Origin of the sequence: Luteimonas terrae, from assembly GCF_031457535.1 — a bacterium.
Taxonomy (GTDB): domain Bacteria; phylum Pseudomonadota; class Gammaproteobacteria; order Xanthomonadales; family Xanthomonadaceae; genus Luteimonas; species Luteimonas terrae_A.
The window spans coordinates 1-112876 of the sequence record NZ_JAVDWO010000013.1 but is presented as its reverse complement, the minus strand read 5'-3'; the positions used below and the strand labels follow the sequence as shown (position 1 = coordinate 112876).

Genomic DNA, 112876 nt, shown 5'->3' with positions numbered 1-112876 from the left:
CTGGCGATCTCGCGCAACGGCCTGATGCCGCTGGCGCATGCGCCGGGCACCGTGCCGCAGCCCGGCGGCGTGGATGCGCTGATGCCGCTCGGCGTACGCGCCCGCATGCGTCTGTTGCGGCAATGGGCGAGGGACGCGGTTGCGCAGGGTCGCCCCTGGCAGGACGCGCTGGAGCGTCTGCGTCCGCACGTGCGCGCGCTGTGGCAGGCGTGGCCCGAGACCGAGCGTCGCCGCTTCCTGCGCTACGCAGTGCGGCAGTGGGACATCCATCGCCATCGCATCGCGCCTGGCGTTGCGGCGGTCGTCGATGACATGCGGGCGTCGGGCCGGTTCTCGTTGCAGGCCGGGCGCCTGTCGCGCATCGAGGCGCGCGATGGTCGTGTGGGCATCGACTGGATGCCGCGAGGCGGCGCGCCGACGGCGACGATCGTCGATGTCGTGGTCAACGCGACCGGCATGGAGAAGCGGCTGGCACGTGCGCCGGGGCCGCTGCTGCCCGCATTGCATGCGCGCGGCCTGGTCGCGCCCGGCCCGCTCGATCTGGGGCTCGCGACGCGCGGCGATGGGGAACTCCTCGACGCGAACGGCGACGTCGTACCCGGACTGTGGACGCTCGGCGCGACGCGCATCGGTGATCTGTGGGAGACCATCGCGATGCCCGAACTGCGCGGGCAGGCAGAACGCGTGGCCGCCGGCGTGCGGCAGGCACGCGCCGTCAGCTGAGCCTTACAGGCAGAACTGCTGCAGGCGACGGATCTCCTCGCGGGTCAACTCCGCATCGCCGCCGGTGCCGAGGTTGCCGATGTTGCGCCGGATCTGCGGACAGGGATCCTGCGTATAGCCGGGTCCGCCGAACAGCTGACCGATGCCCTTTGCGATGTCTGCGGGTGTGATCGGGCCCCGCATCGCGAAGCGGCCGTCCGCAGCGGGTGGCGGCCGATGTTGCAGCGGGTCGTGCGCGAAGTCCGCGGCCGGCGCCTGCTGGCGCGCCCAGTCTCCGGCCTGCTCCAGCAGCGCCGTGGCAGTCGGCAACGGGGCTTGCGCGTTGTCCGGTGGGCTCGCAACGTCCACGGCCTGCAGCGCACTGCGCGGCGTGCGCACGCGCGGCGAAGGTGGCAGCGTGTCGGTGGTGGTGGTGGCGCGTGCGGGTGCCGGGGGCAGCGGGTCTGGCGGGATCGCGGGCGGCGGCCGCTCGATGAAGGTCACCGCCAGCGCGGCGTCGTCGCGCTCGGGCGCTGCATGCCGCAAGCCCATCAGCCACCAGGCGAGGCCTGCGTGCACCAGCACCGTCGCGCCCAGCGCGATGCCGGCGGTCCTGTTCCGCACTCCCTGCGTCATGTCGATCCGGTCGAGCTCCGATGCGGGAGTCTAGGCGGCCGCGGCCGCCGCACGCGTTAATCACCGGTTATCCGTGCGGCGGTCACGCCGTCGCGGCAGACTGGCGCCATAATCGGCCGCATGGACCGATACGAACGCATTCTCTCGCTGCATCGCATCCTCAAGACCTCGCGCTATCCGGTGACGGTGGCCAAACTGCAGGACGAGCTCGAATGCTCGCGGGCAACGGTCTATCGCGATCTGGCCTTTCTCCGCGACGCCTTGATGGCGCCGATCGTCGGCGACGGCGATGCGGGCTTCCGCTACGACACCGACGAGGGCGGCCGTTTCGAGTTGCCGGGCCTGTGGCTCAGTTCCGAGGAACTGCATGCATTGCTTGCGGCGCAGCAGCTGATGTCTCGCAGCAGCGGCGGCGTGTTGTCGAGCGCGCTGGCGCCGCTGCAGTCGCGTATCGAGAAGCTGCTCGATGAACACTCGGCCGGCAAGCAGTGGCCGGTACAGCGCGTGCGGGTGATTCCGCATCGCGGCCGGCGCATGGACGAGCACGCGTTCCGCAACGTCTGTTCGGCGGTACTGCAGCGCAAGCAGCTGTCGTTCGAATATCGCGCGCGTTCGACCGACGAACGCACCCGGCGCACGGTGTCGCCCCAGCGCATCACCCATTACCGCGACAACTGGTATCTCGATGCTTGGGACCAGGACCGTGACGCGCTGCGCAGCTTTTCGGTCGACCGGATCACCAATGCCCGCGTGCTGACCGCCGATGCGCGCGACATCGAGGACGCCGAACTCGACACGCATCTGGCCGGCAGCTACGGCATCTTCTCCGGTCCGCCCAAGGGCATCGCGACGATCCTCTTCAGCGCCAAGGCCGCGCGCTGGGTGGCCGACGAGCACTGGCATTCGCAGCAGCAGGGCCGGTTCCTGCCCGACGGTCGCTTTGAGTTGAAGGTGCCTTACAGCGGGGCCCGCGAGCTGTTGATGGATGTGCTGCATTACGGCGCCGATGCCGAAGTGATCGAGCCGGTCGCCCTGCGCGAACAGGCACGTTCGCTTTTGATGATGGCGCTGCAGAAGTACGAAGGCTGAGACCGCCACGATGACGATGCGTGAGCCTGTCGCACTGGCGCTGGGCGCCGGCGGTGCGCGCGGTCTGGCACAGATCGGCGTCATCGAAGTGCTGGAGGAGCGCGGTTTTCCGATCGTCACGATCTCCGGCGCATCCAGTGGCGCGCTGGTCGGTGGTGTCTATGCGGCCGGGCGCCTGCGCGAGTTCGATGCGCGCATCCGTGCGATGTCGCGGCGCGATTTCATCCGCCTGCTCGATCCGGGTTTCCGTCGTGCGGGCGTGCTCGCCGGCAAGCGGCTTGTCGAGTCGATGCGCGAGGTGGTCGGCGATCCGCTGATCGAGAATCTGCCGATCGAGTTCACCGCGGTCGCGGTCGACCTGCAGCGTCAGCGCGAAGTCTGGATCCAGAACGGTCCGCTGTGGGATGCGCTGCGCGCATCGTTCGCGATCCCCGGCGTGTTCACCCCGCATGTCGTCAACGGGCGGCCGCTGGTCGACGGCGGCCTGCTGGCGCCGTTGCCGATCGCCGCCACGCGGCTGTCGGATGCGACGCGACTGATCGCCGTCGACATGCACGGCTGGCCGACCCAGCCGCCGGGCACCCCGGCGCGGCAAGGCGAAGCGCAGGAGGACACCGATGCCGCGCCGCGCGGTCTGGTCGAGGTGATGTCGCGTTCGCTCGACACCATGCAGGCACAGATCTCGCGTGTGCAGCTGGCGCTCGATCCGCCGGAACTCGTCATCCGCATCCCGCGTGATGTCTGCCAGTTCTACGAATTCTGGCGTGCCGCGGAATTGATCGACATCGGCCGCCACCAGGCGACGCGCGCGCTGGACGAAGCGGGCTACTGAGCGTCGTTTCGCGAGGCGTGTCGTCGGGAAGCGGGCCTTTCCTGCCGGGACGACATACGACGGTCTTGATCGCGTGATGCGGCCTGTCGAGCCCGCGCGGTGATCCGGCTGGGTGGTCCGTCCCCGATGCGGCGTCCAGTCCGCTGATCGTCTGCACCCACCCGAACCGCCCGCATGCAGGGGCGTCAGCGCTTGCCTGGCACGTCGTTGCAGGAGATCGCTGGTCTGCGTCGTCGTCCGGACGTCTCGTGCGGTCGCAGCCTGTGAGATGCCCCCCGCACAGACTGCGGCCATGCCCAGCCGGGCCATCGATCACCGCGTTCACAGGAGCTGCAGATGTCCCGTATCGCCCACGCCTCGCCCGATGTCGATGTCCCCGCCGATGCCGGCCTGCACACGCTGCTGGTCGGTGTGCTGTGTCTCGGCGCGGTCGCGCTGCTGTCGTTCCCCGGTCTGCGGACCGGTGTCACCGCAGTCGGCTGGCCGCCGCTGTGGCTGATCGGCATGCCGGCGGTCGCGTGGCTCACCCTGTTCCTGCGTCGCCTGCCGCGCCGCCGCAAGCTGGCCTCGTCAGCGGTCTTGCGGCGGCGTCGGCCAGGCCTTGCCCAGGCCCGGCGGCGCCCGGCGCCGCGTCGCCGCGGGCGGATTTCGGTCCGCGCGGCTCTGGTCGCGGCCGGCCTGCTGCCGCTGCTGCGCTGATCTACGCCGGCGGCGTGCGGCGCCGCCGGATCGTGACTTTGGTCATGCGGCCCGCGGCCCTGCTGCGTGCTAGCGTTGGCGGTTATCCGTCCATGCGCCACCGGAGTCGCCATGTCCCAACTGTCCAAGCTCTGTCTCGCCGCCGGTATCGCCGCCGGCCTGTCGATGGGCGCCGCATCTGCCCAGGAGGCCGCCGTGTCCGATCCCCACCAGTGGCTCGAAGCCGTCACCGACGAGAAGGCGCTGGACTGGGTCCGCGCGCAGAACGCAAAGTCCGAAGCCGAACTGGCCGCGACGCCCGAATTCAAGCAGCTCGAATCCGATCTGCTGGGCATCTACGACTCCGACGACAAGATTCCCGCCGTCTACAAGCAGGGCGAGTGGTACTACAACTTCTGGCGCGACCGGAACCACGAGCGCGGCATCTGGCGCCGCACCACGCTCGAGGAATACCGCAAGCCGCAGCCGAAGTGGGAGACCGTGCTGGACCTCGACGCGCTCAACGCCGCCGAGGGCGAGAACTGGGTGTGGCACGGCGCGAGCTGTCTGCGTCCTGCCTACACGCGCTGTCTGATCGCGCTGTCGCGCGGCGGCGCCGATGCCGACGTCACGCGCGAGTTCGACGTCGCATCCAAGTCCTGGGTCGACGGCGGATTCTTCCGCGAGGAAGCCAAGGGCGCACTGGGCTGGATCGACCAGGACAACGTCTACGTCTACACCGATTTCGGCGACGGTTCGCTCACGTCGTCCGGCTACCCGCGCATCGTCAAGCAGCTCGCGCGCGGCCAGTCGATGGACCAGGCCACGCTGGTCTACGAGGGCAAGCCGGACGACATGTACATCGCCGCGATGCACGACGACACGCCGGGCTTCGAGCGCGACTACGTCAGCCGCACGTTGGCCTTCTACAATGACGAGCTCTACCTGCGCGGCGCCGATGGCCAGCTGACCAAGATCGACGCGCCGAACTCGGCCAACAAGTCCGTGCACCACGACTGGCTGATGCTGGAACTGCGCGAAGCCTGGGAGGTCGGCGGCCGCACGTATCCCGCAGGCTCGCTGCTCGCAGCGAACTTCGACGCCTTCATGGGCGGCGATCGCGCGTTCGACGTGCTGTTCGAGCCGAGCGAGACCACTTCGCTCGCCGGCGCGACGTGGACCAAGAACCACCTCGTGATCAACGTGCTCGAGGATGTCAAGAACAAGCTCACCGTGCTCACGCCGGGTGCGGACGGTTGGACGCGCAGCGCACTGGCCGGTGTGCCGGAACTCGGCACGGTCGCGGTCAGCGCCGTCGACAGCGACGAGTCCGACGCGGTGTGGATGACGGTCACCGACTACCTGACGCCGAGCACGCTGATGCTGGCCGAGGTGGGCGGCAACGCTGCGCCGGAAACGCTGAAGACGATGCCGGCGTTCTTCGACGCCAGCACGCATGAAGTCGAGCAGCACTTCGCCACGTCCAAGGACGGCACGCGTGTGCCGTACTTCCTCGTGCGTCCGAAGGACATGCAGCTCGACGGCAGCAATCCGACGCTGCTCTACGGCTACGGCGGCTTCGAAATCTCGCTGACGCCCGGCTACTCCGGCGGCGTCGGCAAGGGCTGGCTGGAAAAGGGCGGCGTGTACGCGGTCGCCAACATCCGCGGCGGTGGCGAGTACGGCCCGCGCTGGCACCAGGCGGCGCTCAAGCAGAACCGCCACAAGGCCTATGAGGACTTCGCCGCGGTCGCGCAGGACATGATCCAGCGCAAGATCACCTCGCCCGCGCATCTGGGCATCCGCGGTGGCAGCAACGGCGGTCTGCTGACCGGCAACATGCTCACTCAGTATCCGGAGCTGTTCGGCGCGGTCGTGATCCAGGTGCCGCTGCTCGACATGCAGCGTTATCACAAGCTGCTGGCGGGTGCGTCGTGGATGGCCGAGTACGGCAATCCCGACAAGCCGGAAGAGTGGGACTTCATCCGCACCTTCTCGCCCTACCACCTGTTCGATGCCACGAAGGACTATCCGCCGACGCTGATCCTGACCTCGACCCGCGACGACCGCGTCCATCCCGGCCACGCCCGCAAGATGATGGCGAAGATGTCCGAAGCCGGTCAGGACGTGCGGTATTACGAGAACATCGAGGGTGGCCACGGCGGCGCCGCGAACAACCGGCAGCAAGCGCACATGGACGCGCTCTACCTGACGTTCCTGTGGCAGCAACTGGGCAAGTGATTCGATCCCGCACCGGCCGCTTTTGCGGCCGGTGTTCTTTCTGGCGTTGCATCGGCAGCGAGTGGACCCACCTATGAAGACATCTTTCCCCCGCGCGGCGATTTTTCTGGCCGCGCCGTTCCTGACGAGCCTGAGCCTGATGAGTGTTTCTCCTGCTGCACACGCCGCCGCGCCGGTCCCGCCCGACGCCGAACAGCGCCCGCACACCGTCACTGCGCCGCACGGCGCGTCGCGCGAGGACGTCTACTACTGGCTGCGCGACGACAAGCGCGAAGACCCGGCGATGCTCGCGTATCTCAATGCCGAGAACGACTACGCCGACGCCATGCTCGCATCGATGAAGCCGGTCGAGAACACGCTGTATGACGAGATCGTCGGCCGCATCCAGCAGGACGACAGCTCGGTGCCGTACCGCGACCGCGGCTTCTGGTACTACTCGCGCTTTGAAACCGGCAAGGACTACCCGGTGCACGCGCGCCGCGCCGATCGCGCCGGTGTCGACGCGCTGTCGATCCAGGCAGCGAACGCCAAGGCCGATTTCAGCGGCGAGCAGGTCATGCTCGACGTCAATCAACTCGCCGATGGAAAGGATTACTACGCGGTCGGCGACTGGGATGTGACCCGCGACAACCGCATCCTCGCCTACGCTGACGACACCAACGGCCGCCGCCAGTACACGATCCGCTTCAAGAACCTGGAAACGGGCGAACTCTATCCAGAATCGATCCCGGGCGTGTCGGCGAACCTCGTGTGGGCCGATGACAACCGGACGCTGTTCTACGTCGAGAACGATCCGGAAACGCTGCTGACCGTGCGCGTGAAGAAGCACGTGCTCGGCACGCCGGTCGCCGATGACGTGCTGGTCTACGAAGAAAAAGACGACAGCTTCTACATGGGCATCGACCGCACGCGCGACGACAGGTACATCGTCATCGGCGTCGGCAGCACCGTGTCGAGCGAAACGCGCTACGCGCCGGCCGACAATCCCGAGACCTTCGCCGTGCTCGCGCCGCGCGCGCGCGATGTCGAATACGACGCCGACCATTACGGCGGCCGCTGGGTGATCCGCACCAATGCCGACAAGGCGACGAACTTCAAGCTCGTCACCGCGCCCAGCGATGCGACCTCGCGCCGGCAGTGGACCGACTTCGTGCCGCATCGCGACGACGTCTACATCGAAGGCTACGAACTGTTCGACGGCTTCACTGCAATCGAGGAACGCGCCGAGGCGCTGACCCGCGTGCGCGTGCTGAAGACCGACGGCAGCGATGAATTCGTGCAGGCCGACGAGCCGGCGTATGCGATGGGTCTGGCGGTGAACTCCGAGCCCGACACCGACTGGCTGCGCTACGGCTACACCTCGCTGACCACGCCGGCGACGACCTTCGAGGTCAACACCCAGACCGGCGAGCGTCGCCAGCTCAAGCAGCAGGCGGTGATCGGCTACGAGCCGTCGAACTACGTCACCGAGCGCGTGTGGACGACGGCGCGCGACGGCAAGCGCATTCCGGTGTCGCTGGTCTACCGCAAGGGCTTCGAGAAGAACGGCACCGCGGCGCTGCTGCAGTACGGCTACGGCAGCTACGGCGCGTCGATGGATCCGGGTTTCTCGGTCACCAACGTCAGCCTGCTCGACCGGGGCATGGTCTACGCGATCGCGCACATCCGCGGCGGCGAGGAGATGGGCCGCGCCTGGTACGACGACGGCAAGCTGCTCAACAAGATCAACACCTTCACCGATTTCATCGACGTCACCGACGATCTGGTGAAGCAGGGTTATGCGGCACCGGATCGCGTCGCGGCCTTCGGCGGCAGCGCCGGCGGTCTGCTGATGGGTGCGATCTCGAACATGGCACCGGAGAAGTACCGCGCGATCCTGTCGCAGGTGCCGTTCGTCGACGTGGTCACGACGATGCTCGATCCGAGCATTCCGCTGACCACCAACGAATACGACGAGTGGGGCAATCCGGAAGAGAAGCGTTACTACGACTACATCCTCGGCTACTCGCCCTACGACAACCTCGAAGCCAAGGCCTATCCGGCGATGTTCGTCGGCACCGGCCTGTGGGATTCACAGGTGCAGTACTGGGAGCCGGCGAAGTACGTGGCCAAGCTGCGCGACCTCAATACGGGCGCAGGGCCGGTGGTGTTCCGCACCAACATGGAGGCCGGCCACGGCGGCAAGTCGGGCCGCTTCCGTCGCTACCGCGAGTCGGCGGAGATGTACGCGTTCATGCTCGACCAGCTGGGCCTCCCGGCCGCGCCGTCGGCGAGGTGACGTGACCGCGGCGCGGTCGGCCAGTCCGGCCGCGCCGATTGACGCAGACGCGAGGCTTGGGCAGAATGCGCGGCTCGTCGCGGAAAGTTCCGCACGACCGATGGCTATGTAGCTCAGCCGGTTAGAGCACGTCACTCATAATGACGGGGTCGGTGGTTCGAGTCCACCCATAGCCACCAACGCGAAAGCGTCGAGAAAAAACCCGCCGGAAGGCGGGTTTTTTGTGCGCAATTGCCGGGGTTCAGTTCCAGCTTGTTCCCTGGGGCGGCGCGTGGCAGAGTCGATGCCAGTGACGCAAGTCAGTCGTATTAGGAGTCCGCATCGTGATCGATCCGGACGGGTTCAGGCCCAATGTCGGCATCGTGCTGATGCACCCGGATGGTCGTGTCTTCTGGGCGCGTCGGGTCCGGCGTGATGGCTGGCAGTTCCCGCAGGGCGGGATGAACACCGACGAGACGCCGCTCGAGGCCATGTACCGCGAGCTGCACGAGGAAACCGGGCTGTTGCCGGAACACGTCGCCGTGCTCGGCGCGACGCCCGGCTGGTTGCGCTACCGGTTGCCGCAGCGTGCGATCCGCCGCAACGACCGCATCGTCTGCGTCGGCCAGAAGCAGGTCTGGTTCCTGCTCAAGTTCGTTGGCGAAGAGGCGCATCTGCGTCTGGATCTCACCGAAACGCCTGAATTCGATCACTGGCGCTGGGTGGATTTCTGGTATCCGCTCGAACACGTGGTGATGTTCAAGCGTGGCGTCTATACCAGCGCGCTGAGCCATCTGGCCAAGTACGCCCGCCAGGTAGCCGGCGCGCAGGCCATCCCGCAGCCTGCGATCGAGCTCCGTGCGCGCAGTCGTCGCCCGCAGCGGCGGGGCCCGCGTCGTGCACCGGAGGCTGCAGTCCGTGGGCGGGATGACGGCGGCGCGGGCTGAACAGTTCTTATTTGACACTGATTCTCGTTTATGGCGGAATGGCGACTCCAGCTCTCCGCCAGGACCACAGCCTTGTACGTGTGCATCTGCAACGGCGTCACCGACTCCCAGATCCGTCAGGCGGCTGCCAATGGTTGCCGGGAAGTGAGTGAGCTGACGATGCGTACCGGTTGTGGCGCCACCTGCGGCAGCTGCCTGGACATGGCTTCTGGCCTGCTCGACGATTTCTACACCGCGCGCCGCGCGCCGGTCATCGATCTACCGCTGATCGCATCGGCCGCTTGATTCGCGCGGCTTGCGTAGCGCCGAATAATGATCACGATTCGCGTTCCGTCATCGCCGGTGACGGATCGTTAGAGTGTGCGCATTCCGCGATATCAGGAGCATCCCTCGATGAAGGGCGACGCGCAGGTCATCCGTTTTCTCAACCAGGCGCTCTACAACGAGCTCACGGCGATCAACCAGTACTTTCTGCACGCCAAGATGCTGAAGAACTGGGGCCTGGGCGAGCTTGGCAAGCGCGCCTACAAGGCGTCGATCGACGAGATGAAGCATGCCGACAAGCTGTCGGAGCGGATCCTGTTTCTCGAAGGCCTGCCGAACTTCCAGGCGCTGGGCAAGCTGCGCATCGGTGAGGCGCCGGTCGAGACGCTCGAATGCGATCTGGCGCTGGAGATGGACGGCCTGCCGACGCTGCGCGAAGGCATTGCGCATTGCGAGACGGCCGGAGATTTCGTCAGCCGCAAGCTGCTGGTCGACATCCTCGAATCGGAAGAGGAACACGTCGATTGGCTGGAAACCCAGCTCGATCTCGTCTCGCGCATCGGCGTGGAAAACTACCTCCAGAGCCAGCTCGAAGAAGATTGAGCTGTCTAGACGGCGTGCGCCCGCCTGCGGCGCACCCCGGTCTCAGGCCGTGCCCGACACCCGGCCTTCGCGCAGCATGCGCCGCGCGCGTGCGAACTCGTTGGACACCAGCGCCACGGCCACGGCTGGACGTTCCAGACTGCGCTCGCGGGCCCCGGCCTCGATTCGGCGCGCCGCGGCCGACAGCGACATGGCGCCGAGATTCGCACTCGACGATTTAAGCGAATGTGCGGCTTCGCGCAGCCCATCGTAATCCGGGCCATCGACCGCGTTTTCCAGTGCCGTGAGCAGCCGTGGCGTGTCGTCGAGGAACATGTCGACCAACCGGTCCACTTCGTCGCCGAGCACGCTGCGCAGGTCATCGAGGACTTCGTGATCGATCACCGGCGGCAACGGACCGCGCTCCGCGAGCGGCGTGGACGTGGGGCGTGCGATCGGCATCGGCTCAGCGTCCATTGCGTCCAACGTCTCGGGCACCGGCTGTGATGACCCGGTCCATTCCGTAGGCGACATCGGCTCGCTGACCACCACCGTCGCGGGCGCGTCGGGCTCGACGACGGAGGGCGCGGTTTCCGGGTCCCACCACCGGTAGATGCAGCGTTCGAGTTCGCTGCGTGTAACAGGCTTGGCGAGGTAATCATCCATGCCCGCATCCAGGCATTTCTGGCGGTCGCCGGCCATCGCGTTGGCGGTCATCGCGATGATCGGCAGGCGGCGCGCGCTGCGCTCGGCAGCTTCGTGTTCGCGCCAGCGTCGCGTCGCGGTATAGCCGTCCATCACCGGCATCTGGCAGTCCATCAGCACGATGTCGTAGCGCGACGCGTCCATGCGCAGCAACGCCGCCTCGCCATTGCTGGCGGTGTCGCAGGTGATGCCGAGCACCGACAGCAGGCGCTGCCCGACCATCAGGTTGACCGGATTGTCTTCGACCAGCAGCACGCGCGGCTTGCGCGGGCCGTCGCTGCGCGCAGTGTCGAGGGCCGCATCGCCCGGCATGGTCGGCGGCGCAGACGCGAGCCCAGGCGACGTCGCCGGCGATCCTTGAAGCGGCGTCTGCGCGGTTCCATCGGCAGACGCCACCGGCGGGAGGTCATCGAGCCCGCTCGGCAACACATAGGGCGGCTCGACCGGCGCCGGCGTACTTTCGGTGCCGAATACCGCTTCACGCAGATCGGCGTCGGGCGACTGCCGGCTCAACAGGGTCGCGCCCTGACGCAGTTCCTCCGACACCGCCTCATCGCCGTACAGGCATATCAGGCGCAGGTCGCCATAGGCCGCCTGCCGGGTCACGTTGCGATACAGCGCGACCGCGGTGTTGCGCATGCCCGCCAGATCGGCAACCACCACCGAATACGCCCACGGCGGCCCTTGGCTCGCGGCCGTACGCAGTCGGTCAAGCGCTTCCTGGGTGGTCTCCACCGAGCTCACCCGCAGCCCCCAGTTGGGCAGCAGCATGCTCAGGCGCAACCGCAGGCGCGGATCGGCGCTGAGCAGCAGCGCGCGACCGTCACGTGGGCTCGCGTCCTCGACCGGCATGTCGCCCTGGGTCTTGCGCAGCGGGATCTCGAACCAGAACGTCGAGCCGGCGCCCGGTTCCGAGTCCACGCCGATGCGGCCATCCATCAACTCGACGATGCGGCGCGAGATCGCCAGGCCCAGCCCGGTGCCGCCGTACAGGCGCGTCGTCGAGGCGTCAGCCTGGCTGAACGCCTGAAACAGCCTCGTGCGGCCTTCAGTGCTGATGCCGATGCCGGTATCGCGGACCTCGAAGCGCAGTTGATGTTGCGCCGCGGTTTCACCAAGCCGGCGCACGTGCACCGACACGCTGCCGCGCTCGGTGAACTTCACCGCATTGCTGATCAGGTTGCCGAGCACCTGGCGCAGCCGGACGGGATCCCCGCGCACCGGCAGGCGCACGCCCGGATCGATCTGCAGGCCCAGGCGCAGGCCCTTGGTCTGCGCGGCGCGCTCCATGACCTGGATCACGCCATCCATCAGCTCGCGCAGGTTGAAGCCGGTGACCTCGAGCTCGAGCTTGTTCGACTCGAGCTTCGAGTAGTCGAGGATGTCGTCAACGATGCGCTGCATCTGCTGCGATGACAGCAGCGCGGTGTGGACGAGCTCGGCGTGATCGGGCGCGAGCCTGGCATGCATCAGCAGGTCGAGCATCGGCGTGATGCCGTTGAGCGGCGTGCGGATCTCATGGCTCATCGTGGCGAGGAATTCGCCCTTGGCCATCACCGCCGATTCGGCCGCGTTCTTGGCCTGGCGGAGCTCCTTCTCCAGTTCGGTGCGCTCTTCGAGTTCGCGCTGCAGTTCACCCAGCGCCAGCTCATCCTGGCGCAAACGCTCATCCGCGGCTTCGAGTTCGCGCACGCTCTGGTGCATGTGCACGCTGACCGCGATCGATGCGCCCACCGCGATCAGCGCCAGCACTAGCGCGAGTCCCTGCCAGGGGCCGGGCACTGCGAGCGCGGCCAGGGCCATCGTCAATGCAGCGCCGGCAGCCGCCCCGAGCGCAAGCCAGCGCAGCAGCAGGGCGGACGGACGTCTGCGCGCAATCATGGCGCCTAGAGCACGGAGTGATGGAAATCGAAGTCGAGCACGTTCGCGACGCGCTGGACGAGGTTGCCCTGGATGAAATCGATACCGCTCATCCACAGCGTCGCTGCGGCCTGCGGATCCTCGACCTGCTGGCCGATCACCTGCAGCCCGAGCCGGTGTGCATGCTCCACTGCAGCGCGCATTTCGTCACGGATGCGCGGTTCGTCGAGCTGGCGGGAATAGCGTGCGGCCAGTCGCACGAAGCCGAGCGGCAGTTGCGCGAGCAGCGCATCGGCTTCTTCACTCGCGCTGTACTGGCCCAGGCACAGCTGCACGCCTGCCGGCACCATGCGCGCGCAGAAATCCTGCAACGACAACGCGTGGATCAGCGCATCGTCCTGCCGCACATCGATGACCAGCGACGCACCCGGCACGGCAGACTGTTCGATCTGCTGCAGCAGCCAGTCGGCGTAATCACCCTGGATCAGGCTGCGCGAGGACTGCGACACGAACAGCCGCATCGGGCTGCCGATGCGCTGGCGCTCGACCTGCGTGGCCAGCGCCAGTTCGACCACACGGCGGTCGATCTCGAGCAACAGGCCGGCGAGCTCGGCGGCCGGCAGCACGCGCGCCGCCGAATGCAGTTCGCCATCGCGACCACGCAGGCGCAGCAGCGTCTGGTACTGGGCCTCGTCGCCACCGGCGACCGCCACGATCGGCTGGAAGGCGAGTTCGATGCGTTGCTCGGCCAGCGCGTCACGCAGATCGTCGGCGAGGCCACCCTGGGGCTCGCCGGGCACCGCGCGGGGTACGGGCATGTGCACGGCGATGCCCACCGGCGTCCCGCGCGATTCGCGCAGGGCCTGCTCGGCCGCGGCCAGCGCACTGCCGGGTTCGTCGTAGCCGTGCGCGAGATCGGCGTAGCCGACCAGCGCGCGGAGGCGGATGGACTGGTCGGCGAGCGGGAACGGATGGCTGCCGATGCCGTCGCGCAGGCTGCGCGCCCAGGCGTCGAGATCGGTGCGCGCCACGTCCGGCGCGAAGACTAGGAAGGTGTTGTCGTTGAGGCGCGTCGCAGACGCATCGCCCACCAGCGTGCGCAGGTGGCGCCCGGCATCGGTGAGGATGGTTTCCAGGCACGCGTAGCCGTAGCGGTCGCGCAGCGCGGTGATGCCTTCGATTTCGACGAATCCGAGCGCGCCACGCGGCGCGGCGGGGATCGCCTCGGCCAGGTGTTGCAGCAGCTGCAGGCGGCTGTTGAGGCCGGTCGTCGCGTTGCGACCCGGGTCGGGCATCTGCTGCAGCGCACGGGCGCGCCGGATGCGGTTCTGCACCGCGGCGATCAGATGCCTCGGGCGCACCGGCTTGGTCAGGAAGTCGTCGGCGCCGACCTCAAGGGCTTCGAACTGCCGCTCAGGATCGTCGTCACCGGTCAGGAATACCACCGGGATATGCGCGAACGCGGCCTGGCCACGCAGCTGCGCGGTCAGTTCCGAACCGTCCATGCCGGGCATGTGCAGGTCCATCAGCACCAGATCGGGCTGGAACTCGGCCAGCGCCGCCATGAAGCCGGTGGCGACCGCCACCACACGCGCCTGCAGCCCGGCGCCGTTGAGCACGCTTTCTGCGAACAGCGCCTGGCTGGGATCGTCCTCGACGATCAGGATGCGGGGCGGTGCTTCGACCGCATCGCCGGTCTGCGAACTGGGCGCTTGGGCGCGCGCGGCCGCAGCCTCGGCAGGGTCCCCGGGCAGCGTGGGTTGACCGGCGTCGGCGACCCAGCGCCGCCAGTAGGCGGTCGGCGGAAACTCGGCGCGTTGCTTGCTGTCGGCATCGGACATAGGAGCGGCACTGTGACGCGATGTGGGGGATCAGGCAACTTTAACCGGCACGCCTTGAATCGTGGCCGCAGTTGGGCCGCGCGGGCCTTCCGCGCTGTCCTGATCAGCCGCGCACAGGCTGCGGTGCTCGACGTGAGAGGCGTCGCCACAGCCACCATGCCGCGACAGCGCAGGGCAGTGCGAACGCGGCCACCAGGGCCAGCGCGAGCCAGGGCGACACCAGAGCGAGTGACAGCGCGCCCACGGTGACGACATCTTCCGTGGTCGAGGCGGCAAGGTTGCTGACCGGCTCGGGCGAGGCATTGAGCAGCAGCCGGCTGCCGGCCTTGAGCGCATGGCTGGCGAAGGCCACGCCGGCGCCGGTGGCGAGCATCCCCGCGCCCAGGTCGCCATCGGGCGATAGTGTGGCCGCAGCAAGGAATGCGCCGGCCGGTACGCGTGCCAGCGTCTGCAGCAGATCCCAGCCCGAGTCGACGCCCGGAATCTTGTCGGCGAAGAACTCGACCAGCGCCAGCACGCCCGACACGCCCAGCACCCAGGGCGATGCGGCGGCCTCGAGCGCTGGCGGCAGGTCCAGCCAGCCGAACGCGCCCGCCAGGCCAACGCCGAACACCGTCAGGTAAGCGCGCACGCCCGCCAGCCATGCGAGCAGCACGCCGGCGGCGAACAGGTGGGCTTCGGACATCGCGACGCTCCGTGGCGAACGACAACGGGTGCACAACGCCTGCGAGTATAGGACCGGCTCCGCCTTGACGCGGCGCGACGGCGCTGGCTATACCGTGACGATGACCGACGCCCCGCCTCCTGCCGCCAAGCCCTCGACCGCCAGCCGCCGCCTGCGTGGTCCGCGCATCGTCATGACGCTCGCGGTGGTCGTGGTGGTCGCACTGCTGTTCGGCATCTGGGGCACGTGGCAGGCGTTCTCGCCGAGCTCGGACAATCCGCAGCGCGAGCTCGCCGCGCAACAGGTCGAACTCGAAGCCCTGCAGCAGCAGGTCTCCACGCTGACCCGCTCCGACCAGATCAGCCGCGACGCGAACCGTGAACTGCAGGGCACACTGGCCGAACGTGACGAGGAGATCGCCGCGCTGCGGGCCGATGTCGCGTTCTACGAACGTTTCGTCGGTGCGACCGCGCAGCGCAAGGGGCTGACCGTGCACGAATTGCGTATGCAGCCGCGCACCGACCAAGGCTGGCACTACACCGCGACGCTGACCCAGAGCCTGAGCCGCGAGGCGGCCAGCGTCGGCACGATGCGGTTGTCGGTCGAAGGGACCCGTGACGGGCGCCTGGAGACGCTGGACTGGGATCAGTTGCGCCAGCGCGACGACGCCGACCGCGTGGCGTATTCGTTCAAGTACTTCCAGCAGGTCGAGGGTGACATCGTGCTGCCGCCGGGCTTCCAGCCCCTGCGCGTCGTGGTACGGCTCGAACCGGAGCGTGGCAGCGCGGTCGAGCGGCCGTTCAGCTGGGCCGACGTGACGCCGCGTTCCGCACCGGGCGCTTGAAGCGGGGGGCACGCAGCCCCATCCTGTGTGCCATGAACGACGTGCTCACCATCGAAGGCCCCGGTTACCAGTCGCTCGAGCGTCCGCTGGATTTCACGCCCGCGGCGGCAGCCAAGGTACGTGAGCTGATCGAAGGCGAAGGCAACGCCGCGCTCAATCTGCGGGTGTATATCCAGGGCGGCGGGTGTTCGGGCTTCCAGTACGGCTTCGAGTTCGATGAGCAACGCACGGACGACGATCTGGCCGTGGTCACGGACGACGTGACGCTGGTCGTCGACCCGCTGAGCCTGCAGTACCTCATGGGTGCCTCGGTGGACTACGTCGAAAGCCTGCACGGCGCGCAGTTCACGATCCGCAACCCGAACGCCAAATCGACCTGCGGCTGCGGCAGCAGCTTCAACGTCTGAGCCGCGCCGCGCGCGTGTCGCCATTGCGACACCGCCCGGGGCGATAATCGACGCATGGACTTCAGCTTCGTCGACGCGCCGCTCGATCGCGCAGAACATCTCCGGACGGATTCCCATGCGCTGGCCCGCCTGTGGCCCGAAGCGCGTGTCCTGGTGCTCGATGCAAAGGGTGATGCTCGTGTCGATGCGCATGGCATGCCCCCTGCGCTCGATGGCACCGTGGTCGGCGCGCGGCCTGCGTCGGCGGTCTTTCTGGGATTGCATGACATGCAGGGGTGGTTCGCACTGCCCGCGATCGATGCGCCGGACGCGCTCAGTGATGCCGCGACAATCGACCTGCGCACCGCAGCCGGGCAATGGCCAATACGCGAGGCGACTGCGTTCGCGCAGGCGCGCGCGGTGCTGCATTGGCGCGATCGCCACCGTTTCTGCGGCGGATGCGGCGCACCGCTCGAATACGCACGTGCTGGCTGGTTGGGGCGCTGCACCGGCTGCGGCATCGAGCATTACCCGCGCACCGACCCGGCGGTGATCGTCGCAGTCACCGATGGGTCGCGTCTGCTGCTGGGACGCCAGGCCGCGTGGCCGGCGGGGCGCTATTCAACGCTGGCGGGCTTTGTCGAACCGGGCGAGACGCTCGAGCAGACCGTCGTGCGCGAGGTGTTCGAAGAAAGCGCGGTACGCGTGACCGCTTGCCGCTATCTCGCCTCGCAGCCGTGGCCGTTCCCGGCCTCGCTGATGCTCGGCTTCATCGCCGACGCGGGGCCCGATGCACCGCAGGTCACCGACGAACTGGAAGACGCGCGCTGGTTCGACGTCGACACGATCGGCGCCGCGCTGCGCGATGCGCATCCGGAACTGAAGCTGTCACCGAAGTCGTCGATCTCGCGCTGGCTGATCGCGCACTGGCATGCGCAGCAGACGGGCGGTGAGCCTGTCTGAGGTGTTTCGCTCAGCCCGGCGCGAGCAGGGTGAAGGGAAACCACGGCAGGTTGCGCGCGATCCAGTAAACCAGCACAAGCACGATCCACGGTTTGGGATCGGAGGCAATGCGTGCGAGGCGCTGCAGCCACGGCGGCCGCCAGCCCAGATGCCAGGCTGCGAACAGGGGGGCCAGCGCGAGCAGCGCGAACAGCAGCGGGTTCATCGAGAACGCACGCGGCAGATCGCCATGGGCCAGCGCGTGCAGGCAACGCGTCAGGCCACAGGCCGGGCAGTGCCAGCCGGTGGCGCTGTAGAACATGCACGGCGGAAACGGATTGCCGGGCGCGTTCGGATCGAAGGTGCGGAGCAGCCACGCGCCGGTCGCCGCCAGTGCCACGCCGCCGCCTGCAAGGGCGACGGTCGCAGCGCGGACGCGACGCGGCGCATGGCGGCCCGCGAGCGACATCAGCTGCCGGCCTGCATCTGATCCATGATCATCTGCCACTGCGCCATGCCGCCGCCGAGCGTGAACGAGTAGATCGTCCACAGCAGACCGACGATGCACAGGCCGGTCGTGACCCAGCACCAGACCTTGGCGGTATTCGACGCGCGCTGGGCACCGGCCAGATCGCCTTGGCCGAGCAGCGTGTTGACCTTCGCCGAGAACACGATGGCGACGATGCCCGGAATCGTGCCGACGACGCAGCACAGGCACAGCGACAGCACGGTCACGACGATCGACCAGGCGAGATAGTTGGGCACAGTGCCGGGGGCGATCGGGGAGCCGGGCAGCGGCGCCTCCGGCGTGCCGTAGGTGCCGGGTGGTGGCGGCGGAATCGAACTCATCAAAAAACTCCTTTGTGCTGCGACGGATGGGAACTGTCGGTGACCGCCGTCCGTGGACGGGGACGTCATACTGTAGCGCCAGAGGTGGCGGCTGCGGCGGCGCGGCGCACCTCAGGCGGCGTCGCCGCGCAACATCCGGACCTGCGCTTCGAGCGTGCCGGCATCGATCAACGCAGCGTCTTCGATCCGCGGTCCGGCGACGACATCAACATGCGCGCGCGCACGACGGGGCACGCGCATGCGCCCCATGCGTGAATCGCGATGGCTCCACATGCTCGACCACATGCCACGCAGTGCCATCGGTACGACCGGCACGCGCTGACCGCGGGCGGCGGCGCGTTCGAGGATGCGCTCGACACCTGATTTGAACGCGGCGATCTCACCGTCGCGGGTCAATTTCCCTTCCGGGAAGATGCCCACCAGCTCGCCCTCCGCCAGCGCCGCATCCACCGCGTCGAACGCGCGCTGCATCAGCTCGGGGTCTTCTTTCGCGCCTGCGATCGGAATCGCCTTCGCATGCCGGAAGATCCAGTGCATGCCCGGCACCTTGAAGATGCGGTAGTACATGACGAAGCGCACCGGTCGCGGAATCGCCGCCGACAGGATCAGCGCGTCCATGTAGCTGACGTGGTTGCAGACGATCAGCGCGGGGCCATCGGCCGGCACCGAAGATTCGATATCGCGCAGGCGCAACCGGTACAGCACGCGCACCAGCAGCATGCTGACGAAGCGCATCAGGAACTCGGGCACGATCGTGAAGATCCACAACGCGACGAGGCCGTTGGCGATTGCCAGCGCCAGGAACACTTGCGGAATGCTCAGGCCCGGCAACGGAATCCGCACGCCGCCAATATTGAAACCGTCCATCTGCAACAGCACGCCCAGGATCGCGGCGGTCACGATGAAGAGCGAGTTCTGGATGTTGAGCCCGGCGATCACGCGCGAGAGCTCCGACTTCGGCGTGCGGCTCTGGATCAGTGCGAACAACGGCACGACGAAGAAGCCGGTGAACATGCCGATGCCGGTCAGATCGATGACGATGCGCCAACCGGCCCAGTCGCCGAGGAACTGGGCGATCGTCAGGCCGGTTGACGGCGGCGCGCCGGGCCGCGCGAAATACAGGTCCAGCAGGAAGGCGGTGATGCCGAATGCGCCGACCGGCACCAGGCCGATCTCGACCGAGCGGCCCGACAGCTTTTCGCACAGCAGCGATCCGACGCCGACGCCGACCGAGAACAGTGCCAACGCGAAGATGTACAACGCGGTGTCGTTGGCCACGCCGCCCAGATGCAGCTCCGCGTAGGTCGGCAACTGCGCGGTCAGCACCGTGCCGACGAACCAGAACCACGACACGCCGAGGATCGCGTTGCGCACCGCGAGCTGGCGCTTGGCCAAACGCATGATCGCGCGCGATTCGGGAATCGGATTCCAGTTGACCTTGAGCTCGGGCGCGCCGGCATCGACTTTTGGAATCATCCTCGCGACCACATTGCCCGCCACCGCCAGCGCGACCACAGACAGCGCCGCCGCTTCTGGCCCGTAACTGCCGGCGATCTTGAACACCAGGCCGCCATAGATCATGCCGGCGAGGATCGCGATCGACGTGCCCATCTCGACCAGCCCGTTGCCGCCGGTGAGTTCCTCCGGGCGCAGCACCGACGGCAGGATCGAGTACTTCACCGGACCGAACAGCGTGGACTGCGTGCCGGTCAAAAACAGCGCGACCAGCAGCACCGGCATGCTCTCGAGCAGGAAGCCCGCGGCCGCGATCGACATGATCACGATCTCCATCGTCGTGGTGATGACGATGAGTTTTTGTTTTTCCACCTTCTCCGCAATCTGCCCGGCGATTGCCGAGAACAGGAAGTAGGGCAGGATGAAGAGCGCCGGCGCGAGGTTGGCATAGAGCGTGCGCTCGGACATGCTGACGCCGAGAAACAGCAGCAGCGCGATGATCGACTGGCGGTAGACGTTGTCGTTGAACGCGCCCAGGGCCTGGACGGTGAAATAGGGCAGGAAACGGCGCTGCTTCAGCAGTGCGAACTGGGATTGGCCGGACATGCGGGCTCCTGTGCGATTGCGCGGAGCCTAGCAGGCCGCAACCGATGCACAAGGCTGGCGCGATGTGCACCGGCCCTCGGAATGCGCCTGGCTAATCCGCCGAGCCGCGCGTCCGCCGCAGGCGCATGTCGTCGCGCGAGAATGCGAAGCGGTGATGCTCGGCCTGCGCGTCGATCAGGCCGGGCGCGTCATAGTGCCGGCTGCGGCTGGTCGCTTCGGGCAGTTCGATGAAGGCGGCTTCGACCGCATTGCCGGCAATATGGACCAGGCCCACGCCATGGCGCCGCGTGCGTGCGTGCTGGATGCCCGGATTGCCGTGCAGGACCACCGCGTCGAGCGCAGCGGCCAGCCGGCGCGTGGCGTCGGCCTGCGGCCCGTCGCCGGACGCGCTGCGCTCGATGATGCTGGCAAGCGTCTCCGATGACACCGCCGGCGCGGTGAACTCGACGGTTGCTGCGCTGTGCTGGGTGGCGAAGCTGGCATGGATGTCACCCGACAGCAGGATGGTGCCGCTGGCCGGATCGAAGACCTCCTCGAACAGGCGTCGGCGCTCGACCGGAAAGCCGTCCCAGTGATCGAGGTTGAGATAGAAGCGGCGCCGCATCGGCGCTGGCGCGTTGAGGGCCGGATTCGACAGGTCCAGCACCAGCGAAGTGAACGACACCGAGCTGGCCACCACCTTGAAGCGTGCGTCGCTGTCGCGCATCCGTGTCGTTAGCCAGTCGCGCTGCGCAGGCCCGTAGGGCGAGGCCGCGCCGTCGAGCGCGTGCAGCGCGGCGAACAGGTCAAAGGCATCCTGCACGACTACGTAGCGCGCGCCCAGATCGGTGAAGGCGCCGGTCTTGCCCATCGCCAGCCACGGCAGTCCGCGCGGCAGGCCGGCCGCCTCCGGCAGTGCGAGATGCGCTTCAGGCGGCGCGGCGGCGTTCCAGCCCTCGAGCAGTGGCGCCAGCGCCGGCAAGGCGATGCCGCCCGCCAGCGCCGCCTCGGTGTAGCGCTGCGCCGCGTCGTCGCCAAGTCCGGCCGCGCGCGCCGCGTGCAGCACACCCGCATGCGCCGCGGCGCGCAGCGGTGCGCGCTCCGGCGTTTCGAGCGGCACGTAGGGCACCAGCGTCGCCAGCACCTGCTCGGGGTCGAGGCCGAGGCGCGGCAGGCGCGCACGCAATGCCGGCTCGTCGAACGCCAGCGCACCGGGGAAGGCGTCTTCGGGAATCGGATGGTCCGGGCGCGCGCTGCGGTAGTCGGTGACCAGCAGATCCAGTGCGCGGCCGAAGCGCAGGCCGCGCCAGATCTGCAGGTTCGGAAACAACCGCTCGCGGGTGACCGGCAGCTGCGCGCCGTCGGCGAGCTCGAGATCCACCGGCAGGTATTCGAAGTAGGCCTGCTCGGCGTTGCGCCGGCGCTCGAGATCGCGCTCGTCGCGGGCGCCGTCGTGATAGGTGCCCACGTCCTGCCAGCAGTCGTCGGAGAATTCGTGGTCGTCCCAGATCGCGACAAGCGGCGCGCGTTCCAACAAGGCCTGCAGCACGGGATCGTCGCGGAAGGTCCGGTGCAGCTGGCGGTAGTTGTGCAGGCTGCGCGCGGCGAAATATGCGCGCCCGCCGCGCTCGAGCCGGATCGCGCCGTCGACATCCTCGAAGGTGATCGCGCGCATGTCGTCCTGCTGCTGGAACTGCGGATCGCCGGCGGTCTCGTAGATGAAATCGCCCAGATGCAGCACGAAGTCGAGCTCCTCGTCGAGCAGCGGCAGCAGGCTGTTGTACCAGCGGCCGCCGTAGTCCTGGCAGCTCATGAAGGCGAAGCGCACCGGTACGTCGGCATCCGGCGCGGGCGCGGTGCGCGTGCGGCCATGCGGCGAGGTGCGCGGCGCGGTGCCGTCGTCCTCGACGACGAAGCGGTAGTGATACGTGGTCGCGGGCGTCAGACCTTCGACCCGGACCTTGATGCAGCCGTCGCTGTCCGTCGGCGCCTGGAGCACGCGATCCACGCGCAGGCGCTCGAATGCGGCGTCCTCGGCGACCTGCACGCGGAGCCCCGTCACTGGCGAGGCGACGCGGGTCCACAACAGCACGCGGTCCGGGCGCGGATCGCCGGAGGCCACCGACTGCGGGAACAACGTGCGCGAGACGTTCCCCGGTACGTCGCGCGTGGCGCCGAGTGCAGGCAGTGCGGTGCTCGACGCGATGACGACAAGCGCGGACAGGAAGCGGCGGCGTGTGGGCGAATGCATGGGGAATTGGGCAGCGGACGAAGCGGGCATCCTGCGGCGCGCGCATGACGCTTCGATTGCGCGACCTGTTACTGCGTCCGTCATGCGGGTGTCATCGCCGGATCAAGCTGCCGCAATACGGACCGTCGATCGTGGTCGTTGCTGTTCACCACCGGGGAATCGACGTCATGCCTGTCCGTGTCCATCCACTCGTGCCACCGTTGCTCGCCGGCCTTGCATTGCTCGCCGCCACGCCGGCGATCGCGCAGTCCACGTCTTCGACGCTGCAGGAGCTGGACAAGATCGTCGTCACCGCGCAGAAGCGCGAGCAGCAGGTGCAGGACGTGCCGATCGCGATCACCGCCTATTCGGGCGAGTTTCTCGATGCGCTCGGCATTGATGGCTTCGAGCAGTTGGGCAATTACGTGCCCGGCCTGCAGACCCAGGTGCAGAGCCCCAACAATCCGGGCTTCGTGATCCGCGGCATCACCTCCGACAGCGGCGACGCCACCAGCGAACCGCGCGTCTCTGTGTTCCAGGACGGCGTGTCGATCAGCCGCTCACGCGGCTCGGTGGTCGAACTGTTCGACATGGAGCGCGTCGAGGTATTGCGCGGCCCGCAGGGCACGCTGTTCGGACGCGGAGCGCAGATCGGCGCGGTGCACCTGATCCAGAACAAGGCGCGCGCCACTTTCGGCGGCGCGTTCCGCGCCGGCTTCGGCAACTTCGACGAAACTTACTTCACCGGCCACCTCAACACGCCGCTGGTGGACGACACGCTGTACGGACGCATCGCCGTCTTCCATCAGCAGCGTGACGGCACGATCGACAATCTCGCGGGTGGCGACCTCAACGGCCGGGACACCCAGGCGATTCGCGGCGCGCTGCGCTGGGATCTCGGTGACACCGGCACGCTGGACCTGATCCTCAACCACCAGCGCGACACGCCGCCGGGCACCGCATTCCGCAGCGGCAGCATTCCGACACGCGAGGGCCGCATCGCGTTCTGGGACAGCGCCGCCGACCTCAACCGCGGCGAGGCGCTGGGCCTGGATCGCACCGTCGACAGCGCGACGCTACTCGGGGAGTTCCGCCTCAGCGACGACTGGACGCTGTCGTCGATCACCGGCTGGCGCCGTTTCGACTCTACCGAGCAGTTCGACGGTGACGGCTCGCAGGTCGACCTGCTGGAGTTCGCCGAGATCGCCGAAGGCCGCCAGTTCAGCCAGGAGATCCGCTTCAACTACGATGCCGGCGGTGCCTTCCGCGGCTTCGCAGGTGTCAGCGCGTTCGACGAATCCGGCTCGCAGCGCGTGCCCTTCAGCACCGACGAACGCAGCTTTTACGCGCTGCTGTCGCCGACGCTGACCGCGGCCACCGGCGGGCTGCTGCCGGTGGTGCCGCTGCTCAACCCGGATGGCACGCCGAACACCAGCCTGTCGGTGATCAACGTGCATCCGGCGCTGCAACAGATGCTGGGCCTGCCGGCGCTGCTGCCGCTCAAGGCGCGGCACACCGAGGAGTACGCGAACTTCGGCGACGTGCGCGCGCTGGAAGCGTTCGCCGACGGCACCTGGTCGATGACCGATCGTTTCGACTTGACCCTGGGCCTGCGCTACACCCGCGAGGAGATCACGTCGGGCTACGAGGCGCTGTACTACGGCACGCCCAGCGTGCTCGGCCTGTTCCTGCCGTCGTTCCCTGACAACGTGGCGTTCCCCAACGCGCTGTCCGCGCCCACGGCCGGGCGCCTGCAGGCATCGGATACGTTCTCGTCGGCGGTCGGGCGCGCTGTGGCGGCCTATCGGTTCGCGGACGATCTCAACGGCTATGCAAGCGTGTCGCGCGGCCGGCGTCCGGATCTGCTGCAATTCAACGACGGGGCGATCGAACAGGTCGACGCCGAAATCGTGTGGAACTACGAAATCGGCCTCAAGGGCGCGGCCAGCGACGGCCGCTTCGTTTACGACCTGGCCGCGTTCTACTACGACTACAGCAACTTCCAGGCGCAGGTGGAGAATCCGTCAGGAACGCCGTTCTTCATCACCGCCAATGGTGGCAATGCGCGCGCGGTCGGCTTCGAGGCGGCGCTGACCAACCGCTTCACCGATCGCCTCAGCGGCTTTCTCAACTACGGCTGGATCGACGCGAAGTTCAACGCGCTCGACGACGACGACAATCCGCAGTCACTGGCCGGCAACCGCTTCCGCCTGACCCCGGAGCACACGGTCGCGCTGGGCCTCGACTGGCAACTTCCGTTCGGTGCCGGCCACGCGTTCTATGTGCGGCCCAACTACAGCTGGCGTGCGAAGGTCTTCTTCGAGGACGACAATAGCCCGGCGATTTCGCAGGACGCGTTCGGGCTGCTGAACCTCAACGCCGGCGTGCGCCTGGCCGGTGGCTGGGACCTGCAGGCCTACGTGCAGAACCTCACGGATGAGACCTACCTCGTCGATGCCGGCAATACCGGCGCGCTGTTCGGCACGCCGACCTTCGTGCCCGGCAGCCCGCGCCTGTACGGGGTCCGCGTCGGCTACACGTTCTGAGGCGGGGCGGGACCTGCCGGCAGTTGCGCCTGCGATCGGGCGCCACGCCGGCAGGTCTGCATCGTCCAGTCCGGGCGCTGGGCCGCGCTCAGCCGGCGGACGCGGGGTCTTCGCGAACCGCGCGGTATCGCTGTTCGAGTTCCTGGCGGATCTCGCGCCGCTGCCGGCCCTGCTCGAAGCGGCGGCGTTCCTCGGCACTGGCCGGCTCGAGCGCCGGCACCGGCGTCGAGCGGCCGTCCTCGTCCATCGCCACCATCGTGAAGAAGCAGCTGTTGGTGTGGCGCACGGCGCGGTTGCGGATGTCCTCGGTGATGACCTTGATGCCGACTTCCATCGACGTGCGGCCGGTGTAGTTCACCGACGCGAGGAAGGTCACCAGCTCGCCGACGTGGATCGGCTCGCGGAACGTCACCTGGTCCACCGACAGCGTGACCACGTAACGGCCGGCGTAGCGACTGGCGCAGGCGTAGGCCACTTCGTCGAGATACTTCAGCAGCGTGCCACCGTGCACGTTGCCGGAGAAGTTCGCCATGTCCGGCGTCATCAGCACGGTCATGCTGAGCTGGGCATTGCCTGGGATCACGATCTAAGCCTTGGCGTTAGGGAAGGCATCAGGCGTTGCCGCGTTCGCGTTCGATCGCGCGCCAGCCGATGTCGTGGCGATGGAACTCGCCCGGCCACGAGATGCCGGCGAGCTCGCCGTAGGCGCGCGTCTGCGCGTCGGCGACAGTCTCACCCAGCGCAGCCACGCACAGTACGCGGCCGCCGGCGGTGACGGCCTGGCCGTGCGCGTCGAGCTTCGTGCCCGCATGGAACACTTTGGTGTCCTCCAGCGACGGGGTGTCCCAGGTGTTGATGACGTCGCCGGTGCGCGGCGTGCCCGGATAGTGCTCGGCGGCCATGACGACGCCGAGCGAGGGACGGGGATCCCACTGCGCCTCCACGCCATCGAGCGTGCCGTCGATCGCAGCTTCGACCAGATCCAGCAGATCGGACTGCAGACGCAGCATCACCGGCTGGGTTTCCGGATCGCCGAAGCGCACATTGAACTCGATGACCTTCGGCGCGCCCTGCGGATCGATCATCAATCCGGCATAGAGGAAGCCGGTGAACGGCACGCCGTCGGTGATCATGCCGCGCACGGTCGGCTCGACGACCTCGCGCATGACCCGCGCGTGCACCTCGGGCGTGACCACCGGCGCCGGCGAATACGCACCCATGCCGCCGGTGTTGGGGCCGGTGTCGCCATCGCCGACGCGCTTGTGGTCCTGGCTGGTCGCCATCGGCAGTGCGGTCTTGCCGTCGACGATCGAGATGAAGCTCGCCTCCTCGCCGTCAAGGAATTCTTCGATCACCACGCGCGCACCGGCCGCGCCGAAGGCGTTGCCCGACAGCATGTCGGTGATCGCGGCTTCCGCCTCTTCCAGCGACATCGCGACGATCACGCCCTTGCCCGCAGCCAGGCCGTCGGCCTTGATGACGATGGGCGCGCCGTGCTGACGCACGTACTCGATCGCGGTGTCGGCATCGGTGAATACCGAATAGCCGGCCGTCGGAATCGCGTGCCGCGCGAGGAAGTCCTTGGCGAAGGCCTTGCTGCCTTCGAGCTGTGCGGCGGCCGCGGTGGGCCCGAAGATGCGCAGACCTGCCTCACGGAAACGATCGACGACGCCGGCGACCAGCGGCGCCTCGGGGCCGACGACGGTCACGTCGACATTCTCGGATTTCGCCAGCGCCAGCAGCGCATCGAGATCGGTTGCCGCGACGTCCACGTTGCGGCAGCCCGCTTCGCGCGCGATGCCTGCATTGCCCGGCGCGACCAGCACCTCGCCGACCCGCGGTGATTGCGCGAGCTTCCACGCCAGCGCGTGTTCGCGACCGCCGGAACCGATGACGAGGACCTTCTTCATGCGCAGCAGACCGGATGCAAAGGGGAGACCAGTTTACGGCGTCGCAGCGCCCCTCGCTGCGCGCGGGCCGTGGCAGCGCGGCACTGTCGACCGGGCGTCGCGGAACCGGATGCTAGGCTCGATTGCTTCGCCGCAATGGAACCCCCACCGCCGATGGATCTGGTCCAGCTGATCGAAAACGTGCTGTCGCCCATCGTCGGCGGCATCAACGGCGTGTTGTGGAATTACCTGCTGGTCGGCGTGCTGCCGCTGGTGGGCATCTGGTTCAGCGTGCGGCTGGGCTTCATCCAGTTCCGCCGTTTTCCGAAGATGATCTCCGGCTTGGTGCGCGGCACCGGCGACGACAACGCGGGCATCTCGCCGCTGCAGTCGCTGTGCACGAGCCTGGCCTCGCGCGTGGGCACCGGCAATCTCGTCGGTGTGGCGATTGCGCTGACGGTCGGCGGCCCCGGTGCGATCTTCTGGATGTGGCTGGTCGCCTGTTTCGGCATGGCGACGGCCTACGTCGAAAGCGCGCTGGCGCAGTTGTACAAGCGCCGCGACGCCGAGGGCCAGTACCGGGGCGGCCCCGCGTTGTACATGGCCCACGGCCTGCGCAAGCCCTGGCTGGGGGCGATCTTCTCGGTGTGTCTGATCCTCGCGTTCGGGCTGGTGTTCAGCGCGGTGCAGGCCAATTCGATCTCCGAAGCGGCGCGCGGCGCCTGGGGCATCGAGCCGGTGTGGACTGCCGCCATCCTGGTCGCGCTCGCAGCGCCGGTGATCTTCGGCGGGCTGCGACGGGTGGCGAAGCTGTCGGAGGTGATCGTCCCTGCAATGGCGCTGGCGTACCTGGCGCTGGCGGGCTGGGTGATCATCAGCAACCTCACCGAGGTGCCGGCGATGCTGGCGCTGATCGTGCGCAGTGCGTTCGGCCTCGACCAGGCCGCAGGCGGCGTGCTGGGCGGCCTCGCGGTCGCGCTGCTCAACGGCGTCAAGCGTGGCCTGTTTTCCAATGAGGCCGGCATGGGCAGCGCGCCGAATATCGCGGCCTCGGCCACGCCGGCGCCGCACCATCCGGCCAGCCAGGGGCTGGTGCAGGCGTTCGGCGTGTTCGTCGACACGCTGGTGATCTGCACGGCGACGGCGCTGATGATCCTGCTCTCGGGCGCGCTCGACACCGCCGGCGGTGACGGCGTGGTGCTCACGCAACAGGCCATGGCGATTCACTTCGGCGGCTGGGGCCCGGTGTTCATCGCCGTGGCGCTGTCGTTCTTCGCGCTCACGTCGATCCTGGGCAATTACGCCTATGCCGAAAGCGCGGTCGTCTTCCTGCGGGGCGGTCGCGCCGGCATCCTGTTGCTGCGCCTGGGCTGTCTGTCGATGGTGGCCTGGGGCGCGTTCGCCAAGCTCGATCTCGTCTGGGACACCGCCGATGCGGCGATGGGGCTGATGGCGATGGTGAACCTGATCGCGGTGATGCTGCTGTCAGGCGTGGCGATCAGGCTGACCCGCGATTACGACCGCAAGATCCGCGCGGGCGAGAGCTCACCGCGTCTGGATGCGGCGGATTTCCCCGAGCTCGGTGACACGATCGACCGCAGCATCTGGACCGCGCAGAAGACGGTGGCGCCGGTCCCCGAGCGCGGCTGAGGCCAGCGCAACGCCGACGCGGCAGCGCATGCGTCAGGATGGCTTCAATCGCATCCGTCGCGCTGCAGCTCGGCGGGCACGGCCCACGCGCCGGTCGTCGGATCGAACGGCACCAGATGTGTGCGGTCAATGCGCCGCCCGCAGGCCTCGCCACGTTCGTGCACGCGCAGCGGCCACGCGACTGCAGTGGTGTCGCGATCGTCGATCGCGAAGTCAAATGTCAGATCGTAGGCCGCATCCGGCGTGCAGTCGTTGCGCTCGCCGCACCCGGTCATCGCACCGAGATTGTCGAGGCTGCTGCGCAGCGATCCGGCCACCTCGAAACCGTCCCCGTGCGGCAACACGAGGCTGGTGTTGCCGATGGCGATGCCTTGGCCGGTGAAGCCGTCCTCGACAACGAAGCCGTAGAGCCGCGGGCCGAAGCGATGCACGGCGATGTCGGCAACGTCGCCGGCGCTGCCGAAGCCGTCCATGTGCGCGCGTGCAGCGGCCATGACGGCATCCGCGTTCTCACGCAGCAGGAAGAAGTCGGTCAGGGCGCTGTTCGCATGCCCGGCGCCATCGGGTACGCCGCAGACGGCGACCAGTTCGGCGGGTGCGTCCGGTGTGCCGATCGCGGCGCGTGCGCAGACCTCGCGCGAGGCGGCATCGGCACCGAGCCCGTCGGCCAGCGGCGTTCCGGGCCAGTCGCCCTGCAGCTGTGCGAGTTCGCCGTACTGGCCGACGAGAAACCTGCGGACTGCGCCGCCGTTCAATCCCGTGACCGGTGCCGCGCCCGCGTGCGATGCGTCGTCGGTGCGGATCGCCGCCGACTCCGGCGACGAAGCCGGTACCGCAGTGGCAGGCGGCGGCGCAGATGCTTCGCCACAGGCGCCCAGCGCGAGCAGCAGGCAGGCGGACAGGACGGCACGCGGCAGCGTGGGACGAGGCAACAACATCGGCGCATCCTGCGAGACGGAGGCGCCGGACTCTAGCAGCGGCGTCGGCGTCGTCCATTCACGCCGACGTGGTGACATGACGCGTCGCGGTCAGTGCCGGAAGTGGCGCACGCCGGTGAACACCATCGCGATGCCGTGTGCGTCGGCGGCGGCGATCACCTCGCCGTCGCGCATCGAGCCGCCTGGCTGAATCACCGCCTGGATGCCGGCTTCGGCAGCGGCATCGATGCCGTCGCGGAACGGGAAGAATGCGTCCGATGCCATCACCGAACCCGGCACGACCAGGCCCGCATCGCCGGCCTTGATGCCGGCGATGCGGGCCGAATACACGCGGCTCATCTGTCCGGCCCCGACGCCGATCGTGCGGTGATCCTTGGCGTAGACGATCGCATTCGACTTCACGAACTTCGCGACCTTCCACGCGAACAGCAGATCGTCGAGCTGAGCGGCCGTGGGGGCGACCTGCGTGACGACCTTGAGTTCGTCGCGCGCGACGTCGCGATTGTCGGCGCTCTGCATCAGCAGGCCAGAGCCCACGCGCTTGACGTCGACGGTATTGCGGCCCTCGCCATGGGGTATGCGCAGTACGCGCACGTTGGCCTTCTTCTTCGCGTAGTCCAGCGCTTCGGATGAGAAGTCCGGCGCAATGAGGACCTCCACGAACTGGCGGTCAAGGATGACCTTCGCCGTTGCCGCATCGAGCGGGCGATTGAAGGCAATGATGCCGCCGAACGCAGACGTCGGATCGGTCGCGTACGCGAGTTCGTAGGCATCGCCGCAGGCTGCGCCCACAGCGACGCCGCAGGGATTGGCGTGCTTGACGATCACGCAGGCCGGCGCCTCGAACTGGCGCACGCATTCCCATGCGGAATCCGCATCGGCGATGTTGTTGTAAGAGAGTTCCTTGCCCTGCAATTGCTCGAACGTCGCCAGCGTGCCCGGCGCCGGATGCAGGTCGCGATAGAACGCCGCCTGCTGGTGCGGGTTTTCGCCATAACGCAGGTCCATGACCTTGACGAAATTGCCGTTGCTCTGGCCGCCGAAGGGCGCGCGCTGCGCGGCGCCGACATCGGACGGTTCGGCGATCGACGACAGCACGTCGCTGATGCGCGCGTCGTACTGGGCCACGCGGTTGAACGCGACGACCGACAGCGCGAAGCGTGTCTGCGCCGACAGCGCGCCGCAGTTGGCCTCGAGCTCCGCCAGCAGCGCGTCGTACTGCGACGGATCGGTCGCCACCGCGACATGCGCGAAGTTCTTCGCCGCCGCGCGCAGCATCGCCGGGCCACCGATATCGATGTTCTCGACGATGTCGTCGAACTTCGCGTCGGGCGCGTAGGCCACGCGCTCGAACGGATACAGGTTGAGCACCAGCAAGTCGATCGCGTCGATGCCGTGCTCGGCCATCACCGCATCATCGGTGCCGCGCCGGCCGAGCAGGCCGCCGTGTACTTTGGGATGCAGGGTCTTGACCCGGCCGTCCATGATTTCGGGGAAGCCGGTCACGTCGCTGACATCGCGTACCGGCAGGCCGGCCTCGCGCAGCGCCTTCGCGGTTCCGCCGGTCGACAGCAGTTCGACGTTGCGTGCTGCGAGCGCGCGGGCGAGATCGAGCAGGCCGGTCTTGTCGGACACCGACAGCAGCGCGCGGCGGATCGGAGTGGTCGCGCCGTGGGCGGGATTGGAAGGCATGGGCATGGCGGGGAAGCGGGGCGGACGGATATTGTAGGACGGCCGCTCCGACGCGGCGCCCCGCGGAGCACACAGCGTGTCGATCTATGCCTTGAAAGGGCGCTTCCAGGCGCTGCTGCGCCCCTTGGTCCGCGCACTCCACGGCGCGGGCGCGGGCGCGACTGCGAACCAGATAACCGTGATTGCCGCGCCAATCTCCCTGCTGGTCGCCGCCATCGTCTACGTGCGTGCGCCGGGGCTGCCGTTGCTCTACCTGTTGTTGCCGGTCTGGATGCTGGTACGCATGGGCCTCAACGCGATCGACGGCATGCTGGCGCGCGAATTCAAGCAGCAGTCGCGCCTGGGGGCCTACCTCAACGAACTGTGCGACGTGGTCGCCGACGCGGCTCTGTACCTGGCGCTGCTTCGCGTGCCGGGTCGTGCCCAATGGGCGCGTGGTGCAGTCGCCGGACGTGCTGCAGTAGGTGTAGGGCAAGCTGTGCGGCCGCCGCCTCGTGGCGCCGCGGCTCTCGCCATCGAAGACCGTCGAAGGCCTGGTGGGCGGCGTCGCGTCAGCCACGCTGCTCGGCGCCGCACTGTGGTGGATCATGCCGTTCGCGCCGTGGCAGGCGGGCCTGCTGGCGCTGGTAATCAACCTGATGGGCTTCTTCGGCGCGCTGGTGATGTCGGCGATCAAGCGCGACCGCGGCATCAAGGACTGGGGCCACATGATCGAAGGCCAGGGCGTCATGCTCGACCGGCTGGATCCGGTGTGCTTCGCCGCGCCGGTGTTCTTCCACGTCACCCGCTACTGGTGGGGCTGGCGCCCCGCGCGTGAGGCGGTTACACCAGCGCGTATTCGCGCAGTTTCTTGCGCAGCGTGGCGCGATGGATGCCGAGCATCGCTGCGGCGCGGCTCTGGTTGCCGTCGCAGAAGTTCAGTACCTCGACGAACAGCGGAATCTCGAGTTCGCGCAGCGCGACCTCGTAGAGATTGTCGGTGTCGTTGCCGTTGAGATCGCCGAGGTAGCGCTGGATCGAGGTCGCAACGTGTTCGCGCAGGGGCGTGCGCGGTGCTTCGCGCGTGCTGCTGTCGGTGCGGTCTGCGTTCAAGTCGACTCTCGGAAATGCGGCGTCGCTGTCGCACTGTCAGGTCGATGACGACGGCACATGCGGACGGCGGAGCGGCAGACCAGTCTAGCGCGGCCCCTGGCCGCCTGTCAGCCGGGTTTCAGAGGAAATCGAAGGCGAACGAAACCGCGCGTGCGTCGGGCTCGAGGAGTCGCAGACGTGCTTCCGCACTGTCGCCGGCGGCCAGTGTCGGCCGGCCCGGCGCGGCGTCGAGATACTCTTCGGCGGTGAACACGCGGCTGCCGACCGCGCGACCGTCGATGTCCGACAGCGTCAGTCGCAACCGCGGCCAGACCTGCGCCCATCGCGCATCGTTGCGGAACGTCGCGGTGGCGACGAGCTGGCCGGGACGTGCGTCGTCCGGGCGCACGTCGCGTGCCAGCACGGTCAGTGCAGCGGGCTCCCGCCACGGCGGCAGACTGCAGCGCAGCGCGCCGCACAGTCGTTCGAGTGTCGGGCGCCAGCCGGGATCGCTCGCGAGTCGTGCGCGATCGGCCAGCAGTGCCTGCAATCCAAGCAGCAAGGTGAGCGCCCCGACAGCGCCATAGAGCATCCGGTGTTGCCGTCGCATGCGCGCGTCGCGCGGAACGGACGCGCCGCGCCTCGCGAAGCTCGGAGATGCGCGCGTGGATCCGGGTTTGGGGGCAGGCGCCGGCCGCGCAGCATCTGCAGATGCCGGGGGCTCGGCGGGCGCCGCGCTCTTTCCGCTTGCAGCGGAATCATCGATGGTCGCGATGTCGGCCGGCGCTGGCGCCGATGTCGCGGCGAGATCGTTCTGCGCCACCGGGGCGGGCGGCTCGCGGCAAGGCGCCAACTGTGCCGCGCGCGGACTGTCCGGGAACGCCGCAGGGATTGCCGATTCAGATGTCGGCGTCGCGGGCGCTTCGATCGCTGACGGCGGCACATCCGCGACCGGCGTCGGCGTTCTCAGCAAAGCGGCCACCGACACCTGCGGCGGGGCACTGCGCAGTACCCCGCGGCAGCGCGGGCAGCGCTCCGGCGGCTGGTCGGTCGCCGGGTCGGTGGCGACCAGCGAACCGCAGTGCTTGCAGTTGATGAACATGCGGCTATTGAATCACGCCGCCGTCGTGCCGCACGCGGCGCGTCAGAGCGGTTTGCGGACGCCGTCGATGCGGACCCAGTCGCCTTCGCGCGTGACTGCCAACTGCTCGAACCAGGGACGGTAGCGACGCAGCAGGTCTTCTTCCTGGCCGTCGAGGATGCCCGACAGCGCGATACGACCGCCGACGGCCACGCGTTCGGCCAGCGTTTCAGCCAGCGCATCGAGCGCGGTCGCGAGGATGTTGGCAACGACGACGGGGAAGGCGCCCTGCGGCGCGTCGGCAGGCAGATACACGTCGAGTGCGGCGCCGACCTCGTTGCGGTCCGCGTTGTCGCGCGAAGCGATCAAGGCCTGGGGATCGTTGTCGATGCCGACTGCACGCGCCGCGCCGAGTTTCAGCGCGGCCAGTGCGAGGATGCCGCTGCCACAACCGTAATCGAGCACGTCGGCATCGGCGAGCACGCCCTCGGCCGCCAGCGCATCCAGCCACTGCAGGCACAGGGACGTGGTCGGATGCGTGCCCGAGCCGAAGGCCAGGCCCGGGTCGAGGCGGATCACAATGGCATCGTCGCTGGCGGACTCGGGCAGCTCGGCATTCCACGGCACGATCCAGGTGCGCGCGCCGAACTGCAGCGGTGCGTACTGGTCCATCCAGGCGCGTTCCCAGTCCTGGTCCTCAACCTTGCGGAAGCTGGCGCGGCTCCAGTCCAGGCCGGCGTCGAAGGACTCCAGCGCGGACAACACCAACAGCGCGTCGGTGTCGTCCTCGAACAGCGCGGTCAGGACGATCGCATGCCACAGCGGCGTTTCGCCGACGCCGGGTTCGAGGATCGCCTGCTCGTCGGTGGTGTCGGCATCGGCGTCGATCATCGTCACGGCCAAGGCGCCGATGTCCTCCAGGGCATGGGCGTAGCGCGGCTGCTCGGCTTCGGTGCAGCGCAGGCTCAGTTCGAGGAAAGGCATCGGGTGGTCCGGTGGGGCAGGGGTCGGGCATCTTGGTGCCCCCGTCGGGGCGCGTAAAGGGGCGAACGGCGGCGCGCGTCCGCGGCGGTCGGCGCGTGTCCGGACAGGATGTGCGCGCCGTCGCGCCGCTGGCGCGTATCGGCGCACAGTCCGGGCCTGGCGCGGCGGGCCGGCGGTGGAGGCAGCCGCCGTCGGCTAGAATCCGGGCTTCAGAACCGCGCCCCGCCACCGCGACGGCGCCAGCCCGCCGCCGATCACAGTGGTCGGATGCCGCAGGATCCGACGTGACCGTTCGAGTGTTTGCCGCCATCGCGCTGTTGGGAGCTCTCGTCGCCGCCCTGGCGATGTGGCGCCCGGCTGTGCCCGGCGCGGCTGTCGGCGACATCGATGCCGCGTGGAATGCCGACGTGGCCACGCGCGTCACCGGCGACGCCTCTACCCCGTACACGGCAACGCTGCCGGAGGCGGACCGTGTCGCCGTATGGTCGCCGAGCGTTATGCGCCCACTGCAGCGCGCGTTCGAGCAGGCCGACGATCTGTTCGCATTTCGGCAGCAACTGCAGCCGCTGGCCGATGCCGGCGATGCCGATGCGCGCTGGGTGCTCAGCCGCGTCGACGAGTACTGCGCCGGCTTCGCCCGGGATCCGGATGGCTTCGCCCAGGACAGTGCGCTCATTGATGGTCTGCAACTCGATGCGGCGCGTGCACTGGGCGCAGCCCGCGGCCGCATCGGTACACGCTGCGGACGCTTCGTACCGCGCGATGCGCCGACATTCCTGCAACTGGTCGAGCGGCGACAGGATGCGGCCGAGGCTGGCAGCCTCGCCGCCGAAGCCGCGCTGCTGGCGATGGGTGCACCGCTGCAGGACGACATGGACTATCGCCGCGGGCTCGTCGAGCGTGTGCAGGCCTCGCGTGATCCCGAAGCCTTCGTCGCGCTGTCGCCGGCGATGGGCGTCGCGGCGAGTGGTGATGTGGCGCTCGCCGATACGGTCGCCGGCACGCAGGCCAGCGAACTGGCCTGGCAGCTCGCCGCCTGCGATCTCGGTCTCGACTGCACCGCCGATGGCGCGCTGATGACCGAGTACTGCGCCAACGGTGGCATCTGCGCGCGCGATGCGCGGCAGGACTTTTCCTCGTTCGTGCGCGACGCGGCCGTACCGCGTCAGGGTGCGGAAGAGATCGATCGGATGAAGAACACCCTGGTCGAGGACGCCCCCGCGTCCGGCCAACTGCTCGGAATGGTGACACGATGAAACGCATGCTCCCCCGCAAGCTCCGCTTCTGGCTCTGGGCCGCCTTGTTCGTCGGCTATTCGGTGGCTGTTGCCGGTGTCGTTATCGACGCGGTCAGCGAGAACTACCGGCGCCTGACCCAGGTCGCGCAGACCACGACCGCCGCGCCGCTCGAACAGCGCCAGCTCGGTGCCGCGCAGATCGCGGCGTTGTATCGGGCGCAGAGCGCCACGCCCTTCCTCGCCCTGCCACCGGGCAACACCTTCCGTGTGGTGTGGCCGGACGGGTCGACCGAGCTGGTGCGCATCGTCAGCCAGTCGAGCCCGCACGGTGCGGTGCCGGTCGACGGCAGCCAGATCGAGGCGGCGCCGGTGCTGGATGTTTCGCAGGCCGAGCTGCAGGTGTTGCCGGTCTCGGTTGCACCACCTCAGGCCGCCGGCGCGGAGTGAACGACTAGCTTGCGCGGTGGCGCACGGCCCGTGCATGGCGCCGTCGCTCGGCGACGCCGGCCCAGAACATCGCCGAATGGAACTGCGCGAGGCACAACGCCAGCAGCGTCCAGACGATATCGAGATTGAGATAGACCCCGGCCGCACGGTTCAGTACGGCCCACTCCGAGCGCCGCATCGCCAGGCTGCCTTCGCCGAGCACGCGGTGCAGGACCTGCCCGGTCGACAGCGACTGCCAGTCGCCGAAGCGCAGCAGGCCGGACGCGCCCAGGCCGATGCAGGCCACGACGCCCAGCGTCCAGACGACAGCCAGCCACATCGGCGCACTGTGCAGCGTGCGTGCGCGTGGCGACAGCTGGATCGCACCCAACGACCACGCCAGCAGAAGCAGCACGGACACCTGGACAAACACCATCGACGGCTTCCTGCGCGCAGCGGTAGGGCGCCACAGGATGACCGGCCCGCGCCGGCTGCGGCATGAAGCCGCGGAGTGCCGTGTATCCTGACGCCCCTCGCGGCGGACGGCATGCGCGCCTGCGTCCCCGACGCGACCCGCGTCCCAAGCGCCCTCCAGCCCCGCAGACACGATGACCGGACCCACGAACCCGACCTACGACGCGCATGCCGATGCCTATGCGGCGTCGCTGCGTTTGTCTGTCGCCCCGATGATGGACTGGACCGACGAACACTGTCGCGAGTTCCATCGGTTGCTGGCGCCTGGCGCGCGGCTGTATACGGAAATGGTGCATGCGAAGGCCGTGATCCACGGCGATCGCGCGCGGCTGTTGGCGAAGACGCCGCATCAGTCGCCGCTTGCGCTGCAGCTCGGCGGCAGCGAACCCGACGCACTCGCGCAGGCCGCGCGCATCGCCGCCGATCACGGTTTCGACGAGATCAACCTCAACTGCGGTTGTCCGTCCGATCGCGTGCAGGCCGGGCGCTTCGGTGCGTGCCTGATGCGGGAGCCGGCGCTGGTCGCGGACTGTGTCGCGGCGATGGCAGCCGCCAGCGAGGTGCCGGTGACGGTGAAGTGCCGGCTGGGCGTGGACGACGATGACGATTACGGCGCGTTTGCGCGCTTCGTCGACGGTGCCGTGGCCGCGGGCGCATCGATGATCGTCGTGCATGCCCGCAACGCCTGGCTCAACGGTCTGTCGCCGAAAGAGAACCGCGACATCCCGCCGCTGCGCTACGACTGGGCGCACCGGCTCAAGCGCGAGCGCCCGGCACTGCCGATCGTACTCAACGGTGGCATCGCCTCGCAGGCGCTCGCGTTCAAGCAACTCGCGCACGTCGATGGCGTGATGCTCGGTCGCGCGGCGTATCACGATCCCTACCTGCTGCATACGATAGACGCGGCGCTGTCGGGTGCCGCGCCGCGACCGCGGGCGGATCTGCTGCGCGCGCTGCGGCCCTATGTCGAAGCGCGCATGGCCGAGGGCGTCGCGCTCAAGCACATCGTCCGCCACGTGCTCGGCCTGTTCCACGGCCAGCCCGGTGGTCGCCTCTACCGCCAGGTACTCAGTGAGGGCGCGCATCTGCCTGGCGCCGACTGGGCGGTGGTGGAGCAGGCGCTGACGGCGACCGAGGCATCTGCCGCGCGCCACGCTGCCTGAGCGATGTTGCGGCGCACCTACATCGCAAACGGCTTCGCTGCGGGGTCTGAGCTGAACACATACAGCCTTGTCAACGAAAAGTTAAGGACGGATTCACCGCTTCACCCCGACCATCGGCTATCTATCTGATCGCCCGTCCCATCAGGAGTGGCCGTGTCTGTCCCGTCGTACCGTCATCCGTCCTGCGCTCTGACCGTCCTGCTGCTGTGCGCGGCCACGACGGCCGTGGCCGCGCAGGATCCGCCGCCGCAGGGCCCTGCGGCGCGTGGGCCCGAGATGCGTGCAGCGGTGCAGCGGCCTGAAAACGGCCGCCGACGCGCGCAGGATTCGATGACCGAATCGGTGCGGCGGATCGAGCGCAATACCCGCGGCCGGGTCCTCAGCATCGAGCAGATGCATTCCGACGGCCGCGATCTCAACCGCGTCAAGGTGATGGACGACAGCGGTCGCGTGCGTATCTACGTTGACGATCCCGGCCAACGTGGCCGCGCGTCCCGTGCACGCGGCGACGACGATTGATCCGGCATCCTCGCCCCCATTCACGGCCGGGCCGGCCGTCAGACCGGAGTTGACCCATGCGAATCCTGCTCGTCGAAGACGAAGCCCCCCTGCGTGAGACCCTTGCCGCGCGCCTCAAGCGCGAAGGCTTCGCCGTCGATGCCGCCCAGGATGGCGAGGAAGGCCTGTACATGGGCCGCGAAGTGCCTTTCGACGTCGGCATCATCGACCTCGGCCTGCCGAAGATGTCCGGCATGGAGCTGATCAAGGCCCTGCGCGAAGAGGGCAAGCAGTTCCCGGTCCTGATCCTGACCGCACGTTCGAGCTGGCAGGACAAGGTCGACGGCCTCAAGCAGGGCGCCGACGACTACCTAGTTAAGCCGTTCCACGTCGAAGAGCTGCTGGCGCGCATCAATGCGCTGGTCCGCCGCGCTGCGGGCTGGAGCAAGCCGACGCTCGAATGCGGCACGGTCACCCTCGATCTCGCGGCCCAGACCGTCAGCGTCGACGGCAAGAACGTCGATCTGACCAGCTACGAGTACAAGGTGCTGGAGTATCTGATGATGCATGCCGGTGAGCTGGTCTCGAAGGCCGACCTGACCGAGCACATCTACCAGCAGGATTTCGACCGCGACTCGAACGTGCTGGAGGTCTTCATCGGCCGCCTGCGCAAGAAGCTCGACCCGGAAGGCGCGCTCAAGCCGATCGAGACTGTCCGCGGCCGTGGCTACCGGTTCGCGATCCCGCGCAACGGCGAGGGATGAGCCCGCGCCGCCCGGCGCGGGCTTCCGCGCTGGCGCCGCCTGCGTCCGCCGTGCAGCAGCGTCGGCGGATTCTGTTTACGATTTGACCGATGGCTGATACCCGACTCAGTGCGCGGCTGCGCCCGCGGTCCCTGCGCGCGCGCCAGTTGCTGGCCGCGAGTATCGGCCTGCTCGCGTTCCTGGCGCTTGCCGGGTACGCCCTCGACCGCGCCTTCATCGATGTGGCCAGCGAAGGCCAGCGCGAGCGCTTGCGCAACTACGTCTATGCGTATGCCGGCGACATCGAGTTTCTGCGCAGCGGCGACATCTATCCGTCCGAATCCCAGCCCGACGATCGCTTTCTACGGCCCGGCAGTGGCCTGTATGGCGAGGTCGTGCTGCCGTCGGGCGATTCCTGGACGTCGCCGTCGGCCTCGGGACCGCAGCTGCCGGAAGCGATCATGCTGTCGGCGCGGGAAGAGAAGTTCGACGGCCCGCTGCCGATGGTGCGCAGCGACGGCACGCCTGGCGAGGTCTACCGCTACGGCCTCGGGCTGGTCTGGTCGCCGGATGGCCGCAGCGATACCGAGTTCGCGTACACCATCTACGTGATGGAGGACGCAGGCATCGTGCCGCGCCAGGTGCGGGTCTTCCGCGCGGCGCTGTGGGTGAATCTCGGCGTGGCCGGCGTGATCCTGCTGCTGTTGCAGAGCCTGATCGTGCGCTGGAGCCTGTGGCCGCTGCGCCGCGTGGAGCACGAACTGGTACGCGTGCAGCGCGGCCAGTCCGAGCGCATGGGCGTGCAGCACCCTCACGAGCTGCAGCCGCTGACCGAGAGCATCAACGCGCTGATCGACAGCGAACGCGAGCACCTGGCGCGTCAGCGCAACACGATGTCCGACCTCGCCCACAGCCTGAAGACGCCCCTCGCGGTGCTGCGCTCGCGTCTGGACGCGGGCAGTGGCGATGCCGAGTTGCGCGAAGAGGTGGAGACGCAGCTGCAGCGCATGAACGACCTGGTGACCTACCAGCTCGCGCGTGCGGCCTCGAGCGGCCACCAGCTGTTTTCCGCCGCGATCGAGATCGAGCCCAGCGCCGAGCAGATCGTGCGCGGGCTGGAGAAGATCTACGCGGCCAAGGGCGCGGTCTGCGAATTCGAGATCGATGCGAGCGCACGTTTCCACGGCGAGCAGGGCGACCTGCAGGAACTGCTGGGCAACCTGCTCGAGAATGCATTCAAATGGGCGAAGTCGCGCGTGTTGCTGACCGTGCGCCCCGGCGAGACCGCACCCAACCGGCGCCCCGGTCTGGTGCTGATCGTCGAGGACGACGGCCCGGGCATTCCCGCCGATCGGGTCGCGTCGATCCTGCAGCGCGGCGTGCGCGGCGACGAGCGCGTGCAGGGCCACGGCATCGGTCTGTCGATCGTGCAGGACATCGTGCACAGCTACCGTGGCGAGCTGCACGTGGGCCGCTCCGAGGAGCTCGGGGGCGCCTGTTTCTCGGTGCGGCTGCCGCCGGGCTTCTAAGCCTTCGCTTCGAACGGGGAGCGCCCGTAGAACCGCGTCAGATGGGTAGCCACGTCCGGCAAGACCTCGCGCAGCAGCGCCGGCGCGCTGAAGTGGTATTCGCTGCAGACGGCGAAGAATTCTTCCGGCGCTTCGGCGGCATAGGGATCGATCGGCATCTCCTCGCCGGCATCCACGCGCTCGACGAACGCATCGAAGCTGCGCTGGAAATCCGAGGCCCAGGTGCGCTGCCAGTCGCGTGGCAGCGGCGGCGTGCCATCGAGCACCCCGTCGAGTGCGTCGATCTTGTGCGCCATCTCGTGCACCGCGACGCAGAACCCGGCAGCGGGTTCTGCGATGTCGGATTCGACATCCGCCCAGGACAGCACCAGCGGGCCGCTGTCCCAGGACTCGCCGATCAGTTCGTCGTCCCACTCGTGCATCACGCCCGCGGCGTCGACATGGCTGCGGTTCACCCGGAAGGCTTCGGGATAGACGATCAGCTGCGACCAGCCGTGCAGGCCATCCTCGCCATATTCGAGCAGTGGCAGGCAACACAGCGAGGCCAGTGCGAGGCAGTCGCGGTCGTCCAGCGTCAGACCGGCGACCGGGGTGATCGTCTTGCGATGCAGGAACAGGGCGGACAGAACGCGCAGCTTCGACTGCGCGGATGCATCGAGCGCGCGCACCCACGGCAATCGGTCAACAGTTGCCGACCAGTCGGCATCGGGAATCTGTGGAGGCGCGCCTGCGAACAGGCGGCGGATCAGCGAACGCACGTGCCTGGCAAATCCGTCAGCGGAACATGCCCGGCAGGAAGCTGTGCCAGCGCGGGCCACGGATCGGGCCCTCGGTCTCGCCGCCACCAGTGACGGCCGGGCGGACCTTGGAGGCGCTGCCTGCTGCGGGCGCACGGCGCACGTTGGCAGTGTCCAGCGACGGCTCGCTCTGGGGCGCACTGGTCGCAGGCGGACAGGGCGTGTCGGCCGCCGTGTCGGTGATCGCGTCACGCGCGACGACCGGCAGGCTCGCGCCCAGCAACAGCAAGCAGACCATCAGACGTGCGGACATCGGAATACCCCGGAAGGAAGCAGGACGCACAAGCCGCCGATGATAGCGCAGCTGCCGCGGCGCGGACGCTGCGCCGCAGCAGCGGGCGACAGCCGGCGCCCGGCTCGCCGATAATCGGGCGATGTCCTCGACGCCATCCCCCATTTGCCCGCCGGCGCAGCCGTCCGAACGGGCATTGCTGCAGCGCTTGATCGCCGGCCCGGTGTCGGGCGATACGCTGGCCCGCGAATCCGGTCAGACCCGGGCCGCGGTGTGGAAGCGGATCGGCCTGCTGCGTGAGGCGGGCGTGCCCATCGTCGCGCGGCCCGGCTTGGGCTATACGCTCGCGCAGCCGCTGGCGCTGCTCGATGCCGACACGATTCTCGACGCGCTCAGTGCGGCGGATCGCGCGCGCATGGCTTCACTGGAGATCGCCTGGAGCATCGATTCAACCAACGCCGAGCTGCTGCGCCGGCCGATGCCAGGCGCGAATGCCGAAGTGTTGCTGGCCGAGCGCCAGACCGGCGGTCGCGGCCGTCGCGGGCGCAGCTGGCAGTCACCGCTGGCGGCGCACCTGTACCTGTCGCTGCAGCGCGGCTTCGACGGCGGCCTCGCGCGACTGGGCGGGTTGAGCCTGGTCGCGGGCGTGGCCGCGGTTGAGGCCCTGCGCGCGCTGGGCATCGAGGCCGTGCGCCTGAAATGGCCCAACGATCTGGTGGTCGTCGATGCGGCGGGCCTGCGCAAGCTCGGCGGCATTCTCGTCGAGGGCGGCGGCGAGCACGCAGGGCCGGTCCGCGCGGTACTCGGCATCGGCGTCAATGTGCGCATGCCCGCGCCGCAGGCCGCCATGATCGACCAGCCATGGACCGATCTGGCGACGTGTTGCGCCGACGCGCCACCCACGCGTGATGCGCTTGCCGCGGCATTGCTGGCGGCGTGGCTGCAGGCACTGGACCTGTTCGACCAGGAAGGCCTCGCGCCGTTCCGGTCGCGGTACGCGCATATCGATGCGCTCGATGGCGCGGCGGTGGACATCCATACCGGCACCGAAACATTGCGCGGCATCGCCGCGGGCATCGAGGACGACGGCGCGCTGCGCGTCCGCGTGGATGGCGTGCTGCGCGCCTTCCATGCGGGCGAAGTCAGCGTACGCAGGGAGGGGACCGCATGAGCACCTGGCTGTTCGATCTGGGCAATACCCGGCTGAAGTTCGCGCCGCTCGATGGCGATGGCCGCATCGGGGCCGTGCAGGGCACCGCCCATGTCGAGGGTGGTTTCGATCCCGAATGGCTCGAGCAGTTGCCCGCGCGTATCGATGTCGCCATCGTCGCCAGCGTCGCGTCGCCGGCGCTGCGGATGATCCTTCTCGACGCATTGGCCGCACGTGGTGCACAGGTGCAGCTGGCGTATACCTTGCCCACGCTCGACGGCCTGACCATTGCCTACGCCGATCCGTCGCGCCTGGGTGTCGACCGTTTTCTCGCATTGCTGTCCGCGCACGCCGATGGCGCGCCGGCGCTCGTGGTCGGCGTCGGCACCGCCTTGACCGTCGATCTGATCGATGGCGGCGGGCGCCATCTCGGCGGCCGGATCGCGCCGTCACCAACGCTGATGCGGGAGGCCTTGCACCGGCGCGTGGCCCAGCTTGCGCCGAGTGGTGGTGCATACGCGGAATTCGCTGACGACACCGACGACGCGCTGGTGTCGGGCTGCGAAGGCGCCGCCCTGGGCCTGATCGAGCGCAGCCTGCTGGCAGCGACCGCGCGGATTGGCACCCGGCCACGGCTGTTGCTGCACGGGGGCGGCGGAGACGCTCTGCGCAACCGAGTGCCCGACGCGCAATGGCGCGCGGATCTGGTGCTGCACGGCCTTGCGCGCTGGCACCGCGCCAGTGCCGGTATCGCCTCACCGGAAGGTTAGGAGCATTCCATGCTGCTGCGCGCGACCGTTGTCCTGCTGGTGATCCTCAACTTCGGGGCTGCGGCTTGGTGGGCCTTGCGTGGCGAACCGGGCGATGCCGCCGCGCTGGTCGATCCAGGGCCGTCGACGCTGCAGCTGGTCGGCGAAGCCTCTGCAGAGGACGGCGCGACGCCCGCGGGCGCCGAGCCCGCCGCGAACGTGTCCGACGCGGCCCTTGCGTCTGCCGGAGTGGACGATGTGGACGAAGACGCTGGCGCCGGGATTGCGATGCGCGCGGCCGAGCCCGCGCAATGCGTCACCTTGGGACCATTCGCCGACGCCGAGACGCGCGACGCGGCCCTGGCGCAGCTCTCGCCGACGGTCGTTCGCGCCACCGCGCGCGATGTGGGTGAAACGCCGCGTGGCTGGCGCGTCTGGATGGCGCCGCTGGCCGATCGCGCCGCGGCCGATGCGATGGTCGTGCGCTTGCTCGCATCCGGCTTCAACGATTACTACGTCATCGCCGATGGCGCCGAGGCCCACGGCATCGCGCTCGGTCGTTTCGGCAGCGAGGCGTCGGCCCGCGCGCGCGCGCAGGCCCTGCGCGCGGCTGGTTTCGAGGCCGAGGCCGCGCCGCTCGGCAGCACGCTCACACGCCACTGGATCGACGTGACGCTGGCCGAAGGCGATACCGGTGAGGCCCTGCGGTCCCGCATTGGCGCCGCGCGCGTCGAGACGAGAGACTGCAACGCGCAACGGGTTGCAGGTTAGAATTCCGCCGCGGCCCAGCCGCATGCCATGCCGGCATAGCTCAGTTGGTAGAGCAACCGCCTTGTAAGCGGTAGGTCCCCAGTTCGAATCCGGGTGCCGGCACCAGTTCCGATGTCGTTCCGCGTGCGCCCGCGCCTGCCCGGCGCCTCCCCACGGCCACCCCGGCGTCGATGCCATACCCAGCCGTCGCCGCCTGTGCGATGGCTGCGCATTCGCTCAGGAGAGGTCATGCAGCAGACGAATTCCCAGGTGTCGATCTTCGGCGTGCCCACCGATGTGGGGGCCGGTCGTCGTGGCGCTTCGATGGGCCCCGAGGGCCTGCGTGTTGCGGGCCTGGTGGAAGCGCTGATCGCGCGCGGCGTGGATGTCGACGACCTCGGCGACCTCAAGGGCCCGAAAAACCCGTGGACCGGACCGCACGAGGGCTACCGCCATCTCGACGAAGTGGTCGCATGGAACCGCGCCGTGCTCGAGGCGTCCAGCGCGGAGCTCGCGCGCGGGCGCATGCCGATCATGCTCGGCGGTGACCACTGTCTGGCGATCGGTTCGATCGCCGCGGTCGCCAACCACTGTCGCGCGACGGAACGCAAGCTGCGCGTGCTGTGGCTCGACGCGCACACCGACTTCAATACCTCGCAGATCACCCCGTCGGGCAACGTGCACGGCATGCCGGTGGCCTGCCTGTGCGGCATCGGCCCGGATGCGTTGACCGGCCTCGGCGGAGTGTCGCCGTCAATGCAGGTCGCGCAGTTCCGCCAGATCGGTATCCGCTCGGTCGATCCCGACGAGAAGCGCCTGGTCAAGGAGCACGGGCTCGACATCTACGACATGCGCTACATCGACGAGGTCGGCATGCGCCGCGTGGTCGAGGAGGCGCTGGATGGCCTCGACGAGGACACCCATCTGCACGTGAGTTTCGATGTCGATGTGCTCGACCCCACCATCGCACCCGGCACGGGCACGCCGGTGCCGGGGGGCATCAACTATCGCGAGGCGCAGCTGGTGATGGAAATGATCGCCGACAGCGGACGCCTGGGTTCGCTGGACATCGTCGAGGTCAATACCGCGCTCGATCAGGGCAATACGACCGCCGAGCTGGCGGTAGACCTGGTGGAAAGCCTGTTCGGCAAGTCCACCTTGATGCGTGACTGAATCCAGGTCCTTCACGTTACGCGCGCATCATTGAACGCGCGGGGCAGGCGTTCTGATGGATGCACACGGCTTTCACGGCGCAGGTTCCTATAGTCGCGCCATGGTTGCGGAAGTCCGCAGCTGTTCGCAACGAAACCGGAATCCCTGGAGAATCCCATGAAGCGTTTGACCGCACTGATGCTGCTCGCCATGTTCACCGTTGGCACCCTGTCCGCCTGCAACACCATGAAGGGTGCGGGTCAGGACGTGCAGAAGGTGGGCGAGAAGGTGGAAGACAGCGCCAATAACACTGGCGGCACCACCACGCGTCCCTGATCCACGCAGTCCATCGCACGAAGAAGGCCGGCATTGCCGGCCTTTTTTATGCGTGTCTTCCTGATTTCAAGACCGGTTCGGGCGCTCGCCTGCTCAGCGACGTGACGATGCGGCTCACGAATCCTCGACCCGGGGTTGATGGAGTCGATGCGAATGTGGTGACGCGACACGGGAACCGCACGCGCCATGCGCCCATGTTGCATCCACCCGAAGAACAGGATCGATCGCCATGAACAAAGACATCATTGCCGGCAAGTGGACCCAGGTGAAGGGCAAGGCGCAGGCCAAGTGGGGCGACCTGACCGACGACGTGTTCGATGTCGCGGCCGGTGACAGCAAGTACCTCGCAGGAAAGTTGCAGGAAAAGTACGGCTGGGAGCAGGACCGCGCCGAGCGCGAGGTCAAGGAGTTCGAGAAGTCGCTCGACGGCTGACGACAGGCGGCTGCGTCACCCGCACTATTTCAGTTTCACTGACATCAAACGGACTGGCCTTCGCCGGTCCGTTTGCTTTTCGCAGTGTCGATTGAGATCAGCATCATGGATCCGGCACGAACCCGCCCGGGAAGGCGTCGGGACGACGCGCCTGGGCCCACGCCCGATGCGGGGGCAGGATGCCGCGCGACACCAAGGCATCGACGCTGTCGTAGCGCAGCGTCGTCACCTGCACGGGGCTGCGTGTGGCGCGTTCGAAGGCGGTCGACGATACCGGCGCCCATTCGCGGGCGCCGTGGCCGGTGCCGATGCTCTGGCGCTCGGCTTGCATGTTCGAATTCGCGGACTGGGGCGACATCGCGTCGGAGGCAGGTGCTGCGCGTCCACGCGCAGCCGGCGCAGGTGGCGATGCAGGTGCCGGATAGGGCGGCCGTGACACGGCAATCGGGGGAGGCGGCGCGCGCTCGCCGAACACGGCGATGCCGATCGTGCCGACGTTGTCCGGCCGTCCGGTGCGCGCAGCGTAACTGTCGCCGAGCGCGGCGAATTCGAAGCGCGCGACGTCGTCATGCGACTTGCGCCAGCCGGTGATTTCAGTCGTCTGCCACGGCGCGAGTACGTAGCCGGTCTGCGACGGCGCGGCCGTCTCGCCGCTGATCGCATTGATGCCGTCGACCGACAGCACCACCAGCACGCGGCTGCCGGTCGTGTTGGTCAGGCGGATCGCGTACGGCGCGCCGGGCGTTCCGGCGATCCAGTCGTCGCCGCGATGCGGCACGACATGCGCCGCGCTGCCGGTATCACGGTCGATGACCGCCATACGGACGCGCTCGGCGGCCTTGTGGGCGCGGGCGGCGTGGGCCGTGGGTAGCGCCAACAGGCTGCCCAGCAGCAGCCAGGCGGTGGCAGAGCGGAAAGAACGGGATGCGTGCATGGCGGGTCTCTCGCAGGTGGTGTCATGACGAACGGCCCGCGTCACCAATGGGGTTACGGCCGGCCGCGCGCTGGGCAGCGGTTAGACTGGCGCCCTGTTTTCCGCAGCCTGTCGCCCATGTCCCAGCGTCCCCAGCGCGTCCTCACCGGCATCACCACGTCCGGCACGCCGCACCTCGGCAATTACGTCGGTGCCGTGCGTCCGGCGATCGCCGCCAGCCGCGCGCCGAACACCGAGAGCTTCTATTTCCTCGCCGACCTGCACAGCCTGATCAAGGCGCAGGACCCGGTACGCACCCAGCGCTCGACGCTGGAGATCGCGGCGACGTGGCTCGCGGCCGGGCTCGATCCGGCCAAGGTGTGGTTCTACCGCCAGAGCGACGTGCCGGAGACGACCGAGCTGATGTGGCTGCTGACCTGCGTGGCCGGCAAGGGCATCCTCAACCGTGCGCATGCGTACAAGGCCGCGGTCGACAGGAACCGCGCCGACGGCGAGGACGACGATGCCGCGGTCACCGCCGGCCTCTTCATGTACCCGGTGCTGATGGCCGCCGACATCCTGATCTTCAATGCCGACCGCGTGCCGGTGGGCCGCGACCAGATCCAGCACATCGAGATGGCGCGCGATTTCGCCCAGCGCTTCAATCACGTCTACGGCCGCGACTGGTTCAACCTGCCGGAAGCCGCGATCGACGACAACGTGGCGACGTTGCCGGGCCTCGACGGCCGCAAGATGAGCAAGAGCTACGACAACACCATTCCATTGTTCGTGCCGCAGGCGCAGCTCAAGAAACTGGTGTTCTCGATCCTGACCGATTCGAAGATGCCCGGCGAAGCGAAGTCGACCGACGGGTCGGCGCTGTTCCAGCTCTACCAGGCATTCGCGACCCCGGACGAGACCGCGGGTTTCGCCGCGGCCTTCAGTGAAGGCATCGGCTGGGGCGATGCCAAGCAGCAGCTGTTCGATGTCGTCGAGCGCGAGATCGCGCCGATGCGCGAACGCTACGAGGCCCTGATCGCGAAGCCGGGCGACATCGAAGACACCCTGCGCGACGGCGGCCAGCGCCTGCGCGAGCGCTACGCCATTCCGCTGCTGCGCGAACTGCGCGATGCGGTGGGCCTGCGCGATCTGGGCAAGGTGGCGGTCGCGACCGGGGACACCGCAGACATCGCGCCCGCCGTGCGGCCGCTGGCGGTGTTCAAGCAGTACCGCGAACCGGACGGCAAGTTCTACTTCAAGCTTGTCGACGGCGAACGCGTGCTGCTGCAGAGCCATGCATTCGATGTGCCGCGCGATGCGGGCCAGACGATCGCACGCCTGCGCAATGGCGAACTTGCGCTCGCCGATGCGCCGGCGTCGCCGGGTGAGGGCGTCGAAGCCACCACGGTGCAGGCGGCGCTCGATGCGCTCGCTGCCGCGGATGCCGAGAAGGCCGCCTCGTGAGCCCGGCCGTTGCCCAGAATCTGGCGCTGCTGCTGTTTCTGCCGTGGTTCCTGATCCTCGGTGTGTTGTTCTGGGTGTATCCGCGCCAGCCGCGCGGCGCGCGGCGGGTCGTATTCGATCTCGTCAGCCTGGCGGCGTCGGTGATCGCGTTCCTGCTGTCGATCCACTGGGCACACGCGGTCGCCGACCGCGACCACGGCTCGATGTGGGCGCAGATTCTCGCCACCGCCGTGGGCTACGGCGTGTTTCTCGCGGTGCTCGGCGCCGCATTCGCGCTGCGCACGCGCGCGCTGCGATCGCGCGGCTGAGTGGCTTCGACCCAGGCCGGATCAAGCGTCGACACCGCGCGCCCTAGACTGTCGGTTCTGTCCAACGGGAGACGCGCGATGCAGGATCATGCGATCACGATCATCGACACCGGCTACGTCCGCCCCGGTCTGTGCGCGGCCTACCTCGTCGAATCCGGCGGCCGCGCGGCGTTGATCGACTGCGGTACCGCGACCTGCGCGCAGACGGTACTCGCTGCGATCGATGCGGCCGGCGTCCCACGTGACGTGGTCGACTGGCTGATGGTCACGCACGTGCATCTCGATCACGCCGGCGCAGCGGGCCCGCTGATTCGCGCGCTGCCGAACGCGCAGCTGGTCGTGCATCCGCGCGGCGCGCCGCACATGATCGATCCCACGCGCCTGATCGCCGGCGCGAAAGCAGTCTATGGCGAGGCGATGTTCGAGCGCGACCACGCCGGCATGCTGCCGGTCGCCGAGGACCGCGTGGTCATCGCCGACGATGGACATATCGTCGAACTCGCCGGTCGTCCGCTGCTGTGCATCGACACACCGGGCCACGCGCTGCATCACTACAGCGTCTGGGACGCGGCGACGCGCAGCTGGTTCGCCGGCGATACCTTCGGTCTGTCGTACCGCGAGCTCGACACCGCGAACGGCGCGTTCGCGTTGCCGACGACCTCGCCGGTGCAGTTCGATCCCGACCAGATGCACGCGTCGATCGAGAGGTTACTCGCGAAGTCGCCCGAGTCGATCCGGATCGCGCATTACGGCGAGGTCACCGAGTGCACGCGGCTCGCGGCCGATCTGCACACGCAGATCGACGCGATGGTTGGAATCGCCCGCGATGCGCACGGCCACGCCGATCGCCACGACCGCATCGTCGACGGCCTGACGCGGCTCTACACCACGCGCGCCGTCGCGCACGGCATCCAAGATGCAGATGCCCGTGTGCAGGCGATCCTCGGTGGTGACATCGCGATCAACGCGCAGGGCCTCGGCGTCTGGCTGGACCGGCAGGTGCGCGCCGGCTGAGGTCGCCCGTCAGTCCCAGGTGTTGAGGTGCGACCCCATCGGCGTGCGCTGCGGGCGCACGATGCAGAAGCGATGTCCGCTTGGCGCCTGCATGACCCACCAGGTGCGCACCTGCTCGACGCGCACGGCGCCGAGTGCTTCCAGTCGCGCGACTTCGGCGTCGATATCGTCGGTCTCGATGTCGAGATGGATACCCGAGGCGTGGTCGACCTTCTGCAGCATCAGCACCGGCTCGTCGTCGGCGGTGTCGAGCGTCGCGTAGCGCCCGTCATCGTCATCGGGCGGCAGCGGCTTGACCGGCTTGCCGAGCGCCTGGCGCCAGAATTCGACGTGCGGCGCGAGATCCTCGACCTCACAGTCGAGTACGAATGTGGAGAGACGGCTGCGGTGCGGCATCTTCGATCCTCCGGTGTGAATGCACCGGAGGATCGCGCGCCGACGGCGCAATCGATGTGATCAGGGCAGCGGCGGCTGACCCAGATCGGCGAACAGCAGGTTCTGCGCCTTGCGTGCGTTCGCGCGCGGCACCTTGGCGACGATGCCGGGGTGCGACAACGCCAGGTTGCCCTTCAGCACCAGCGCGTCGACATGCACGTAGCTGCGTGTGGTGTAGCGATCACCATCGCGGTCCACTTCGAAGCGCATCGGCGCGGTCAGAAAGTTGACGCCTTTCTGATAGATGCGGCGGCGCCCGTCATCGCTGCGCAGCTTGTAGCCGTTCGCGGATGCCCATGCATCGATGCGGGCCAGCACATCGCCCTCGGCGTTGAACGTCCGCTCGTCCCAGGGGTTGTTCGCACTCTTCGCCCGGTTTGCGGTGAAGACCAGTGCACCAAATCCAATCAGACCACCCATTACCGCCCAGCCAATGATCGACATCGCGCCGCCTTTGTATTTATGAATGGGCGCGGAGTCTAATACGGACTTTGTTAAGAAATGTTGCGGCGCGTCACCGAACTGCATCCGGATACCCTCAGGCGTCGCTGCCGCGCCCCGGTCCGACATGCGTACGCACTTCGAACAACTCCGGGAAAAAAGTCAGTTCCAGTGCCTGTTTGAGGAAGCCGACGCCGCTTGAGCCGCCGGTGCCGCGCTTGAAGCCGATGATGCGCATCACCGTGCGCATGTGCCGGAAACGCCACAGCTGGAACTGGGTTTCCAGATCCACCAGGTCCTCGCACAGCGCGTATTCGCGCCAATAACGGTCGGTGTCTTCGTAGATCGATTCGAACACCGGCACCAGCGTGCCATCGAAGGTATGCGGCTGGCGCCAGTCGCGCTGCAGGTGCCGCGGATCGACCGGATGCCCCCAGCGGGCGAGATAGCACAGGAACTCGTCATAGAGGCCGGGCGCGTCGAGCACGCTCTGCAGTGCCGCTTGGCCATCGGGGTCATGCGCGAACACATCCAGCATCGCCGCGTTCTTGTTGCCAAGCAGGAACTCGACTGTGCGGTACTGCAGCGACTGGAAACCGGACGAGGGGCCGAGTACGTCGCGGAATTCCATGTATTCGGCCGGCGTCATCGTCTCCAGCACCGACCACTGCTCGGTCAGCTGCCGCAACACCTGCTTGCAGCGCGCCAGCACCTTGCGGCAGCGCCAGACCTCGTCGCGCCGCAGGTGGCCGATCGCCGCTGACAGCTCGTGGATCATCAGCTTGAGCCACAGCTCCGAGACCTGGTGCTGGACGACGAACAGCATCTCGTCGTGGTGCGGCGGCTGCGACAGTGGCTGCTGCGCGGCCAGCAGCAGGTCCAGGCGCAGGTAGCCGCCGTAGGTGATGCGGCCGGAGAGGTCGCGATGGATGCCGTCTTCGAGAGGGCGCTGGTTGCGTTCGATCGTCATCGGCGCAGATTACCGCAGCGTCGGATGGGCTGACGCGTTGTGACCGGAAGTGCCGGTCTGCGTCATGCAATCGACATTGATCAGGGGCACAATCGGGTCCGAGGCGCTGTCGCCGGGGACTCCATGGGGATTCACGCATGACTCGAACCACCCGCCGGCTGCTGTCGGCCTTGCTGCTGTGTTGCGGTGCGGGCGCCGCGCAGGCAGATGTCGTTGTCAGCCAGGCCTATGGCGGCGGCGGCAATAGCGGCGCGCCCTACAACGCGGACTTCGTCGAGCTGTTCAACACCGGCGATCTGCCGGTCTCGCTCGGTGGCAAGTCGGTGCAGTACGCCAGCGCCAGCGGCACTGGCAACTTCGGCTCGGGCGCGGGCCAGATCGTGGTCCTGCCGGATGTCGAGATTCCTGCCGGTGGCTACTTCCTCGTCGGCCTGGCCGGCGGCGCGACCGGCGGTCCGCTGCCGACGCCCGATGCCAGCGGCACGATCAACATGTCCGGTACCGCCGGCAAGATCGCTCTGGCTGAGACCACGACCAGCCTGGGCTGCAACGGCGGCAGCACCGCCTGCACACCGGCGCAGCAGGCGCTGATCCTCGACCTGGTCGGATTCGGCAGCGCGAACTTCTTTGAAGGCAGCGCGCCTGCACCGGCGCCGAGCAACAGCACGTCGATCCTGCGCGCCGGTGACGGCTGCACGGACACCAATGACAATGCCGCCGACTTCGCGACCGGCGTACCGGCGCCGCGCAACGCCGCCAGCATTCCAAACATCTGCAGCGGTGGCGGGACGCTGTATCTGAGCATCACCGACGCCAGCGGCGCCGAGGGTGACAGCGGCACCACACCGTTCTTCGTGACGGTAACGCTGAACCAGCCGGCCGGCCCCGAGGGCGTCAGCTTCACCTACACGACCGCCGACGGCACCGCGACCGTCGCCGATACTGACTACATCGCGCGCTCGGGCACGATCAGCTTCGCCGAGGGCGAGCGCGAACTGACCCTGAGCGTTGATGTCGTCGGCGATGAGACCGTCGAGCCCGACGAGATTTTCTACATCAACCTCAGCGAGGTGTCGGGCGCGGAAGTGGCGAAGGCCCAGGCCATCGTCACGATCATCAACGACGACGTGACCACGCTGCCGATCCACGCGATCCAGGGCAGCGGCGAACGCTCGCCGGTCGACGGCCAGCCGGTCGCGACCACGGGCATCGTCACCGGCCGCAAGAACAACGGCTTCTTCATCCAGACGCCGGATGGCGAGGACGATGGCAATCCGGCGACATCGGAAGGCCTGTTCGTGTTCACCAGCAGCCCGCCGTCGGCCGATGTCGTGGTCGGCAACAAGGTGCTGGTGCAGGGCACGGTGACCGAATACGTGCCGGCCGCCGATCCACTGCAGTTGCCGCTGACCCAGATCACCAATGCCTCGGTGGTCAAGCTGTCGGAAGGCCATCCGCTGCCGGCCGCGATCGCACTGACCAACGACATGCCCAATGCCACCGGCGGCCTCGGCCAGCTGGAACATCTGGAAGGCATGCGCGTCACCGCGCCGAGCTTCACCGTCGTCGCGCCGACCACGGGCAACACCAACGAAGCGCAGGCGACCGGCAGCAGCAATGGCCGCTTCGCCGTCGTCGTCACCGGCACGGCGCGTCCGTTCCGCGAGCCGGGCATCCAGATTCCGGATCCCGATCCGCTGGGCAGCAGCGCGCCGAACATCCCGCGTTGGGATTACAACCCCGAACTGATCGCGGTCAACAGCGCCACGATCGGTGCACCGACTGCCGATCTCGCGGCCGGTTGCCGCATCACCGACGGGTCGTTGGCCGGCCCGCTCGACTACACCTTCCGCCGCTACACGATCTATCCGGAAGCCGCGCTCACCAGTGACTGCACGGGCGCCGGCGAACCGCGTCCATCGATGCTGCCGGGTCCCGACCATGTGACCTTCGCGACCTACAACCTGCAGCGCTTCTTCGACACGGTGAACGATGCCAACAGCGGTCCGACGCTGACTGCCGAGGCGCTCGAACGTCGTCTGTCGAAGGCGTCGATCGGCATCCGTGCGTACCTGCACACGCCGGACGTCGTCGGCGTCACCGAGGTGGAGAACCTGCCGGTGCTGCAGACGCTCGCCAACCGCATCAACGCCGATGCGATCGCCGCTGGCCAGCCGGATCCGGCCTATGTCGCGTATCTGGAAGAAGGCTTCGACGTGGGCGGCATCGATGTCGGCTTCCTGGTCAAGACCGGGTCGGTCGGCAGCGTCGCCCGCATCGCGGTGAGCGCGGTCGAGCAGGTCGGCACCGAGGAAGTGCTGACCAATCCGAACGGTTCGACCAGCGTGCTCAACGACCGTCCGCCGCTGGTGCTCAATGCAACGGCCCACTTCACTGACGGCCGCAGCTATCCGTTCACCGCGATCGTCGTGCACCAGCGCTCGCTGAGTGGCATCGAGTCCGATGACGCGGGCAGCAACGGCTGGGCCACCGGCGGCCAGCGTGTGCGCGACAAGCGTCAGAAGCAGGCCGACTATCTGGCCACGCTGATCGACGACATGCAGAAGGACGATGCGACGCGCCAGATCGTAGTGCTCGGCGATTTCAACGCCTTCGAGTTCAACGACGGCTACGTCGACGCGATGGGCACGGTCACTGGACTGCCGTCGCCCGATGGCGAAACCGCGGTCGACAACGATGGCGCGGTACTGATCGCACCGTCGCTGCTCAACATGACCCTGGAGGCGTCTGCTGACGAGCGCTACTCCTTCGTCTTCGATTACCAGGCGCAGTCGCTCGACCATGTGCTGGTGAACCAGGCGCTGGTCGATTCGCCGATGGTCGTCGGTCTCGACATCAGCCACGCCCGTATCAATGCCGACTTCCCCGAAGTCGCGCGCAACGATGCCGCCACGCCGACGCGTCTGTCCGATCACGATCCAACGGTGTTGCTGGTGCGCCTGCAGCCCGCGACCGTCGCTGATCTGGGCATCACGGTCGAGGCCGCGAATGCGGAAGTGTTCGCGGGCAACGCACTCGAGTTCACTGCGACGCTGGTCAACGCCGGTCCGGATGCCGCGCAGTTCCCGGGCTTCGGCGCGGTGCTGGATGCCGAACTCGACGACCTGCTGGTCACGCCGCCCGCCGACTGGAGCTGCGATGCGCCGGCACTGGCTGATGGCAAGACCACGCTGTCGTGCAGCAGCGAGACGCTGGCGAACGCGGCGCAGGCGGTGTTCGCCCTGTCGGCCGTCGCGCCTGAGGCGCTGATCGACGAGACCGTGACGCTGACGGTCGCGGCGACCTCGCAGACGCAGGACCCGGATGCGGCCAACGACAGCGCCGTCGCAGCGGTATCCATCGTCGAGGATCCGGCAACGGCCGCGCAGCCGCTGGTCAATGGCGTGCAGGTCGGTGGCATCGAGGGTGCCGCGGGCGAATCGCGCCTGTTCCGGATCGACGTGCCCGCGGGTGCGCGCAACCTGCGCATCCTCACCGCCGGTGGTACCGGTGACGTGTCGCTGTATGCGAGTCACGACGTGTTGCCGACGGTCGATGCCTGGCAGTTGCGTTCGCAGCGTCCCGGCAACAACGAGACGGTGACGCTCGTGGCGCCGCAGGCGGGTACGTGGTATGTGCGCGTCGTCGGCGAGCGCGCCTTCGGTCGCCTGACGGTGCGGGCCAGCTACACGCCCTGATCATTGGCGCGGATCGACGCAAAACCCCGGCCACGTGCCGGGGTTTTGCGTTGGAAGGTCTCCAGCCGGCGCGGCGACACGCGAAGCCGGGCTGCTAGGATGCCGGGTCGCATGCCAGCAGGGGAGTCCGCCGAATGAGCCAGCCCAGTCCCGAGATCGCCGCGCCGCGCGGTGTCGTCGCCCGTTTCCTTGACGCCGTCGAACGGGTCGGCAACAAGCTGCCGGATCCGGCGGTGTTGTTCCTCGGCCTGATGCTGGTGGTCTGGGTGGTGTCGGCGCTGCTGGCGAATGTCAGCTTCGCCGAGATCGATCCGCGCAGCGGCGATCCGATCCAGATCCGCAACCTGCTTGCGGGCACCAGCTTCACCACCTTCATGGCGGACATGGTCCGCACCTTCGTGACGTTCGCGCCGCTGGGTGTGGTGCTGGTCGCGATGCTCGGCCTGGGCGTCGCCGAGCACACCGGCTTCATCAATGCGGCATTGCGCGCGGTGCTGTCGGTGACGCCGAAGATGCTGCTCACGCCGATGTTGATCGCGGTCGGCGTCTTCAGCCACGTCGCGGTGGACGCCGGCTACGTGCTGGTGATCCCGCTGGGCGCGGTGATCTTCTACGCCGCCGGGCGGCATCCGCTGGCCGGTATCGCCGCCGCGTTCGCCGGTGTGTCGGGCGGGTTCTCGGCGACCTTCATTCCGTCGAGTCTCGACCCGCTGCTTGCGGGCCTGACCCAGGAAGCGGCCAACCTGATCGATCCGGCCGTGGTGGTGAATCCGCTCAACAACTACTACTTCACCACCGCATCGACCGCGCTGGTCGTGCTGGTGGGCTGGTTCCTGACCGATCGCATCATCGAGCCGCGCCTGCGCGGTACCCCGGTGGACGGCGACGCCAGCGACATGCCGACGATGGAAACCCTGACCGCGCCCGAGCGTCGTGGCCTGTGGCTGGCGGTGCTGGCGATGGTGGCGGTTGCCGTGGCTGTCGCGGTCACCGCGATGGGGGTCGATTCGGCGTGGCGCGCGCCGGCTGACGCGCCGTCGGGCGCTGGCGAACTGCTGGTCGCCACCGCCCCGCTGATGCAGTCCATCGTGCCGCTGATCTTCATCCTGTTCGTGGTGCCCGGCATCGTCTACGGCTACGCGTCCGGCGTGGTCAAGAGCCACCGCGACATCATCGCAGGCATGAGCAAGGCGATGAGCGGCATGGGCTACTACATCGTCATGGCGTTCTTCGCCGCGCAGTTCATCTATGCCTTCGGCCAGAGCAACCTCGGCGCGCTGCTGGCAATCAAGGGTGCGAACGGCCTGCAGGCACTGGGCCTGCCCACCGGCGTGACCCTGGTCGGCATCGTGCTGCTGTCGGGCTTCGTCAACCTGCTGGTGGGTTCGGCCTCGGCCAAGTGGGCGCTGATCGGCGCGATCATGGTGCCGATGCTGATGCAGTTGGGCATCTCGCCGGACCTCACCCAGGCGGCGTATCGCGTCGGCGATTCGAGCACCAACATCATCACCCCGCTGCTGCCGTATTTCCCGTTGATCGTGGTGTTCTGCCAGCGCTACGTGAAGGCAAGCGGCATCGGCACGCTGCTGGCACTGATGCTGCCGTTCTCGATCACGCTGCTGATCGTGTGGTCGGCGTTCCTACTCGGCTTCTGGGCCTTGGGCATTCCGCTCGGGGTGGGCGCGAGCTATGTCTACCCGGTGGGCTGAATGCGCGGATGACATTGCTGGGCCGACGTGTTGCGACGCGCGTCGGCCTGCAAGGGTGGCAATGGTCACTTTCCATGTGGTCCGGGCGCCGCTAAGTTAGCGCGTCGCCCGGGCCAGGCCCGGGGCACTCGATCAACGTCAGGAGTCGCCCTACGTGTCAATGAATCCGTACGCCGCCGAGGAACAGAAAACCATCCTCGGGCATCCGCGCGGCCTGTTCGTGCTGTTCTTCGCCGAAATGTGGGAGCGGTTCTCCTACTACGGCATGCGCGCGCTGCTGATCTTCTATCTCGTGCAGCACTGGATGTACTCGGATTCCGAGGCGTCGGTGATCTACGGCGCGTACACCGCGCTGGTCTATATCGCACCGGTCGTCGGTGGCTATCTGGCCGACCGGTACCTGGGGCAACGCAAAGCGGTGGTCTTCGGCGCGGTGTTGCTCACCTTCGGTCATTTCCTGATGGCATTCGAAGGCGACGGCGGCCAGTCCGCGGCCGAGATCAACATCTTCTGGCTGGCGCTGGCCTTCATCATCGTGGGCTCGGGCTTCCTCAAGGCCAACATCTCGGTGATGGTCGGCCAGCTGTACCCGCGGACCGACATCCGTCGCGATCCGGCGTACACGATTTTCTACATGGGCATCAATCTGGGCGCCGCGCTGGGCTCCTTGATCGCCGGCTACCTGGGCCAGACCTACGGCTGGGCCTGGGGCTTCGGCGCCGCGGGCGTCGGCATGTTGCTGGGCCTGGTCGTGTTCGTGCTCGGCAAGCCGCTGCTGATGGGCCGCGGCGAGTCGAAGATGCCCGAGCGCCTGGCGGCGCCGGTCATGGGCATCCGTTTCGAATGGCTGCTGTATGTGCTCGGCGTGCTCGCGGTCGGCGTGGTCTGGTTCCTGATCCAGTATCAGAAGCTCGTCGGTGGCCTACTGATGGGCACCGGCGCGCTGCTGATCGGCTATGTGCTGTACACGGCCGTGTTCAAGCTCGAGCGCGAGGCGCGCAATCGCATCTTCGCGGCGCTGATCCTGATCATCGGTTCGATCCTGTTCTGGGCGCTGTTCGAACAGGCCGGCGCGTCGCTGAACCTGTTCACCGACCGCTCGGTTGACCGCCACATCTTCGGCTGGGAAGTCCCGGCGTCGATGTTCCAGTCGCTGAACTCGATCTACATCATCCTGCTCGCACCGGTGTTCGCGATGCTGTGGCTGTGGCTCGGTCGCCGCGGCTGGGAGCCGTCGACACCGCTGAAGTTCGCGCTGGCCGTGATCCAGGTCGGTCTGGGCTTTCTGGTGCTGGTCTGGGGCGCCAACAGCGCAGGCCCCGATGGCATGACCCCCGTGCTCTTCATCTTCCTGATCTACCTGATCCACACCATGGGCGAGCTGTGCCTGTCGCCGGTCGGTCTGTCGGCGATGAACCGCTTGGCGCCGGCGAATATGGCCAGCCTGATCATGGGCGCTTGGTTCTTCGCCTCGGCGACCGGCAACTTCGCCGCGGGCCTGATCTCGGCGGCGACTGGTGGCGAAGGCGCGGGTCCGGGACGTGTGCTCGAGGTCTACAGCAATGTGGGTTGGCTCGCGGTCGGGGTCGGCGTGGTGATGATCTTCATCGCGCCGCTGATCCGTCGCCTGATGCATCTCGACACGCTCCAGGACGACGAGCCCTCGCTCGCCGGCCAGGAGGTGATCGGCGAACCGATCGCGGCCGGCACCCGACTCGACGAGGAACGCCGCCCGTAAGCGGATGGATCTTCCGACACGAAAACAGCGCCCTCGGGCGCTGTTTTTTTTTATGGAGTCGCTGACGCAAACGTGTCGCGCAGCGTCAATCCTTCAGCGGGGCTTCGAGCTTGGCCATGATCGCTGCGAACGTCGCGCGCTCGGCCTCGTCCAGCGGTGCCAGCACGTTGCGCTGGTATTCGAGCGCCAGCGGCACGATGACGTCGTAAACCGCGTGGCCGGCTTCGCTGAGTTCGAGCACCGAACGGCGGCGGTCACTGTCGTGCATCTCGCGTTCGATCAGCGCGCGCTCGAGCAGGCGCGCGACCGCGCGACTCACCGCCACCTTGTCCATCGCCGTGCGCTCGGCCACGCCGTTCGCCGACAGGCCCGGATAGCGTCCCAGCACCGCGATTACCCGCCATTCGGTCACGCTGATCCCGAACCGCTCGCTGTAGATGTCGGCCAGTCCGCGGCTGATGCGGTTGGTCAGCACGCTCAGCCTGTAGGGCAGGAACTGCTCGAGATCGAGGCTGCGGTGACCGTGGCCTTCGTGGGCGTCGGCGGGATCGGTCGGAGCAGCAGGAGAGGACGCGGCTTGGGTCATGGTGCGATGCGCCTTGCAATTAGGTTGCATTCGTAACTATAAAGGACGATCTGAAACCGCGCCCGTTCCCGGCCGGCCCCATCGCCACGGAGTATCCCATGAGCGTTCACGCACACACCGCCCCCAATCTCGGCATGGAAGTGACCACGTTCGAGAACCCGATGGGCATCGACGGCTTCGAGTTCGTCGAGTTCGCCGCGCCTGCAGGCCAGGCGGATTTCATGCACGCCTATTTCCGCAACATGGGCTTCACCGCGGTGCTCAAGCACCGGTCGCGGGCGATCACCGTGTACCGGCAGGGCGGCGTGAATTTCCTGCTCAATGAAGACCCGGATTCCTTCGCGGCCGATTTCGCCAAGGCCCACGGTCCGTCCGCCTGCGGCTTCGCGATCCGCTTCAAGCAGCCCGCCGACGAGGTCTACGGCAAGGTGCTGGGCAATGGCGGCGAGCCGATCGGGCCGCGCGAATCGACCAAAGCCGTCGACGCCCCGGTGGTCAAGGGCATCGGCGACTGCATGCTGTATCTGGTCGACCGCTACGGCGCGTCGGGCTCGATCTACGGCGATGACTATGTCGCCATTGAAGGCGCCGATCAGAACCCCACCGGGTTCGGCCTGACCTTCATCGACCATCTCACGCACAACCTCTACTTCGGCAACATGCAGAAGTGGTCTGACTACTACGAGAAGCTGTTCAACTTCCGCGAGATCCGCTACTTCGACATCAAGGGCGCCAAGACCGGCCTGAAGTCGAAGGCGATGACCGCGCCGGATGGCGTCGTGCGCATTCCGCTCAACGAGTCCAACGATCCCAAGTCGCAGATCAACGAGTACCTCGATTCCTACAAGGGCGAGGGGATCCAGCACATCGCCTGTTTCACCGACGACATCTATGCGTCGATCGAGCAGATGCGCGAGAAGGGCATCGATTTCCTCGATACGCCGGAGACCTACTTCGACGTCATCGACCAGCGCATCCCCGAGCACAACGAGGATGTCGAGCGTCTGCGCCGCAACAAGATCCTGATCGACGCCGATCCGGAAACCAAGCAGCGCAAGCTGCTGCAGATCTTCACCAAGAACGCGTTCGGCCCGATCTTCTTCGAGATCATCCAGCGCAAGGGCAACGAGGGCTTCGGCGAAGGCAACTTCCAGGCGCTGTTCGAGAGCATCGAGCGCGACCAGATGCAGCGCGGCGTGCTCTGAAGACAACGACGCGTCGCACCCCGCGTCGATGAGGCGCGGGGCGACGCAGGCGGCAGGTCTGCAGCCGTCGTGCCTGCACACGCGGGCAGGCGCGGCACAACATTTTCCCGGGTGAAGTGATGAACGCATCGACCGACGACACCGTCATTCCGCTGCCGCGCAACGATGCGCAGGCGCCTGCGCCGCGTGAGTACATGTCCGGTTTCGGCAACGAGTTCGCGACCGAGGCGGAACCCGGCACCTTGCCGATCGGCCGCAACTCGCCGCAACGCGTGGCGCATGGTCTATATGCCGAGCAGCTGTCGGGCACCGCGTTCACCGCGCCACGCGGCGAGAACCGGCGCAGCTGGCTGTACCGCATCCGCCCGGCGGCGATGCACGGCACGTTCTCGCCGTTCCAGCAGCCGCGCTTTCACGACGGATTCGACCGTGGCCCGGTGCCGCCGGACCAGATGCGCTGGAGTCCGTTGCCGGTGCCGGAGACGCTAGTCGATTTCGTCGACGGTCTGTTCTCGATGGCTGGCACCGGCGGTCCCGGCGCGCACGAGGGCGTGGGCATCCACGTCTATGCCGCGAACGCGTCGATGACCGATCGCTTTTTCTACAGCGCCGACGGCGAACTGCTGATCGTGCCGCAGCAGGGACGCCTGGTGCTGGCGACCGAGTTCGGCGTGCTCGAGGTCGAGCCGCAGGAAATCGCGGTGATCCCGCGCGGCGTGCGCTTCCGCGTTGAATTGCCGGACGGCCCGAGCCGCGGCTACGTCTGCGAGAACCAGGGCCTTGCGATGCGCTTGCCTGATCTCGGGCCGATCGGCGCGAACGGCCTCGCCAATCCGCGCGATTTTCTTGCGCCCGTGGCCGCGTACGAGGACATCGAGGGTGACTTCACCCTGATCGCCAAGTTCCAGGGCCATCTGTGGCAGGCGCCGATCGACCACTCGCCACTCGATGTCGTCGGCTGGCACGGCAACTACTCGCCGTACAAATACGATCTGCGCCGCTTCAACGCGATCGGGTCGATCAGCTTCGATCATCCGGATCCGAGCATCTTCACCGTGCTGACCTCGCCCAGCGACACACCCGGTACCGCGAACATGGATTTCGCGATCTTCCCGCCGCGCTGGCTGGTGGCGCAGGACACGTTCCGGCCACCGTGGTTCCACCGCAATGTCGCCAGCGAGTTCATGGGATTGGTGCACGGCCAGTACGACGCCAAGGCCGACGGCTTCTCGCCCGGCGCGTGCTCGCTGCACAACTGCATGAGCGGACACGGCCCGGACGCAGCGACGTTCGAGAAGGCCAGCGCCGCCGATCTGTCGAAGCCCGACGTCATCACCGGCACGATGGCGTTCATGTTCGAGACGCGCGCGGTGATCCGGCCGACGCGGCAGGCGCTCGATGCCGTGCACCGCCAGGGTGATTACCAGGATTGCTGGGCGGGGTTGCAGCGCAACTTCGTGCCGCCACGCGGCTGAGTGATGCGTGGTGGCGTCAGGCCACCGCGCCGCCTGCGCTTTCGAGCGAGAGTGCGGCCAGCGCCGGCAGATGCGGCTCCGGTAGAACCTCGGCCACGCGTTCGCGCACGCGTGATGCGTATCCGGCCTTGGTGAAGGCTGGCAAGCCTGCAATCGCATCGAGGATGGCGGCAACGGTCGCAGCCTCGTCTGCGCTGCCGACTAGGCGCGCGCGCAATTCAACCGCGGCCGGCGCGCGCTGCAGCTCCAGCATGCTTTGCACATAGATGCGCGCCGCGCTCAGCGACCGGCGGCGTGCTGTGACGTGTTGCGAGGGCGGCGCGCCATGGACGACGGCAGCAGGCGCGGGTGCAGGCGACGCGCCGGCCGCATCGAGTGCTTCGAGATAGCCCAGCACCTGCAACTGCAACAGCAGCGCGGGCGTGTCCGGCCCGAGCATCCGCGTGAGTTCGGGCGTCGTGCGCTGCCCGTCGCAGAGGATCAGCGCGCGGCGCTGCCGCAGGTCCAGCGGCGCGCCATGGGTGGCCAGCGCGCAACGTGCGAGTTCGGTCTTGCGGGCAGGCACGGACAGCGGCTTCCAGCGGCAGATGTGCAGCATGGAAAGTCACGATGAAACGTCCGTGACAGGAGCGGCCGCCCAACTCGACATCACGGGCCACATCCTGTTCACGGGCGCGCGCTAGTCTCGCCCGGTCACTGTCCAGGAGCTCTCGCATGCATTTCCATCGCGCCTTGCCGGCCATCGCCGTGCTGTCCCTCGCGCTCGCCGCCTGCCAGGGCGAGACGCCGCCTGCCGAGCCTGTTGCCCCGGCGTCCGCGCCGGCCGATCCCGCAGCGCCTGTTCCCGTGGGCGACCAGCCCGACGCGCACGTGCCGCCGGCCACTGCGATGGGCACGAATGTTCCCGAAATCGTCGATGGCGTGGTGACATTCCAGGGTTTCGGTCCGGCCATGTTCGGCAGCGAGGCCGAGCAGGTGCGCATGGCCTGGGGCAACGACCTCGGCGATGCCGCGCCGTCCGAGCCGGGCGGCTGTTACTACCTCTCGCCGCCACCGCTGGGCACCACGCGCTACGACATCGGTTTCATGATCGAGGGCGATCGTTTTTCGCGGGTCGACGTCGGCAACGACGGCTATACCGCGCCAGGCGGCGGCAAGGTCGGCATGGACCGGGCGGAGATCGAGCGCCTGTACGCGGATCGCGTCGAGGCCGCGCCGCACAAGTACGTCGAAGGCGCACAGACGCTGCGGGTCACCGATCCCGAAGGCGGCACCTCTGCGCTCGTCTTCGAGACCGACGCGGGCGGCAGGGTCACCGGTTGGCGGATCGGCGTGCCGCCGCAGGTCGATTACGTCGAACGTTGTGGTTGAAGCCTGACGCCGGGTCGTGCGTGTCGCGGCCCGTTTTCAGTTGCGGTCGGACGGTGCCGGATCCTCGCGGTCGACCATGCGCTCGTCCGCATCCGGCGTGCGCTCGGGATGGGGCGGGCGCTCGTCCATCAGCGACAGCGCGGCGCGCGACATCAGATGCGCGCTGATCGGTGCGGTCAGGAACAGGAACACGGTGATCAACAGTTCGCGCGGGTGCACGCCACTGCCGTTGACCCAGTGGTAGATGATCGACGCGAACAGGATGCAGCCCACGCCCAATGTGCTGGCTTTTGCCGGCCCGTGCAGGCGGCGGAAGAAGTCCGACAGCTTCACCATCGCCACGCCGCCGAGCAGGGTGAAGAAACAGCCGACCACCAGCAGGGTCACAACGACGATCTCGAAGAGCGTGCTCATTCGACGATATCCCTCCGGATGACGTACTTGCTCAGCACCACGGTGCCGACGAAGCCCAGCATCGCGATGATCAGCGCCGCCTCGAAGTACACCTCGGTATCGAGCAGCATGCCGAACAGGATGAGTTGGGCGATCGCACTGATGTACAGCGTATCGAGCGCGAGGATGCGATCGGGTGCGGTCGGGCCGCGCAACAGGCGCCACAGCGCGAAGATCATGGCGAGGCCGACCAGATGCATGCCGGCGACGATGACGATGTCGATCATGGAAAGATCTCCCTCAGCGGCGCTTCGTACCGGGTCTTGATCTGCATCACCAGCGCATCGGGATCGTCGACGCTCAGACAATGCAGCAGCAGGTACCGGCGGTCTTCCGACAGCTCGGCCGACACGGTGCCGGGCGTCAGCGTGCAGACGCTGGCGAGCGCGGAAATGCCGTGGATGTTGGTCAGGTCCAGCGGCACCCAGACGAACTGGGATTTGAGTCGCGATTCGGGCCCCAGCACCTGGCGGGCGACGGTGACGTTGGCGACCACGATGTCGCGGAGCACGACCCCCATCAGGCGCAGGCCCCCGCGCAACCGGCCCAGACGCGCGAACTCGCGCTCCAGGCGCGCGGCCAACAGCGGCATCAGCCAAGCCAGCAGCAGCGCGAGAATCACGTTGCCCGCGCTCACGTCCTGGGCCATCAGCAGCCAGAACGCGAAGACCGTCAGGCTTTGCGGAATCGAAGGCAGCATGCGACGCTTCATCGCGCGGGCTCCCGGATCAGCGGCGCGGTGTCGCGCAGAACCTGGATGTAGGTGTCCACATCGAGCAGCTGCGCGGCCGTCGCGTCGGTGTAGCGCAGCACCGGACCTGCAAACAGCGTCATCGCCACGCCATAGCCCAGCAACAGCACCGTCGCGGCAATTTCCGCGCGCCGCAGCGGTGGGCCGGGCGTCGTCTCGGGCGCGGGGTCGACACGCCAGAACAGCCGCGTACCGGTGCGCGACAGGCCGATGATCGTCATCAGACTGCTGCCGAGGATCACGGTCCAGATCCAGCCGATCTGGGCTTCCGGCACCGAGTTGAGCAACTGCAGCTTGCCGATGAAGCCCGACAGCGGCGGCAGGCCCGCGATCGACACCGCGGCGATCAGGAACAGCGCGGCCGGCAGCGTCTTGTTCGGCATCGAGGCGATCGGCAGCAGGTAGTCGCCGTTGCTGCCGCGATGGCGCTGGATGATGTCGGCCAGCAGGAACAGTGCCGCGCTGACGAATACGCTGTGCGCCAGGTAATACAGCCCGGCGGAAATCGCGCCGGCATTGCCCAGCGAGAACGCAACGAACAGCGTGCCGGCCGACAGCAACACCAGATAGGCGACACCGATGCGCAGCCGCGGTGCGCCGATCACGCCGAGTGCGGCGAGCACGACAGTCGCCGCGCCGGCGGGCAGCAGCCAGTCCCAGGCGATGTTGGCCAATGGGCCGGCGGCGTCGCCGAACATCAGCGTGTAGACGCGCAGGATCGCGTACAGACCGACCTTGGTCATCACCGTGAACAGCGCGGCCACCGCGGCAGGTGCGCGCGCATAGGCCTCGGGCAGCCACAGGTACAGCGGCAGTAGCGCGGCCTTGGCGCAGAACACCAGCAGCAGCAGGCCGGCGCCGGCGTGGATCAGCATCGTCCGTTCCGGCGGCGCGACCGCGATGCGCGCCGCCATCTCGGTCATGTTGAGCGTGCCGAGCATGCCGTAGAGCAGGCCCAGTGCCAGCAGGAACACCACCGACGCCGCGATGTTGAACACCACGTAGTGCATGCCGGCCTTGATGCGTGCACCGCGGGCGCCGCTGAGCAGCAGGCCGTAGGACGCGATCAGCATCACTTCGAAGAACACGAACAGGTTGAACAGATCGCCGGTCAGGAACGCACCGTTGAGGCCGGCCAGCTGCATCTGGAACAGCGCGTGGAAGTGCAGCGCGCGCTTGTCCCAGCCCGCGCAGGCATAGAGCAGGCAGGGAATCGCCAGCAGCGTGGTGGTGAGCACCATCATCGCCGAGAGGCGGTCGGCCACCAGGGTGATGCCCAGCCGCGCCGGCCAGTCGCCTAGCAGATAGACCAGCATGTCCTCGCGCTGCACCTGCACCAGCAGCGCCACGTTGACCGCCAGCAGCGCGAGCATGCCGATCCACGCCCAGGTCCGCAGGACCGAGGTGCGATGGCGGCGCTCAAGCAGCAAGAGCAGCGCGCCGATGACCAGGGGCACCAGCACCGGAAGCACGGGCAGATGGTTCATCGCGTGCCTCCCCGCCGCTGCTCGTCGGGCTCTTCGCCGTCGACGTGGTCGGTGTGCAGATCCGCGTGCTCGCGCATCGCGATCACCACCGCGACCGCGGTCATCGCGAACGCGATGACGATCGCGGTCAGCACCAGGGCCTGGGGCAGCGGGTCGGCGTAGTTGGCCAGGGTCTGCTCGACGCCGTCGCGCAACACCGGCGGCTTGCCGACGACCGGGCGGCCGGCTGCGAAGATCATCAGGTTGGTCGCATACGACAGCAGCGTCAGTCCGAGGATCACATCGAAGGTGCGCGCCCGCAGCATCAGGTACAGACCCGACGCGGCCAGCACGCCGATGGCGGTGGCGATCGCGAATTCCATCAGGGCGTCTCCTCCTGGGCCTGGCGATGTTTGACCGTGCCCAGCGTGGCGAGCATCAGCAGCGTGCCGGAGAACACCACGAAGTAGACGCCGGTATCGAAGACCAGGGCGCTGGCCAGGGGCAGCGTGCCGATCAGCGGCAGCTCGAGGTCGAGATGACCGCTGGTCATGAACGGCAGGCCGAACCACCACGAGCCCACGCCGCCCAGCACCGCCAGCAGCAGGCCGATCGCAATGCCGCGCAGATAATCGAAGCCGAACGTGGCCTCGACCGCGCGCGCGCCCTGCAGCACGTACATCACCAGCACGGACACCGCGAACACCAGGCCGGCGATGAAGCCGCCGCCCGGCGCGTTGTGGCCGCGCAGGAACAGGTAGATCGAGACGGTCAACGCCAACGGGAACAGCAGTTGGGTCAGATCGGTGGCGATGGGCAGCTGGACCGGCGGGCCGGGCATCACCTCGTCCGGTTTCAGGCGCGACCAGCGCAGCAGGGCGTGCACCACCAGCGCCGCGATGCCGAACACGGCGATCTCGCCGAAGGTGTCGAAGCCGCGGAAGTCGACCAGGGTCACGTTGACCACGTTGCGGCCGTAGGCCTCGGGCAGCGCACGCACCAGCAGCTCGCTGGAGATCGTGTCGGCCGGCGACATCATCATCGCGTAGGCCAGCACCGCCAGGCCGCCGCCGGCGACGATCGCCAAGGTGAGGTCGCGCGCCTTGCGCAGCGGGCGGTGCGACACTTTCGACTGCTTGGGCAGATAGTTCAGCGCCATCATCATCAGCGCGATGGTCACCATCTCGACCAGCAGCTGGGTCAGTGCCAGATCCGGCGCAGAGAGATAGACAAATACCAGGCTGACGGCCAGGCCGACCGCGCCGATGACGATCAGCGCGGTCAGGCGCTTGGCATGCACGACCACCGTGCCGACGCTCGCGGCGATCAGCAGCCCCCACAGCACCCAGCCGATCACCGGCAGGGGCTGCGGCGCGCCCAGGCCCGTCAGCAGCGGCAACGTGCGGCCCAGCATCGGCACGCCGGCCAGCACCACACCGACCACGATCATCAGGAACAGGCTGCGCTGCAGGCTGCCGTTGGCCACCCGTTCGGTGAAGCGGCGGGCCAGCGCAAACAGCGCCTCGACATTGACGTGGAACGCGTTGCGGCCGATCGAGCGGGTCACCACCGCGTGGAAATCCAGCAGCCGGCGCAGGCCGAAATACAGCGCCACGCCGAACACCAGGCTGGCGATGCTCATCATCAGCGGCAGGTTGAAGCCGTGCCACACCGACAGACTGAACTCCGGCGCCGCATCGCCCAGCGTGCCGCGGACCATCGTGTGCAGCAGCGGGCCGATGGTCAGCGCCGGAATCATGCCGACGATCACGCACAGGATCGCCAGCACGCCGACCGGAATGCGCATCCAGCGCGGCGGCTCGTGCGGCACCACGTCGAGCGCACGCGGGCCGTTGCCGAAAAAGGTGTCATGCACGAAGCGCAGGCTGTAGGCGATGCCGAAGATGCCGGCCAGCAGCGCGGCGATGCTGAGGATCACCCGCATCGTGCCGTGGCCACCGATCTCCAGGGCCTCGGCGAAGAACATTTCCTTCGACAGGAAGCCGTTGAGCAGCGGAATGCCGGCCATCGCCAGCGACGCGATGATCGCCAGCAGGCTGGTCATCGGCATGTAACGTCTGAGATTGCCCAGCCGGCGCATGTCGCGCGTGCCGCACTCGTGGTCGATGATGCCCGCGGCCATGAACAACGAGGCCTTGAACGTCGCGTGGTTGAGAATGTGGAACAGGCCCGCGACCACCGCCATCTCGGTCGAGATGCCGAACAGCAGCGTGATCAGGCCGAGGTGCGAGATCGTCGAGTACGCCAGCAGGCCCTTGAGGTCGTGCTGGAAGATCGCGAACCAGGCGCCGACCAGCAGCGTCGTCGCGCCGACACTGGTGACCACGTAGAAGAACAGGTCCGTGCCGGCGAGCGCCGGATGCAGGCGGGCGAGCAGGAACACGCCGGCCTTCACCATCGTCGCCGAATGCAGATAGGCCGAGACCGGCGTCGGCGCGGCCATCGCGTGCGGCAGCCAGAAGTGGAACGGGAACTGCGCGCTCTTGGTGAAAATGCCCAGCAGCACCAGCGCCAGCGCCCACGGATACAGATGGCTGGCGCGGATCAGATCTCCGGAGGCCAGCACCACGTCGAGGTCGTAGCTGCCGACGATGCGGCCGATCAGCAGCACGCCGCCGAGCAGCGCCAGGCCGCCCATGCCGGTGATCGTCAGCGCCATGCGCGCGCCCTGGCGGGCATCCTGGCGGTGCGACCAGAAGCCGATCAGCAGGAACGAGCTGATCGAGGTCAGCTCCCAGAAGATCGCGAGCAGCAGCAGATTGCCGGCGGTGACCATGCCGACCATCGCGCCCATGAAGAGCATCAGATAGGTGAAGAAGCGCCGTGGGCTGTCCTTCGCCGACAGGTAGTAATGCCCGTACAGCACGACCAGGCCGCCGATGCCCAGCACCAGCAGGCCGAACGTCCAGGCCAGACCGTCGACGCGCAGGCTGAAATCGAGCCCCGCCTCGGGAATCCAGGCGTAGCTCGCCCGGATGATTTCGCCGTCGAATACGCTGCCGGCCAACAGTGCCAAGATCGCCAGCCCCAACAGCGGTGCAAGACCGGCGAGCACGGCGATGGTGCGGCGGGAGGCGTTGCGCGACAGCGCAATGACCAGGGCCAGCACGAAGGGCAGGGCCAACAGAAGTTCGAGCATCGGGCTCCTTGTGGAGGTGTGTCGGCAGGCGCCGAGGGTCACGCAAGGGCCGGGCAGTTTACCCGATGAATGTGGACGATGCGTCGCCGCTGCTGGGTATGCTGTGTCCCATGACGTCACATCCCGCTTCCGTTTCCGCCCGCCCGCGCCGTGCGCTGGTCTTCGGCGCCAGCGGCGCGATCGGCGCGTCCCTGCTCACGCGACTGCTCGAGGCGGGCTGGTCGGTCGACGCCCTGTCGCGCGCGCCCCAAGCCGCAGGTCCCGCGCTGCGCTGGCATGCCGGTGCGTTCGCCGCGATGCCCGACACGTTACCGGCGCGGGTCGACGCGATCTTCAGTTGCGGCCCGCTGGATCTGTTCTCGCTGTGGTACGCAGATGTCGCAATCGACTGCCCGCGGGTCGTCGCCTTCGGTTCGACCAGCGATGCGACCAAGCAGGCCGCATCCGACCCGGGCGAGCGCGAGCTCGCGATGCGCCTGCGTACGTCCGGCGAACGCGTGTTCGCCGCCGCTGCCGCACGCGGCGCGGCGGCCACGTTGCTGCGGCCGACACTGGTCTATGGCAGTGGACGCGACCGCAACCTCAGCCGGATCGTCGAACTGGCGCGGCGCAGCGGCGTATTCGTGCTGCCCGCCGACGCGCGCGGCCGGCGCCAGCCGGTGCATGTCGACGATCTGGCCACAGCGGCGCAGGCGGCCGTCGACGCGCCTGCCGCGCATGGTCAGGCGTTCGCGCTGCCGGGCGGCGAAACCCTCGACTACCGCACGATGGTCGCGCGCACCCTGGCCTGCCTGCAGCCGGCACCGCGTCTGCTGGTGGTGCCGGGCCCGCTGTTCGATGCGGCGCTGTGGGCGGCGCATCGCGCCGGTCGCCTGCACGGGCTGCCGCCGGGTGCGGTGGCGCGCATGCGCGAGGATCTGGTGTTCGACCCCACGCCTGCGCACGAAGCGTTCGGATATGCACCGCGAACCTTCGATCCCGACGCGACGATGTTCGCCTAGCGCATCCGCCCAATGTCCTCGCGCAGGTGGACGCGCGCTTGCGCACGGCGGGCTTCACGGGGATAGGCCATCGCGCGCAAGCGCGCTCCTACGGATGCTGGCGCTCGTAGCGAAGCTTCATGGCCCGGCCATCGGCTCCTCGACCAGCTTGCGCGACGTCTGCAATGCGCGCAGCGCGATCACCAGTACGCCGCCGAGCACCATCGCGCCGCCGATCCACAGGCGGGGGCCCGGGCGGTCGCCCCAGAACGCGACGCCCAACCCGATCGCGAGCACCGGCACCAGCAGCAGCCAAGGCGTGACCATCGCCACCGGATAGCGCTGCATCAGCACGTAGTACAGCCCATGGCCGAGCAGAGAGGACACGAACGCCGCATACACCGCGCCGCCCCAGCCGGCCCAGCCGGCGTTGCCCAACTGCGCGATGCCGCCTGGCTCGAACACCAGGCTGATCGCCAGCAGCGGCAGCACGCTGATGACGGCGGTCCAGCCCTGCATGTTCCAGACATCGACCTTGCGCAGCGGCTTCATCAACACCGTGCCGATCGCCAGCATCGCCGCGGACGCGAGCATCGTCAGCAGCGCGGCCGGATTGGCCAGCACCACCGGATCGAAGCCCAGCACCAGCACACCGCAGAAACTCACGCCGATCGCCAGACCCGTGCGCCAGGCGAAACGCTCGCCCAGCACCAGCCACGCGAGCAGCGCGGTCATCGGGATGTAGCTCTGCATGACGATCGCCGGCGACGACAGGTCGCTCGACAGCCGCAGCGCCAGGAAGCTCAGGCCGAAATGCAACACGCCGATGCACAGGCACACCGCGATCAGCCGCGGCCATTGTCCGGGCGCCGGCGGTCGCAGCAGCCACACGAGCGGCAGCGCCAGCAACGCAAAGCGCACCGCGGTGAACAGGAATGGGGGAATCTCGCGCAGCGCATTGGCCGAGACGAGGAAGTTCAGCGCCCAGGCGATGCAGACGAGAAGAACGAGAACGAGATCGCGGGGCGACACGGCGGGCACCGGAGACGGGCGCGCAAGCATCTCACGTCACCGGCGCCGCTTCTCGCGCAACTGCGGGTCGGCCAAGCCTCAGTAACGCCAGCTGAGCCTGCGATACAGCTTGGCCAACACCCAGGCCGGACCGATCAGCAGATACGTCAGGTCCGTCAGGAAGCTCGGTTTCTGGCCTTCCACTTTGTGGCCGACGAACTGTGCGATCCACGCCACGACGAACACCGCGATGGCGGCCGTCAGCAGACCGCGCGTGCCCAGCGCCTGATGCAGCGCCCAGGTCAACGCCGCCAGCAGCAGGAACACCGCGAACATGCCGAACCCCAGTCGCGGCGACGCGCGCTGGTAGAACCGCCACGCGGCGAACATCGCCAGCGCCGCCCAGATGCCGGGCTTGAAGATCGTGCCGCCGGGAATGCACCACAACAACGCGATCACGCTCCACAGGATCGCCGGCACGGCGAACACGTGGATCCACTGGTTGGTGTCGTTTCGATGGTCGGCCGAGTAGCTGGCGAACCAGCGGTCGATCGGACGCAGCTGTGCGTCGTCTTGTGTTGCGTCCATCCGCCCCTCCCGAGGGTCGATCCGGTCGTGTCGGTGACTAGGGTACGCCTGCGATCGGCTGCCCGAAGCTGATTTCGTTGCCGCTGGGGTCGGCAATCCTGAAATCGCGCATGCCGTAGGGGCGGTCGCCAATCGGAACGCGCATGTGCACGCCCGCAGACTTCAACGCGTCATGCCACGCGTCGATGGCCGACACGCTGAGATAGATCTGTGCGGCGCCCGGAGCGCTGGTGTCGCTGCGTTGACTGAGCATGATTTCGACGCCGTCGCGACAGACTGACGCGATGTCAGGTGGTTCACCCCAGGACCAGGCCAGCTCGAAGCCGAGCGTCTGCAGATAGAAGTCGAGCGAGGCGGCCAGATCGTCCACCGAAAAAATGGGCGAGACAGATTCGATCTGCATGGGCGTTCGATCCACAGAATGCATGAGCTTCCGAGAATACCGGCAACCAGGCGCGCGACGCGCGCGCTCAATCGATCGAGATGTCCGCCAGTTTCTGCAGCGCTTCGGCGTAGCGCGCGCGGGTGCGTTCGATGACTTCGGCCGGCAACGTCGGGCCGGGCGCGGTCTTGTCCCAGTCCGTGGTTTCCAGATAGTCGCGGACGATCTGCTTGTCGTAGCTCGGCGGGCTGGTGCCCACCTCATACGCATCGGCGGGCCAGTAGCGCGACGAATCCGGGGTCAGCACCTCGTCCATGACATAGAGACGGCCGTCGGCATCGGTACCGAACTCGAATTTGGTGTCGGCGAGGATGATGCCGCGCTCGGCGGCATAGGCGGCCGCGAACGTGTACAGGCGCAGCGTGGCTTCGCGCACCTGCTCGGCGAGGTCGGCGCCGATGAGGCGGACCATCGTGTCGAAATCGATGTTCTCGTCATGGTCGCCCACGGCGGCCTTGGTCGACGGGGTGAAGATCGGCTGGGGTAGGCGCTCTGCCTGACGCAGGCCATCGGGCAGGGCGATACCGCTGACGCGGCCGGTGCGCTGGTAGTCCTTCCAGCCGCTGCCGATCAGATACCCGCGGGCGATCGCCTCGACCGGCACCGGCTTGAGCTTCTTCGTCACCACCGCGCGCCTAGCGTACAGCGCCGGATCCACGCCCTCGGGCAGCACGCTGGCGACATCGATGCCGGTCAGGTGGTTGGGCATCAGCGCCGCGGTCTGTTCGAACCAGAAATTGCTGATCTGGCAGAGCATCTCGCCCTTGCCGGGAATGGGGTCGGGCAGCACCACGTCGAATGCGCTCAGACGGTCGGTGGCGACGATCAGCAGACGCTCGTCGCCGAGCTCGAACACGTCGCGGACCTTGCCGCGGTGACGCAGGTGGAGGCCGGGGAGGTTCGCTTCGAGGAGGGTCGTCGACACGGTTGACAGTCCGGGTGGATCGCAAGCGGCCGGCAAGTGTAGTGCGAACCGCAGCGCCTTGCAGTGAGCCGCAACCACTGGCGTCACGGCGGCCGGCTACACTGCCGGCCATGCAACGCTGGTACGGAAAACTGCTGGGCTTCATCGCCGGATGGCTGCTGCTGCGCCACCCGGCCGGTGGCGTGATCGGCGCCATTATCGGCCATGCCTTCGATGCCGGCTGGCTCGCGCCGCGCCGCTACAAGGATCACCAGGTATTCGGTCTGGGACCGGAAGCGACCCGCGAAGAGATCGACCAGGCCTATCGCAGGCTGATTTCGCAGTACCACCCCGATCGTGTTGCAGGCGCGGCGCCGGAACTGCGCGCCCAGGCCGAAGCGCGCGCCGCCGAACTCAATGCCGCCTACGACCGCCTGCGCCGCGATCGCGACGGACGCAAGACGCGCCGCTGACGCGCCGATCGCGGGTTCGCGCGAGCGGCCCGATCGCAGGATCGATAGAGCGCAGCGAAACCCATCGCTGCCATCTCGCCGCCCGCGATAGCAGTTCGCTGAATAATGCGGTGTGTGCAGCGTGGGGCGCTGGGTGGTCGACAGAACACGCTGCATGCCTCCATCCCGTCGCGCACGAAGTCCGTGGTGCGCAGAGACGATGGGGTTCGCTGCGCGCTACCCGCGACAGACACAAAAAGAAGAAGCCGGCTTGCGCCGGCTCCTTCATGACTCGATGACGCTGGCGCGATGGATCAGAAGCGCCAGTTGACCGTGGCGCGCGCGGCGCCGTAGTCGAAGTCCTTGTCGCTGCGGCGCATGTCGGTACCGGTCGGGTTGGCGATCAGGAAGGGGTTGGTCGCCGGCGCGGTGCCCGGGCCTGTGCGCACGCGCTGGTCGTCGGCTTCCAGGCTCGTGAACAGGTATTCCAGACCCACCGAGACGTTCTCGCCGAGCTTGCGCTCGTAACCCACGCCCGCCTGCCAGCCGAAGCCGCTCGTATCCCCATTGCTGGTGAACGAATTCGCGCCATTGCTGGTGGTGAATTCGTTGTCGATCTTGGCGTGCGCCATGCCGCCGGTCAGGTAGACCAGGTTCGCGGAATCCGCGCCGAAGGCGTAGCCCGAACGCAGGCGCAGGGCAGCGACGCGGTCGACCTTGCGGAACATCGTGTAGTAGGCGGGCGTCGTGCTGAAGGCGCTCACGGCATCGCGGACGTCATTGGCGCCGTATTCGCCGACGACACCGAACACCCAGCTGCCCATCTGCCAGTCGTAACCACCGCGCACGCCGTAATCGGCGCCGCCCTTGTTCGACGTGCAACCGGCGGCTGGGGTCGCGCCCTGGGCCGCGCCGTTGCAGAAGCCCGGCGAGAACGCATCGGCGCCGGCGCCGGTGCGCACGGTATCGCCGTAGACGCGGTCGAGGTTGGTGTCGAACACGAAACGGTCGCTGCTGCTGTCCTCGGGGCTGTCCACCACGCCGCCATAGAGGCCGACGTAGCCGCCGGTCCAGGTGTCGTTGGCGGTCTGGGCAAATGCGGCGCCGGTGCTGGCGGCGAGCAGCGCGATGCTGGCGGATGCGGCGTGGATCATTTTCATCGGAACATCTCCATTCTTGTTTTTGCCGGCCGGGTGAGCTCGGCACGGTGCGGGGGCACCGCCGCCGGGAAGCGGCGGGCGAGAGAGATACGCAGGCATGCGTGACGACGGATGCATGCACCGGTCCCGGACGTGAATGAATGTGCAAACGCAGTTCAGGCTGCGCTGAGCCGGCTGCGTCACCACCGCGTTTGTCACCGCGTCATGCGCTTTAGAATGGGGACGCGGTCCACAGGCCGCATCCCACCCAATTGGAAGCGCACATGCAGCCCGCCGTCATCGCACCCTCGATCCTGTCCGCGAACTTCGCCCGCCTCGGCGAAGAGGTCGACAACGTGCTGGCCGCCGGCACCGACTGGGTGCATTTCGACGTGATGGACAACCATTACGTGCCCAACCTGACGATCGGCCCGATGATCTGCGAGGCGCTGCGCAAGCACGGCGTGACCGCGCCGATCGACGTCCACCTGATGGTCGAGCCGGTGGACCGCATCGTGCCCGACTTCGCCAAGGCGGGCGCGTCGCTGATCAGCTTCCATCCCGAGGCCAGCCGCCACGTGCACCGCACGATCCAGTTGATCAAGGCCGAAGGCTGCCAGGCCGGTCTGGTGCTCAATCCGGCCACACCGCTCGACGTGCTCGACTACGTGCTCGAGGATCTGGACATGGTGCTGCTGATGTCGGTGAATCCCGGCTTCGGCGGCCAGGCCTTCATTCCCTCGACGCTCGACAAGCTGCGCCAGGTGCGCGCGCGCATCGACGCGCTCGGCAAGCCGATCCGTCTCGAGATCGACGGTGGCGTGAAGCCGGACAACATCGGCGAGATCGCCGCGGCGGGCGCCGACACCTTCGTCGCCGGCTCGGCGATCTTCGGCAAGCCGGACTATCGCGCGGTGGTCGAGGCGATGCGCGCCGAGATCGCACGCGCGACCTCCTTGCGCGCATGAGCGCAGGCATCGTCACCTGCGATCTGTGCGACGCGCACCCGGACGCGGTGCGCGTGCTCGATTTGCCGCTGCGCGATTTTGGTGGGCGCATCGCCTTCGCCGGCATCGTCAGCACGGTGCTCGCGCTGGAGGACAATTCGCGCGTGCGCGAGGCTGTTGCAGAGCCTGGCGCGGGCCGCGTGCTGGTGATCGACGGCGGCGGCGCCACACGTCGCTCGATGCTCGGCGATCTTCTGGCCGAACAGGCCGTCGCCAACGGCTGGGCCGGGGTGCTGGTGCATGGCGCGATCCGCGACAGCGTCGCGATCGGACAGCTCGATCTGGGCGTCAAGGCGCTGGGCACGGTGCCGCTGAAGACCGAGAAGCGCGGGCAGGGCGTGCGCGATGTGCCGGTGACGTTCGGCGGCCTGACGTTCCGGCCCGGCGACTGGCTGGCCGCGGATGCGGATGGCGTGCTGGTGGCGGATCGGCCGCTGGCCTGAGCGCTGCACGTTCGTCCGTTGTTCGAGCATCGGGGAATTGCCGGGCATTCGCCCTCGCCCCACCGTCCGCGCTGCGGACGGTTCCCCCCTCTCCCGCGCATGCGGGAGAGGGGCCTCGGCATCTTCCGCTGCGCGGAAGATGCATTTTGTTTTGGAGGCTGATCCTGCCTCCGCCCGTCGTCCCTGCTATGGCCTTCCATGCTCCGGGCGTTCGATGACCGGCTGATGACACGCGTGAGGACCGGTTAACGGCGGCGCGTCGGGCATCCGCTACGCTCCGCGCCACCTCCACCACCCGCACGACCCTCCGCATGCCTGACCCGCTTTGGCGCCTGATCCTCAATGGCAAATCCGCGGACGACGAGGCCGTGCGCAATGCGGTCGCGGCCATCCGTGCGCGCGGGGTCCATATCGATGTCCGGGTGACCTGGGAAGCCGGCGACGCCGAGCGTTACGTTGCCGAGGCGCTGGTGGAATCGGTGGACACGATCATCGCGGCCGGCGGCGACGGCACGCTCAATGCCGTGGTCTCGGTGCTCGCCGCGCAGTCCGCCGATGCCGACGCCCTGCCGTCGCTGGCGCTGCTGCCGCTGGGCACCGCCAACGATTTCGCGACCGCCGCCGAAGTGCCCGAGCTTCCGGAAGAGGCGCTGGCCCTGGCGCTCGACAGGCCGGCCGTGCCGATCGACGTGTTGCGTATCGAAACCGAGGAGGGTGTGCACTGGTGCGCGAATCTTGGCTCCGGCGGCTTCGGCACGCAGGTGACGGTCGAGACGCACGCCGGATTGAAGAAAGTGCTCGGCGGCCTGGCGTATTTCATCACCGGCCTGTCGCGCCTCGGGCGCATCGAGCCGTTGGAAGCGCGCATCATCGGTGCGGATTTCGTCTGGCAGGGCGGTTTCATCGCGCTGGGCATCGGCAACGGCCGCCAGGCCGGGGGCGGGCAGGCGCTGTGTCCCGATGCCTGCATCGACGATGGCCTCATCGACGTCACCATCGTCCCCGAGCTCGAAGGCGAGCTGGTCAATACGCTGCGCACCGCTCTGACCGAAGGCAAGGTTGCCGCACTCGACCAAGTGGCCGTCCGCACGCAGCTGACCGGGCTCGTCGTCGAGTCAAGCGTGCCGCTGGTGCTCAATCTCGATGGGGAGCCGGCGCGCGCGCGACGGTTCGCGATCACCTGCGAGCCCGGACGTCTGCGGGTGCACCTGCCGAAGGACTGCCCGCTGCTCGTCGCCTCGCCGCGCACGGCCGTCTGAGGCTGTCGCGCGTTCGCGGCGGAGTCGCTACAGTAGCCGCCATGCACGCGTCTGCCCTCCCGCATTTCCGTTTGCTCGACGCCGGCTGGCGATGGTGGCGTACTGCCTCCGTTGCCCCCGTTCGTCCGACTGTCCAGGAAATGCCGCGTGATCACGCACACCGAGTTCCAGCACTACGCCGCTGACGGCCACACCCATGTACCGGTGGTCCGCGAGGTCCTGAGCGATCTCGATACGCCGCTTTCGGTCTATCTCAAGCTCGCCGACGGCCCGCATACCTATCTGTTCGAATCGGTGGAAGGCGGCGAACGCTTCGGCCGCTATTCGATCATCGGCCTGCCGGCCGAGCGTGTGTACGCGTTCCATGGCCATACGCTGACCGTGCGCGAACATGGCGAGGTGATCGAGACGCGCGAGGTCGAAGATCCCTTTGCCGAAGTCGAGCGTCTGCGCACCGCGCATTCGGTGCCGCTGATCGAGGGGTTGCCGGGCTTCACCGGCGGTCTGGTCGGCTGGTTCGGCTTCGAATGCATCGAATACATCGAGCCGCGCCTGCGCCAGGGCCAGCGCGCCGACGTGCGTGACGAACTCGGCACCCCCGACATTCTCTTGATGCTGAGCACCGAGGTCGCGGTGTTCGACAACCTCAAGGGCCGGCTGTATCTCGTGGTCCATGCCGACACGCGCGAACCGCAGGCTTGGGTCCGCGCGAACCGTCGTCTCGACGCGCTGACGCATCGCCTGCGCCAAGGCGGCGCCGGGTACCCGGAAACGTTGCAGCCTGCTGCGCTCGATGAATCCGATTTCGTGTCCGGCTTCACCCGCGAGGGCTTCATCGAAGCTGTTGCAAAGACCAAGGAATTCATCGCCGCCGGCGACGCCTTCCAGGTCGTGCTGTCGCAGCGCATGTCGGTGCCGTTCCAGGCGCGCCCGGTCGATGTCTATCGCGCGCTGCGCGCGTTGAACCCGTCGCCCTACATGTATTTCCTCGATGTCGGCGGCACCCAGGTCGTCGGTTCCTCGCCGGAAATCCTCGTGCGTCTCAAAGATGGCGAAGTCACCGTGCGCCCGATCGCGGGCACACGTCCGCGCGGCGCGACGCCGGCGCAGGACCAGGCGCTCGAAGCCGAGTTGCTGGCCGATCCCAAGGAACGCGCCGAGCACCTGATGCTGATCGACCTGGGCCGCAACGATGTCGGCCACGTGTCGAGTGCGGGCACCGTCGAGGTCGGCGAGCGCTTCGTCATCGAGCGCTACAGCCACGTCATGCACATCGTCAGCGAAGTCACCGGCCGGCTGAAGGACGGCCTGAGCTACGCCGACGTGCTGCGCGCGACGTTCCCGGCCGGCACCGTCAGCGGCGCACCGAAAGTACGCGCGCTGGAGATCATCCGCAGCCTCGAGCCGGTCAAGCGCAACGTCTATTCGGGCGCGGTCGGCTACATCGGCTGGCACGGCGACGCCGACACCGCGATCGCGATCCGCACTGCAGTGATCCAGGACGGCCGCCTCTACGTGCAAGCCGGCGCCGGCATCGTCTACGACTCGGATCCGGAAATGGAATGGGCCGAGACCATGAACAAGGGCCGCGCATTGTTCCGTGCGGTCGCGCAAGCGGCGAAGGGTTTGTGATGCGACGCGCCGATTCCTCTTTGAACGCCCGATCTGCCGGAACCGCCCCATGCTGTTGATGATCGACAACTACGACAGCTTCACCTGGAACCTCGTGCAGTACCTGCAGGCGCTCGGCGCCGAGGTGCGGGTGGAGCGCAACGATGCGCTGTCGGTCGATGCGATCGAGAAGCTCGCGCCCGAGCGCATCGTGATCTCACCCGGTCCGTGCACGCCGAACGAAGCGGGCGTGTCGCTGGAACTGATCGAACGCCTCGGCGCGACGACGCCGATCCTTGGCGTGTGTCTCGGTCATCAGGGCATCGGCCAGGCCTACGGCGGCAGGGTCGTGCGCGCGCAGCGCATCATGCACGGCAAGACCTCGGCGATCCGCCACGCAGGCCGCGGTGTATTTGCTGGTTTGCCTGACGGATACGAGGCCACGCGCTATCACTCTCTGGTGGTCGAGCAGTCATCGCTGCCGGCGTGCCTCGAAGTCACCGCGTGGACCGAGAACGACGACGGCAGCCGCGAGGAGATCATGGGCCTGCGCCATCGCACGCATCCGGTCGAAGGCGTGCAGTTCCATCCCGAGTCGATCCTGACCGAGCATGGGCATGCATTGTTGAAGAATTTTCTCGAGCGCTGACGCCGGTACCGCGCAAGCGCCGTCATCCCGGCATTCGCCGGGATGACGAGAACAACGCATGACCTCTCACGAACTACCGGCCACCCCAATGCCCATCACTCCCCACGAAGCCTTGCAACGCACCATCGAGCACCGCGAGATCTTCCGCGACGAGATGGTCGAGCTGATGCGCCAGATCATGCGTGGCGAGGTGTCGCCGCTGATGACCGCGGCCATCCTCTCCGGCCTGCGGGTCAAGAAGGAAACGGTCGACGAGATCGCCGGCGCCGCACAGGTGATGCGCGAGTTCGCGCTGCCGGTGCCGGTCGCAGACGCGGATCGCGCGCACCTGGTGGACATCGTCGGCACCGGCGGCGATGGTGCGCATACGTTCAACATCTCGACGGCGAGCATGTTCGTCGTCGCCGCGGCCGGCGCGAAGGTCGCCAAGCACGGCAACCGCAGCGTGTCGTCGAAGTCCGGCAGCGCGGACGTGCTCGAAGCGCTCGGCGCGCGCATCGATCTGCAGCCGGACGCGGTGGCGCGCTGCATCGCCGAAACCGGCATCGGCTTCATGTTCGCGCCGGTGCATCACCCGGCGATGCAGGCGGTCGCACCGGTGCGCCGCGAAATGGGCGTGCGCACGATCTTCAACATCTTGGGACCGCTGACCAATCCGGCCGGTGCACCGAACATCCTGATGGGTGTCTTCCATCCCGATCTCGTCGGTATCCAGGTGCGTGTGCTGCGCGAGCTAGGCGCGCAGCGGGCCCTGGTCGTTTGGGGCCGCGACGGCATGGACGAGATCTCGCTCGGCGCGGGCACTCTGGTCGGCGAACTGCGCGACGGCGAGGTGCGCGAGTACGAGATCCACCCCGAGGACTTCGGCATCGCGATGGCGGCCAGCCGCAATCTTCGTGTTGAAAACGCCGACGAGTCGAAGGCCCTGGTGCGACAGGCGCTCGACGGCACGCCGGGTCTGGCCCAGGACATCGTGAGCCTCAATGCGGGCGCGGCGCTTTACGTCGCCGGCGTGGTGACATCGATTGCCGAAGGTGTCGAGCGCGCGCGCGCGGCCATCGTCTCGGGGGAGGCCTTGCGCCGATTGGAGACGTTCGTCGCGGAAACGAGACGTTCCATGCCCTGAATGCACGCGTTCGGTTCCCCGCGGCGCGGTCGGTCAGTATGCTGAATGCGGCGCAATGTGCCGACCTCCTGTGTTCCAAGAAGCGATCCCTGCATGAGCCGTCCCGTGTTGCCCCGCCCGCCGTATCACGTTGCGATCCTCCGCTACCGACGCAATGGCGAAGACGCGGCCGGCTACTCTGACTCGCGTCGGGACATGCTCGAAATGGCGACGCTTCAGCCCGGCTTCCTCGGCATGGAATCGGTCGAGGACGTGGGTGGCGAGGGGGTGACCCTGAGTTACTGGGCCGACGAAGCCTCGATCCGGGCCTGGCGCGCGCACAACGCCCAGGGCATGGCCCGGGAAAAGAGCCAGCGCGCCTGGTACGACCAGTACGCCCTGCAGGTCGCGCGCGTCGAACGCGCCTATGACTGGTCCCGTGACGAGGCCGACGACGCAGACGCGCGCGAGGCAGTGTTGCCCGCCTGAGGTCCGGCGCGCCGTCGCCTGCGTTATCGTGTGCGGCCTTTCCAGACCGGCGCCTGCGCTGGCCCATGGTGCAGATCTTGAACGACGTCCTGCAGCGCATCCTTGCGCGCAAACACGAAGAAGTCGCGGCGCGTCGTGCCGCGCTGCCGTTGGCCGACATCGCTGCGCGCGCGGCGTCCGCGCCGCCGGTGCGCGGGTTCGCGGCCGCAATCGAGGCGAAGATCGCCGCCGGTCAGGCCGCGGTCATCGCCGAGGTCAAGAAGGCCAGCCCGTCGAAGGGCGTGATCCGCGCCGACTTCCACCCCGCCGAAATCGCGCGCAGTTTCGCAGCCGGGGGCGCGGCCTGCCTGTCGGTGCTGACCGACATCGACTTCTTCCAGGGCGCTGACGAGTATCTGGTCCAGGCCCGCGAAGCCTGCGCGCTGCCGGTGTTGCGCAAGGATTTCATCGTCGATCCCTGGCAGGTCTATGAGGCGCGTGCGCTGGGCGCCGACTGCGTGCTGCTGATCGTCGCCGCGCTCGACGACCGCCAGCTGGTCGAGATCGCGGAACTGGCGATGTCGATCGATCTCGACGTGCTGGTGGAAGTGCACGACATCGATGAACTCGAACGCGCGCTGCAGGTGCCGGCGCCGCTGCTGGGCATCAACAACCGCAGTCTGCGTTCGTTCGAGGTCTCGCTCGACACTACCTTGTCGCTGCGCAGCGCAGTGCCGCGCGATCGCCGCCTGGTCACCGAGAGCGGCATCCACACCGCCGCTGATGTCGCGCGCATGCGCGAGGCGGGTATCGAAGCATTCCTCGTTGGCGAAGCTTTCATGCGCGAGGCCGATCCGGGCGCCGCGCTGCGCACACTGTTCGCGGTGCCGGGCGCGCAGGCGCCCGAACGCGCGCTGCATACCGACATCTCCGCGATCGCGATCGCCGCGGCAACAACGCCTGCGCCCGCGGAAGCGGAATCGGATGTCGCCGGCTCTGACGCCGGCACGCCGGTCGTCGCGCAACTGCTCAAGGACACGGCTGCCAACGAACGCGTGCGGACGGTGGTCTTCGATTTCGACCACACGCTCTACGACGGCGACTCCGGTACCCATCTGTTCCGCTGGCTGATCACCCGCAGCGTCTGGCGCACCGCGCTGGCGTGTCTGGCCGCGCCGGTGCTCGGGCCGATGATCGCGTGCCTGCCCACGCGTCGTTACGGCATTTCCGGCTTCGTCTGGATCGGCACCGTCGGCCTGCACAGCCGTGGCGTGCTGGATCGCTTGATCGACCGTTACGTCGCCGACAACGCGGCGCAGATCAAGCCCAAGCTGCTGCCGATCGCGCTCGACGTGCTGCACGCGCATCGCATCGCCGGCGACAACGTGGTCATCGCGACCGGCGCGCCGCCGGAACTTGCCCGCGCGATTCTCGCCTTCGTTGCGCACGAGGCGGTGCCGGTGATCGGCACCGCGGTCGGGCCGCGGTTCGGTGCGGTGGTGGCCACCCGCCACTGCCATGCGGAAGAGAAGATGCGCATGCTGCGGGAGCGTGGCTACACCGCGATCGACATCGCCTACTCGGATTCCTCGGCCGATCTGCCGCTGCTCAAAGCCGCCAAGGCGCCGGTGGTGGTGAACCCGAAGGCGGCCAATGTCGACATGTTCCGCCGAGCGCTGCCGCCGGGCACGCCGGTGCTCAACTGGGGCTGCGCCGACCGCGGTGGTGATCCGGTCGCCGCGCCTTAGACACGGTCAGAGGGAACCGCCCCGGACCTGTGTAGGAGCGCGCTTGCGCGCGATAGGGGCGTTGCCGGTCAAGCCGCATCGCGCGCGAGCGCGCTCCTACAGGGGTCGCCCATGCGCAGGACCGAGTTGCGCCCCGGCCTCAGGCCAGCAGCGAGCGGCCGATCTGGTAGAGGCTGATCGCCATCACCAGCACGCCCACCGCGAGCAGCACCCAGCGCTCGCGGACGTGCCGGACGAACAGCGCGGCCAGCGGCGCGGCGATCATGCCGCCGACCAGCAGGCCGAGGATCACGTCCAGGTGCTGCAGGCCCATCGTCAGGAAGAACGTCACCGAGATCGAGACGGTGACCAGGAATTCGGCGGCGTTGACCGTGCCGATCGTGGTGCGCGCGGCGCCGCCACGGGCCAGCAGGGTGGACGTGGCGACCGGTCCCCAGCCGCCACCGCCGCTGGCATCGAGGAGACCGGCGAAGAAGCCGAGCAGTGACACCCGGCGGACTTCCTTTTTCGGCCTCAACCTGCCGGCCGCGCGCAGCAGGATCACCACCGACAGAATCAGCAGATAGGCATAGATGAAGGGGCGGATCACGTCACCGGGAAGCCGGGTCAGCACGTAGGCGCCGATCGCACCGCCCACCATGCCGGGCAGGGCCAGCTGCAGAAACAGGCGCTTGTCGACATTGCGCATCGCCAGGTGCGAGGCGCCCGAAGCGCCGGTCGTGAAAACCTCGGCGGTGTGCACGCTGGCACTGACCGCTGCCGGCGGCACGCCCATGCTCAGCAATACCGAAGACGACACCAGCCCGAAGGCCATGCCGAGCGCGCCGTCGACCAGCTGCGCGGCCAGCCCGACCAGCACGAAGAACAGGAATTGATCGCCGAGTTCCATGCCGCAGGCTCCGAAGGCCAGCGCAGTGTGCAGTGAAAGCGTGACCGGGGCGTGTGGCCGCCACCGGCGCGTGCGTCAGGCGTCGCCGAGCCGTTTGATGAAACGCACGGTGCCGTCGGAGAATCCGCAGGCCTTGTAGAACGCATGCGCGTCGGCGCGTTGCGAACCGCTGACCAGTTCGAGGCGCGCGGCGCCGGCGAAACGGGCGCGGCGATCGGCTTCCTTGAGCAGTTGCCGACCCAGTCCCTTGCCTTGCGAGTCGCTGGTCACGACCAGCGCGGTGATGCGGCAGGTCGTGGAGCCGAGCGGCAGGTAGTACATGAAGTCCAGCGCGATCAACCCGCAGACCCGGCCGCCGCTGCGCGCGACCACCAGGGCCTGGCGGTCATTGGCAGTGATCAGCCGGATGCGCTCGCGGGCCTCGCTTTCGGTGCAGGGATAGCCCATTTCCGACAGCAGGGCGGCGACGTCGTCGGCATCGATCACCGATGCACTGCGCAGATCCGCATCGGGCAGGTCGCCGCGCGGACCGAAATGGCCGAGGCTCATGGGGCCGAGTCCCTAGCGCGTGCCGAACAGCACGATGGTCTTGCCGCGGGCGGTGAGCTTGTTCTCCGCCTGCAGCTTCTTCAGCACCCGTCCGGCCATCTCGCGCGAACAGCCGACCAGACGCGCCAGCTCCTGCCGCGAGATCCGCAGCTGGGTGCCTTGCGGGTGGCTCATCGCCTCCGGCTCGCGGGTCAGGTCGTGCAGCGTGCGGATGATGCGGTCGGTGACGTCGAGAAACGCGAGACGCCCGGCCTTGCGGCTGGTGTCGAGCAGGCGGCGCGAAAGCTGCGCACCGATCGCGTACATGATCGAGGTCGCGTCATTGGCCAGCACGCCGTCGAACAGCTGGTACAGCCGTTCGTAGCTGATCTCGGCCAGTTCGCACTGGGTGCGCGTACGCAGGATGACTTCGCGCACGTCGGATTCGATGAACAATCCCATCTCGCCGACCAGCTCGCCGTTGCCGAAATACCCCAGGATCAGCTCGCGACCGTCGTCCTCCTCGGTGATGATGCTGACCGAACCACTGACGACGTAGTAGAGCGTGCCGGCGGGATCACCCGGGCGGAACACTTCACTGCGCGGCGGGTAGCGCCGGCGGTGACAGTGGGCGAGAAAGCGCTCGATAGCCGCCGGTGTCGGCGCCATCGGGTGCGGCGGGCGTGGGGCGTGAGGATTGATCAGGGCCACAGGTGTCGGGGTCATGGGCTTCGGATCGGGGGAATGGCGCAGAGTAGGCGCTCCTGCTGCCCGGGGCAAACCCGCGTCACCCCGAGGTCGCGGCGTGCGGGTGCTTTGCCGCATAATCGTCGTTTCGCCCAACCCCCGAGGGTCGACCGCTGTGGTCAAACCGCTCCCGCGCCTGAAGCTCCAGGGTTTCAACAACCTGACCAAGGCCTTGTCGTTCAACATCTACGATGTGTGCTACGCCGCGTCGGAAGACGAGCGTCAGCGCTACATCGCGTACATCGACGAGGTCTACAACGCCGACAGGCTGACCCAGATCCTGACCGATGTGGCCGAGATCATCGGCGCGAACATCCTCAACGTCGCGCGCCAGGACTACGAGCCGCAGGGCGCGTCGGTGACCATCCTCATTTCCGAGGAACCGGTGATCGACAAGGCGCAGGCGAAGGGCGTGATCTCCGACGCCGTCGTCGCGCACCTCGACAAGTCGCACATCACGGTGCACACCTATCCGGAAACGCACCCGGACAACGGCATCGCGACCTTCCGCGCCGACATCGACGTGGCAACCTGTGGCGTGATCTCGCCGCTGAAGGCGTTGAACTACCTGATCGAAAGCCTCGAGTCGGACATCGTGGTAATGGACTACCGCGTGCGCGGGTTCACCCGCGACGTGAAGGGCCGGAAGCACTACATCGATCACAAGATCAATTCGATCCAGGATTACCTGGCGAAGAACATCAAGTCGCGCTACGACGCCCTCGATGTGAACGTTTATCAGGAGAATATCTTCCACACGAAGATGCACCTGAAGGAGTTCGATCTCGACCAGTACCTGTTCGAAGAGAAGGCCCGCAATCTTTCGTTCAAGGAGCGCATGAAGATCGAAGCGCGCCTGCGCCGCGAGATCGAAGAGCTCTATCACGGCCGCAATCTGGTGGATTGAGCGAAAAGCCGTGATTGGTGATGACCGGACGTTCGTCCGTTGAGAACCGTGATGGGTGATTCGGAGCAGCGGGTCACACATCGAAAACGGCCCCGCGCGATGCGGGGCCGTTTTTGTTTGAGGTAGAGACAGTTCTGCCCCGAGCGGCAGGGCGCCGCTCTGTCGATTCACCACTCGCCGCCTTTCACCTACAGCCTGTACGCCACCGCCTTCATCAGGCTCGACGCGGTCGCCATCAGCGACGGCACCGGCCATGGCAGCACGCGCGCGCCGGCCTGCTCGGCGTGTTCGGCGTGGCGGGCCTCGTCTTCCTTCATCTGTTTGAGGATCTCCCGGCTGCGCTGGTCGGCTTCGGGCAAGGTCTGCAAATGCTCGTCGAGGTGCGCTTCGACCTGGCGTTCGGTCTCCACGACGAAGCCGAGATTCCAGCCATCGCCGCGCAGTCCGGCGACCACCCCCAGCGCATAACTGCCGCCGTACCAAAGTGGATTGAACACGCTCGGCCGGCTGTCGAGTTCGCGCAGTCGCTGCGCGCACCAGGCCAGGTGATCGGTTTCCTCCTGCGCTGCTTCAAGCAGGTGCGTGCGCGTGTCGGCCTCGCGGGCCACTGCGGCCTGGCCGAAGTACAGGCCCTGGGCGCAGACCTCGCCAACGTGGTTGATCCGCATCAGGCCGGCGGCGTGGCGGCGTTCGGCATCGTTGAGCACGACATCCGGCGTCTCGACGGCGGGATTGGGTCGGGTGGCCGGCGGATTGCCGAAGACCGTGTCGAGCGCGCGCTGGGTTTCGACCAGCAGCTGGTCGACGGGATTGAAGCGGGGCCGGGGGAGGGGCATCGGTTGGATTCCTACAGCGCGGCAGGCGGACCGCGTCACGTATCATTCTCGGCCCTTGACCCGTGCCACGCCAGCATCCGGCGGTGCGCAGCCCCCGCCAGCTTGCGTGGCGATGGGCGGGCGGCTATCATTCCGCTTCTGTGTTGCACGCTCTACAACGCGAGGTGACGTTCCGCCGGCTTCCGGCGCAACCAGCCCGACCAGTCACCCACCGAGTATTCCCATGAAGACCTTTATTGCCAAGAACGAGACCGTCCAGCGCGACTGGTACCTCGTCGACGCTTCCGGCAAGACCCTGGGCCGCCTGAGCGCGGAAATCGCCCACCGTCTGCGCGGCAAGCACAAGCCCGTCTACACCCCGCACGTCGACACCGGCGACTACATCATTGTGGTCAACGCCGAGAAGATCGCCGTGACCGGCAAGAAGATGACGGACAAGCTCTACCACCGTTTCACGGGCTACATCGGCAACCTGAAGACCGAGACCCTGGGTCAGGCGCTTGAGCGCCACCCGGAGCGCGTGATCGAGATCGCGGTCAAGGGCATGCTGCCGAAGAACACCCTCGGCCGCGCCATGTACCGCAAGCTCAAGGTCTACAAGGGTGCCGAGCACCCGCACGCCGCACAGCAGCCGCAGCCCCTGGAACTCTAAGTCATGGCAATTACCCAGAATTACGGCACCGGCCGTCGCAAGTCCTCCGTCGCCCGCGTGTTCCTGCGCAAGGGCAGCGGCAAGATCACCGTCAACGATCGTCCGCTCGACGAGTTCTTCGGCCGTGAGACCGCGCGCATGATCGTGCGCCAGCCGCTCGAGCTGACCCAGAACACCGAGACGTTCGACATCCTGGTGACCACCAGCGGTGGCGGCACGACCGGCCAGGCCGGTGCGATCCGCCTCGGCATCTCTCGCGCGCTGGTCGAATACGACGAGACGCTGAAGATCGAGCTGCGCAAGGCGGGCTTCATGACCCGTGACGCACGTGAAGTCGAGCGCAAGAAGGTCGGCCTGCACAAAGCACGCCGCGCGACGCAGTTCTCGAAGCGCTGATCGCGCTGTGCCGGATCCGCGCGAATGCGTGGATCCGGTGTTGCCGAGGCTTGCGGAGCATCGCGGTTTCGGCGTTACAATATGTTCATAGCCCCGTCGCCAAGCGGTAAGGCACCTGACTCTGACTCAGGCATTCGGAGGTTCGAATCCTTCCGGGGCTGCCACATTGAAAACAAAAAAGCCCGCCGAAAGGTGGGCTTTTTTGTGGCCAGGCTCCATGGCAACAATCCTGCAGGCCATCGTTTTTCAGCGGGACGAATCGCTCCCAGCGATGTGGGTGGATGTTCCGGGTGCGGGCAGAAGGCGATGTCTGCACCCACGCATGTACATCGTGCGCATTGGGCATTGATGCCAATCATCCTTCGCGCCGTTTCATTGCATTGCGGCCCCATGAATCACGCGGGTCGATGCATGTGCGCAAGCTGCTGTTGAAGCGACGCGCCGTTCGCGGGGCGACTGCATTCCACGCGTGCGCACGGCCTCACCATGCACGCGCATCGATGCGGCTCTAGAATTCCGCGATGAACGCATTCCCGCCGCCGTATACCGCCCCCGACGCCGTGATCGACGTTCTGCGCACGCGCGGCTGCGCGGTGCTCGCGCCGTCGACGCTCGCCGCGCTGTGCGGTGTGCGCATCGACGATCTCGAAGCCTGGCGCGCAGGGTGGGACGACCTGCCGCCCGACGCCTATCTCAAGGATGGTGGACGCTATCGTCGGCGCCGTCATGGTTGCTTCGTGCAACGCGAGGATGCGCTCGCGCAGGTCGCGCATCGCGCGCACTGGCAGTCCGAGGCCTACAACGCGCTGCACGGCGGCATGCATCGCTGGTTCGAACCCTTGGCGCCCGGGCTGGTCGTGGATCCGGCCTGGGCCCGACTCCTCGCAGGACTCGGGCGCGTGTTCGCGGGCGTGCGCGGCGACGGTGACTGGCATGTCGAGGCGCACCAGTTCCGCATCGACACGACCGATGGCATCGGCCGGCCGACCCCCGAGGGCGCGCATCGCGACGGCGTCGACTTCGTCGCGGTGCTGCTGGTCGGGCGCAGCGGCATCAAGGGCGGCGAAACGCGCGTGTTCGAAGCCGACGGCCCCGCGGGCCAGCGCTTCACGCTGACCGAGCCCTGGGCGGCCCTGCTGCTGGACGACCATCGCGTGATCCACGAATCCACGCCGATCCAGCCGGCCGACGACGCGGGTCACCGCGACACGCTGGTGCTGACCTACCGCGCTGGCGCGTTCCAGGGCGAAGACTGACGCGTCGCTGCGCCCGGGTTCGTTACAATCGCAACAGATAGCCGACGCTAACCGGAGTTGCCATGAAGCTGGGTTCTTTGAAGGAGGGCGGCCGCGACGGCACCCTGATCGTTGTCTCGCGCGACCTGGGCCGCGCGGTGCGCGCGACCGGCATTGCGGCGACGCTGCAGCAGGCGCTCGACGACTGGTCGAACGCCGCGCCGCGTCTCAACGCGCTGTACGAATCGCTCAATGCCGGCGACGCCGACGGCGTGTTCGATCTGGATGTCGCGCGCCTGGCCGCGCCACTGCCCCGGGCTTACGAGTTCGTCGACGGCAGCGCCTATCTGCCGCACGTCGAGCGCGTGCGCCGCGCGCGTGGCGCCGAAGTGCCGGAGAGCTTCTACACCGATCCGCTGATGTACCAGGCGACCAGCGCCGGATTCTACGGCCCGCGCGACACCGTCAAGGTGACCAGCGAAGACCACGGGATCGATCTCGAGGCCGAGATCGTCGTGATCACCGACGACGTGCCGATGGCGGTCACGCCCGAGCAGGCCGCGGGACATATCCAGCTGATCGGTCTGGTCAACGACGTCAGCCTGCGCAACCTGATTCCAGGCGAGCTGGCCAAGGGCTTCGGCTTCCTGCAGGCCAAGCCGCGTTCGGCGCTGAGCCCGGTGTTCGTCACCCCGGACGAGCTGGGCGGTGCCTGGCAGGACAACAAGCTGCACCTGCCGTTGCTCACGCACATCAATGGCGAATGGTTCGGCGCGCCCGAAGCTGGCGTCGACATGCAGTTCGACTTCTCGCAGCTGGTCGCGCATGCGGCGAAAACGCGACCGCTGGTCGCCGGCACGATCGTCGGATCGGGCACGATCGCCAACGAGGACACCTCCAAGGGCGCATCGTGCTTCGCCGAGAAGCGCACCGTCGAGACGCTGGAGCAGGGCGCGCCGAAGACGCCGTTCATGGCGTTCGGCGACACCGTGCGCATCGAGATGCTCGACGCCGATGGCGCGAGCATCTTCGGTGCGATCGAGCAGGTGATCGAACGCCAGGCACTGCCGGAGTAAGCCGATGACGGCCGCGCTGACGCTGCACACCTACTGGCGCTCCAGCGCGGCCTATCGCGTGCGTATCGCCCTGCATCTCAAGGGCTTGGCATTCGACAGCGTGCCGGTGCATCTGGTGCAGGGCGGCGGCGAGCAGCGGCTGCCGTCATTTGCCGCGCGCAATCCGCAGAAGCTGGTGCCGACGCTGCAGCACGGGGATGCGGTACTGACCCAGTCGCTGGCGATCATCGAATACCTCGACGAGACCTTTCCGGACGTACCGCTGCTGCCGGGCGATGCGCTGTCGCGGCAGCGCGCCCGCGCACTCGCGCAGCTGGTCGCCTGCGACATCCACCCGCTCGGCAACCTGCGTGTACTGCAGTACCTCGAACACGAGCTGCAGCTGCCGCCGGAGGCGCGCACGCGCTGGGTCACGCGCTGGGTGCGTGACGGCCTGGAAGCCTTCGAGGCCTTGCTGCAGCAGCACGGCGCGGGCGATTTCTGCATCGGCAATGCACCGACGATCGCCGACTGTGCGTTGGTCCCGCAGCTCTACAACGCGCGTCGCTTCGGCATCGATCTGGCGCCGTATCCGCTCATCCGCCGCATCGAGTCAGTTTGCGCCGCGTTGCCCGCTTTCGACGCCGCGGCGCCGGAACGACAGGCGGACGCGCCGCCTGCCTGACCGCGCCTCAGTGGTCGGTGGCGAACACGTCCGCGTAAGGGTCGTGGCTGCCGGAACCGCCTTCCGACAGACGGAACTTGAGGTCCAGACCATCGCGGGAGTCGGCCGCGCGCAACGCGGTTTCACGGTCGATCCGGCCTTCCCTGTGTAGCCGGAACAGACACTTGTCGAAGGTTTCCATACCTTCCTCCAGCGAGTCTTCCATCGCCTGCTTGATCTCGTGCACCTGACCGCGGCGCAGCAGATCCCGAATCATCGGCGTGTTGAGCAGGACTTCGGTCGCCGGCAGGCGGCGGCCATCGTCGCCGACCACCAGACGTTGCGACACCACCGCGCGAAGGTTCAGCGCGAGGTTCATCAGCACGTTCTTGTGCGCGGCTTCGGGGAAGAAGTTGAGGATGCGCTCGATCGTCTGGTCGGCGTTGTTGGAGTGCAGTGTCGCCAGGCAGATGTGGCCGGTCTCGGCGAAGGAAATCGCCGCTTCCATCGTCGTCGCGTCCAGGATCTCGCCGATCAGGATGACGTCCGGCGCCTCACGCATCGCGTTCTTGAGCGCGTTGTGGAAGGTCAGGGTGTCCAGCCCCACCTCGCGCTGGTTGACCAGCGATTTCTTGTGCCGGTGCAGATACTCGATGGGATCCTCGATGGTGAGGATATGCCCCGACGTACTGGCATTGCGGTAGTCGATCATCGAGGCCAGCGTGGTCGACTTGCCCGAGCCGGTGGAACCGACGATCAGCACCAGGCCGCGCGGGGCCATGATGATGTCCTTGAGCACCTGCGGCAGCTGCAGTTCCTCGATGCTCGGGATGTTGCTGCGGATCGCGCGGATGACCATGCCGGTTTCGCCGCGCTGCTTGAACACGTTGACCCGGAACCGCCCGGCGTCCTGCAGCGAGTACGCCATATTGAGCTCGAAATCGCGTTCGAACTGCTGGATCTGGCTCTCGTCCATCAGCGAATAGGCGATTTTGCGGACCATGCCGGGCGGCAGGCCGGTGCTGCCGAGCGGGTAGAGCTTGCCTTCGACCTTGATGTACACCGGCGCGCCGGTGCTCAGGAACATGTCGGACGCATTTTTATCGGTCATCAGCTTCAGGAAGTAGCCGATATCCATGTACGAACTCCCCACGTGCGACCGGCCTGCGTTGCGCATCCGGTGGCGGCTGACCACAATGACCCGATCAGGCGTCCGGGCACGATTTTCGATGAACACAAGCTTCGCATACATCCGTCCAATGCTGCAGGGCCTCGCCCTCGGTGCCGTGTTGGGACTCGCCGGCTGCGCGAGTACGCCGCCGCCGACCGAGGAACTGGCCGCCGCCCAGCTCTCGGTCGCCCGCGCCGGCGATGCCGATGCCGACCAGTACGCACCCGGCGATATCGAGCAGGCCCGCCGCGCGTTGTCGCAGGCCCAGGCCGCGATGGGCGCGGGGCGCGGGGACGAGGCGCGCACGCTCGCGCTGTCCGCCAGCGCGCTCGCCGACCTCGCCCATGCCCGCGCGCGGCAGGCAGAGACCGAATCCGAACTGTCCGCGCGTCGGGCCGAGATCACCAACCTGCGCCAGCGGCTGCAGGTGGAGGAATGAGCACCATGCGATCGAAGACTTCTTATGGCCTGATGCTGGCGCTGCTGGTCCCGTTCGCCGCCATTGCCCAGTCCGCGCCGGAAGGCGAGGCGGCGATCCTGCAGCAGCGACTGCAGGCGATTGATTCGAATCCCGACACTGCCGGCACAGCCGCCTATGAGCGTCTGCAGGCGCGCCAGTCGTTGGCAGCGTTGACGTCTGCCCGCAGCAGTCAGCGGGCTGCCGCGCTGCAGATCGCGCAATGGCGTGTGGAGACGGCCGAACTGGCGGCCCGCACGGAAGCCACGCGCCGCGAGCTGACCCAGCTCGAGCGCGAGCGCAGCGCATTGATCGTCGAGGCCAGTCGTCAGGACGCTGTGCGTGCCCGCCAGGAAGCCGAGCGTCTGCGTATCCAGGCCCAGATCCAGACCGAGGAGGCCGCGCGTCTGCGTCTGGCTGCCGAGGAAGAGGGCGCCGCTCGCCAACAGGCTGAGACAGTGCTGCAGGGCGTGGCCAGCGGTGAAGCGGCCAAGCTGCGCGCCGCACGCCAGCGCGACGCCGAATTGCGTCGCCGTGAGGCCGAACTGCTGAAGAGCCTCGAGCAGCCCTGACCGGAGGTGGCCGACAGCGGTCGCCGGGCGCCAGTATTGCGCCTGGCGGCGCAGTGTCTGTGTGGCTGAGAGACGCCTGTTAGTTTTTTGTCAGACTGAATGCAATAGAAATCAATGACTTGCGCGATTATTGGGCAGGCAATCGCATCATGAAGCGCTTTCTGCCAGGTCGGTTTGTAAACGTTTCCGTGTCTAGTGCTCACGCCTGCCCGTAATCCGGATTTCCGCTCTTGTGGCCCCCCGATCCGAGGAGTAGGGTCGGTTGTCCGGGTGGCACTGATTCCTTCCGCCACCTGGTCACTGAGCCAGGCCGATGACCGAGATGATCCCCCACGAGGTCCCCGCACGCCGTCCGCAGGACGATGAGGGTGACCTGATCGGATCGTCCGCCCTTCGTTCCTGGAAGCAGCCCACGTAGCGCCCCGTCCGTCGCTGGTCGGGGCGTTCGTATTTCCAGTCAGGAGGATTCCATGTTCGAAGCGCAATCGCAGACCGAACTCGAAGAGATCATGAAAGGAAACGTCGAGTTCCGGCAGCTCTACTACCGGCACAAAGAGCTGGACAAGAAGGTGCTGAACGCAGAGCTCGGCGTGTTCGCCGTCGATGAGACCACGCTGTCGCAGATGAAGCGCGAAAAGCTCGCGGCAAAGGATCGCCTGACCCAGATGTACGACCAGATGCAGAAACACTAGGTTCCGGCTGTCGCGGGCGGTGGTGGCCATCCTCGTCGGTCGCCACCGCCCGCGAATGTTGTCCGCGGATGCGATAATCGGGATCTGTCTCGCTGCAACCCGGACCTGCAATGCCGATCGCCGACTCCGTTCTCGACCTGATCGCCGACACGCCCATCGTGCGTGCGCGCCGCCTCGATGCGGGCCCCTGCGAACTCTATTTCAAGCTCGAGAGCCAGAACCCGGGCGGCTCCATCAAGGACCGCATCGGTCTGCGCATGATCGAGGCCGCCGAAGCGCGCGGCGACATCGCGCCCGGCGCGACGCTGGTGGAAGGCACTGCCGGCAATACCGGCATCGGCCTGGCGCTGGTGGCGCAGCAGAAGGGCTACAAGCTGATCCTCGTGGTCCCGGACAAGATGAGTCGGGAGAAGATCTTCAATCTCAAGGCGATGGGCGCCGAGGTTGTGTTGACCCGCTCCGACGTTGCCAAGGGCCATCCCGAGTACTACCAGGACCTCGCCGAGCGCATCGCGCGCGAGACCCCGGGCGCGTACTTCATCAACCAGTTCGGCAATCCCGACAACCCGGCTGCGCACGAGCACGGCACCGGGCCGGAGATCCTGCGGCAGATGAGTGAGGTGGGCGGGCTGGACGCAATCGTCTTCGGTTGCGGCAGCTCGGGCACGATGACCGGCCTGTCGCGCTGCTTTGCCAAGGACGCGCCGGACGTGGAACTGGTGCTGGCCGATCCGGTCGGCTCGATCCTCGCCGAATACATCAACGACGGCGTGCTCAACGACAAGTCGGGCAGCTGGATGGTCGAGGGCATCGGCGAGGATTTCCTGCCGGACATCTCCGATTTCTCGCGGGTCAAGCAGGCGTATGCGATCAGCGACCAGGAAAGCTTCCTCGCCGCGCGCGAGCTGCTGCGCACCGAGGGGATTCTCGGCGGCTCGTCGACCGGCACGCTGCTCGCCGCCGCCCTCAAGTACTGCCGCGCGCAGACCTCGCCCAAGAAAGTGCTGGTATTCGTGTGCGACACCGGCAACAAATATCTGAGCAAGCTCTACAACGATTACTGGATGCTCGACAACGGCTTCCTGGAGCGCGAGCAGCACGGTGACCTGCGCGACCTGATCCTGCGCCCGTTCTCGCGCCGAGACACCGTAGTGCTGCAGCCGACCGACCTGCTGGTCACGGCGTACCAGCGCATGAAGCTCTACGAGATCTCCCAGCTGCCGGTCATGGACGGCGATCGCATCGTCGGCATCCTCGACGAAAGCGACGTGTTGCTGCATGTCTACGGCGACGAAGCGCGGTTCCGCGATCCGGTTTCGACTGCCATGGTCAGCAAGCTCGACTTTTTGGACGTCAAATCTCCGGTCGAGGCCTTGCTGCCGGTGTTCGACCGCGGTCAGGTCGCAATCGTCACCGACGGCGACAAGTTCCTCGGCCTGATCACCCGGATCGACCTGCTGAACTATCTGCGGCGGCGGGTGCAGTGACGCAAATGCGTTGATCGCCGCGGCTCTGAACCTGTCGTTCAGGGCTGCTGGCTAGAATCTCCCGTCCTTTCAGGAAGCTGTCATGTCCGAATCCAGTTCCCGGCATCGCGATTACGCGCTGGCCACCTTGGCAATCCATGCCGGTCAATCGCCCGATCCCTCGACGGGCGCGGTGATGCCCCCGATCTACGCCACCTCGACCTATGCCCAGTCCAGCCCGGGCGAGCACCAGGGGTTCGAGTACTCGCGTACCCACAATCCGACGCGTTTTGCATACGAGCGCTGCGTTGCGGGCCTGGAAGGCGGCAGCCGCGGCTTCGCATTCGCATCCGGCATGGCCGCCACCGCGACCCTGCTCGAGCTGCTCGACAGCGGCGATCACGTGATCGCGATGGACGATCTCTACGGCGGCAGCTACCGCCTGTTCGAGCGCGTGCGCACGCGCAGCGCCGGGCTGTCCTTCAGCTACGTCGACATGACCGATCCGGTCGCGTTTGAAGCCGCGATTGTGGCGAAGACGAAGCTGGTCTGGATCGAGACCCCGACCAACCCGATGCTGAAGATCGTCGACATCCAGGCGATCGCCGACATCGCGCACAGGCGCGGCCTGCTCGTCGTCGTCGACAACACCTTCGCCTCGCCCATCCTGCAGCGCCCGATCGAACACGGCGCCGACATCGTCATGCACTCGGCCACGAAATACCTCAACGGCCACTCCGACATGGTCGGCGGCATGCTCGTCGTCAACGACAATGCCGAGCTTGCCGAACAGCTCGCCTTCCTGCAGAACTCCGCCGGCGCGGTCCAGGGCCCGTTCGACAGCTTCCTGGCGCTACGCGGGCTCAAGACCCTGCATCTGCGCATGCAGGCGCATTGCCTGAACGCCCAGGCGCTGGCCGAGTTCCTCGGGGGCCACGCCGCGGTCGAGCAGGTGATCTATCCGGGCCTGGCCTCGCACCCACAGCACGCACTGGCCAAGCGCCAGATGGACGGCTTCGGCGGCATCATCTCGGTGCGCATCAAGGGCGGCTTCGAGGCCGCGAAGCGTTTCTGCGAACGCACCGAACTGTTCACCCTGGCCGAGTCACTCGGCGGGGTGGAGAGCCTGGTCAACCATCCGGCGGTGATGACGCATGCGTCGGTGCCGGTGGAGCGGCGGGCCGCGCTGGGAATACACGATGATCTGGTGCGGTTGAGCGTCGGCGTCGAGGCGCTGGACGATCTACGTGCTGATCTTGCCCGCGCGCTGGAGCGCTGACCGAATGCGTACCAGTATGAAACCAACCCCGCTGTTCTCCCTCGGCGGGCCGTTCAGCGCCTGGACCCGACATCGGTCCCTGACGCTGGAGTTGTCGCGCCGCGACATCCTGGGACGCTACCGGGGTGCGAGCTTCGGCCTGTTGTGGTCGCTGATCAGTCCATTCCTGATGCTGATCGTCTACACGCTTGCCTTCGGTTACATTCTCAAGGCGCGATGGCCGGGCACCAGCGGAAACACGGCCGATTTCGCGATGTTGTTGTTCCTCGGCCTGCTGACACACGGCTTTTTTGCCGAGTGCCTGACGCGGGCACCAACGCTTATTTCCGGCAACGTGAACCTGGTCAAGAAGATCGTGTTTCCGCTGGAAGTGTTGCCTTGGACGGTCGTGCTGTCGGCGCTGTTCCATGCGACGACCAACATCGTGGTGTTCGTGATCCTCAACCTGCTGCTTCGCGGCGAGATCCACTGGACGCTGGTGTTCTGGCCGTTCGTCCTGGTGCCGCTTGCCTTCGTGGCCCTGGGGACGATCTGGCTGCTGTCGTCGCTGAGCGTGTTCCTGCGGGACATCGGGCAGATCACCGGCGTGCTGGCAACCGCGATGTTGTTCCTGTCATCGGCCATCATCCCGGTCGAGACGCTGCCGGAGTCGTATCAGGCGGTCTTCCGGCTCAACCCGCTGACCTTCATCATTGACCAGATACGCGAGGTTGCGTTCTGGGGGCGGATGCCGGACTGGGCGGGGCTGGGGGTGTACCTGCTGGGGGCGATGTTCTTTGCCTACCTGGCGTTCGCTGTGTTCCAGAAGACCCGTCGGGGGTTTGCCGATGTCCTCTGAAATCGGCGTGGAGACCGGCAACGACGACCTAGTCATCGACGCGTGCGGCGTCGGCAAGTGCTACCAGATCTACGAGCGGCCCTCGCATCGACTGCTGCAGGGCCTGTTCGGCGACTCGCGCCGGTTCTACCGTGAATTCTGGGCCTTGCGTGGCATCAGCCTTCAGGTCAGGCGGGGCGAGACGCTCGGCATCATCGGTAAGAACGGTTCCGGCAAGTCGACCTTGCTGCAGATGATCGCCGGCACGCTGGCACCGACCGAGGGCCAGGTCGCCATCCAGGGACGGATCGCTGCGCTGCTCGAGCTGGGTAGTGGCTTCAATCCCGATTTCACGGGCCGTGAGAACGTCCATCTCAACGCGTCGATCTTGGGGCTCACCAGCGCCCAGATCGATGCGCGGATGCAGCAGATCCTTGACTTTGCCGACATCGGCGCGTTCATCGACCAGCCGATCCGCAACTATTCCAGTGGCATGGTCATGCGGCTGGCGTTCTCGGTGATGGCCCACGTCGACGCCGACGTGCTGATCATCGACGAGGCGCTTGCGGTCGGCGATGCGTTCTTCACCCAGAAGTGCATGCGTTTCCTGCGCGAGTTCAAGGCGCGGGGCACCCTGCTGTTCGTCAGCCATGACGATGCCGCCGTCACCGGACTGTGTGACAAGGCGCTGTGGATCGATGGCGGCAAGACCATGGCCTACGGCGAGTCGCGTGATGTCGTCCAGCAGTATCTCGAATCGGTGATCTCCAGCCGGCAGGGCGAGGCGTCGATGCGCACTGCCGGCGGCGAAGGTGCCGTCGAAGTACGGCAGCGGCACGACATGCGTCGCGATCTCGTCAATGCGTCCAATCTGCGGAACGACATCGAGGTTCGGGCGTTCGATCCGGAGGTCCAGGGATTCGGCGAGATGCGGGCACGGATCAGCGAGGTCACGCTGCGCGATGATCAGGGTCGCGATCTGTCGTGGTGCGTGGGTGGCGAATCCGTCGTTCTCGACATCGATTTCGTCGCGGACGGACAGCTCGAGCGGCCGATCGTCGGGTTTTACGTCAAGGACCGGCTGGGTCAGCTGTTGTTCGGCGACAACACTTACGTATCGACCCTGGGTCGTGAAGCGGGATTCGCGGAAGGCACGCGTGCCCGCGCCCGGTTCGAGTTCGAGATGCCGCGCCTGAAGGCGGGGGATTACTTCATCACGGTGGGAATCGCCGACGGCAGCAAGGACGAACATGTGATCCAGCACTGGGTGCACGAAGCGCTCGCACTGAAGTCGCTGTGCCAGTCCTGGTCGATCGGCATCCTCGGCCTGCCCATGTCCAGAATCGCATTGGAGGTGCTCGAGTGACCGAGGCATTCAAGCTAGAACGGCATCCGGTGACGCTGTTGCGCCCGCACCTGTCGCTACCGTATTCCTGGATCGGCCACATTCCGTTCGCCTATCTCGCGATCGACCTGATGCGCCCGGATCTGGTGGTGGAGCTCGGCACGCACTCGGGCAATTCGTATCTCGCCTTCTGCCAGGCGGTTGACCATCTGAAATTGCCGACCCGCTGCGTTGCGGTCGATTCGTGGCAGGGCGATGCACATGCCCAGGCCTATGGTGAAGGCGTGCTGGAGACGCTGCGCGCTTACCATGACCCCCGATATGGACGGTTCTCCCGTCTCTGCCGCAAGTTTTTCGACGATGCGGTTGCGGAGTTCGAAGATGGCAGCATCGACCTGCTGCATATCGATGGCCTGCACACCTATGAAGCCGTCCGCCACGACTTCGAGACCTGGCTGCCGAAACTGAGTTCGCGCGCGGTCGTGTTGCTGCACGATACGGCCGTCGAGGCGCGTGGGTTCGGCGTCGGGCGCTTCCTGCGTGAGCTGTCGGAACGGTATTCCACGTTCAATTTCCTGCACAGCAACGGCCTTGGCGTGGTGCTGGTGGGTGGTTCTGTGCCCGGAGAAATGCAGGCCTTCGCCGATGCGTTCGCGAGCGACGCATCGCTGGCAGAATTCCTGGCCGGGATAGCGCCCGACCCGATGAGGGATCATGTTGCAATGGCGCCGCCAACTTACGAGGACGTGCGCGTCTACTTCAGGGAGATTGGTGGCGATTTCGATGATTCACGGCAGGCATGCGTCAGCAGGCTGCTCTCAACTGGCCCTGCGGCGCTGCGGTTCCCCGTTGTCAAGGGTGATCGTGTCGCGCGCATCCGTATCGATCCTGCAGAGCGCGCCGGAATCTTCGGCATCGTCAGCTGCTCGCTACTCTCCGACGATGGTCGCATTCTGCACGAGATCGAAAATCTCGAAGGCCGTGTGGTTGGCCTTGATGGGGATCTGCTCCCCCCTCGTGCACCCAGCTGGCTGCGATGGGTCTCACTCCATCAGGATCCGCAGGTAGAACTCGACATTCCCGAGTTTGCAGATCCCGACGTCCAAAGCATCGAGATCACGATCGATTTCGAATCAGTGGTGGTTGACCAGGCTGCGGAGGCGAGCGTCGAGGCCCTGCGATCCGCAGTTGATGGCGTGCTGGTTTCTGCGCGCTCGCGCGTGCACGTTGGCAACCTGCTGGAGGAAATGCTGCAGGAGACCCGCGGTATTGCAGGTGCAAGCCAGCAGGCGGCCCAGGCTGCGATTGCAGCCGCGGAGCAATCCAATGACAGCCATTTGCGGGGTCTTTTGGAGGAAATGCTGCAGGAGACCCGCGGTATTGCAGGTGCAAGCCAGCAGGCGGCCCAGGCTGCAATTGCAGCCGCGGAGCGATCCAATGACAACCATGTGCGGGGTCTTTTGGAGGAAATGATGCAGGAGGCCCGCGATGTTGCTGCCGCAAGCCAAAGAGCATCACAGGCTGCAGTTCTAGCGGGCGAGCAATGCGGTGGCCTGCAGCTCGCGATGGACGCCTCTCACGATCGCCTGTCGAATATCGAGGGCAGTCTGACCAATGCCGCTGATAGATTGTCTAGCATCGCGCACGATGCAGCAGTATCTGCCTCGGGCACATCCGCAGCGTCCAGCGCGATCGCCACATTGCAGCACGCTGCGAATTGCGCGGCACAGTTTGCGTTGGATGCGCGGGCCGATCACCTTGGGCAGATTCAGGAACTTTCGGCCAGGATCGAGTCCCTTGATGCTCGCTTTGAGCGCCTTGAGGCGATCGGTGCCGCTGTAGACCGAATCGAGGCGACCCAGGCCAGGCCTTGGTGGAAGAAAATGCATCGCCATGATTGACGCGGGATCGATCGACATTCCGGCGGGCTGGACGCTGGTTGCGAGTTCGCAAATCTCCGCCGATGCCGCTGGATTTTACAGCGACGGTAGTGATCCTCACCTCGTGTTCGCTCTGCGCCGGGGGCTCGCGGCTGGATGGTACCGACTGAGGATTGCCGTAGAAGGTCCGCTTTCACTGCCGAGCGTGTACTTGGATTGTGGGGCCGGCATCAGCGAAGCGGAGCGTCAGGATCTCGATATCGCAGAGGGCGGGGGGATCGATGCGGTTGTCCGTGTCGGAGGGCCGCTCGGGCATCTGCGGTTCGACCCCACCACGCGGCCTGGTCGATTCAGCCTTGTGGCGATCCGGTTCGATGCCATCCCGCCGAGTGAGGCGGTCTGGAGAATGTGGCGCGCGTTGCGTGGGACGTCTGCCCGTTTCGACGCGCTTCTTGCTTTGCCGGCCAGTGTACGTGCGGAGCGGCTCTGGCCGGCGTATCGCACCATTGAAGCAGGCAATCAAAGCGCTGCATACCTGCGTTGGCTTGAGGCAAACGCAGAGGAGCACGCGAGCGCGGCGCGGACCGACAATGTTCCGGGCGACGTCGTCCTGACACTGGTGCTTCTGCCGGGCTCTGACCGGGCGAGCCTGCGGGCTGCGGCGGCAGATCTGGGGGCATCGCTGGCACCCGGAGTCGAGCTTCTCGTGCCGCTTGCGGCAGATACTGGAATCCATCCGGCAGTGCGCGTATTGGCTTCGGTTGTACGGCAGCCTATGCCGGGCCTGGATCAGGCCCGAGGACGCTATATCAGCTGGATTGCTGCTGATGAAAGGATTGAACCGCAAGCATTGATGCAGATCCGCGATACCTTGGTGGAGGCGGGAGAAATAGCACTTCTGTATACCGATGAGGATTTCGTTGATGCGTCAGGTGTGCCGAGTGCCCCTTATTTCAAGCCTGCCTGGGACCCCGACCTGCAGTACCAGCACGACGCCGTAGGACCCTCGTCGTTCTATCGGCGCGACCTGTTGCAGGAGATCGAGGGCGCCGTGCGTGAGGACGGATTGGCATGGCCCCATCTACTGCCGTTGCGCATCGCCGATCACGCCGGTGATTCAGCCGTTCGCCATCTGCCGTTGTTGGCCCGACGGCACCGAGCGGTACCGGGGCCTGTGCATGCTCCGCTGAGATCGACGGCTCCAACGGCAGAGCAGGTGGCGCATGCTTTGGGACAGTGGCGCACCGCCGGCATCAGGGCGGCGCGCGTCGCGACGGAGACGCAGATGCCTAGGATGGCGTACGACTTGCCCGCGGATTTGTTCTGCGAAATCGTTATCCCCACGCGCGACCGCGTCGACCTGCTGTCGGTCTGTGTCAACAGCATTCTTGAGCGTACAGAGGGCGTGGGCTATGGCGTCGCCATCGTGGACAATGGTTCGACGCATCCTGACACGCTTGCCTACCTCGATCGCTTGCGAGGTGATACGCGGGTACGCATCGTCCGGGATGACTCCCCTTTCAATTATTCCGCGCTCAACAATCGTGCTGTCGCGGGTTCCACGGCCGATGTGGTGGTGCTGCTCAACAACGACATCGAAATCATCGAGGGCAGCTGGCTGTACGAACTCGCGACCCACGCCTGCCGTCCCGGGGTCGGTGCGGTGGGTGCCAAATTGCTGTACCCCGACGACACTCTGCAGCACGCAGGCGTGATCCTCGGCGTGGAAGGTGTGGCGGCACATCCCTATCCCCGGTTCCCTGCAACCCATTCAGGGCAATTCGGCCGCGCACTCGCGGCCCAACGATTCTCGGCGGTCACCGCTGCATGCCTAGCCGTTCGCCGCGAGGTGTTCGAGATAGTGAATGGCTTGGACACCTCGCTTGCCGTGGCCTTCAACGACGTAGATCTCTGCCTTCGTATTTCGGAAGCGGGATATCGCAATCTCTGGCTGCCTTGGGTGTGGATGTACCATCACGAGTCTGCAAGCCGGGGACATGAAGACAATCCGGAAAAACTTGCCCGTTTCGCCAGCGAAATCGAAGTGATGAAGACGCGTTGGAATGACGTGCTGGTTTCTGATCCTGCCTATAATCCCAACCTCTCCCTCGTCGGTCGGGCGTTTTCGATCGATCCATCCCGGTCTGCAGCCCCCGTGCCGCGTGCCAATACCCAAGTTGCCCGTTTGCAATGAATGCAGAGCTGCTCCCGATCCAGCAACTCCAGCGCCTGGATGGCGCAGGTACCGGTACGCGCTGGCGCGCGTCAGGAAACGACCCCTTTTTCGAAGTCGTGCTGCCCCCTGCGGGATTGCAGGGAGGTTGGTACTGGCTGGAGATCGGGTTCGAGGTGCTCCGCGGCCGGATCCATGGGCCTGCACTCTATCCCGATTATGGACGGGGCTACGTGGTAGAGGCCGAGCGCCTCTGGATGCCGCTGGCCGACGCGCGCAAGGGTCGCCACACGGTGCGCCGCCTCGTCCGGCTAGCCGCCGATGTGTCGGCGCTCCGTTTTGATCCGACGATCGTGCCGAGTGAGTTCCAGATCCTCGGCTTCTCCCTCACGCGCGTCGGCAAGCTGGACGCAGCGCGCGCGATGTTCGGTGAGTTGTGGGCACGTGGGAAGCGCATGGCGCTTCTCAGGCGCACGGTGCTGGATCTGTTGGCTGGACCCCGCCGCATGGCATATCACCTGTACAACGACTACGTTTCGGTAGTGACGGCCACCGATGTGTCCGACTACGAGGTCTGGGTCGACTTCTATGATGACTGCTCGGACGAGGGCATCGCGCTGGCGGTCGAATCGCTTCCCGAGTTGCGGTCATCCCCCTGTTTCTCGGTGATCGTGCCGACCTACAACACCGATTCGCGCTGGCTGTGTGCCTGCATCGAAAGTGTGCGGGCGCAGACCTATCCGAACTGGGAGCTGTGCATCGCTGACGACGCCTCACCGGATCCCGCGGTCTGGGCGCTGATCGAGGACTACGTGGCATCCGATCCGCGCATCAAGGCGGTCAGGCGCACGGAGAACGGCCACATCGCGGCTGCTTCCAACAGCGCGCTGTCGCTCGCGACCGGCAGCCACATCGCGCTGCTCGACCATGATGATGCGCTGCATCCGCTGGCGCTGGCATGGTGCGCCGTGGAACTGGACCGGAACCCGCGTTGGCGCATGCTATTCACCGACGAGGACAAGATCGACGTCCATGGCAAGCGCAGCGATCCCTACTTCAAGTCCGACTGGAATCCGGACCTGTTCCTGTCCCAGAACTGCGTCTGCCACCTGGGTATCTACGCGCGTGACCTGATCGAGGAGATCGGTGGATTCCGCCAGGGTTTCGATGGCGCCCAGGACTGGGATCTGACGCTCCGCGCCACCGAACGCCTGGACGCGGACCAGATCGGGCACGTCCCCAAGGTGCTCTACCACTGGCGCATGATCGAGGGGTCAACGGCGATGGCGCCCGGCGAAAAAAGCTACGCGCACTTCGCCGCCATGCGCGCGATTCAGGATCATTTCGACCGCACCGGCACCCCGGCGACAGTCGAGGAAATGCCGGGTTACAGCGGTTACTACCACATCGCACACGCGATCCCGGAACCGCAACCGCGCGTCAGCCTGCTGATCCCCACCCGGGATCGCGTGGACCTGCTGCGCCAGTGCGTCGACTCGATCCTGCAACGCACGGCCTACCGCAATTACGAGATCGTGATCGTGGACAACGGGTCCGTTGAGCCCGACACCCTCGATTATTTCAAGCGCATCACCCGGCAATCGAACGTGCGAGTGCTGGCGTACGATGCGCCGTTCAACTATTCGAAGATCAACAACTTCGGTGCGGAACACAGCGAAGGCGAGATCATCGGCCTGCTCAACAACGATGTCGAGGTCATCAGTCCGCACTGGCTGACCGAGATGGTGTCGCATGCGAACCGCATCGAGATCGGAGTTGTCGGTGCAATGCTGTATTACCCAAACGACACGATCCAGCACGCGGGCGTGGTCCTGGGTATCGGCGGCGTGGCTGGGCATTCCTATGTCGGAATGCCTCGTGGTTATCCGGGGGACAAGCATCGTGCGGGCCTGGTCCAGAGCGTCAGCGCGGTGACGGCCGCATGCGCGCTCGTGCGGCGGTCTGTTTTCGAGGAAGTGGGTGGGCTCGACGAGGAACTCGTCGTTGCATTCAACGACGTCGATTTCTGTATCCGTGTGCGCGAGGCTGGTTACCGCAATCTGTGGACGCCTTTTGCAGAGCTCTACCATCACGAATCCGCAACACGCGGCTATGAGAACACACACGAGAAAATCGAGCGATTCAAGCGCGAAGAACGTTTCATGAAGAGCCGATGGGGACGTGCGCTCGCGCAGGACCCTTACTACAACGTGAACTTCAGTCTGACGAGTGCGCCTTTCACGCTGGCCTATCCGCCACGGGCCCAGCTCCAGTATGTGGCTGCTGCGGACAACTGCTGAGTTATATGAATGCCCTTTCGGTGATCAGGCGCAACTGGCTGCTGTTGCTTGCGTTGCTGTGCGTCACGTTGAGCGTCTTCTCGCTTGACCAGGCTTGGTCGCGAGGCGTGACCGAAGTGCGCCTTGCTTTTCCAGGGGGTGTGCCGGAAGGCACGCGTGTGTTTTTCGCCGGAAACGAAGACTTCAACGACAATAATTCACTATCGCTCCCGGCCGACGCGCAGGGCGATGTCTCAGTTCTTGTGCCCGCCGGGCTTGTCGAGCGAATCCGGGTGGTACCGCTTGCAGGGAGTGCCGCGTCGCTTTGCGTTCTGGAAGTGACAGGGGCGGGCAGCGGGTCGCTCGACCTGACGGACTACCGGGTAATCGACCGTCGCGATGTCCGAACAGTGTCTTCGGGACCCGGCTGCGTGTCGGTCGCTCCGATCGAAGGGGCGACCGACTCCCACGTTACCTTGGGACTACAGTCCGGCGCGACCTTGAGAGGTGATTATCGGTATTGGCTGGTCCTGGGAGTTGCGCTGTTCTGCACCTTCCTGGCGATGGGCATCGGGTGGCTGCGGACGCGGCCCATGCGTGCAACCGGCCATGCGTCGCACACGCGGGTCATGCCCAGCGTCCCCGGACCGGTGCTGCTGTATGTCGCAATCTCGCTCGTCTTTGGGACCCTCTACGCGCTGGTGACACCGCCCGGCGCGGTCACCGACGAGTATGCACACGTCGCGAAGGCGGCCAAGATGGCAAACGGCGCTTTTCTAGGCGCCACCGATGATCGGCTGTTCCCAAACATTCACGCGATGTATGGGCGATTCGATGGATATCTCGATCCCAGCGTGCATTTCAGCGGCATGCAGTTGATCAACCAGTTGCAGGAGCCGGTCCCGTGCCATCCGACCACGGCGGATCTGCCCAAGGGGGCGGACGGCTATTCGCCGACGCTTTATGTAATGCCCGCAGCGGCATACGCGTTCAGCTGCGCCACCGGCCAGGACCTGGGCGTCTTTCTGCTGCTCGCGCGCCTGGGTAATCTGCTTCTGGCAACGGCGCTGATCGCCTTGGGTATCTGGGCGACCGTGCGCGCGCGCTGGGTACTGTTCGTGTGCGCGCTGTTGCCGATGTCGATTTACCAGATCGCCTCGGTTTCGGCCGACGCACTCTATATCGCCACTTCGCTTGCGTGGCTGGGTGCGGTATGTGGCGTCGCTGAAGAACGTATACCCGTGCGCCGTGCGCTCTGGGTACTCGGGCCTCTTGCGATATGTCTGGCATTTTCGAAGCCCGGCGCAGCCTGGGTGTTGATCGCGATCGTGTTTGCGCGGCCAGCTTGGCTGCGACAGGTCGGAAGCTTCATTCCGGCGGCCGTGAAGTACATGCTGATTCCGTTTGCGATCCACATCGCCTGGGTCATGTACGCGTCGTCCTCTGCCACGCCGTTACAGGGGGTGGATCCGGCTGCAAACCTGATGAGGATGATCGAAAGTCCACTGGAAGTGATCCGTCTGTTCGTCAATACCTTCGTCAGCACGTATGGACTGTGGATACTCAAGTCGATGCTGGCTGCGCTGGGTTGGCTGGACGTCTCGTTGGCCAAGGCCAGCTACCTTGGGCTGCTGTTCTGTCTTGCTGCAAGTGTGTTCATGGGCCGGCCGGCGCTCCGGGCTCCGCTTCCCACCATCGCATGGGGCTGGGTGTTCGCCGCAGGCGCGGTCGCGATGCTCAGCCTCCCGCTGTATCTGTTCTGGAGCGGAGAGAGCTCGGTGATCATCATGGGTCTTCAGGGGCGCTATTTCATTCCGTGCGCCGCGTTCGCGCTGTGTTTCTCAGCAGGCCCGTTCTGGGCAGGTCGATCCGCCAATGTGGTCCAGCGCGGATTGGTAGTCGTGGTGCCTGCCATCATGATGCTTGCGCTCGGCAACGGGCTTTTTGCGCTGATTGCGCGCTATTACCCCTGAGTTCGCCATGATCCGCGAAATTCTCATGATCGTATTCGTTACCTGCTCCACGCTCGGTAGCCAGCTTCTCGTGAAGCGTGCGGTGACCCAGATCGCCCAACGCGAACCGGTACCTCAGGGACTTCAATGGCTGATTACAGCGTGCCTGTCACCGGAGGTCATCGCCGCGATCGCGATACAGGGATTGGGTTTCCTGACATGGGTCGTGGTGGTCAGCCGCGTCAAGCTGGGCGTGGCCTTCGCGATCTCGGGATCGTTCTTCTATCTCCTTATCGCGCTGTCCAGTTGGTGGTTGTACGGCGAGCGCTTGGCATCCCTGCAATGGGTCGGGTTGATGCTTGTTTCGGTTGGGGTTTTGATGATGACCCTGACCGGCAAGGTGTCCTGACCGATGTCAAGAACGCTCGACCACAGCTTTGTAGTGCCCGCCTACGGTTGCTCACCACACCTCGCAGACTGCTTGGCATCGCTTGCTGCACAGACGCTCGGGGGCTCGGAGATTGTTGTTTCGACGTCCACCCCGAGCGAAGAGCTGGAGGCGCTGGCGGCGCGCTTTGGCGCGCGCTATTACGTGCATACGTCGAGAGGTGGCATTGGCCGGGATTGGAACGCAGCCCGGGCGCAGGCAGCAGGGCGCTGGGTGACCATTGCGCACCAGGACGATCTCTACCTGCCGGAGTTTCTCGCCAGTACCATGCGAGCCGTCGAGGCGTCACCCGACGCCGTGCTGGTGATGACCGATTATGTTGAATTGCTTGGTGAGACCGAGCGTTCGCGCACTGTGATGTTGAGAATCAAGCGGGTTCTGCTGGAGCTCGGATTCCTGTGGCGGCCATGCATTAGTCGCGAAGCAGACAAGCTCAGGTTGCTCCGCTTCGGCAGTCCGGTTGCCTGTCCATCGGTCACACTGGGCCCCGGCGCGACCGATATCGCGTTCCGCGAAGACCTCAAGGTGGATCTCGACTGGGAGGCCTGGATCCGGCTCGCCCGTCGGCCTGGCAGTTTCTGCTTCGTTCGCGAGCGACTCATGGCCCACCGCATCCATGAAGCCAGCGAGACCAGCGCAGGCGTGCGCGATGGTACACGTGCGCGCGAGGACGCAGCGATGTTCGCGTCGCTCTGGCCCGCACCGATTGCCGCACTTCTGGCTCGGGCCTATGCATGCTCGTACCGGGCTGGAGGACACTGACATGGTGTTTCGCGTGTCGCCACGACACCATGAGGGTGAGCAGGCTACCTGCTCTGTCGCCGTAGTCATTCCTGCCTACCGGGTAACGCGCCACATTCTGGGGGTGATCGACGGCATTCCTGATTGGGTCGACCGCATCTATGTCGTCGACGACCATTGCCCCGACGGTAGTGGGCGTCTGGTGGAGAAGGACTGCGCAGATTCGCGTGTGGTCGTGATCTTCAACCAGAAAAATCTGGGCGTTGGCGGCGCCGTGATGGCGGGTTATGTCTGCGCCGAGCGTGACGGCTGCGACATTGTCGTCAAGATGGATGGCGACGGCCAGATGGAGCCGGCCCTCATGCCTGCGCTGGTCTGGCCTATCGCGTCGGGTGAGGCGGATTACACGAAAGGAAACCGTTTCTACGATCTCGCGCAGATCGGGCGCATGCCCGCCATACGTATCTTCGGCAATGCCGTACTGTCTTTCATGACCAAGATATCGTCGGGCTATTGGGATCTGTTCGATCCCACAAACGGGTATACGGCCATCCACACGCGGGTGGTGCCCAAGCTGCCGATGCACAAGATCAGTCACCGTTATTTTTTCGAAACCGACATCCTGTTTCGCCTCAACACGCTGCGGGCAGTGGTGGTGGACGTGCCGATGGACGCGCGCTACGGCGACGAGGTGAGTGGCCTCAGCGTGCGACGCATCGTGTTGGATTTCATGTATAAGCACCTCCGCAACACCGCGAAACGGATTTTCTACAGCTACTTCCTGCGCGACATGTCGTTGGCGAGCATCGAACTCGTTGGTGGCATTTTGATGATCAGCCTTGGGCTGCTGGCGGGCATCCACTTCTGGTCGGGTGCTGCCGCCGAGGGAGTGGCGGCATCGGCGGGTCGCGTCATGCTGGCGGCGTTGCCGGTAATTCTTGGGCTGCAACTGTTGCTGGGGTTTATCGCATTTGATATTGCTTCCGTCCCGAAACGCGCCATCCACCGTCTGTTGCGCTGAGAGGCGGGCTGTACGATCACATGCATAATGGAAGGGCATCTTTAGCTGAATGAAAGCTGGGTGGGGCGAGGCGGCGGAGCGGGTGCTGGCTCCTCATGATTGGCTGACATGACCGGCGGTTGCTGATATTTTCCAGCGCGTCGCGGGGTATATGCCCGCTGTTTCTCTTCGCTCATCGCGCTCTAGAACCCGGATGCAGCACATGCGCTTCTCTTGCCCTCTTCTTCTCCTCTCGACCGCTCTGTCCATCCTCTTGGTGGCTTGCCATGAAAAGCAGCCGGCAACGGTCGATGCAACACAGGCGCCGGCTCCACAGGCTGAGGAGCCGGGGGCTAAGCCATCGCGCCATTCGCCGCTGCCTCCCGGGGCGTCTGGCCTGATACCGACTGTGCCCGGTGCGTTTTCCGTCATGGCAACTGAGCAACAGGCCGCGCTTCGGAGCGCGAGCGGCGCCCCGTGCTCGCTGGACCTGCTCAACGGCACAGCGCGCAGCAGTGCCGAGACGCTCTCTCTCACTCGCGCGGATGCGCTGGAAGCAGTGGGTTGGGTCCTCAACCCGCGAAAGGAAGTGCCGCGGGAATTCGCGATTGTCTTGGACGGCGACGCAGCCGCCTACATCCTCAAAGGGATCGCCGGTGGCCCGCGGCCCGATGTGGCGAAGATCTACGCGTCTGAGTCGGCGGCTTCGGCGGGGTATCGCGCAGGCGCAGCACTGGCGGACGTCGCGCCCGGCACATACGCGGTTCACCTGGCACAGGATACCTACAATGTCGTGACCCGCTGCGAGACTGGCTGGGTCGTCCAGATCACTGAATGAGACAGTGTTTCTCGCCAGACCTCGGCGCGGGAACACGACTCCGCGCCTCGCTTCGCTTGCGTGGGTCGCTTAGAACAGCGGCTGCAGCAGCACAGTACGGTAGTCCGTGCCGGACGCGTTCGGGCATCTGATCCGCGATTCGATCATGCGGCCTGATAGAATCAGTCTCATGGGCAGCCAGTCCACTTCACCGCGCCGAGCGAGGCGTTGTGGATAATCTGGCCTGGCCCACGTCGTCCAGCTGTGCGCTGCCTGCGAAGTGTTTCTTGCGTTGTCTGAGAATATGCATGTGAAGCGGCTTTGGTCGGCGCATCGCAGCACGAAGCACGTCATTGGCGGCCTGCTGACCTTTGGCTCGAAGTGAACGCAGCGGTTTCGCGCGAGCGTGGCATGAGTCAGCAGGGTCCGGGACGATGTCCTCGTGTTCTTGGTCGGTTCTCACCGAGCGAATCCGCAGGCTGCGGTTGCGTGGCGGAACTTATGACTACCGGCGTGAACTTCTGGTGCCGCGTGCTGCTGATCGCGAAATTGTTTTGGAAGCCGTGCGTTGGCCCCGTCTACACGGCGGCCCATCCCAAGTCTGGAGCGGGACCGAGGGCGGTATTTCAGGTGAATCGCGGCTGAGCTGATAAGAGAATACAACGGCACGCGTCGATTCCGGTCAGCAATGCTCTGATGAAAGGGCATGACCTCCGCTGTGCCGATGAGGATTCCGTCGGCGCACGATGCCTCAAGGGATCAGGCGGTCTGGGTGCTGATCAACACCTGCGTCACCACCCATCCGCGGATCAAGTCCTTCCGCCCCCACGAGATCACGCATCGTCGGCTTCAACGACGTCGATTTCAGTATCCAGGACGCGTAGATTGGCAAGTCAACATGTGGACTGCATTCGCTTGGCCCTATTAGCATAAGCTTGCTTTCCGGAATTACGGGAGCGCGCCGAGCAGACTAAGCATTACAAGCGAGAAGAGGAGATGATGATGGATTGCGAAGGGAGTTACACTTCGAGCCGCATCATGGCGTGAAGTTCTCTCTTCCTTGCGGTACCCCTTCACTCTGGCCCATCTATCACGGTGGCAGGTCTGGGACAAAGCTGGGGTTGCGAATGTAGAATCAAGGCCCTGGTAGGCTATCCACGCGCTTAGCGCCTCTTCGTTGGAGTTCCACATGTTCCCGTTCCGCCCTGCAATTGGGTTGTTGTCTCTAGCGCTTCTTGCCGCGTGCCAGCAGGAAGTCTCTGCACCCGCATCCACGGGCGATGCCGATAGTGCGCCGCCGGCGCCCGAAGTCATTAAGCCTGTGGCGCTTGTTCCTTCTGGGAATACAGGCTTGTTGGTCGCTCCCGGAGGAAGCTTTGTTGCGGTCGACGCAGGCCTTTTCCAGTCAGCGAAGAATGCGCCTTGCTCATTGGATCTTCTTAATTCGCAAAACCCCGGAAGTGATTTAGTCAGTGTTTCTGCTGATGGGGATATCGTGGCTGCTGGCTGGATCGTAAATGACCGTAAGGAAAGTCCTGAGAGATTCGCCTTGGTATTGAGAGGGGCAGCGGATTACGCGGCTGTATCAAACGCTGGAGTGAATCGACCGGACGTGGCGCGTGTGTTGAAAGTCGAGTCAGCAGGCAAGGCGGGATTCCGTTTGTCGGCAAACCTTCAAGGGGTGGCCGCTGGTGATTATCAAGTCTTCCTGGCTCAAGATACTTATGACTCAATCACGCTTTGCCCCGTTAAGTTCAGCATCCGTGTGAGTTAGAAGCTAGAGAAACAGGGCGCCTGTGGGGGCGCCCTGTTTCTTTCTGGTAATCTCTCCCGCACTACAGACATCGCATGGTAATCCCCTATTTCTAGCAGTCGCCAAAAGTAGGGCTATGCGACTCCGGCTAACTTCTGCATCGGCGTGATGCTGCCGAGCGCCATATTCTGTCGCTCGTGGTTGTACGTCCATGGCCAGCGCGTGGCCTCGTCCTGCACCTGTTTGATCGTGTCGAACAGGGTTCGTGCAAGCCAGCCGTAACGGACGGTACGGTTGTGGCGTTCGCTATATGCGTTCTGTTGCGGCTTGCCCCTCCGGATGTGCTCGATCTTGATGCCATGGCGCGCCGCCCAGCTCAGCAGCGCGCCGCTGATGTATTCCGGCCCATTATCGCACCGCAAGACTCTCGGCTTACCGCGCCACTCGATGACCCTCCAAGGATCGGATCACACGCGCCGCGGGCAACGACAGGTCGACTTCGATCCCGAGGCTTTAACCGTTGAAGTCGTCCAGCGCGTTGTATAGTCGGAGGTTGCGGCCGTCGCCGAGCTGGTCGTGCATGAAGTCCATCAACCAGACCTGGTTGATCGACTCCGGCACCGCCAACGGCTCGGGCTTCTCACGCACGATTCGCTTCTTCGGCTTGATCCGCAGGCTCAACTCCAGCTCCCGGTAGATGCGATACACGCGCTTGTGGTTCCAGCCATAGCCGTTGACGTTGCGCAGGTGCAGGAAGCACAGCCCGAATCCCCGATCCTCGTACGCAGTGGTCAGCCGCACCAGCCGGTCGGCGATCCGGGCGTTCACAGCCCTTTGCTTGGTAGCGATAGCGGGTCTCGCTGACCTCGAAGGTCAGGCAGGCGTGCTGGATGGTCGTGCGTCCGCTTTCGGCCACTGCTCGGGCCATCTCCCGGCGCTGAGATGGTCTTGAAGCGTCTTGAAGCGTCCTCGTTAATTCGATCCGCTCGGAAGTAGAGTTCCCACAGCAGGAGCTCACATGAAGAAGTCACGTTTCACCGAAGAACAGATGGT

General features: G+C 66.7%; 108 protein-coding genes, 3 tRNA genes and 4 pseudogenes (1 of these 115 cut by a window edge). 74 read left to right on the top strand and 41 right to left on the bottom strand.

The window, feature by feature from the left end:
• A protein-coding gene (locus tag J2W68_RS14895) for an FAD/NAD(P)-binding protein (RefSeq protein ID WP_310237255.1) crosses the window boundary here: on the top strand, window positions 1–723 show its 3' portion. The gene continues 666 nt to the left of window position 1, outside the view; only the last 723 of its 1389 coding nucleotides appear in the window; its start codon lies off the left edge, out of view; the stop codon is at window positions 721–723.
• 3 nt (window positions 724–726) lie between these two features.
• Here the strand turns inward: J2W68_RS14895 and J2W68_RS14890 are convergent, their stop codons facing one another.
• Window positions 727–1338: a hypothetical protein gene (locus J2W68_RS14890; protein WP_310237253.1), complete on the bottom strand. Its 612-nt coding sequence runs from the start codon at window positions 1336–1338 to the stop codon at window positions 727–729.
• A gap of 120 nt (window positions 1339–1458) precedes the next feature.
• Between J2W68_RS14890 and J2W68_RS14885 the strand changes: the two genes are divergently transcribed.
• The 9 genes from J2W68_RS14885 (at window position 1459) to bfr (ending at window position 10249) form a co-directional block, all read left to right on the top strand.
• On the top strand, window positions 1459–2427 hold the full coding sequence (locus J2W68_RS14885; RefSeq protein WP_310151931.1) for a helix-turn-helix transcriptional regulator: 969 nt from the start codon (window positions 1459–1461) through the stop codon (window positions 2425–2427).
• Between the two features lie 16 nt (window positions 2428–2443).
• Entirely contained in the window at window positions 2444–3259 is an 816-nt protein-coding gene (locus J2W68_RS14880; RefSeq protein ID WP_310237250.1) for a patatin-like phospholipase family protein, read from the top strand.
• A gap of 336 nt (window positions 3260–3595) precedes the next feature.
• Window positions 3596–3958, top strand: coding sequence for a hypothetical protein (locus J2W68_RS14875; RefSeq protein WP_310237247.1), 363 nt, complete (start codon window positions 3596–3598; stop codon window positions 3956–3958).
• Window positions 3959–4069: 111 nt separating this feature from the next.
• Window positions 4070–6178 carry a prolyl oligopeptidase family serine peptidase gene (locus J2W68_RS14870; RefSeq protein ID WP_310237244.1) on the top strand — a complete coding sequence of 703 codons (2109 nt, stop codon included), beginning with the start codon at window positions 4070–4072 and terminating at the stop codon, window positions 6176–6178.
• 73 nt (window positions 6179–6251) lie between these two features.
• Complete coding sequence (locus tag J2W68_RS14865) at window positions 6252–8456, top strand: S9 family peptidase (protein ID WP_310237241.1); 2205 nt, start codon at window positions 6252–6254, stop codon at window positions 8454–8456.
• 102 nt (window positions 8457–8558) lie between these two features.
• Window positions 8559–8635, top strand: a tRNA-Met gene (locus J2W68_RS14860).
• A 144-nt stretch (window positions 8636–8779) separates the two neighbouring features.
• Entirely contained in the window at window positions 8780–9382 is a 603-nt protein-coding gene (locus J2W68_RS14855) for an RNA pyrophosphohydrolase (RefSeq protein WP_310237237.1), read from the top strand.
• Between the two features lie 72 nt (window positions 9383–9454).
• Complete coding sequence (locus tag J2W68_RS14850; RefSeq protein WP_310237234.1) at window positions 9455–9667, top strand: (2Fe-2S)-binding protein; 213 nt, start codon at window positions 9455–9457, stop codon at window positions 9665–9667.
• 108 nt (window positions 9668–9775) lie between these two features.
• Window positions 9776–10249 carry a bacterioferritin gene (gene bfr / locus J2W68_RS14845; RefSeq protein WP_310237231.1) on the top strand — a complete coding sequence of 158 codons (474 nt, stop codon included), beginning with the start codon at window positions 9776–9778 and terminating at the stop codon, window positions 10247–10249.
• A gap of 42 nt (window positions 10250–10291) precedes the next feature.
• Here the strand turns inward: bfr and J2W68_RS14840 are convergent, their stop codons facing one another.
• The 3 genes from J2W68_RS14840 to J2W68_RS14830 all read right to left on the bottom strand — a co-directional run bounded on the left by J2W68_RS14840 (window position 10292) and on the right by J2W68_RS14830 (window position 15319).
• Window positions 10292–12814, bottom strand: coding sequence for an ATP-binding protein (locus J2W68_RS14840; protein ID WP_310237227.1), 2523 nt, complete (start codon window positions 12812–12814; stop codon window positions 10292–10294).
• A 5-nt stretch (window positions 12815–12819) separates the two neighbouring features.
• A complete protein-coding gene (locus tag J2W68_RS14835) occupies window positions 12820–14634 on the bottom strand; it encodes an EAL domain-containing protein (protein WP_310237224.1) in 1815 nt (604 codons plus the stop codon).
• A gap of 103 nt (window positions 14635–14737) precedes the next feature.
• Window positions 14738–15319: a DUF4126 domain-containing protein gene (locus tag J2W68_RS14830; RefSeq protein ID WP_310237221.1), complete on the bottom strand. Its 582-nt coding sequence runs from the start codon at window positions 15317–15319 to the stop codon at window positions 14738–14740.
• A 100-nt stretch (window positions 15320–15419) separates the two neighbouring features.
• Between J2W68_RS14830 and J2W68_RS14825 the strand changes: the two genes are divergently transcribed.
• From J2W68_RS14825 to nudC, 3 genes are read left to right on the top strand one after another with little or no spacing between them, the layout of a single operon-like run.
• The gene (locus J2W68_RS14825; protein WP_310237218.1) at window positions 15420–16142 is read left to right on the top strand and encodes a DUF6776 family protein; all 723 of its coding nucleotides are present in this window, start codon (window positions 15420–15422) and stop codon (window positions 16140–16142) included.
• A 32-nt stretch (window positions 16143–16174) separates the two neighbouring features.
• Window positions 16175–16549, top strand: coding sequence for an iron-sulfur cluster insertion protein ErpA (erpA, locus tag J2W68_RS14820; protein WP_232117933.1), 375 nt, complete (start codon window positions 16175–16177; stop codon window positions 16547–16549).
• Between the two features lie 54 nt (window positions 16550–16603).
• A complete protein-coding gene (nudC, locus tag J2W68_RS14815) occupies window positions 16604–17491 on the top strand; it encodes an NAD(+) diphosphatase (RefSeq protein WP_310237215.1) in 888 nt (295 codons plus the stop codon).
• Between the two features lie 10 nt (window positions 17492–17501).
• Here the strand turns inward: nudC and J2W68_RS14810 are convergent, their stop codons facing one another.
• The 4 genes from J2W68_RS14810 to J2W68_RS14795 form a co-directional block, all read right to left on the bottom strand.
• On the bottom strand, window positions 17502–17939 hold the full coding sequence (locus tag J2W68_RS14810; RefSeq protein ID WP_310237212.1) for a DUF2752 domain-containing protein: 438 nt from the start codon (window positions 17937–17939) through the stop codon (window positions 17502–17504).
• A complete protein-coding gene (locus tag J2W68_RS14805) occupies window positions 17939–18319 on the bottom strand; it encodes a CD225/dispanin family protein (RefSeq protein ID WP_310237209.1) in 381 nt (126 codons plus the stop codon). Before J2W68_RS14805 ends, J2W68_RS14810 begins: the two co-directional genes overlap by 1 nt.
• Before the next feature lie 111 nt (window positions 18320–18430).
• Complete coding sequence (locus tag J2W68_RS14800; protein ID WP_310237206.1) at window positions 18431–20380, bottom strand: MFS transporter; 1950 nt, start codon at window positions 20378–20380, stop codon at window positions 18431–18433.
• Window positions 20381–20471: 91 nt separating this feature from the next.
• Window positions 20472–22610, bottom strand: coding sequence for an alkaline phosphatase D family protein (locus J2W68_RS14795; protein WP_310237202.1), 2139 nt, complete (start codon window positions 22608–22610; stop codon window positions 20472–20474).
• A 167-nt stretch (window positions 22611–22777) separates the two neighbouring features.
• Here J2W68_RS14795 and J2W68_RS14790 point away from each other — a divergent pair, with 167 nt between their 5' ends.
• Window positions 22778–25135: a TonB-dependent receptor gene (locus J2W68_RS14790; protein ID WP_310237199.1), complete on the top strand. Its 2358-nt coding sequence runs from the start codon at window positions 22778–22780 to the stop codon at window positions 25133–25135.
• An 88-nt stretch (window positions 25136–25223) separates the two neighbouring features.
• On the opposite strand, the gene J2W68_RS14785 is transcribed toward J2W68_RS14790, so the two are convergent.
• Both J2W68_RS14785 and purD read right to left on the bottom strand, forming a co-directional pair.
• Window positions 25224–25691, bottom strand: coding sequence for an acyl-CoA thioesterase (locus J2W68_RS14785; protein ID WP_430539746.1), 468 nt, complete (start codon window positions 25689–25691; stop codon window positions 25224–25226).
• A 55-nt stretch (window positions 25692–25746) separates the two neighbouring features.
• Window positions 25747–27045, bottom strand: coding sequence for a phosphoribosylamine--glycine ligase (gene purD / locus J2W68_RS14780; RefSeq protein ID WP_310237196.1), 1299 nt, complete (start codon window positions 27043–27045; stop codon window positions 25747–25749).
• 153 nt (window positions 27046–27198) lie between these two features.
• Between purD and J2W68_RS14775 the strand changes: the two genes are divergently transcribed.
• Window positions 27199–28674 carry an alanine/glycine:cation symporter family protein gene (locus tag J2W68_RS14775; protein ID WP_310237193.1) on the top strand — a complete coding sequence of 492 codons (1476 nt, stop codon included), beginning with the start codon at window positions 27199–27201 and terminating at the stop codon, window positions 28672–28674.
• Window positions 28675–28718: 44 nt separating this feature from the next.
• On the opposite strand, the gene J2W68_RS14770 is transcribed toward J2W68_RS14775, so the two are convergent.
• Both J2W68_RS14770 and purH read right to left on the bottom strand, forming a co-directional pair.
• Window positions 28719–29612: a hypothetical protein gene (locus tag J2W68_RS14770; RefSeq protein ID WP_310237190.1), complete on the bottom strand. Its 894-nt coding sequence runs from the start codon at window positions 29610–29612 to the stop codon at window positions 28719–28721.
• Between the two features lie 90 nt (window positions 29613–29702).
• Window positions 29703–31304: a bifunctional phosphoribosylaminoimidazolecarboxamide formyltransferase/IMP cyclohydrolase gene (gene purH / locus J2W68_RS14765; RefSeq protein ID WP_310237187.1), complete on the bottom strand. Its 1602-nt coding sequence runs from the start codon at window positions 31302–31304 to the stop codon at window positions 29703–29705.
• 76 nt (window positions 31305–31380) lie between these two features.
• On the opposite strand from purH, the pseudogene J2W68_RS14760 reads away from it, so the two are divergent.
• Window positions 31381–31767: pseudogene (locus tag J2W68_RS14760) on the top strand (CDP-alcohol phosphatidyltransferase family protein); the annotation flags it as partial.
• Between the two features lie 7 nt (window positions 31768–31774).
• A pseudogene (locus J2W68_RS14755) lies at window positions 31775–32101 on the top strand (phosphatidate cytidylyltransferase); the annotation flags it as partial.
• A gap of 25 nt (window positions 32102–32126) precedes the next feature.
• Here the strand turns inward: J2W68_RS14755 and fis are convergent.
• The gene (fis, locus tag J2W68_RS14750) at window positions 32127–32396 is read right to left on the bottom strand and encodes a DNA-binding transcriptional regulator Fis (protein WP_159677666.1); all 270 of its coding nucleotides are present in this window, start codon (window positions 32394–32396) and stop codon (window positions 32127–32129) included.
• Between the two features lie 118 nt (window positions 32397–32514).
• Window positions 32515–32985: a DUF3426 domain-containing protein gene (locus J2W68_RS14745; protein WP_310237185.1), complete on the bottom strand. Its 471-nt coding sequence runs from the start codon at window positions 32983–32985 to the stop codon at window positions 32515–32517.
• Here J2W68_RS14745 and J2W68_RS14740 point away from each other — a divergent pair.
• On the top strand, window positions 32984–33601 hold the full coding sequence (locus tag J2W68_RS14740) for a hypothetical protein (RefSeq protein WP_310237183.1): 618 nt from the start codon (window positions 32984–32986) through the stop codon (window positions 33599–33601). The two genes, J2W68_RS14745 and J2W68_RS14740, sit on opposite strands and share 2 nt — an antisense overlap.
• Here J2W68_RS14740 and prmA read toward each other — a convergent pair.
• Entirely contained in the window at window positions 33520–34440 is a 921-nt protein-coding gene (gene prmA / locus J2W68_RS14735) for a 50S ribosomal protein L11 methyltransferase (RefSeq protein ID WP_310237180.1), read from the bottom strand. The genes J2W68_RS14740 and prmA overlap by 82 nt on opposite strands.
• A 344-nt stretch (window positions 34441–34784) precedes the next feature.
• On the opposite strand from prmA, the gene J2W68_RS14730 reads away from it, so the two are divergent.
• Complete coding sequence (locus J2W68_RS14730; RefSeq protein WP_430539745.1) at window positions 34785–35696, top strand: hypothetical protein; 912 nt, start codon at window positions 34785–34787, stop codon at window positions 35694–35696.
• Window positions 35697–35701: 5 nt separating this feature from the next.
• On the top strand, window positions 35702–36124 hold the full coding sequence (locus J2W68_RS14725) for a hypothetical protein (RefSeq protein WP_430539743.1): 423 nt from the start codon (window positions 35702–35704) through the stop codon (window positions 36122–36124).
• Window positions 36125–36128: 4 nt separating this feature from the next.
• Here the strand turns inward: J2W68_RS14725 and J2W68_RS14720 are convergent, their stop codons facing one another.
• Window positions 36129–36539 carry a hypothetical protein gene (locus tag J2W68_RS14720; protein WP_310237174.1) on the bottom strand — a complete coding sequence of 137 codons (411 nt, stop codon included), beginning with the start codon at window positions 36537–36539 and terminating at the stop codon, window positions 36129–36131.
• 172 nt (window positions 36540–36711) lie between these two features.
• Between J2W68_RS14720 and dusA the strand changes: the two genes are divergently transcribed.
• From dusA to J2W68_RS14700, 4 genes are all read left to right on the top strand, one after another.
• Window positions 36712–37740 (top strand): tRNA dihydrouridine(20/20a) synthase DusA, encoded by a 1029-nt coding sequence (gene dusA / locus J2W68_RS14715; RefSeq protein ID WP_310237172.1) that lies wholly within the window; start codon window positions 36712–36714, stop codon window positions 37738–37740.
• Between the two features lie 153 nt (window positions 37741–37893).
• Window positions 37894–38259, top strand: a complete 366-nt coding sequence (locus J2W68_RS14710; RefSeq protein ID WP_310237169.1) for a hypothetical protein — start codon at window positions 37894–37896, stop codon at window positions 38257–38259.
• 56 nt (window positions 38260–38315) lie between these two features.
• Complete coding sequence (locus J2W68_RS14705; RefSeq protein ID WP_232138017.1) at window positions 38316–39002, top strand: response regulator transcription factor; 687 nt, start codon at window positions 38316–38318, stop codon at window positions 39000–39002.
• 89 nt (window positions 39003–39091) lie between these two features.
• Complete coding sequence (locus tag J2W68_RS14700; RefSeq protein ID WP_310237166.1) at window positions 39092–40510, top strand: ATP-binding protein; 1419 nt, start codon at window positions 39092–39094, stop codon at window positions 40508–40510.
• Here the strand turns inward: J2W68_RS14700 and J2W68_RS14695 are convergent.
• Both J2W68_RS14695 and J2W68_RS14690 read right to left on the bottom strand, forming a co-directional pair.
• Window positions 40507–41268, bottom strand: coding sequence for a zinc-dependent peptidase (locus J2W68_RS14695; protein ID WP_430539742.1), 762 nt, complete (start codon window positions 41266–41268; stop codon window positions 40507–40509). The genes J2W68_RS14700 and J2W68_RS14695 overlap by 4 nt on opposite strands.
• Before the next feature lie 16 nt (window positions 41269–41284).
• The gene (locus tag J2W68_RS14690; RefSeq protein WP_310237163.1) at window positions 41285–41560 is read right to left on the bottom strand and encodes a hypothetical protein; all 276 of its coding nucleotides are present in this window, start codon (window positions 41558–41560) and stop codon (window positions 41285–41287) included.
• A gap of 121 nt (window positions 41561–41681) precedes the next feature.
• Between J2W68_RS14690 and birA the strand changes: the two genes are divergently transcribed.
• From birA to J2W68_RS14655, 7 genes are all read left to right on the top strand, one after another.
• The gene (gene birA / locus J2W68_RS14685; RefSeq protein ID WP_310237160.1) at window positions 41682–42710 is read left to right on the top strand and encodes a bifunctional biotin--[acetyl-CoA-carboxylase] ligase/biotin operon repressor BirA; all 1029 of its coding nucleotides are present in this window, start codon (window positions 41682–41684) and stop codon (window positions 42708–42710) included.
• Window positions 42707–43459, top strand: a complete 753-nt coding sequence (locus J2W68_RS14680; RefSeq protein ID WP_310237157.1) for a type III pantothenate kinase — start codon at window positions 42707–42709, stop codon at window positions 43457–43459. The genes birA and J2W68_RS14680 overlap by 4 nt, the downstream gene beginning before the upstream one ends.
• 9 nt (window positions 43460–43468) lie before the next feature.
• On the top strand, window positions 43469–44209 hold the full coding sequence (locus J2W68_RS14675; RefSeq protein ID WP_310237155.1) for an SPOR domain-containing protein: 741 nt from the start codon (window positions 43469–43471) through the stop codon (window positions 44207–44209).
• Window positions 44210–44238: 29 nt separating this feature from the next.
• Window positions 44239–44314, top strand: a tRNA-Thr gene (locus J2W68_RS14670).
• Between the two features lie 123 nt (window positions 44315–44437).
• On the top strand, window positions 44438–45361 hold the full coding sequence (gene rocF, locus J2W68_RS14665) for an arginase (protein WP_310237152.1): 924 nt from the start codon (window positions 44438–44440) through the stop codon (window positions 45359–45361).
• Window positions 45362–45517: 156 nt separating this feature from the next.
• Window positions 45518–45676 (top strand): entericidin A/B family lipoprotein, encoded by a 159-nt coding sequence (locus tag J2W68_RS14660; protein ID WP_310237149.1) that lies wholly within the window; start codon window positions 45518–45520, stop codon window positions 45674–45676.
• Between the two features lie 229 nt (window positions 45677–45905).
• Window positions 45906–46109 carry a CsbD family protein gene (locus tag J2W68_RS14655; protein WP_310237146.1) on the top strand — a complete coding sequence of 68 codons (204 nt, stop codon included), beginning with the start codon at window positions 45906–45908 and terminating at the stop codon, window positions 46107–46109.
• 103 nt (window positions 46110–46212) lie between these two features.
• Here the strand turns inward: J2W68_RS14655 and J2W68_RS14650 are convergent, their stop codons facing one another.
• Window positions 46213–47043, bottom strand: a complete 831-nt coding sequence (locus J2W68_RS14650) for a hypothetical protein (RefSeq protein WP_310237143.1) — start codon at window positions 47041–47043, stop codon at window positions 46213–46215.
• 24 nt (window positions 47044–47067) lie between these two features.
• Here J2W68_RS14650 and J2W68_RS14645 point away from each other — a divergent pair, with 24 nt between their 5' ends.
• The 3 genes from J2W68_RS14645 to J2W68_RS14635 all read left to right on the top strand — a co-directional run bounded on the left by J2W68_RS14645 (window position 47068) and on the right by J2W68_RS14635 (window position 49808).
• The gene (locus J2W68_RS14645) at window positions 47068–48486 is read left to right on the top strand and encodes a tryptophan--tRNA ligase (protein ID WP_310237141.1); all 1419 of its coding nucleotides are present in this window, start codon (window positions 47068–47070) and stop codon (window positions 48484–48486) included.
• The gene (locus J2W68_RS14640; protein ID WP_310237138.1) at window positions 48483–48794 is read left to right on the top strand and encodes a hypothetical protein; all 312 of its coding nucleotides are present in this window, start codon (window positions 48483–48485) and stop codon (window positions 48792–48794) included. The genes J2W68_RS14645 and J2W68_RS14640 overlap by 4 nt, the downstream gene beginning before the upstream one ends.
• Window positions 48795–48872: 78 nt before the next feature.
• On the top strand, window positions 48873–49808 hold the full coding sequence (locus J2W68_RS14635; RefSeq protein ID WP_310237136.1) for an MBL fold metallo-hydrolase: 936 nt from the start codon (window positions 48873–48875) through the stop codon (window positions 49806–49808).
• 9 nt (window positions 49809–49817) lie between these two features.
• Here the strand turns inward: J2W68_RS14635 and J2W68_RS14630 are convergent, their stop codons facing one another.
• From J2W68_RS14630 to J2W68_RS14620, 3 genes are read right to left on the bottom strand one after another with little or no spacing between them, the layout of a single operon-like run.
• Window positions 49818–50204, bottom strand: coding sequence for a VOC family protein (locus tag J2W68_RS14630; RefSeq protein WP_310237133.1), 387 nt, complete (start codon window positions 50202–50204; stop codon window positions 49818–49820).
• Between the two features lie 60 nt (window positions 50205–50264).
• A complete protein-coding gene (locus J2W68_RS14625) occupies window positions 50265–50771 on the bottom strand; it encodes a hypothetical protein (protein WP_310237130.1) in 507 nt (168 codons plus the stop codon).
• Window positions 50772–50781: 10 nt separating this feature from the next.
• Window positions 50782–51654: a tryptophan 2,3-dioxygenase gene (locus J2W68_RS14620; protein ID WP_310237128.1), complete on the bottom strand. Its 873-nt coding sequence runs from the start codon at window positions 51652–51654 to the stop codon at window positions 50782–50784.
• Window positions 51655–51791: 137 nt separating this feature from the next.
• Between J2W68_RS14620 and J2W68_RS14615 the strand changes: the two genes are divergently transcribed.
• From J2W68_RS14615 to J2W68_RS14605, 3 genes are all read left to right on the top strand, one after another.
• On the top strand, window positions 51792–55352 hold the full coding sequence (locus tag J2W68_RS14615) for a Calx-beta domain-containing protein (RefSeq protein WP_310237125.1): 3561 nt from the start codon (window positions 51792–51794) through the stop codon (window positions 55350–55352).
• A 134-nt stretch (window positions 55353–55486) separates the two neighbouring features.
• On the top strand, window positions 55487–57061 hold the full coding sequence (locus tag J2W68_RS14610) for an AbgT family transporter (RefSeq protein ID WP_310237122.1): 1575 nt from the start codon (window positions 55487–55489) through the stop codon (window positions 57059–57061).
• A 160-nt stretch (window positions 57062–57221) separates the two neighbouring features.
• The gene (locus J2W68_RS14605; RefSeq protein WP_310237291.1) at window positions 57222–58799 is read left to right on the top strand and encodes a peptide MFS transporter; all 1578 of its coding nucleotides are present in this window, start codon (window positions 57222–57224) and stop codon (window positions 58797–58799) included.
• Window positions 58800–58884: 85 nt separating this feature from the next.
• Here the strand turns inward: J2W68_RS14605 and J2W68_RS14600 are convergent, their stop codons facing one another.
• A complete protein-coding gene (locus J2W68_RS14600; RefSeq protein ID WP_310237120.1) occupies window positions 58885–59385 on the bottom strand; it encodes a MarR family winged helix-turn-helix transcriptional regulator in 501 nt (166 codons plus the stop codon).
• A 134-nt stretch (window positions 59386–59519) separates the two neighbouring features.
• On the opposite strand from J2W68_RS14600, the gene hppD reads away from it, so the two are divergent.
• Both hppD and hmgA read left to right on the top strand, forming a co-directional pair.
• A complete protein-coding gene (hppD, locus tag J2W68_RS14595; protein ID WP_310237289.1) occupies window positions 59520–60590 on the top strand; it encodes a 4-hydroxyphenylpyruvate dioxygenase in 1071 nt (356 codons plus the stop codon).
• A gap of 194 nt (window positions 60591–60784) precedes the next feature.
• A complete protein-coding gene (gene hmgA, locus J2W68_RS14590) occupies window positions 60785–62065 on the top strand; it encodes a homogentisate 1,2-dioxygenase (RefSeq protein WP_310237286.1) in 1281 nt (426 codons plus the stop codon).
• Between the two features lie 16 nt (window positions 62066–62081).
• On the opposite strand, the gene J2W68_RS14585 is transcribed toward hmgA, so the two are convergent.
• Window positions 62082–62663: a hypothetical protein gene (locus tag J2W68_RS14585; protein WP_310237118.1), complete on the bottom strand. Its 582-nt coding sequence runs from the start codon at window positions 62661–62663 to the stop codon at window positions 62082–62084.
• Between the two features lie 116 nt (window positions 62664–62779).
• Between J2W68_RS14585 and J2W68_RS14580 the strand changes: the two genes are divergently transcribed.
• Entirely contained in the window at window positions 62780–63436 is a 657-nt protein-coding gene (locus J2W68_RS14580) for a lectin (RefSeq protein ID WP_310237116.1), read from the top strand.
• Between the two features lie 36 nt (window positions 63437–63472).
• Here the strand turns inward: J2W68_RS14580 and J2W68_RS14575 are convergent, their stop codons facing one another.
• Genes J2W68_RS14575 through J2W68_RS14550 form a run of 6 tightly spaced genes read right to left on the bottom strand, consistent with a single transcriptional unit; the run spans window position 63473 to window position 69266 of the window.
• Window positions 63473–63850 (bottom strand): Na+/H+ antiporter subunit G, encoded by a 378-nt coding sequence (locus J2W68_RS14575; RefSeq protein ID WP_310237113.1) that lies wholly within the window; start codon window positions 63848–63850, stop codon window positions 63473–63475.
• Window positions 63847–64116, bottom strand: a complete 270-nt coding sequence (locus J2W68_RS14570) for a K+/H+ antiporter subunit F (RefSeq protein ID WP_310152095.1) — start codon at window positions 64114–64116, stop codon at window positions 63847–63849. The genes J2W68_RS14575 and J2W68_RS14570 overlap by 4 nt, the downstream gene beginning before the upstream one ends.
• On the bottom strand, window positions 64113–64601 hold the full coding sequence (locus J2W68_RS14565; RefSeq protein ID WP_310237111.1) for a Na+/H+ antiporter subunit E: 489 nt from the start codon (window positions 64599–64601) through the stop codon (window positions 64113–64115). The genes J2W68_RS14570 and J2W68_RS14565 overlap by 4 nt, the downstream gene beginning before the upstream one ends.
• Window positions 64598–66127 (bottom strand): monovalent cation/H+ antiporter subunit D, encoded by a 1530-nt coding sequence (locus J2W68_RS14560; protein ID WP_310237110.1) that lies wholly within the window; start codon window positions 66125–66127, stop codon window positions 64598–64600. Before J2W68_RS14560 ends, J2W68_RS14565 begins: the two co-directional genes overlap by 4 nt.
• Window positions 66124–66489: a Na+/H+ antiporter subunit C gene (locus J2W68_RS14555; RefSeq protein ID WP_310237108.1), complete on the bottom strand. Its 366-nt coding sequence runs from the start codon at window positions 66487–66489 to the stop codon at window positions 66124–66126. Before J2W68_RS14555 ends, J2W68_RS14560 begins: the two co-directional genes overlap by 4 nt.
• The gene (locus tag J2W68_RS14550) at window positions 66489–69266 is read right to left on the bottom strand and encodes a monovalent cation/H+ antiporter subunit A (protein WP_310237107.1); all 2778 of its coding nucleotides are present in this window, start codon (window positions 69264–69266) and stop codon (window positions 66489–66491) included. Before J2W68_RS14550 ends, J2W68_RS14555 begins: the two co-directional genes overlap by 1 nt.
• 110 nt (window positions 69267–69376) lie before the next feature.
• On the opposite strand from J2W68_RS14550, the gene J2W68_RS14545 reads away from it, so the two are divergent.
• Window positions 69377–70267: an SDR family oxidoreductase gene (locus J2W68_RS14545; RefSeq protein WP_310237104.1), complete on the top strand. Its 891-nt coding sequence runs from the start codon at window positions 69377–69379 to the stop codon at window positions 70265–70267.
• A 117-nt stretch (window positions 70268–70384) separates the two neighbouring features.
• Here J2W68_RS14545 and J2W68_RS14540 read toward each other — a convergent pair whose 3' ends face one another.
• The 4 genes from J2W68_RS14540 to J2W68_RS14525 all read right to left on the bottom strand — a co-directional run bounded on the left by J2W68_RS14540 (window position 70385) and on the right by J2W68_RS14525 (window position 73212).
• The gene (locus tag J2W68_RS14540; protein WP_310237101.1) at window positions 70385–71278 is read right to left on the bottom strand and encodes a DMT family transporter; all 894 of its coding nucleotides are present in this window, start codon (window positions 71276–71278) and stop codon (window positions 70385–70387) included.
• Between the two features lie 78 nt (window positions 71279–71356).
• Entirely contained in the window at window positions 71357–71845 is a 489-nt protein-coding gene (locus J2W68_RS14535; RefSeq protein WP_310237098.1) for a DUF962 domain-containing protein, read from the bottom strand.
• A gap of 37 nt (window positions 71846–71882) precedes the next feature.
• On the bottom strand, window positions 71883–72248 hold the full coding sequence (locus tag J2W68_RS14530; protein ID WP_310237096.1) for a bleomycin resistance protein: 366 nt from the start codon (window positions 72246–72248) through the stop codon (window positions 71883–71885).
• A 67-nt stretch (window positions 72249–72315) separates the two neighbouring features.
• Window positions 72316–73212 carry a phosphoribosylaminoimidazolesuccinocarboxamide synthase gene (locus J2W68_RS14525; protein WP_310237094.1) on the bottom strand — a complete coding sequence of 299 codons (897 nt, stop codon included), beginning with the start codon at window positions 73210–73212 and terminating at the stop codon, window positions 72316–72318.
• 110 nt (window positions 73213–73322) lie between these two features.
• Here J2W68_RS14525 and J2W68_RS14520 point away from each other — a divergent pair, with 110 nt between their 5' ends.
• Window positions 73323–73664, top strand: coding sequence for a J domain-containing protein (locus tag J2W68_RS14520; protein ID WP_310237090.1), 342 nt, complete (start codon window positions 73323–73325; stop codon window positions 73662–73664).
• A 293-nt stretch (window positions 73665–73957) separates the two neighbouring features.
• Here J2W68_RS14520 and J2W68_RS14515 read toward each other — a convergent pair whose 3' ends face one another.
• Complete coding sequence (locus J2W68_RS14515) at window positions 73958–74803, bottom strand: outer membrane protein (protein WP_310237088.1); 846 nt, start codon at window positions 74801–74803, stop codon at window positions 73958–73960.
• Window positions 74804–75066: 263 nt separating this feature from the next.
• On the opposite strand from J2W68_RS14515, the gene rpe reads away from it, so the two are divergent.
• The 9 genes and pseudogenes from rpe (at window position 75067) to J2W68_RS14470 (ending at window position 83072) form a co-directional block, all read left to right on the top strand.
• Entirely contained in the window at window positions 75067–75750 is a 684-nt protein-coding gene (gene rpe, locus J2W68_RS14510; RefSeq protein WP_310237085.1) for a ribulose-phosphate 3-epimerase, read from the top strand.
• Window positions 75747–76232, top strand: a complete 486-nt coding sequence (gene rraA / locus J2W68_RS14505) for a ribonuclease E activity regulator RraA (RefSeq protein ID WP_310237083.1) — start codon at window positions 75747–75749, stop codon at window positions 76230–76232. The genes rpe and rraA overlap by 4 nt, the downstream gene beginning before the upstream one ends.
• A gap of 311 nt (window positions 76233–76543) precedes the next feature.
• Window positions 76544–77491 (top strand): lipid kinase YegS, encoded by a 948-nt coding sequence (gene yegS, locus J2W68_RS14500; RefSeq protein ID WP_310237080.1) that lies wholly within the window; start codon window positions 76544–76546, stop codon window positions 77489–77491.
• 147 nt (window positions 77492–77638) lie between these two features.
• Window positions 77639–79123 carry an anthranilate synthase component I gene (trpE, locus tag J2W68_RS14495; RefSeq protein ID WP_310237079.1) on the top strand — a complete coding sequence of 495 codons (1485 nt, stop codon included), beginning with the start codon at window positions 77639–77641 and terminating at the stop codon, window positions 79121–79123.
• 49 nt (window positions 79124–79172) lie between these two features.
• Entirely contained in the window at window positions 79173–79751 is a 579-nt protein-coding gene (locus tag J2W68_RS14490) for an anthranilate synthase component II (protein WP_310237076.1), read from the top strand.
• Window positions 79752–79839: 88 nt separating this feature from the next.
• Entirely contained in the window at window positions 79840–80877 is a 1038-nt protein-coding gene (gene trpD / locus J2W68_RS14485) for an anthranilate phosphoribosyltransferase (RefSeq protein WP_310237073.1), read from the top strand.
• A gap of 93 nt (window positions 80878–80970) precedes the next feature.
• Window positions 80971–81345, top strand: coding sequence for an antibiotic biosynthesis monooxygenase family protein (locus J2W68_RS14480; protein WP_310237070.1), 375 nt, complete (start codon window positions 80971–80973; stop codon window positions 81343–81345).
• A gap of 77 nt (window positions 81346–81422) precedes the next feature.
• Window positions 81423–82205 (top strand): annotated as a pseudogene (gene trpC / locus J2W68_RS14475) (indole-3-glycerol phosphate synthase TrpC); the annotation flags it as partial.
• 144 nt (window positions 82206–82349) lie between these two features.
• On the top strand, window positions 82350–83072 hold the full coding sequence (locus tag J2W68_RS14470; protein WP_310237283.1) for a haloacid dehalogenase-like hydrolase: 723 nt from the start codon (window positions 82350–82352) through the stop codon (window positions 83070–83072).
• Window positions 83073–83211: 139 nt separating this feature from the next.
• Here J2W68_RS14470 and J2W68_RS14465 read toward each other — a convergent pair whose 3' ends face one another.
• From J2W68_RS14465 to crp, 3 genes are all read right to left on the bottom strand, one after another.
• Window positions 83212–83961, bottom strand: a complete 750-nt coding sequence (locus tag J2W68_RS14465) for a sulfite exporter TauE/SafE family protein (protein WP_310237067.1) — start codon at window positions 83959–83961, stop codon at window positions 83212–83214.
• A 75-nt stretch (window positions 83962–84036) separates the two neighbouring features.
• On the bottom strand, window positions 84037–84510 hold the full coding sequence (locus tag J2W68_RS14460; RefSeq protein WP_310237065.1) for a GNAT family N-acetyltransferase: 474 nt from the start codon (window positions 84508–84510) through the stop codon (window positions 84037–84039).
• A gap of 12 nt (window positions 84511–84522) precedes the next feature.
• A complete protein-coding gene (gene crp, locus J2W68_RS14455) occupies window positions 84523–85158 on the bottom strand; it encodes a cAMP-activated global transcriptional regulator CRP (RefSeq protein ID WP_310237062.1) in 636 nt (211 codons plus the stop codon).
• 193 nt (window positions 85159–85351) lie between these two features.
• Between crp and speD the strand changes: the two genes are divergently transcribed.
• Entirely contained in the window at window positions 85352–86143 is a 792-nt protein-coding gene (gene speD / locus J2W68_RS14450) for an adenosylmethionine decarboxylase (protein WP_310237059.1), read from the top strand.
• 188 nt (window positions 86144–86331) lie between these two features.
• Here the strand turns inward: speD and coq7 are convergent, their stop codons facing one another.
• The gene (gene coq7, locus J2W68_RS14445) at window positions 86332–86979 is read right to left on the bottom strand and encodes a 2-polyprenyl-3-methyl-6-methoxy-1,4-benzoquinone monooxygenase (protein ID WP_310237056.1); all 648 of its coding nucleotides are present in this window, start codon (window positions 86977–86979) and stop codon (window positions 86332–86334) included.
• A 223-nt stretch (window positions 86980–87202) separates the two neighbouring features.
• On the opposite strand from coq7, the gene rplM reads away from it, so the two are divergent.
• From rplM to maiA, 6 genes are all read left to right on the top strand, one after another.
• Window positions 87203–87631 carry a 50S ribosomal protein L13 gene (gene rplM / locus J2W68_RS14440; protein ID WP_159677749.1) on the top strand — a complete coding sequence of 143 codons (429 nt, stop codon included), beginning with the start codon at window positions 87203–87205 and terminating at the stop codon, window positions 87629–87631.
• Between the two features lie 3 nt (window positions 87632–87634).
• Window positions 87635–88027: a 30S ribosomal protein S9 gene (gene rpsI, locus J2W68_RS14435; RefSeq protein ID WP_232137967.1), complete on the top strand. Its 393-nt coding sequence runs from the start codon at window positions 87635–87637 to the stop codon at window positions 88025–88027.
• Between the two features lie 89 nt (window positions 88028–88116).
• Window positions 88117–88191 (top strand) — tRNA-Gln (locus tag J2W68_RS14430).
• Between the two features lie 357 nt (window positions 88192–88548).
• A complete protein-coding gene (locus J2W68_RS14425) occupies window positions 88549–89283 on the top strand; it encodes a 2OG-Fe dioxygenase family protein (protein ID WP_310237050.1) in 735 nt (244 codons plus the stop codon).
• A gap of 62 nt (window positions 89284–89345) precedes the next feature.
• Window positions 89346–90338, top strand: a complete 993-nt coding sequence (locus J2W68_RS14420; RefSeq protein WP_310237046.1) for a fumarylacetoacetate hydrolase family protein — start codon at window positions 89346–89348, stop codon at window positions 90336–90338.
• A gap of 4 nt (window positions 90339–90342) precedes the next feature.
• Window positions 90343–91002 (top strand): maleylacetoacetate isomerase, encoded by a 660-nt coding sequence (gene maiA / locus J2W68_RS14415; RefSeq protein ID WP_310237043.1) that lies wholly within the window; start codon window positions 90343–90345, stop codon window positions 91000–91002.
• Between the two features lie 7 nt (window positions 91003–91009).
• On the opposite strand, the gene J2W68_RS14410 is transcribed toward maiA, so the two are convergent.
• Complete coding sequence (locus J2W68_RS14410) at window positions 91010–92119, bottom strand: PilT/PilU family type 4a pilus ATPase (protein WP_310237040.1); 1110 nt, start codon at window positions 92117–92119, stop codon at window positions 91010–91012.
• Between the two features lie 91 nt (window positions 92120–92210).
• On the opposite strand from J2W68_RS14410, the gene J2W68_RS14405 reads away from it, so the two are divergent.
• The 16 genes from J2W68_RS14405 (at window position 92211) to J2W68_RS14330 (ending at window position 111844) form a co-directional block, all read left to right on the top strand.
• The gene (locus J2W68_RS14405) at window positions 92211–92591 is read left to right on the top strand and encodes a DUF4398 domain-containing protein (protein WP_310237038.1); all 381 of its coding nucleotides are present in this window, start codon (window positions 92211–92213) and stop codon (window positions 92589–92591) included.
• Window positions 92592–92596: 5 nt separating this feature from the next.
• The gene (locus J2W68_RS14400) at window positions 92597–93181 is read left to right on the top strand and encodes a hypothetical protein (protein WP_310237036.1); all 585 of its coding nucleotides are present in this window, start codon (window positions 92597–92599) and stop codon (window positions 93179–93181) included.
• Between the two features lie 470 nt (window positions 93182–93651).
• Entirely contained in the window at window positions 93652–93873 is a 222-nt protein-coding gene (locus J2W68_RS14395) for a YdcH family protein (protein WP_055246405.1), read from the top strand.
• Window positions 93874–93983: 110 nt separating this feature from the next.
• Window positions 93984–95360, top strand: coding sequence for a pyridoxal-phosphate dependent enzyme (locus J2W68_RS14390; protein WP_310237032.1), 1377 nt, complete (start codon window positions 93984–93986; stop codon window positions 95358–95360).
• Window positions 95361–95442: 82 nt separating this feature from the next.
• Window positions 95443–96618, top strand: coding sequence for a cystathionine gamma-synthase (locus J2W68_RS14385; RefSeq protein WP_310237030.1), 1176 nt, complete (start codon window positions 95443–95445; stop codon window positions 96616–96618).
• Window positions 96619–96622: 4 nt separating this feature from the next.
• Complete coding sequence (locus J2W68_RS14380; RefSeq protein ID WP_430539744.1) at window positions 96623–97456, top strand: ABC transporter permease; 834 nt, start codon at window positions 96623–96625, stop codon at window positions 97454–97456.
• Window positions 97446–98801, top strand: a complete 1356-nt coding sequence (locus tag J2W68_RS14375; RefSeq protein ID WP_310237025.1) for an ABC transporter ATP-binding protein — start codon at window positions 97446–97448, stop codon at window positions 98799–98801. The genes J2W68_RS14380 and J2W68_RS14375 overlap by 11 nt, the downstream gene beginning before the upstream one ends.
• Entirely contained in the window at window positions 98798–100681 is a 1884-nt protein-coding gene (locus tag J2W68_RS14370) for a class I SAM-dependent methyltransferase (RefSeq protein ID WP_310237022.1), read from the top strand. Before J2W68_RS14375 ends, J2W68_RS14370 begins: the two co-directional genes overlap by 4 nt.
• Entirely contained in the window at window positions 100674–102854 is a 2181-nt protein-coding gene (locus J2W68_RS14365; protein ID WP_310237019.1) for a glycosyltransferase family 2 protein, read from the top strand. Before J2W68_RS14370 ends, J2W68_RS14365 begins: the two co-directional genes overlap by 8 nt.
• Window positions 102851–105133: a glycosyltransferase family 2 protein gene (locus J2W68_RS14360; protein ID WP_310237018.1), complete on the top strand. Its 2283-nt coding sequence runs from the start codon at window positions 102851–102853 to the stop codon at window positions 105131–105133. The genes J2W68_RS14365 and J2W68_RS14360 overlap by 4 nt, the downstream gene beginning before the upstream one ends.
• A 5-nt stretch (window positions 105134–105138) precedes the next feature.
• A complete protein-coding gene (locus J2W68_RS14355; RefSeq protein ID WP_310237015.1) occupies window positions 105139–107085 on the top strand; it encodes a DUF2142 domain-containing protein in 1947 nt (648 codons plus the stop codon).
• Window positions 107086–107092: 7 nt separating this feature from the next.
• Window positions 107093–107473 carry a hypothetical protein gene (locus tag J2W68_RS14350; RefSeq protein ID WP_310237012.1) on the top strand — a complete coding sequence of 127 codons (381 nt, stop codon included), beginning with the start codon at window positions 107093–107095 and terminating at the stop codon, window positions 107471–107473.
• A gap of 3 nt (window positions 107474–107476) precedes the next feature.
• A complete protein-coding gene (locus J2W68_RS14345; protein ID WP_310237009.1) occupies window positions 107477–108274 on the top strand; it encodes a glycosyltransferase family 2 protein in 798 nt (265 codons plus the stop codon).
• A gap of 1 nt (window position 108275) precedes the next feature.
• The gene (locus J2W68_RS14340) at window positions 108276–109274 is read left to right on the top strand and encodes a glycosyltransferase family 2 protein (RefSeq protein ID WP_310237007.1); all 999 of its coding nucleotides are present in this window, start codon (window positions 108276–108278) and stop codon (window positions 109272–109274) included.
• Window positions 109275–109683: 409 nt separating this feature from the next.
• A complete protein-coding gene (locus J2W68_RS14335; RefSeq protein ID WP_310237004.1) occupies window positions 109684–110091 on the top strand; it encodes a hypothetical protein in 408 nt (135 codons plus the stop codon).
• Between the two features lie 1168 nt (window positions 110092–111259).
• Window positions 111260–111844, top strand: a complete 585-nt coding sequence (locus J2W68_RS14330; RefSeq protein WP_310237001.1) for a hypothetical protein — start codon at window positions 111260–111262, stop codon at window positions 111842–111844.
• Between the two features lie 113 nt (window positions 111845–111957).
• Here J2W68_RS14330 and J2W68_RS14325 read toward each other — a convergent pair.
• Window positions 111958–112772, bottom strand: a pseudogene (locus J2W68_RS14325) (IS3 family transposase); the annotation flags it as partial.
• Window positions 112773–112876: the final 104 nt, after the last annotated feature.

Coding starts and splice junctions, on each gene's coding strand:
- J2W68_RS14890 (WP_310237253.1), bottom strand. CDS start 1,338: ATGACGCAGGGAGTGCGGAACAGGACCGCCGGCATCGCGCTGGGCGCG.
- J2W68_RS14885 (WP_310151931.1), top strand. CDS start 1,459: ATGGACCGATACGAACGCATTCTCTCGCTGCATCGCATCCTCAAGACC.
- J2W68_RS14880 (WP_310237250.1), top strand. CDS start 2,444: ATGCGTGAGCCTGTCGCACTGGCGCTGGGCGCCGGCGGTGCGCGCGGT.
- J2W68_RS14875 (WP_310237247.1), top strand. CDS start 3,596: ATGTCCCGTATCGCCCACGCCTCGCCCGATGTCGATGTCCCCGCCGAT.
- J2W68_RS14870 (WP_310237244.1), top strand. CDS start 4,070: ATGTCCCAACTGTCCAAGCTCTGTCTCGCCGCCGGTATCGCCGCCGGC.
- J2W68_RS14865 (WP_310237241.1), top strand. CDS start 6,252: ATGAAGACATCTTTCCCCCGCGCGGCGATTTTTCTGGCCGCGCCGTTC.
- bfr (WP_310237231.1), top strand. CDS start 9,776: ATGAAGGGCGACGCGCAGGTCATCCGTTTTCTCAACCAGGCGCTCTAC.
- J2W68_RS14840 (WP_310237227.1), bottom strand. CDS start 12,814: ATGATTGCGCGCAGACGTCCGTCCGCCCTGCTGCTGCGCTGGCTTGCG.
- J2W68_RS14835 (WP_310237224.1), bottom strand. CDS start 14,634: ATGTCCGATGCCGACAGCAAGCAACGCGCCGAGTTTCCGCCGACCGCC.
- J2W68_RS14830 (WP_310237221.1), bottom strand. CDS start 15,319: ATGTCCGAAGCCCACCTGTTCGCCGCCGGCGTGCTGCTCGCATGGCTG.
- J2W68_RS14825 (WP_310237218.1), top strand. CDS start 15,420: ATGACCGACGCCCCGCCTCCTGCCGCCAAGCCCTCGACCGCCAGCCGC.
- erpA (WP_232117933.1), top strand. CDS start 16,175: ATGAACGACGTGCTCACCATCGAAGGCCCCGGTTACCAGTCGCTCGAG.
- nudC (WP_310237215.1), top strand. CDS start 16,604: ATGGACTTCAGCTTCGTCGACGCGCCGCTCGATCGCGCAGAACATCTC.
- J2W68_RS14810 (WP_310237212.1), bottom strand. CDS start 17,939: ATGTCGCTCGCGGGCCGCCATGCGCCGCGTCGCGTCCGCGCTGCGACC.
- J2W68_RS14805 (WP_310237209.1), bottom strand. CDS start 18,319: ATGAGTTCGATTCCGCCGCCACCACCCGGCACCTACGGCACGCCGGAG.
- J2W68_RS14800 (WP_310237206.1), bottom strand. CDS start 20,380: ATGTCCGGCCAATCCCAGTTCGCACTGCTGAAGCAGCGCCGTTTCCTG.
- J2W68_RS14795 (WP_310237202.1), bottom strand. CDS start 22,610: ATGCATTCGCCCACACGCCGCCGCTTCCTGTCCGCGCTTGTCGTCATC.
- J2W68_RS14790 (WP_310237199.1), top strand. CDS start 22,778: ATGCCTGTCCGTGTCCATCCACTCGTGCCACCGTTGCTCGCCGGCCTT.
- J2W68_RS14785 (WP_430539746.1), bottom strand. CDS start 25,691: ATGACCGTGCTGATGACGCCGGACATGGCGAACTTCTCCGGCAACGTG.
- purD (WP_310237196.1), bottom strand. CDS start 27,045: ATGAAGAAGGTCCTCGTCATCGGTTCCGGCGGTCGCGAACACGCGCTG.
- J2W68_RS14775 (WP_310237193.1), top strand. CDS start 27,199: ATGGATCTGGTCCAGCTGATCGAAAACGTGCTGTCGCCCATCGTCGGC.
- J2W68_RS14770 (WP_310237190.1), bottom strand. CDS start 29,612: ATGTTGTTGCCTCGTCCCACGCTGCCGCGTGCCGTCCTGTCCGCCTGC.
- purH (WP_310237187.1), bottom strand. CDS start 31,304: ATGCCTTCCAATCCCGCCCACGGCGCGACCACTCCGATCCGCCGCGCG.
- J2W68_RS14740 (WP_310237183.1), top strand. CDS start 32,984: ATGCGCGCGTCGCGCGGAACGGACGCGCCGCGCCTCGCGAAGCTCGGA.
- J2W68_RS14745 (WP_310237185.1), bottom strand. CDS start 32,985: ATGCGACGGCAACACCGGATGCTCTATGGCGCTGTCGGGGCGCTCACC.
- prmA (WP_310237180.1), bottom strand. CDS start 34,440: ATGCCTTTCCTCGAACTGAGCCTGCGCTGCACCGAAGCCGAGCAGCCG.
- J2W68_RS14730 (WP_430539745.1), top strand. CDS start 34,785: ATGTGGCGCCCGGCTGTGCCCGGCGCGGCTGTCGGCGACATCGATGCC.
- J2W68_RS14725 (WP_430539743.1), top strand. CDS start 35,702: ATGCTCCCCCGCAAGCTCCGCTTCTGGCTCTGGGCCGCCTTGTTCGTC.
- J2W68_RS14720 (WP_310237174.1), bottom strand. CDS start 36,539: ATGGTGTTTGTCCAGGTGTCCGTGCTGCTTCTGCTGGCGTGGTCGTTG.
- dusA (WP_310237172.1), top strand. CDS start 36,712: ATGACCGGACCCACGAACCCGACCTACGACGCGCATGCCGATGCCTAT.
- J2W68_RS14705 (WP_232138017.1), top strand. CDS start 38,316: ATGCGAATCCTGCTCGTCGAAGACGAAGCCCCCCTGCGTGAGACCCTT.
- J2W68_RS14700 (WP_310237166.1), top strand. CDS start 39,092: ATGGCTGATACCCGACTCAGTGCGCGGCTGCGCCCGCGGTCCCTGCGC.
- J2W68_RS14690 (WP_310237163.1), bottom strand. CDS start 41,560: ATGTCCGCACGTCTGATGGTCTGCTTGCTGTTGCTGGGCGCGAGCCTG.
- birA (WP_310237160.1), top strand. CDS start 41,682: ATGTCCTCGACGCCATCCCCCATTTGCCCGCCGGCGCAGCCGTCCGAA.
- J2W68_RS14680 (WP_310237157.1), top strand. CDS start 42,707: ATGAGCACCTGGCTGTTCGATCTGGGCAATACCCGGCTGAAGTTCGCG.
- J2W68_RS14675 (WP_310237155.1), top strand. CDS start 43,469: ATGCTGCTGCGCGCGACCGTTGTCCTGCTGGTGATCCTCAACTTCGGG.
- rocF (WP_310237152.1), top strand. CDS start 44,438: ATGCAGCAGACGAATTCCCAGGTGTCGATCTTCGGCGTGCCCACCGAT.
- J2W68_RS14660 (WP_310237149.1), top strand. CDS start 45,518: ATGAAGCGTTTGACCGCACTGATGCTGCTCGCCATGTTCACCGTTGGC.
- J2W68_RS14655 (WP_310237146.1), top strand. CDS start 45,906: ATGAACAAAGACATCATTGCCGGCAAGTGGACCCAGGTGAAGGGCAAG.
- J2W68_RS14650 (WP_310237143.1), bottom strand. CDS start 47,043: ATGCACGCATCCCGTTCTTTCCGCTCTGCCACCGCCTGGCTGCTGCTG.
- J2W68_RS14645 (WP_310237141.1), top strand. CDS start 47,068: ATGACGAACGGCCCGCGTCACCAATGGGGTTACGGCCGGCCGCGCGCT.
- J2W68_RS14635 (WP_310237136.1), top strand. CDS start 48,873: ATGCAGGATCATGCGATCACGATCATCGACACCGGCTACGTCCGCCCC.
- J2W68_RS14630 (WP_310237133.1), bottom strand. CDS start 50,204: ATGCCGCACCGCAGCCGTCTCTCCACATTCGTACTCGACTGTGAGGTC.
- J2W68_RS14625 (WP_310237130.1), bottom strand. CDS start 50,771: ATGCAGTTCGGTGACGCGCCGCAACATTTCTTAACAAAGTCCGTATTA.
- J2W68_RS14620 (WP_310237128.1), bottom strand. CDS start 51,654: ATGACGATCGAACGCAACCAGCGCCCTCTCGAAGACGGCATCCATCGC.
- J2W68_RS14615 (WP_310237125.1), top strand. CDS start 51,792: ATGACTCGAACCACCCGCCGGCTGCTGTCGGCCTTGCTGCTGTGTTGC.
- J2W68_RS14610 (WP_310237122.1), top strand. CDS start 55,487: ATGAGCCAGCCCAGTCCCGAGATCGCCGCGCCGCGCGGTGTCGTCGCC.
- J2W68_RS14605 (WP_310237291.1), top strand. CDS start 57,222: ATGAATCCGTACGCCGCCGAGGAACAGAAAACCATCCTCGGGCATCCG.
- J2W68_RS14600 (WP_310237120.1), bottom strand. CDS start 59,385: ATGACCCAAGCCGCGTCCTCTCCTGCTGCTCCGACCGATCCCGCCGAC.
- hppD (WP_310237289.1), top strand. CDS start 59,520: ATGGAAGTGACCACGTTCGAGAACCCGATGGGCATCGACGGCTTCGAG.
- hmgA (WP_310237286.1), top strand. CDS start 60,785: ATGTCCGGTTTCGGCAACGAGTTCGCGACCGAGGCGGAACCCGGCACC.
- J2W68_RS14585 (WP_310237118.1), bottom strand. CDS start 62,663: ATGCTGCACATCTGCCGCTGGAAGCCGCTGTCCGTGCCTGCCCGCAAG.
- J2W68_RS14580 (WP_310237116.1), top strand. CDS start 62,780: ATGCATTTCCATCGCGCCTTGCCGGCCATCGCCGTGCTGTCCCTCGCG.
- J2W68_RS14575 (WP_310237113.1), bottom strand. CDS start 63,850: ATGAGCACGCTCTTCGAGATCGTCGTTGTGACCCTGCTGGTGGTCGGC.
- J2W68_RS14570 (WP_310152095.1), bottom strand. CDS start 64,116: ATGATCGACATCGTCATCGTCGCCGGCATGCATCTGGTCGGCCTCGCC.
- J2W68_RS14565 (WP_310237111.1), bottom strand. CDS start 64,601: ATGAAGCGTCGCATGCTGCCTTCGATTCCGCAAAGCCTGACGGTCTTC.
- J2W68_RS14560 (WP_310237110.1), bottom strand. CDS start 66,127: ATGAACCATCTGCCCGTGCTTCCGGTGCTGGTGCCCCTGGTCATCGGC.
- J2W68_RS14555 (WP_310237108.1), bottom strand. CDS start 66,489: ATGGAATTCGCGATCGCCACCGCCATCGGCGTGCTGGCCGCGTCGGGT.
- J2W68_RS14550 (WP_310237107.1), bottom strand. CDS start 69,266: ATGCTCGAACTTCTGTTGGCCCTGCCCTTCGTGCTGGCCCTGGTCATT.
- J2W68_RS14545 (WP_310237104.1), top strand. CDS start 69,377: ATGACGTCACATCCCGCTTCCGTTTCCGCCCGCCCGCGCCGTGCGCTG.
- J2W68_RS14535 (WP_310237098.1), bottom strand. CDS start 71,845: ATGGACGCAACACAAGACGACGCACAGCTGCGTCCGATCGACCGCTGG.
- J2W68_RS14530 (WP_310237096.1), bottom strand. CDS start 72,248: ATGCAGATCGAATCTGTCTCGCCCATTTTTTCGGTGGACGATCTGGCC.
- J2W68_RS14520 (WP_310237090.1), top strand. CDS start 73,323: ATGCAACGCTGGTACGGAAAACTGCTGGGCTTCATCGCCGGATGGCTG.
- J2W68_RS14515 (WP_310237088.1), bottom strand. CDS start 74,803: ATGAAAATGATCCACGCCGCATCCGCCAGCATCGCGCTGCTCGCCGCC.
- rpe (WP_310237085.1), top strand. CDS start 75,067: ATGCAGCCCGCCGTCATCGCACCCTCGATCCTGTCCGCGAACTTCGCC.
- rraA (WP_310237083.1), top strand. CDS start 75,747: ATGAGCGCAGGCATCGTCACCTGCGATCTGTGCGACGCGCACCCGGAC.
- yegS (WP_310237080.1), top strand. CDS start 76,544: ATGCCTGACCCGCTTTGGCGCCTGATCCTCAATGGCAAATCCGCGGAC.
- J2W68_RS14490 (WP_310237076.1), top strand. CDS start 79,173: ATGCTGTTGATGATCGACAACTACGACAGCTTCACCTGGAACCTCGTG.
- trpD (WP_310237073.1), top strand. CDS start 79,840: ATGCCCATCACTCCCCACGAAGCCTTGCAACGCACCATCGAGCACCGC.
- J2W68_RS14480 (WP_310237070.1), top strand. CDS start 80,971: ATGAGCCGTCCCGTGTTGCCCCGCCCGCCGTATCACGTTGCGATCCTC.
- J2W68_RS14465 (WP_310237067.1), bottom strand. CDS start 83,961: ATGGAACTCGGCGATCAATTCCTGTTCTTCGTGCTGGTCGGGCTGGCC.
- J2W68_RS14460 (WP_310237065.1), bottom strand. CDS start 84,510: ATGAGCCTCGGCCATTTCGGTCCGCGCGGCGACCTGCCCGATGCGGAT.
- crp (WP_310237062.1), bottom strand. CDS start 85,158: ATGGCGCCGACACCGGCGGCTATCGAGCGCTTTCTCGCCCACTGTCAC.
- coq7 (WP_310237056.1), bottom strand. CDS start 86,979: ATGCCCCTCCCCCGGCCCCGCTTCAATCCCGTCGACCAGCTGCTGGTC.
- rplM (WP_159677749.1), top strand. CDS start 87,203: ATGAAGACCTTTATTGCCAAGAACGAGACCGTCCAGCGCGACTGGTAC.
- rpsI (WP_232137967.1), top strand. CDS start 87,635: ATGGCAATTACCCAGAATTACGGCACCGGCCGTCGCAAGTCCTCCGTC.
- J2W68_RS14425 (WP_310237050.1), top strand. CDS start 88,549: ATGAACGCATTCCCGCCGCCGTATACCGCCCCCGACGCCGTGATCGAC.
- J2W68_RS14420 (WP_310237046.1), top strand. CDS start 89,346: ATGAAGCTGGGTTCTTTGAAGGAGGGCGGCCGCGACGGCACCCTGATC.
- maiA (WP_310237043.1), top strand. CDS start 90,343: ATGACGGCCGCGCTGACGCTGCACACCTACTGGCGCTCCAGCGCGGCC.
- J2W68_RS14410 (WP_310237040.1), bottom strand. CDS start 92,119: ATGGATATCGGCTACTTCCTGAAGCTGATGACCGATAAAAATGCGTCC.
- J2W68_RS14405 (WP_310237038.1), top strand. CDS start 92,211: ATGAACACAAGCTTCGCATACATCCGTCCAATGCTGCAGGGCCTCGCC.
- J2W68_RS14400 (WP_310237036.1), top strand. CDS start 92,597: ATGCGATCGAAGACTTCTTATGGCCTGATGCTGGCGCTGCTGGTCCCG.
- J2W68_RS14395 (WP_055246405.1), top strand. CDS start 93,652: ATGTTCGAAGCGCAATCGCAGACCGAACTCGAAGAGATCATGAAAGGA.
- J2W68_RS14390 (WP_310237032.1), top strand. CDS start 93,984: ATGCCGATCGCCGACTCCGTTCTCGACCTGATCGCCGACACGCCCATC.
- J2W68_RS14385 (WP_310237030.1), top strand. CDS start 95,443: ATGTCCGAATCCAGTTCCCGGCATCGCGATTACGCGCTGGCCACCTTG.
- J2W68_RS14380 (WP_430539744.1), top strand. CDS start 96,623: ATGCGTACCAGTATGAAACCAACCCCGCTGTTCTCCCTCGGCGGGCCG.
- J2W68_RS14375 (WP_310237025.1), top strand. CDS start 97,446: ATGTCCTCTGAAATCGGCGTGGAGACCGGCAACGACGACCTAGTCATC.
- J2W68_RS14365 (WP_310237019.1), top strand. CDS start 100,674: ATGATTGACGCGGGATCGATCGACATTCCGGCGGGCTGGACGCTGGTT.
- J2W68_RS14360 (WP_310237018.1), top strand. CDS start 102,851: ATGAATGCAGAGCTGCTCCCGATCCAGCAACTCCAGCGCCTGGATGGC.
- J2W68_RS14355 (WP_310237015.1), top strand. CDS start 105,139: ATGAATGCCCTTTCGGTGATCAGGCGCAACTGGCTGCTGTTGCTTGCG.
- J2W68_RS14350 (WP_310237012.1), top strand. CDS start 107,093: ATGATCCGCGAAATTCTCATGATCGTATTCGTTACCTGCTCCACGCTC.
- J2W68_RS14345 (WP_310237009.1), top strand. CDS start 107,477: ATGTCAAGAACGCTCGACCACAGCTTTGTAGTGCCCGCCTACGGTTGC.
- J2W68_RS14340 (WP_310237007.1), top strand. CDS start 108,276: ATGGTGTTTCGCGTGTCGCCACGACACCATGAGGGTGAGCAGGCTACC.
- J2W68_RS14335 (WP_310237004.1), top strand. CDS start 109,684: ATGGCAACTGAGCAACAGGCCGCGCTTCGGAGCGCGAGCGGCGCCCCG.
- J2W68_RS14330 (WP_310237001.1), top strand. CDS start 111,260: ATGTTCCCGTTCCGCCCTGCAATTGGGTTGTTGTCTCTAGCGCTTCTT.